Below are 115,048 nucleotides of genomic sequence, written 5' to 3' on the forward strand. Positions count from 1 at the left end.
CGTGCACGTCGACCCGGCGTACACCTCGCAGGGATGCTCCGCCTGCGGACACGTCGCCAAGGCCAACCGGCCCAACCAATCCACCTTCCACTGCCGGTCGTGCGGCTTCGCTGAGCACGCCGACCGGAACGCAGCCCGCAACATCGCCGCACGCGGTGTTACAGGCTGGGCAGCCGTCAGCCTGCCGAACGCGGCGTGACCTCGTGCTCATCACCACGAGCCGTCACGATCCGCAAGCTCGGCCCCTCAGGGTCGAGAAGCTGACTGAACCCCGTGGCTTCGCCGACCAGACCGTACGTCAAGTGCTGCACATGGCCGGCGGCGGAGAAGCCCTCCGCGTGCGCCTGACGAACCGCTACGGCCGCACGCCGTTGACTATCGCCGCGGCGACGGTGGCCGTCGGTCACCGGCAGGCTGCCCTCACCTTCGACGGCTCTGAGCAGTGCGTCATCGCGGCGGGCGAAGAGGCCGTCGCCGACCCGGTCAATCTTCCCGTCGCCGCCGGCGCGGACCTGGTCGTCAGCCTGCACCTTCCGGAGAAGACCGGTCTGGCCACCTATTCCCACAAGCCTGCGGAGTTCGCTCGGATAGTCGACGGGACTCACGTCACGTCTTCCGCATTCCCGAGGGCCGAGCAGGTGGAAGGCAGGTTCTACATCTCGGGCGTCGACGTGCTCGCCCCGCCGAACACCCCGATCGCCGTGGCCTTCGGCGACTCCTGGTTCGAAGGAGTCGGCACCACACCCAGCGCCAACCATCGCTCGGTCGACTTCCTCAACCGGCGCCTCGTGCGAGGGTGGGTCGTCAACCAGGGCATCGCCGGGAACCGCCTCCTGCGCCACGGGGTCGGCGAACACGCGCTGGCGCGATTCGACCGGATGTTCTCTCGATACCGGCCCTGACCCACGTCCTGGTGCATTTCGGCATCAACGACCTCGGTCTGCCCGGCATGCTGGGCGAACCTCCCGCCACCGCCGACGCCCTCATCGAAGGCTTCACCGCTCTGGCCGACCGTGCCCACCGGTCCGGCCTGAAGATCCTCGCCGCCACCATCGGTCCCTTCGCAGGCGCCGACCCTGGGATCAGCACGCCGGAGGGCCTTGCCATCCGACGCGACGTGAACGATTGGATCCGTACGACCGACGCCTTCGACGCCGTCTTCGATGTGGCCCGAGCCGTCGCGAACCCTGATGCCCCCGACTACATCCACCCCGCGCTGGACAGCGGCGACGGCATGCACCTGAACGACAAGGGTGCCGAGGCCATGGCCGACGCTGTCAACCTGGACGACCTCGCGCTCTAGCCTGCGCCGGCGTGATGGCGTATCGACGCCCGCGAGCGCTGCCGCGGCATGGAGACCGACGTTCGCCCAGGTGCAGTGCCAGCCGCCAGGACAGCTCCACCTGGACACTCCCCGGCCGTTCGGTATGGCCGTCGCACCGCAAGCCGTCTGCAGGCGTTCTGCAAGCGGATGGCGCGATCCTCCGCACGCCTGAAACTCATGAGGGCCGATACATCGGTGGGAGCGTCATCCATCTCCCTGACGGGGGTTGACGCGGCACCGTGTCCACTGGGGAGGTTCATCGTGCCTGTGTTTGTACGCCGTCTGCGGCCGTGGCTGGTTGCCGGCGGTGACGCTCTGCTCGCCACGGCGCTGACCGTGATCGTTTGCTGGCTGGTGCTGCGGTCGTTGGCCGGCGGCGCGGCCGGGCCGGTCGGTGCCTACCTGGCCGGTGACCTGTCCGGGCTTGCCGCCGCCGTCGCCGCGAGCACCGGCGCGCCGCTGGACTGGAGCATCGGCGCCACGGGCGGCCGGCTGTACCCGATCTCGATGCTGCTGAGCGGTTCGAAGCTGGCGCTGCTGGTGGCCGGGCCGTTGGCAGCGGCGGTGCTGCTGGCCTGGCGGGCCGGCCGCCGCCGGCGGTCACTCGGTCAGGCCGCGCTGGTCGCGGGCGGCTATGCGGCCCTGATCGGGGGGCTGTCCGCCACGGGCGCCGCCACCGCGACGGATCCGCTGGTGCACCTCGCGTCGCCCGCCTGGCTCGCTGCGCTGGCCGCGCTGGCCTGGGCGTCGCTCGCCCAGCTGGCTGCGGCCGCGCTGGCGCCACGCGCGGCGAGGCGGCTGGCCACGCCGGCCCGGGCCGGCGTGCTGGCCCTGGTGGTGGTGGCTGCGGGCATGGTGGTCGGGCAGCCCGCTGCGGCGCAGCCGGCGCGGTCCCCGGCCGAGCGGGTGGTGCCGTTCGCGGGCGACCCGACGCCGGCGCCTGGCGGCTACCAGCGGGCCGGGGTCGCGGACGCCCTCGCACGTGTCGGGACCGAGCAGGGACAGGCGCCGGTCGTCGCGTTCGAGCCGTGGCGGGGGACACCGTCGATGCTGAGCCTGGCCAGCCGCCTCGGCGGGGATGTGCCGGGTTGGCTGCGGCGCAACTCGGGCCTGTTCGGCGTGGCCGACGCGAGTGCCCAGCTACGGCCGCTACGCGAGCAGCGGGAGCGCACCGGCGAGCGGCACGTGTGGTTCGAGCAGCACGTGGGCGGGGTGCCGGTCTACGGCTCCCGGGTCGGTGTGCACCTGGACGCCGCCGGGCGCACGGTGGAGTTCCTGACCAACTCGTTGGAGCCGGACCTGGTCGTGGACGGACGCAGCGCCTCGGTCAGCGCGCAGACCGCGACGGCGAACGCCCGCGTCGCGCTGCCGGATGGCTCGCTGGTGGAGCCGGCGAAGCTGTACCTGCTGCCCGCCGCGGCGGACCCGGGCCGCCGTACGCCGACCGTGCTGGCCTGGCACGTGTGGCTGACCGACGTCGGTGAGGGCGTGTCGACGTCGTACTTCGTCGACGCGGCGACCGGGCGGCTGGTGTATGCGCTGCCGCGCTCCGCGCATGCCAAGGACCGGCGTATCTACGACCTGAACAAGCTTTCCGACGACAAGGTGCCGGCGTTCCCGAAGCGCAAGGAGGGCGACGGAGCGAGCGGCATCCAGGACGTGGACGAGGCGTACGTCAACCTCGGCCACACCTACGACTACTACCAGCAGACGTTCAGCCGGGACAGCTTCGACGATTCCGGCGGGCAGCTACGGGCGCTGGTCCGGGTCCGCCAGGACCCGGATGAGCCGATGCGCAACGCGGCGTTCGTGCCGGATGTCATCGACACGATGCTCTTCGGCGAGGAGATGACCAAGCTGGACGTGGTGGCGCACGAGATGACGCACGGGGTCACCTTCGAGACCGCCGACCTGTGGTACATGTACCAGTCCGGGGCTCTCAACGAGAGCTTCTCCGACATCTTCGCCGAGGCCGTGGAGAAGTTCGCGACCGGCAGCAACGACTGGCTGGTCGGCACCGGCATCCCCGGCGGTGCACTGCGCAGCATGGCCGACCCGTCGTTGTACGGCGATCCCGGCCACTATCGCGACTTCGAGCGCAGCTGCCTGGACATGGGTGGGGTGCACACCAACTCGGGCATCCAGAACAAGGCGTTCTACCTGCTGTCGCAGAAGATCGGCATCGACAAAGCCGCGCGGATCGCCTACCGCACCCTGACCACCTACCTGTCGCCGCGGGCCCGGTTCACCGACTCCCGGGTCGGCTTCATCGAGTCCGCCAACAAGCTCTATGGCAAGGGCTCGGCCGAGGCCAAAGAGTCGGCTGCGGCGTGGACCGCGGTCGGCGTCGATGGTGTGTACGAGCAGGCCAGGCAGGACTGCCTGTGCATCGCCGACACGTCGCTGTCCGGGGTGGGCCCGGAGGGCCTGGAGCCGCAGGGCCCGGGCGTCGACGCGGTGCTCGGCGCGCTGCTGCACGTACGGGACCTGTTCGCCGACGGGCGTACCCCGGCGCTACGGCACTACGAGGTCGTCTACGCCGACGGTGGCGACCGGGCGATCGCGCTGATGGCCGCCGACGACGACCTGCGCCGGCGAACCGCCCACGCGATGCAGACGCTGCAACCGGTGCTGCAGACCGTCGGCACACCGGACGGTGACGCCACAGTGGTGAGGGCGGAGATGCTCGCCGAGGTGGAGACGCTGCTACGTGACTACGCGGCCGCCGACCGGGCGGCTGGTGGTGGCGCGCTGGCCTCGGTCATCGAGACCGAGCTCGGCAAGGCGAACCTCCCGGCGCTGTCCGGGCTGACCGCCAACCAGGCGCTGTCGTACCTCGACACGCACGTCGGCTGATTCCCTCTCCGGCGGTGGCGGGCGCACGCGCGTCCGCCACCGCCCCACGCCCAGACGAGGACTCCATGCATACCTCCCCTTCCGCGCCACGGTCGCGGCCCGTGCGGTGGCTCGCCGCCGCGGTGGCCGTCGTACTGGCAACGACCCTGTTGACCGCTCCCGCTCCCGCGGCTGGTGCCGCGGCCGACAAGCTCCAACCGGCGGCGCGCCAGGCGCTGACCGGCGGGCGCACCGCCGATCTGATCGTCGAGCTGGCCGAGAGCGCCGACCTGAGCGCGGCCCGCGGGCTGCGGACACATGCCCAGCGCACCGCCTACGGGCAGCGGACCCTGTCCACGCTGGCCGAGCGCAGCCAGCGCGACATCCGGCAGCTGCTCACCCAACGCAAGGTCGACCACCATCCGTTCTGGATCGTCAACGCGGTCCACGTCGAGCACGCCGACGCGAAGCTCGCCGCCGAGCTGGCCGGCCGGCCCGAGGTGCGCACCGTACGCACCATGCGCACCTTCCAGCTGCCGGAACCGACCCCGGCGCAGCGAACCGCGGCGGCGGCAGCCGTCGAGTGGAACATCGACCGCATCAAAGCCCCGCAGGTGTGGTCGCAGTTCGGCGTGCGCGGCGAGGGCATCGTGGTCGCCAGCATCGACAGCGGCGTGCAGTTCGACCACCCCGCGCTGGTCCGCCAGTATCGCGGCAACGTCGGCAACGGCGTGTTCGACCACCGGTTCAACTGGTACGACCCGTACGGTCAGTGCCTCACCGCGCCCTGCGACACCCACGGCCACGGCACGCACACCATGGGCACCATGGTCGGCGACGACGGCGACGGCACCCAGATCGGCGTCGCGCCCGGCGCGCGCTGGGTGGCCGCCCGCGGCTGCGTCGGCGGCGGCTGCACCGAACTGGCCCTGCTGCTGGCCGGCGAATGGGTCATGGCGCCGTTCGACGACACCTTCACCTTCCGTCCCGACCTCGCCCCGCACATCGTCAACAACTCGTGGGGCTCGCCGGTCAGCGACCCGTTCTACAGCCAGGTGGTCAGCCGGTGGATCGACGTCGGCATCATGCCGGTCTTCTCCGCGGGCAACAGCGGCCCCGCCTGCGACACTGTCGGCTCGCCCGCCGACTACACCCAGGCGTACGCGGTGGCCGCGTTCGACGCCGACAACGCCATCGCGGACTTCTCCAGCCGCGGCGCGGCCGCCGCGGAGATCAAGCCGGACATCGCCGCGCCCGGCGTCGCCGTGGTGTCCTCGGTGCCGGGCGGACGCTACGAGGCGTACAACGGGACCTCGATGGCGGCGCCGCACGTCTCCGGGGCGGTGGCGCTGCTGTGGTCGGCGGCACCGGAACTGATCGGCAACATCCCCGCGACCCGGGCCCTGCTCGATGGCGGCGCGGTCGACGTCGCCGACACGCAGTGCGGCGGCACAGTGGCCGACAATCCCGTCTGGGGCAAGGGCCGGCTCGACGTGCACGCCGCGGTCGTCGCCGCGCCGCACGGCCCCCGCGGTACGTTGACCGGCGTCGCCCGAGGGCCCGCCGGACCGGTTGTCGGCGCGTCGGTGCGGCTCAACGGGCCCAACCGCACCGAGCGGGTGGCCACCACCGACACCGCCGGCCGCTACACCGTCACCGTGGCGCCCGGCACCTACACCCTGTCGGTCAGAGCGTTCGGGTTCAGCGACGGCGCCATCTCCGCCACCGTGACCGCCAACAGCACCGCGACCACCGACCTGAACCTCGTCGCGCTGGCGCGGCACGCCATCACCGGCGTGGTCCGCGACCCGGGCGGCTTGGGCACCCCCGGTATCGCGGTGAAGTTGCTGGCCACACCGTTGCCCGCGGTAGTCACCGGGCCCGACGGCGCTTACCGCATCGACGGCGTGCCGGTCGGTGGGTACACCCTCACCTTCGGGGCGGGCCGCTGCCTCAGCGCGGGCAGCCGGCAGGTGACGGTGGACGGGGCGGAGACGGTCGACCTGCGCCCGCCCGCCCAGGTGGACGCCTCCGGCTACCAGTGCAACGGCACGACGGCGCCGTTCCCGGCGGGCACCACCACCCTGGCGCTCACCGGCGACGACGAGTCGACGCAGGTGAACCTGCCCTTCCCGGTGCCGTTCTATGGCCGCAACCAGACCACCATGTGGGTGGCCACCAACGGATTCCTCACCTTCGACCGGGCCACCGACAACTCCATCAACCGGGAGGTGCCCAACCCGTCCACCCCGAATGCGGCGGTCTTCGGGTTCTGGGACGACCTGATCGTCGACGCCCAGGCGGAGGTGCGCACCGCCAGCTACGGTGCCGCACCCGACCGGAGGTTCGTGGTCGAGTGGCGCAACGTGACGTTCTATGAGGACGGGACGCAGCGGGTCACGTTCGCCATCGAGCTCTCGGAGACCGGCGCGGTCACCGTGCACTACCGCGACCTGACCACAGGTGCCGTGGCCCGGGGCGCGGGAGCGAGCGTCGGCGTGGAGAACCAGGCCGGCACCATCGGGCTCGAATACTCCCGCGATGTGGCGGCACTTCGCCCGAACAGCGCCATCACGTTCCGGGCGGCCGGATCCCTACACGGCACTGTCACCAAGCCGGACGGGTCACCGGCCGCCAACGCGCTGATCTCGGCGGTCACGGGGGACACCTCCGCGGTGACCACCACCGCGGCGGCCGACGGCACATACGTGCTGCACCTGCCGCTGGGCACGTACACCGTGGACGTCTCGCTGGTCACCTTCGGGATCCACCGCTCCACCATCGTGCTCGACACCAGCGGGGAGCGGATGCGCCACGACGTGCGACTGTCACTCAACGAGCGCACGGTCAGCGGCGTCATCCGGGACTCACTCGGACAGCCGGTGCGAGGCGCCGAGGTGTGGCTCGCGCACAGCGATCTGCCGACGGTGCGGATGACCACCGCAGCGGACGGGGCGTACCGGTTCACCAAGGTCCCCGAGTCCGACGTGGCCACGTACGTCTACGCGAGCGTCAACAGCTGTCAGCGTGACGGGCGGCTCTACCTGCCCACGATCATCGGTGGCGACGCGGTCAACGACATCACGGTGGTCTCCCCGATGGGCGTCATCGACGGCGCCGACGGGTTTGGCCACCAGTGCCTGCTGGGCGCGGTGGAGCCGAGCTTCGCCACCACGACGGTGACGACCAGCGAGTACGGGGCACCGACCGCGGTCCCGCTGCCGTTCCCGTTCCGGCTGTACGGCCAGCAGTTCAGCACGGCGTTCGTGTCCCGCTACGGCTACCTGACGTTCGAGCCGGTGAGTTACCAGAGCGGCTCCAACAGCACGCTGCCCAGCAACAGCGCGTCCGCCCCGGACGCGGCGGTTTACGCCTTCTGGGACAGCCTGGCCATGGACGGGTCGTCCCGGGTTGCCCACGGCACCGCCGGCACCGCGCCGAACCGGCGCTTCATGGTCTCCTGGCAGGACATGCTGCTCGACGGTGGGCGAGTCAGCGTCGACGTGGTGTTGCACGAAAACGGCCGCATCGACGTGCAGCATCGGTCCCTGCCCGACACCGCGGCCGGGCGCGGCGCCGGCGCCACCGTCGGCATCGAGGACGCGGACTCCTCGTACGCGCAGGAGTACAGCTACAACGAGGAGTGGCTGCGCTCCGGACAGTCGGTGCGGTTCCTGCCGCCCGGCACCGTCACCGGCGTCGTCACCGATGCCACGACCGGCGCGCCGCTGGCGGGGGCGACGGTGGAGTTCCTGCGGCTGGAGGAGGTCGAGGAGGAGGCCGTCACCGATGCCACCGGCACCTTCACGCTGCGGGTGCCCCTCGGTACGTGGGACCTGGCGGTCGACGCCGCCGGTCACTTCCCCGGCACCGCGCAACAACGGCTCGACGCGCCGTACGGCACGGTACGACGCGATGTGACGCTGACGCCGATCGGCTGACGGCGGTGGGGTGGGTGCGGGGCGGGTGACCGCCCCGCATCCACCGCCGGTCAGCACCGGTCCGTCGGCACAGTGGAAATGCGTCCATCCTCAGACGGCCTTACGGGGCATCAGCTGACGACTTTGCCGGGGCCCAGTATCAGTACGTCTCGAACCGTCGCACTGCAAGGCGGTTGCAAGCGGACTGCATTCGGTGGAGGAAATCATCCAACCTGCGGCTGCCGTGACGGGACGCCGTGCACACCCTTCAAAAAGGAGTACGCAGTGAATCTACGACGCATTGCGACCGCGTTGGTCGCCTTGGTAGCCACCCTGACGGCATCGGCGGTGATCGCCAGTCCGGCCCAGGCGTACTCGGGACCGCACTACTGGATGTACACCAACGACGGCGATCCCGGTGGCCGCGTGGACTTCTGGCCCGACGGGGACATCGTCCAGGTCTGCGACGTCCAGGCCGACGGCGCGCACGTCAACGTCGTGCTCCATGACATTTTCACCGGCGCCGGTTACAGCGTCCAGGCGTCCGGCAACGGCAACTGCACCACCCGGCGGGCCAGCCAGGGTGGCTCCTATGACCTCAACGAACGTTCCAGCAGCCGGGGCTGTTACCTGTTCAACATCCGCCTGTGGGACGACATTCACTACGTCTCCGGTAGCGAGGACAAGGCCGCATGGTGGAACGACAACGCAGCGAAGCGGTCCGACTGCTGAGGAACGTTGGACGAGCACCCGACGACAAGAAGGAGCACGATGGCCAAGCGACAGTGGTCCGTAATGGCAGTCATCGCAAGCGCGACCCTCATGGTGGGCTTGTCCGCGCAGCCGGCCCAGGCCAGCGGATCCGTGTGCACCGTGTGGTACGGCGGCGAGTTCTGCTCGGGCGAAGTCAACTTCGTATCGAGTGACGAGATCCTCAAGGTTCTCGACGTCGAGGCAGATGGCCACGGCGTCAAGGGATTTCTCCAGCAGTACTACAACTCGAGCTGGCACTGGGTCACCCCGTCCAGCGGTCTCTACAACGGGTACGGCAACGGCTGGACAGCGGTCCACGACTACGACATTCCCGAAGGCAGAGACGTGCGCTACCGGGTCTGTCTCACCGATGGCGCCAATGGCTCTCCGTATGCCTGCAGCGCCTGGGCCCTCGACAGCGCCTGACCCGTTGTCCGTCGAGGGGCAGGGTGCGTATCGCCTCGGCGCCCATGCCTCTGACGGGCAGCCGCATCGCACCCCACCCGCGGCAGTGACACTTCGTGACCCTGCCGCGGGTGGGGGAGCGGTCATCGCTTGATCCTCAGAGGGACACGAATGAAAGGGACCACCGTGCGATTGCCCAAGGCGATGACCGCGATCACGCTGGCATTGGCCGCGACGCTGCTGACCACCGGCTGCATGCCCGGGTCGAAGCCGGAACGGGAGCAGGCCGCCGCAGGCGGTGGGGCGCCGGGAAAGCCTGACGAGCGGGCACCGGTGATCGCGACGGTGGAGGCGCAGGTCAGCCACGCGGGCCATGTCGTGCCACTCAAGGTCGAACTGTTTGGGCCGCGCCGGGACCAAGGGTTCGTGACGGTCAACGTCCGGGTGACGAACCTGACGCCGGAGGGTCAGGGTTCCTCGTTGGGTTGGCAGATCAACGACGCCTTCGCCGGGTCAACCAGAAGCGTCGGCGGCAAGCAGAGCTTCTCCGGCGTCTACCTGCTCGATCGGAAGAACCACAAGCAGTACCTGGTGGCGCGGAACGCCAACGAGGAGTTTCTCGCCTCGACCAACTTGAACGCGGTGTTCGTGAAGCCGCAGCAGGCGGCCGAACTCTTCGCCACGTTCGGGGCTCCGCCGGCAGACGTGACCGCCGTCGACCTGGCCATCCCGCAGATTCCGGTGTTCGAGAATGTCCCGCTCGGTTAGCCGTCCGCTCGGGCGGGTCACAGTCACGATCGTCGTCGGCCTGCTGCTCCTCTGCCCGACGGCGGCGTGGGCGGCGCCCGGAGCCGCATTCGACCCGCCGACGATCGCGGTGGGCGGGCCACGGCTGGAAGCCGACGACGGGCAGGTGACCGCTCCGGTGGTCGACGTGGTGGCGCCGGCGGTGGACGTTTTCGTCGTCACCGGCAGCGTCGAGGGTGACAGCACCGAGGCCGAGAGCGCCGATCGGGTCGAACTGACCCTCGGCGCGGACGTGCTGTTCGCGTTCGGCAAGGCCGACCTGTCCCCGGCCGCGCACCAGCGGCTGGCACAGATCGCCGACCGGATCCGTCAGCAGGCCAAGGGCGTGGTCCGGATCGACGGGCATACGGACGGAATCGGTGACCCGGCCGACAACCAGGAACTGTCGCGGCGGCGTGCCGAGACCGTCCGGGTCGCGCTCGCGGCGCTGCTGGCCGGCGTTCCGGTGACCATGCAAGCCGCCGGTCACGGCGAGAGCGAGCCGATCGCGGTGGAGACCACCCCGGAAGGCAGGGACATACCGGCCGGCCGGGCGAAGAACCGCCGGGTCGAGATCCGCTTCGACAAATAGCGGTGTACGCCGGCTGAGGCGCGTGCGGGGGCGCGAGTCACCGTCCACGACCGGCCCGCCCACGTGCGGGGGTAGAGAATGCGGCCTTATGGATTACCCGACCAGTGACGAAGTGGTCCGGCTCCTGCACCGCTGGACGGGCGAGGCGGACCCCCGACTGCTCGGTCGGGGGATGGAAGGGCTTGTCTACGAGATCGACCAGGAGCGGGTCGCCAAGGTCTGGTTCGGCCAGTCGGAGGTGTCGCTGCAGCGCACCCGGGTGTTCTACGGCGCGTTGGCCGGGAAGCCCTTCGAGTTCGCGGTCCCGCGGATCCACGAGGTCCATGTGATCGAGGACCGCTGCGTCACGATCGAGCAGCGGCTGGCTGGCACGACCATGACCGACCAACTGGAGGCCGGTCGCATCAGCGTTGACGAGGCCAGGTCGGCGTTCGTCGACGTGCTGGCTCAGTTGGCGGGAAGTGGTCCCCTGCCCGAGGGGCGAGCGCTGTCGGTCATGGATGAGGACGTGTCGCTCTACGACGCGGAGGACGATTTCCCGGAGGCGGTCCACGCGTTGGTGAAGCGTCGCGTCGCCCGATTCCGGCCGGTGCTCGACCCGGCTGTCGAGGACCTCGACAAGAAGCTCAACGCGCTGCAGGACCGCCTGCGTGATGTCGACAGCGGACGGCGGTCCGTCGTCCATGGCGACATGATCCTGGGCAACATCCTGGTGAACGACGCCGGCGGTCCTACTGCGGTTCTTGACTGGGGCTTCCTCACGACCGAGGGCGACCCGGTGTTCGACGCCTCCGTGGCAGCCTCGATTTTCGACATGTACGGGGAGCACGCCCTGGACACCGAGCTCGGTCTCTACGCGCACATCGAGAAGCGGCTGGGCTATGAGCGGGAGGCGCTCCTGGTCTACCGTGCAGCGTACTCCCTGATCACGGCGAACGCCTACGACGCCCAGGGCAGTGACGGCCACTTCGCCTGGTGTGTCGCGGCCCTGAACCGGCCCGACGTCGTACGAGCGCTCGTGGGCTGAACGAAGCCGGTTCGGACCTTTCTACCTACCGTGCTGTCGGCGCACCATCTCGCTGATCCAGATGGGCGCGAACGGAGAGGTGCAGCCCGGGGAAGTCGGGTAGTCCTTGAGCACCTCCAAGCGCTCACCGATGTCGATTGCACGGGCGCGGTGCTCGGCGTGCTCGATTCCGATCTGAGCCAGGCAGTGGTTCATCGCCCACTGCAGGCGATCCGGGGCGTCTTTCATCTCCGTCTCGACGATGTCGAGCAGTCCTGGGAGGTCGAGGATCTCGGGCTTCTTCGCCACGCGTTCGGTGGTCAGCGCCCAGCCGGCACTCGCGACCACTGGATCCGGATCGGCGGACCAGGCCAGGCGCAGCTCTTCGGAGTGCGGGTTCTTCTTCACCACGTAGTTCACGAGCCAGTCGTGCACCTTGGGTGTGCGCGCCTCGCGCAACATGACGTCCAACTCGTCACGCTCGAACGCCTTCGGGCGGCAGATCAAGATCGCCAGCAGTCTCGCCGCGGTGTCACCTGTCTGCCAGAGCTGGCACGCGAGTTCCTGCTGCGTCTTCAGCCGCTTCGCGAGCGCGCGCAGCTTGCCGAGGTGCACACCGTGATCGTCACCGTGTTTCTCGTTCACCTCGCGTGTCTTCGGGTCCTCGAGCTCGGCCAGCTCGGCCATCACCTCGGCCACCATCACCTCGGCCACCTCAGCCTCCTGCCCATCACGTGCGAGATGCAGCCTACGACGGGAGTCGGACACCTGTCGTACACGCCGACTCGACGGTAGCCACCGAAACGAAACCCGTCCATTGCGCTCAGGAGTCGCCGCTCTGACTGCGGGCCGGCCCAGGAGGGCTCATCGCGGGGGCGTCAGCGCAGTGCAACCTCACCTGCGCGGACGGCTTGTACGGCGCGCTCGACAGTCTCCTGATTTTCGCCGACCGGAGCCACGTAATCGAGGACGTCGTGCGCGGCGTCCTCCCCGAGCATTCGGCTGATCACCCACGTGGCGAGATACTGGGACGCAAGGCAACCGCCCGCCGTAGCGACGTTTCCCTCGGCGTGGAACGGCGCGTCCAGCACGGTGACGTCGCAGGCTTCGACAAAGGGCCGGCTCGTCCTGTCCGTGCAAGCCGGCATGCCGGCCAGCAACCCGAGCCGGGCGAGCACCAGCGCGCCGGAGCACTGCGCACCGATCAGCTGTCGCGAGGGATCGAGCAGCAGCCTGGAGAGCAGCTGGTCGTCGGCGACCACGTCTCGCGCCTTCACCCCGCTCCCGATCAGCACGACGTCGGCTTCGGTCACGAACTCCATCGGGCGCTGCCCAGTCACCTCGACGCCGTTCATCGACGTGACCACCGGCGTCGGCGTCGTAATGAAGGCCTCCAAGCCGTCCTTCCGGCACCGGTTGATCAGCGCGGAAGCGATGAAGCTGTCGAGCTCGTTGAACCCGTCGAAGGTCACCACGGCTACCTGCATCACAACTCCCTCAAGTACGGCATCAGATCTGCAATCTCCCTGGCGGGCCTCTACAGGTCGAGAGCCAATCAGCGGCTGGCGGCATGCCTACCGCGCCCAATGGCTGTTTGAAGATCATCAGGCACAGTGGTGCGTTATAGGTGCTTCGTCCGGTACAAAGTAGTCTGGTAACGCTGAGATAATTTGGGGAGGCATGGGTGGATTCGTACCCTGCGTTGGAAGCCCATGGCTTGATCGGTGATCTGCAGACCGCGGCGCTGGTGGCGAAGGACGGGACGCTGGACTGGTTCTGTGCCCCTCGGTTCGACTCGCCGAGCGTGTTCGGCGGCCTGCTCGACCGGCACAAGGGTGGGTACTTCCAGGTGTCGCCAGAGGGCGTCGACTACGTCAGTAAGCAGCTGTACCTGCCCGGCACGCCGATCCTGATCACCCGCTTCCTGAGCGCGGACGGCGTGGGTGAGCTGGTGGATTTCATGCCCGTCGCGGGGGATCAGCCCACCGACCGCCACCGCCTGGTGCGGATGCTGCGGGTTGTCCGAGGTGTCATGCGGTTCCGTGTCGACTGCCAACCCCGCTTCAACTACGGGCGGGACCCGCACCAACTCGACGCGTACCCCGCCGGTCACGTTTTCCGCAGCTCTGCGCTCTCCCTCGCCGTGAGCCTCGTTCGATACCCCGAAACCCAGCCCGGCGAGCAGGGAGTCCAGCGCAAGGACGATGGCCTTTGGACCATAGCCACGCTGCGCGAGGGCGAGGCCGGGGGTGCCGTTCTGGAAACAGGAGTGTCGCCTGACCGACCACGCTTCTACACGCCGGGCGAGGTGCAGGAGTTGCTGGAGCAAACCCGCGACTTCTGGCGGCGTTGGCTGGGCCGTTCCCGTTACACCGGCCGCTGGCGAGAGATGGTCGAGCGGTCGGCGATGACGCTTAAGCTCATGACGTACGCGCCGACCGGCGCGCTCATCGCCGCCCCCACCGCCGGGTTGCCCGAGCAGGTCGGCGGCCAGCGCAACTGGGACTACCGCTACACCTGGATCCGCGACGCGTCAATCTCCATACACACCCTGCTCAAGCTGGGCTTCACCGAGGAGGCGTGGCAGTACATCCACTGGGTCGACGAACGGGTCCGGGAGGCCAGGGACCGGGAGGTGCCGCTGCAGATCATGTACCGCGTCGACGGCTCACCCGATCTCTCCGAGGAGGTGCTCGACCACTTCGAGGGTTACCGCGGATCAGCGCCCGTGCGGATCGGCAATGCCGCCGCGAACCAGCTGCAACTCGACATCTACGGCGAGCTACTCAATGGCCTCCACGAAGCCGCCAGCCTTGGTCTGCGGACCTCTCACCAGTTGTGGCTGAACACCGTGCGACTGGTCGACTGGGTCTGCGAGCACTGGGACGAGCCCGAAGACGGGATCTGGGAAACCCGGGGCGGCCGCCAGGACTTCACCTACGGGCGGCTGATGTCCTGGGTCGCCCTTGACCGGGCTGTCCGCCTCGCGCACCGAAGCGGACGACCGGCCGACACCGCCCGGTGGGTGCAAAACCGAAATCAGATCTACCACCAGATCATGGCCCGCGGCTTCCACCCCGGACGCGGTGCCTTCGTGCAGAACTACGCGACCGACGTCCTGGACGCGTCGCTGCTCGCCATGCCCGGCGTCGGACTGGTCTCATCAATGGATCCGATGTGGCAGTCCACGCTGCGGGCGATGGACGCGGATCTCGTGTCCGACAGCCTGGTCTACCGATACGACCCGACCGCCTCGCCCGACGGCCTTCCCGGCCAGGAGAACACCTTCACCATGTGCACCTTCTGGTACGTCCGGGCCCTCGCCGAGTCCGGACGGCTCGACGACGCCACGCTGACCTTCGAAAAGATGCTCACCTACAGCAGTCCTCTCGGCCTCTACTCTGAGGAGATCGCACCCACCGGTGAGCAGACCGGCAACTTCCCGCAGGCGTTCAGCCACCTCTCGTTGATCGGCACGGCGGTGAGCCTCGACCGCCTGCTCGACGCCCGCCCCTGAGGAGTCGCGCGTGCGCGCTGGGGATCTGGCGAAGCGCCACGGCCGGGCGGAGCCAGTCCGTACCATCGACAGCGACCATCGGGCGCCGACCCGTCGCGTGACGTGAGGCCCCGGCGCTGGTCGCCCCCGCGGATCTCACGGCCGCTGCCCGCGGCTTCGGTCGCGCGACGGAGAGGAGCAGGCGGATGAACACCTCGTTCGAGACCCTGCGTACCGAGCTGAGCGGCGGCGTCCTGACGGTGACGCTGGACGCGCCGCCGATCAACATGATCGGCCCGGAGTTCGTGCGGGACCTGGTCACTCTGCTTGATCGCCTGACCAGAGCCACAGAGGTACGGGTAGTCGTCTTCGACACCGCCGACCCGGACTTTTTCATTTCTCACGTCGATCTGACCAAGGTCGCCGAGTACACGGCCGAGGCGGCCAAAGCGGGCGGGGGTCCGCAGGACGCCTTTCTCGGGATGGTGCTGCGCAAGCTGAGCGAGGTGCCGGTCGTCACGATCGCGAAGCTGCGCGGACGGGCTCGGGGAGCGGGCAGCGAGTTCGTGCTCGCCTGCGACATGTGCTTCGCGGCACGGGAGAACGCGCTGCTCGGCCAGCCCGAGTGCGGTTTCGGCGTGGCGCCCGGGGCTGGTGGCGTACAACATCTGGCGCGTCGGCTCGGCCGAGGACGGGCCCTCGAGATGATCCTCGGCGCGCAGGACGCGGACGCCGACCTTGCGGAGCGGTATGGGTGGATCAACCGGGCGCTGCCGGACGCCGAGCTCGATGAGTTCGTGGCCACGCTTGCCCGGCGGATCGCGTCCTTTCCCCCGGCGGCGATTCAGGCCACGAAGCGGGCGATCAACGAGCTGACACTGCCACCGGCCGAGGCCGTACGCGCCGACGGCCGCCGGTTCCAGGAGTTGGTCGCCGCCCCGGAGGTGCAGGACCGGTCGAAGGAGTTGTTTGGCCGGGGCTTTCAGACCCGGGGGCCGCTGGAGCTTGATCTCGGCACACGGGTCGCTGATCTGCCGGCCGCCGGGTAAGCGCCGCCGCTGGATGGTGCGCAGCGGTTGGGCGCGACCGTGACGTCATCCAGGCATGGAGGCGGGAAAAGCAGGTAATTACCCGCTGGGCCGAGTTTGGTCGATGCCACAACGGGCGCACGCTTGGCCGGGGTTCGCCGTTTCGCCCCTCGCTGGGCCCGCCCAGATGTCAGTCAAATGACTGAACGGCGGTCATTGGGTCGCCCTACTGTCAACGTCGCGCCGGACGGCGTCGCTCAGCAACAGGAGGAACACAGTGAGTGCAGACTCGACGACAAAGAACGTCGTCCTCGTACACGGCGGCTTCGTGGATGGGTCCGGCTGGCAGGCCGTTTACGACGAGCTCACCAACGACGGCTACAACGTCAGCATCGTGCAGAACTCGACTGCCTCGCTTGCGGGCGACGTGGCCGCCACCAACTGGACCCTCGATGAGCAGGACGGGCCCGTCATCCTCGTCGGCCACTCCTACGGCGGAGTCGTCATCAGCGAGGTGGGAAACCACCCCAAGGTTGCTGCGTTGGTCTACATCGCGGCATTCGCCCCGGACAAGGGGGAATCCGTCAACACTCTGATCGCCAACCCGCCGCCCGGCGCCCCCGTGCCGCCGATCCTGCCTCCCAGGGACGGTCTCCTGATGCTCGACCGGGAGAAATTCGCCGACTCGTTCGCTGGCGACCTCCCCGCGCAGCAGGCCGCCTTCATGGCTGCCTCGAAGGTGCCGTGGGGCGCGGACGCGCTGGCCGGTCAGGTGACCGAACCCGCCTGGCGCGGCAAGCCGAGCTGGTACCTGGTCGCCACCGAGGACAGGATGATCCCGCCACCCGCGCAGCGGGCAATGAGCGAGCGTACCGGCTCCACGGTGGTGGAGGTCGCCGGAAGTCACGCGATCTACGTGTCCCAGCCCGGTGCGGTGGCATCGTTGATCAAGGACGCGGCCAGCGGATTGAACAGCGCTGCATAGTCCGCCACGCGTTTATGGCGGCCCGACCCCGAAGGGTCCGCCACCCGGCATCGCCTGACTGGGCTATTATCGCGCCATGGCGATGATGGATGACGGGTGTGTGACTGCGGCAGTTGCGGGCGGGATGAGCCCTGCGGTAGCGCTGTTCCGGTCCCTGGCCGATGAGACGCGGCTGCGGATCGTGGCGCGGCTGGCCGCCGGGGAGGCCCGGGTCGTGGACCTGACCGGCGAGCTGGGCCTCGCCCAGTCCACTGTGTCCAAGCACCTCGCCTGCCTGCGTGACTGCGGCCTGGTCGACTACCGGGCCGAGGGCCGGCAGTCGTTCTACGCCCTCACGAGGCCCGAGCTGATGGATCTCCTGCAAGCCGCCGAAGGCGTGCTCGCCGCGACCGGCTCCGCCGTCGCGCTCTGCCCCACCTACGGCACCGACACCCCTGCGGTGACGAGGTGAGCGTCCCGCTTCGCACGGCACCAAGCCCACCGCGGCGCGCTCAGCTCAATCGGCGCAGCCTGCACCTGGCCTACGCCACAGCCGGCTACAACCTGCTCGAAGGCGTCTTCGCCGTCGCCGCTGGCGCGGCGGCGTCCTCGACGGCGCTGCTCGGCTTCGGCCTCGACTCCTTCGTCGAGGTCTCCAGCGCCTTGGTCGTCATTTGGCAGTTCCGCTCCCGCGTCCCTGAAAACCGCGAGCGCCTGGCGTTGCGACTCATCGCCGTGTCGTTCTTCGCTCTGGCCGCCTGGGTCACCGTCGACGCCGCCCGCAGCCTGCTCGGCAGCGAGCGGGCCGAGACGTCGCCGATCGGGATCGGCATCGCCGCCGTCTCCGTCGTCGTCATGCCGCTGCTGGTCTGGGCCAAGCGGCGCACCGGGCGCGAGCTCGGCTCGGCCACCGTCGTCGCCGACTCCATGCAGACCATGCTCTGCACGTACCTGTCCGCGATCGTGCTCGTTGGGCTGCTGGCCAACGCCGCCATCGGCTGGTGGTGGGCCGATCCCATCGCGGCGCTGGTCATCGCCGCCGTCGCCGTCCGCGAAGGCGTCGAGGCGTGGCGCGGCGAGCAGTGCGACGACTGCGCCCTGCCCGCTGTTGGCGGCGAGACCGACGGCGCGGCGAGCTGCGGCTGCGGCCCCGGCTGCACTGATGCCTGCTGCGCCAACCAAGACCGCAGCCTCCGGTAGCCGCGGCGGCTCCGGACCGGCGAACTACAGTTCTCGACTCACGGGAGTTTTGCTCTCAGGGCGCTTTAGCGCCCTCGCCTCTGACGAATCACGGCAAGCGCGAGTCATACGACTTGCGGGCGGCCACCAGCTCGGACTTGTTTTCTCTGGTCCAGGACCGCGCAGCTTCGATAAGAGTCAGCAGGCTCCGACCAAGTGGCGTCAGTGCGTATTCAACGCGCGGCGGGTTTTCGTCGTAAGACGTACGGGTGACGGTGCCGTTCCGTTCCATGGCGCGCAGTGTCTCGGTCAGAACCTTCGGCGTGACCGTCCGCAACGGCACCCGGAGTTCACTGAACCGACGCGGCCCATGCTCAAGGCACAGCACCACCATCGCAGTCCATTTGTCACCGATCTGGAACGGCAGCACACTCGACGGGCACGCTGGATCGAACATGTCCGCGTCAAGCTTCAACGTCACCGCTCGAACCTACCCCAGTACCGTTGCAGTAACTGGCCCCCAGCCGACTAGCGTCGCGCCATGACCAGCATCGCGATCTTCGGAGCCGGCGGCCGGGCGGGTCGCGCCGTAGCCGCCGAGGCGCACCGCCGTGGACATCACGTTACCTCGATAGTCCGGAACCCCAACAAATACCCCGACATCACCTCCGCGGTACGCGGTGACGTCACCAACCCGCAATCAGTCTCCGCGATCGTGCACGGCCACGACGCCGTGGTCCACGCGGTCAGCCCTGCATCCGGACCAGAGGCGCTCGCCACCCTCGACCTCGATCCGGGCTTCTTCGTCAAGGCCGCTGACGCTCTCCTCTACGGACTGTCCCAAGCCGGCGTACCCCGACTGATCGTGATCGGCCTGTTCGCCAACCTCAAGGATGCGGAAGGTCGGCTCCTGCTCGACGATCCCGCCGTACTCCCCGGCGAGTTCCGACCCTTCGCCCTTGCCCACACGGCCGGTCTGGACAGACTCCAGGCAGCAGACACGATGGTCGACTGGCTCATGCTCACCCCACCCGCCGCATTGCACATGGACGCCCCACGCACCGGCCGCTACCAGGTCGGCGGGGAGCACGTCCCGGACCGGGAGGTCGCACATCTCTCGTACGCCGACTTGGCCGTAGCGACAATCGACGAGATCGAGGCGCCCCGCCACCATCGCACTCGCGTGTCCATTTTCAGTGACATCCGGCAGTCAGCCCACCGCGACGAATGACCGTCTTACTCACACCTCGAAATCTCTGGAGAAACGGTGTATTGACTCACCAGGCCATGGTCACAGGCCGAACAGGTGCCGTGGCGCCTGATCGCGACTTGCCCACTGAGGTGCCGGTAACGCCGCCGCTGCCACATCTGGTGAACGAACGACATCGAACGTGACGCCGCCCGCCGCCAGGCTGTTCGCCGGCGCCGCCAGGGACTGCGGCGCCTGCTGAGCCTGCCCGACCACCCGGCGGCGGGCGCGCCTACTGGACGGCGCTGTAGTTCGGTGGACCCTGCTTAGCGTTGCTTCGGGCCGGACGCTATGAACCGCCTGCTCGGTCGGTGGCCGTCAAGGCAGGATCTCGATGTACCCGTCGGTTCCGTGCACGCGAATCCGCTGCCCATCCCGGAGCAGCTTGGTCGCATGCTCCACACCGACGACGGCGGGCAAGCCGTACTCCCGGGCGACGACCGCGCCGTGGGTCATGAGGCCGCCCACCTCCGTCACCAACCCCTCAATCCCGACGAACAGGGGTGACCAGCTCGGGTCGGTGTGGGCGGTGACCAGGATGTCGCCTGGTTCGAGATCGGCCTCGGCCATGTCCAGGATGACGCGGGCTCGGCCCTCGGCGATCCCGCCGGAAACCGGGAGGCCGACCAGCGCGCCGGTCGGCACGTCGTCGCGTCGGTACGCCCCGGTGATGCCCTCACCTTCCGACGTGAGCACCCGGGGCGGTGTGAGCGCTTGATACGACCTGAACGCGTCCCTCCGGCGGTGGATGAGCTGATCATCGGCCTGGTTCGTGCGCACGACGTCGTGAAGCTCCTGGAACGTGAGGTAGAAGATGTCTTCCTTCTCGCGAAGCACGTTGGCCTGTACGAGGCGCTCGGCCTCTTCCAACAGGGACTGCTTGTAGACGTAGTAGCGGCTGACAATGGCGTACTTCGGGTACTCCCGGTAGCCGATGAAGGTCCGGACTCGGTCGATCATCCGCTTGGTCTCTTCGGCTTTCCGCTCCCCGTCCGGCAGGGCCCGCAAGTGCTCCAGGACGTCCTGTTCCTTCTTCTGCGCCTCCTGTCGCCCTTGCTCGAAGCGTCGCTTGCGAGCGCCCGGCTCGAAGTGCCTGATGTTGTCGAGGATGACGGGCACGAGCGTGGTGGGGCGTTCGCTCCAGCGTGGCCTCGTGATGTCGATCTCGCCGGCGCAGCGCATGCCGTACCGGTCGAGGTAGGCCTCGATGGCGTCGCGCGCTTCCTGGCCGCCAGGGAGCTTGGCCAGCTCGTCCAGGAAGCCCTCGTCCTCGACCTCCTGCAGGAAGGCCACCACCTCCGGGTACGGGCGGATGACGTCAGCGACGTCCAGGAGCTCCAGTCCCATCTCCGACGTGACGTTGCCGGGGGCGGACAGCGTGAGGGTGTCGGCCGCGTTCTTCTCGCCCAGCCACTCCTGCAGCTGGTCGTTGAGCCACCAGGTGGACTCCATCCCCGCCATGATCGCCTGCATGCTCAATGGATCACCGAGGACTCGCTTGTGCTCCTGAAAGGCCTCCAGCAGGAAGTCGAACAGTGCCGGTCCGGTCTTCGTCCGGATGTCGCGCCGCAGCGCGGCGATGGATGCCTGGCTGCGCTCGATCAGCTCGGTGACGATGGCCGGATCGGTCTCGATGGGGGCGGGCGAGCCGCCAGCGGGCGGCCCTGCTGGACCCTGATCGGGGAGCGTCGGGACGAAGTCGCCGCGGTCGAGGACTGTTTCCAGCGCGTCCCTGATCAGCGGATCGCCCCTCCCCACCGCCTCCAGCAGGCCGGCGCGGCTCGCGGGCGAGGCCAGGGCCCGGGTGGCGTCGACGAACAGCCTCCCGCCGGCGCCGTGCATCGGCGCCATGGCCGTCAGCTGCCACATGGAGAGCCCCAGGGGCTTCATGGGGTCGGTCATCATCTGCTGATGACCGACGGAGACGTAGACGTGGTTCTCACCGTCGCCGGTCTCGGGAACGGGGAACAGCGTGGTGATTGGCCGGCTCTGGACGAGCTGGAAGTCATCGTCGACCAGGCACCATTCGATGTCCTGCGGGTGGTCGAAGTGTGCTTCGATCCGCCGCCCGAGCTGCACGAGCCGTACGACCTGTGCATCCGTCAGCGCCGGCTGCTCCTGCTGCTCCGAGCTGATCGCCTGTTCCTGCGTCCCGCCGGTCGGCAGGGCGTGGATGGCAAGCCGCTTGGTGGCGATCGCCTTGTCGATGATCTCACCGTCGCGGACCTTGTAGGCGTCCGCGTTCACCAGCCCGGAGACCAGGGCCTCGCCGAGGCCGAAGCTGGCCTCCGCGGTGGCGACCTTCCGGTTGCCCGTGACGGGGTCGGCCGTGAAGAGGACGCCGGCAACCTGCGGGAAGACCATCTGCTGCACGACAACGGCCATGTGGACCGAGCGGGGGTCGATGCCGTTCCGCTGACGGTAGGTCACCGCCCGCTCGGTGAAGAGCGAGGCCCAGCACCGGCTGACGTGCTGGAGGATCGCCGCCGACCCCATGACATTCAGGTACGTGTCCTGCTGGCCGGCGAAGGAGGCCGTCGGCAAGTCCTCTGCCGTCGCGCTGGATCGGACGGCGTAGGCAGTTCGCTCACCGAGCTGGGTGAGGGCCCGGGTGATTGCCGCCGCCACATCGTCGGGGAGGACGATCCCTTCGATGGTCCGACGGATCTCCGCGCTGAGAGTGCGGATCGCCTCCCGGTCGCCCGGGTTCAGGCGCGACAGTTGGTCGAGCCGATCGTCGATCGACGGCCGTTCGGCCATGATCCGCCGGAAGGCGTCCGTCGTCACGCAAAAGCCGGCCGGCACGCGGATGCCCTCGATCCGCGACAACGCCCCCAGGTGCGCGCCCTTGCCGCCAACGATCGCGACCTGCGACTCGTCGACCTCTTGGAGACCTAACACGTACTGCTCGATCATCGCGATACCTCCGAGGTAGCCGTCGTCCGCTGCACTCGACTGACCCCCAATGCCACCAGTGGCTCGACGTCACCGCGCCCCCCATAGGTCGACAACAACACACGCACGTCGTGCCCCATTTCTTCGTCCGTTCCTGGCTCCGGCCGACGATTCTGCGGCAAGACCCGGGTCTTGCGGCAAGCCCCCCGGTGCGATATACGTTAAAGTGGGATCGCTTCCCTTTGTTGTTGTCCGCTGCAGACGGAAACCGTTCTCGCGAAGCGTTGGCGTGGCGAGCTGGCCAACTCCGCGAGGCCGTCGCTGCTCTTCCCGCAGGCGGTGCCCAGGAGGATCGTCATGGCGGTGACCCCGCAGATCTTGTTCATCCAGGGTGGCGGCGCCGACGTGCACGACGAATGGGACAACGAGCTGTTCGACAGCTTGAGGCGGGAGCTCGGGGACGGGTACGAGGTTCGCTACCCGCGCATGCCCGACGAGGGCGACCCGAGCTTCGCCAAGTGGAGCGTGGCCATCCGGCGGGAGATCGCGGCCCTGGACGACGGGGCGGTCGTCGCCGGCCATTCAGTGGGCGGGACGATTCTCATCAACGCGCTCGCCGAGCGGCCACCGGAGCGGAAGCTCAAGGCGATCGTGCTGATCGCCGCTCCGTTCGTCGGTGCGGGTGGCTGGCCCGGCGGCGAGTTCGAGCCGCCGCACAACCTCGGCGCGAGGCTGCCGCAAGGCGTGCCGGTGCATGTGTTCCATGGACTCCAGGACGAAACTGCTCCACCGTCGCATGCCGACCTCTACATCCGCGTCATCCCGCAGGCACAGCTGCACCTGCTGCCCGGGCGCGATCACCAGCTGGGCAGTGACCTGAGCGAGGTGGCGAGGGTGATCAAGCTTGACGACCTCCGACCCGTCGCCCCGCAATAGCGGAGAGTCCAGAGGCCGATAAGCGGGCTTCGGTGCGACCTGCCTGGGCGTAAGGTGCGGCCGGTGATCGGGGATGCCTGGTTGGATCGGTGTTCGTCGCCTTCGCCGTTGCTGCGTGGTCTGGCGAGGAACCCAGCAGCACCGAGTAGCGTGCTGCTCCGACTGGTGGAGACATGGCCGGAGCAGGTGTGCGAGGGGCTACGCCGTCGCCGCGAGCTGCCACCGCCGGTGCGGGATGCGATGCTGCGCCATCCCTCGCCCAGGATCCGCGGAGCGCTGGCCGCCCACCCGGGAGTCGACCCTCTGGTGCGTGCCAAGCTGCTGGCTGATCCGGCGTGGCGGGTGAGAATACGCGCGTTTGGCCGACCCGGACAGGAGCCGCTACCCGACGACGTGCTGGTCAGGTTGTTGGCCGAGCTCGACGGCCGACCCTCCGACATGCCGTTCACGCGGGAGGAGTTGATCGGCGAGTTGCTCGACGCAATGGGGTATGACCGGCGTCTGTTCCGGCTGGCCGCCGCGCACCCCCGGCCGGGTGTGCGCCGGTTCGCGGCCGGTTCCCTGTACTGGCTGGACGAGCGGTCGCGCCAGGCGTTGCTGGACGATGAGGCGCCCGAGGTGCGGGCGGCGGCCGTGGCATCCGTCGCGCACCGGCAGCAGGTGATGGAGCCTGCGGATCTGCCGGATCAGCACTGTCACACGTTCTGGTACGTGCTGCAGCGTCCCCTCTCCCGGGCGCTGGTCGATCACGTGCTCGCCAGCGGCGACACGGCTGCGCTGCGAGTGATGGGTGAGAACCCGACGGTCCCGCCGGACGTGGTCGAGACGCTGCTACGCCACCCTGACCCGTCGGTGCGGCAGGGAGTCACCGGTCGCGTCGACCTGACCGGCGACCAACTCGTCAGGCTCGCCAATGATCCGGTGGTCGAGGTCCGCACTGCGGTCTCCACCCATCCTGGCCTCACCGAGCTACAGCGGGCCGACATCGACATCGACGTGACCACTGTGCGGGACGACGGACACTTCGGCTCCGCGGACGTCCGCTGCCGTTCGATCCCGTATCCCGACGATGCCTCGCCGCAGCTCACTGAGGCGCTGTGCTGGGCCCGTTCGGTTAATCCGCTGCTGCGCCGCCGAGCGGCCCGCAACGCCGAGTTGCCGGTGGAAACGGTCACCATCCTCGCCGACGACTCTGACCTGGGCGTACGGGTCCTGCTCGCCCAGCACCACCCGGCCGCGCCGCCAGCGCTGCTGCTGCGCTGCTTCCTGGAGTACCACTGCTGCGGCCGCGACCGCCTCAGCGAGCTACCGCAGTTTCCCACCGAAGGACTGGCCCGCTTCGCCGACGACCCCGACCCGGCAGTACGGCGGCTCGTTGCCCTCGACCCGCACGCCAATCCCGAACTCGTCGACCGGCTCAGCACCGACCCGGACGCCACCGTGCGGCAGGCGATGGCAACCAGCCCTGGCCTCTCGGCACCGCGGATCGCCGCACTCCTCAATGATCCTGAACTGGCCGAGGCCGCCGCGGCCAACCCGGCCCTGACAGTCGAACAAATGCTGCACATCCTGGACGGGACCACCGCGAGCTAACACCAGACGACCGAGATGTCGGCTAGCCCAGCGTCGAACACACGCGCGGTGTCTTCAGTCGCCGGAGAACCTAGCGAAGTGGATTTGCTCGGGACGTCCGTCGACGTAACTGACGATGTAGATGCCGTGCCATCGTTCGCGTACCGAGTATGGGGCGTCGCTCTTCATCCACTCCATGACCTGGTCCGGCGCGGGCGTCAGGGTCCCGAAGAACCCCTGCATCTGCTCGTCGGTCAACGGAGAGACGGTGAACAGCGCCGGCTCGGCCGACACGCCGTTGGCCATATCGATGATGGAGTGCGTCCCGGAGTCAGGCTGCGCTGCGAACAACGTGTCCGGGTCAATCGGCTTGGGTCGCTGCTGGGCGGCGCGCCACTCGTCGAGGAGAAACTCGTTGATCCCGCTCTCGTTGCCCGCGGGATTGAGCGTGGCACGAAACTCGTCCGCGGTCAGGGCAAGGAGTGGGTTCGGCTCCTCGCTGTAGTAGGCACCTCGGGCGTACACGTCCTGACGCAACTGTTCAAGCGCGGCGGCGACGTCCGGCTGGTAGGTGACGCTGTACGACCATCCTGATGCGCCCACGTTCTCCCCAGTTGACCTTGCCGCACGATTGGCCTGCACATCGTGTCCTACAGGGATGGTGGCGTCGATGAGTCGGGTGGCGAGGTGTCGGATGTGTGCGATCAGTTCGGGTGGTTCGTGGATCTGGAAGGGAAAGCCGGACAGCGCGACGTAGATGGCGATTTCGTCGAGGGAGTTGGATCCGGTGTGCAGTTGGCAGGTGTGCGGGTCGATGGCTTCGATGACGCCGACAGTGGGTGGGAACCGTTCGGCGGCGGTCTCGGCTGGCGCATACAGGGTGATCAGGGCCTGGTAACGGTATGGGGCGGTGGATACGCCGCGGGTGAGGTAGCCGGCGAGGTCGACGTCGGGCGCTTGTCGTGGGGTGAATCGTGGGCCTGTCGGGATGCGGGGACGGATCCGGTCGACGCGGTACGTGCGCCAGTCGCGCCGGTCGGTGTCCCAGCCGATCAGGTACCAGCGTCGGCCGGTGTGGACCAGTCGGTGCGGTTCGATGTCGCGTACCGAGCTCGTGCCGTCGTGGCGTTGGTAGTCGAAGCGGAGCCGGTGGTGCTCGCGGCAGGCGGCGGCGACGGCGGTGAGTACGGCTGGGTCCACGGTCGGTCCGCTGGCCGGGACCGTGACGGTGACCGAGTGCAGCAGGTTGACGCGGTGTCGTACGCGCGAGGGCAGGACCTGTTCGAGTTTGGCGAGTGCGCGCAGTGAGCTGTCCTCGATACCGGTCACCGTGCCGCTTGCGGCGGTGCGCAGCCCGATGGCGACGGCGACGGCCTCGTCGTCGTCGAGCAGCAGCGGCGGAAGCTTCGTCCCGGCGCCGAGCCGGTAGCCGGCCGCGCCAGCGATGGCGTGCACTGGATAGCCCAGATCACGCAGTTTCTGGATGTCACGCCGCACGGTCCGTATGTCGACCTCCAGGCGCTGCGCAAGGTCTGCGCCGGTCCAGTCGCGCGGGGTTTGCAGCAGTCCGAGAAGCCGCAGCAGTCGCGCGGAGGTTTCCAACATGCTCAGAAGTTTGTCATGCGCCTAGGGCGGAACCTGTCCTAGCTGGTCCGTAGCGTGGCAGTCATGAGCGAAGAGATCACCCCATTCAAGATCGAGATTTCTCAGGACCGCCTCGACGACCTGCGCCGGCGGCTCGCCGACGCCCGCTGGCCGAGCCAGCTGCCGGGCACGAGCTGGGAGGCCGGGGTGCCGCTGGGCTACCTGAAGGATCTGGCCGACTACTGGGGCACCTCTTATGACTGGCGTGCCCATGAGGCGCAGCTGAACGAGTTTCCCCAGTTCACCACTGCCATCGACGGCCAGACCGTGCACTTCCTGCACGTCCGTTCGCCCGAGCCGGGGGCGCTGCCGCTCATCATCACCCATGGTTGGCCCGGCTCGATCGTGGAGTTCATGAAGATCATCGGCCCGCTGACCGATCCCGCCCGGTACGGCGGCGACCCTGCCGACGCTTTCCACGTGGTAGCCCCGTCGCTGCCCGGCTTCGGCTTTTCCAGCCCGCTGTCCGCCCCGGGCTGGGACACCAGCCGGGTAGCCCGGGCCTGGGCCACCCTGATGGAACGCCTCGGCTACCACCGCTACGGCGCCCAGGGCGGGGACACCGGAGCGATTGTGTCCCCCGAGCTCGGCCGTATCGACCCCGACCGGGTGATCGGCGTGCACGTCAACAACTTGGGGACCTTCCCCTCCGGCGATCCGGCTGAGCTGGCCGACCTCACCGAGGCCGATCAGGCCCGACTCGCGCTCATGTCGACGTGGGGCCAGGACATGAGCGGATACGCGATCGTCCAGTCAACCCGTCCGCAGACCATCTCCTACGCCCTCACCGACTCACCGGTCGGCCAGCTCGCCTGGATCGTCGAGAAGTTCAAGGAATGGACCGACCCGAGCGCGAACCTGCCCGAGGACGCCATTGACCGCGACCTGATCCTCACCGATGTCTCGGTGTACTGGCTGACCGGCACCGCCGGATCGGCGGCCCACATCTACTACGAAGGGGCCCGCAGTTGGGGCCAGGCCCAGACCCGGTCGCCAGTGCCGACCGGGGTGGCGGTGTTCCCCAACGACATCACCATCCGACCCCTCGCCGAACGTGACCACAACGTGGTGCACTGGGCCGAGTACAGCCGCGGCGGTCACTTCGCCGCCCTGGAAGCACCCGATCTCCTGGTCGACGACATGCGCGAATTCTTCCGCCCGCTCCGCTGACCGCAAGCGCGTCAGGGTAGAGGTCTTGCTGGCCCGGACCGCCCCGGTCCGGGCCAGCAGGAGTACGCCCGATCATGCTGATGAGGAGAGTGTGTCCCGTAGCGAAGAGACTGTGCGGGCTCAGCCGACGTGGACCGGGACCGTGATCGGGCGGCGTATCGCTGCGGCGAGGGTGGCGCTGATGCACAGCGATGCCAGCGCCATGACAGCCATCGCGGTGCCGACCGGCAGGATCTGCGCTGCGGCCCCGGCCATGGTGGCGCCGACCGCCTGCATCGTGAGCATGCCCGCCGAGTGCAGGCCGAGCGCCTGGCCGCGGATGTCGTCGCCGGTCTGAGCGAGCAGGCGTTCCTGCAGCAGCAGACCGGCGCTGTAGCCAGTCGCTCCGAGCGCCGCGGCGGTCAGGGCGACGCCATACGGTAGAGGCAGTGCGAACAGCAGGAACGGGGCACCAGCAGAATCTGTAGCGGCGTGATCAGCCGCCGGCGGTGCCGTTGCGGCAGGAATCGGCCGACGAGAACGTCACCGGTCAACATCCCGAACGCGGTTACGACGAACAGTGCACTGGCCGAAGCGGGCGCGTACGGGACGAACAGCGCCTCGCAACCCACGATGAAGCCGTTGGGCAACCACATCGCGAGGTACGTGGCGCGGCGTGCTGGCAACGCCCACAGTTGGCCGTTGACCTGCCAGGTCCTGCGGATCGACGGGCGGCCTGCGGCGCGCGGCGGGTGGGCGGTGAGCCCGAGCCGGGCCACCGCTGCGGCGAGGAGATTGAGTCCGGCGGCGGCCAGCAGCGCCTGGCGGGGCGACAGCACCACCAGTAGCAGCCCACCCGCGGCGAAGCCGGCGATCTGCATCACCCCGACCGCCATGTTGAACACCGACCGCCCCAGCAGGTAACGCTCGGCCGGCAGGATCTCATGGAGCAAACCCCAGCGCACGCCGCCGGCGACCGAGTTGACCAGCCCGATGCCGAGGACGACCAGCACCATGCCCCACGCCGGGAGGCCAGGCACCGCCAGGACCGCCGTGCCGGCGGCGAAGAGAGCCGCGATGCCGGCCGTCGCGGCCCGCGGCGGCAGTCGGTCGGCGGCCGACAGCACGGTGAAAATGCCGATCATCTGGGCGAACGATGAGCCGAACATGCTCAGCGCGGACAGCAGCGGCGAGCCGGTCGCCCCGTACACCAGGGTGCCGAGGGCCAGGCCACTAACCGTGCGGGCGGCGATGGTGGCTGAGGCGCTGGCGAACATCGGCGTGAATTCCGGTGTACGGAACAATTCGCGGTACGTACTCATGGCCGGCAGTCTCAGCGGGTGGCTAGGTGAGGTCCTAGAGTTTCCTGTGGAGGCGAAACGTGGGGGTGTGGCTGATCGGCTCCGACACGCTCGCGCGGAGCCGGTTCACCCTGTCGCCGCTGGCCGAGACGGTCGGGCGCCTGGTGGTGCTCATCGGACGGCCGGCGCCGGCCGGCGAAGGCAGCCAACTGGACGTGGACCGTCTCGCCTACCGCGAGCGCATCGCGGCGGACCCGTTCGCGGCGACGTTCGTAAGGTGGCGTTCCGGCGGGCATGGCTTCCCGATTTCCTGACCGTGCCGCCGCGGCCCGGCGATCGCTCCATCGATGACGAGCTGGGCAGGCTCGCCGCGACCCCGTCCGGCACCTACCTCGACGACCTCGCCGTCGCCCTGCAGGGTCCGGTGCCCGACGCGCTGCGGGTGCCGGACGGCGCGGCCCGAGTGGCCGACCTGCTGTCGTGGATCTGGACCCGCAGTGTCGAACCGGACTGGCCGTGGCGGGCCCGGGCGTTCGAGGCCGACGTCGTGGCCCGAACGCACCAGCTCAACTCCGGTGGCTGGGCGACCGCGCTGGACGGCATGCGACCGGGAATGCGATGGCTGGGCGACGGGCGGCTGCAGATCAACACGTACGACTACCCGCCGCGCGACATCTCCGGGGCCGAGCTGGTCTTCATTCCCGCCACGACCCGCCGCGGCTGGGTGGCGTCCGACCCGCGGCAACGCCGTTATGCCGTCATCTACCCGTGCTCAGGGCTCCTCGCCCGGCCGCGGACCGGCGCGACGCCCGAGGCGCTGGCAAGGCTGCTGGGACCGGTACGTGCCCGCATCCTCACCGCACTGGACACGCCGAAGAGCACCACCCAACTGGTGGCGCTGACCGGGTACGGACTCGGCTCGGTCGGCGGCCACCTGCGGGTGCTGCTGGACGCGAGACTGGTCAGCCGGCGACGATCAGGCCGTTCAGTGCTGTACTACCGCACCGGCACCGGCGACGATCTCGTCCGCGCGCAGTCCCATCCCGACACCTAGCGGTCAACGCCGCCACCAGCAGCACCGGCTCCGCCGCGCTGGGTCAGGTCGGCAAATGCGGCAGTACCCCCAATGGCGCCGGATTCGACCTCCGCCCAGCTCACCGTCGGCGAGGCTGCCAATCGCCCGTGGCAAGATCTGCCAGGTGCAGATCGGGATGCTTGGACCATTCGAGGTTCGTGCGGACGACGGCGTCTTGGCCGACGTGCCGGGTGCCCGGTTGCGCGGTCTGTTGATCGCCCTCGCGCTCGAACCACGGCACGTGGTCCCGAAGTCGACTCTCATCGACTGGATCTGGGGTGAGCGGCCGCCCTCCGACGCGACGAATGCCCTGCAACGCTTGGTCTCCCGGCTGCGCAAGGCGCTGCCGGAAGGCTGGATCGAGGGGCAGCCGGACGGCTACCGGTTGACGGTGGAACCCGACGCTGTCGACGCCGTGAAGTTCGAACGCCTCATCACAGCGGGCCAGGTCCAGAATGACGATGATTCGCGGCGGGTACGGCTGCTGCGCGAGGCCCTCGCACTGTGGCGCGGTGCGGCCATGCAGGGCGTCGATTTGCCGGATAGTGCCGCGTTGGACGCGGCGGTCACCCGGCTCGAAGGGCTACGCCTGACAGCCATGGAGGATCGGTTCGATGCCGAGATCCGCCTCGGCCACGGTGTGGAGCTGGTCACGGAGCTGACCGACCTGGTGGCCGCGCATCCGGTGCGAGAACGGCTTGTCGCCGCGCTGATGCGTGCCCTCGTCACGGCCGGCCGCGACACCGACGCGCTGCTCGTGTACCAGCGCGCGAGAGAGGCCCTGGCCGACGCGCTGGGCGTCGGCCCCTCTCCGGAGCTGTCCGCATTGCACGTCGCGCTGCTGCGGGGCGGGTTGGGACGACGGCGGGAGGAGAACCGGAAGACCAACTTGCGTGCCGAGCTGACCAGCTTCATCGGCAAAGACGCCGATATCGCCGCGGTCCGCGAACTCCTCGCCGAGCATCGGCTCACCACTCTGATCGGGCCGGGCGGCTCGGGGAAGACCAGGCTGGCCACGGAAACCGCGCGCACGCTGCTCGGCGACCTGCCGGACGGGGTCTGGCTGGTGGAGCTCGCAGCCATCGGCGCGGACGCTGACCTGGCACAGGCGGCGCTCGCCGGGCTCGGCCTCCGGGATGCTCTGCTCGGCGGGGCACCGAACGTGGAGCCGACGGACCGGCTCATCGCCGCGATCCGCGATCGGGAGGCGCTGCTGATTCTGGACAACTGTGAGCATGTGATCGAGTCGGCGGCGGCGTTCGCCCATCGAGTGCTCGGGGAGTGCCAGCGACTGCGGATCCTGGCGACGAGCAGGGAACCGCTCGGCATCACCGGGGAGGCGCTGTGGCTGGTCGAGCCACTGACCTTGCCGGAGGGGGACGCCAGCCCCGGCGAGATCGAGTCCTCTCCCGCCGTCCAGATGCTGCGGGACCGGGCGGGCGCGGTGCGCACGGATCTCGCGCTCGACGCCCACACGTTGTCGACGATGGTGCGCGTCTGCCGGGCGCTGGACGGGATGCCGCTGGCGATCGAACTGGCCGCGGCCAGGCTGCGCACCATGTCCATCGATCAGCTCGCCCACCGGCTCGACGACCGGTTCCGCCTGCTGACCAGCGGTAGCCGTACCGCGTTGCCGCACCACAGGACGCTGCGCGCGGTGGTCGACTGGAGCTGGGAGTTGCTCACCGACGCCGAACGGATGGTCCTGCGCAGGCTCTCGGTGTTCTCCGGCGGGGCGAGCCTGGAAGCGGCCGAGCGGGTCTGCGCCGGCGATACGGTCGAGCGGGAGCAGGTGCTCGATCTGCTCACCGCGCTGGCCGAGAAATCGCTCCTGGTCGCCGATCGCGACAGCGCACCGCGCTACCGGATGATCGAGACGATCAAGGAGTACGCCGGGCACCGCCTCGCGGAGGCGGGGGAGTCGGACCTGGCGCGCACTGCGCATCTCGCCTACTTCACGGAACTCACCGAGACCGCGGAGCCGCATCTTCGCCGCGCCGAGCAGGTGCGATGGCTCGCCACGCTCGAGGTCGAGCACGACAACATCGGTTCTGCGATGCGTGGTGCAATCACGGCCGGCGAGGCGCACGCGACGATGCGGCTCGCGGCGAACGCCGGCTGGTACTGGTGGCTCGGCGGGCACCGAGCCGAAGGCATCGAGCTGCTCACCGCCGCGACCGAGACGCCCGGCGAGGTGACCGACGAGATCCGGGCGACGGTGTACGCCCTTGTCGGGCATTTCCTGAGCTCCGGGCGGGGCGACGAACATCAGACGGAGGAGTGGATCCACAAGGCGTACCGGTTCGGCCAGGGCAGTCAGCGCGGCCAGGGCCGCCACCCGGCGCTGGCGTTCGTCGCCGCCATGGAACGCATGTTGCAGGCGCCGGACGAGATCTTGCCCGCGTTCGAAGCACTGTTGGACGACGAAGACCCCTGGGTCCGCGCGATGGCCCGGCTCCACCTCGGCAAGATGCGGATCATCCTCGGCCAGGACGGGCGGGATGCGGACGCGCATCTCGAGATGGCGCTCGCCGAGTTCCGGGCAATCGGCGAACGGTTCGGGATTTCCTTCGCCCAGACCGAGCTGGCGGACCGCATCGCCGCGCGCGGCGAGTTCGCCGCTGCCTGCGAGCACTTCGAACAGGCGATCGCGGTCGTCACCGAAGTCGGTGCCATCGAGGATGTCATCCGCATGCGGTCGCGACAGGCTCAGCTGTACTGGCTGCTGGGCGACAAGGAGTCCAGCGCGGCTGCGATAGCCGAGGCGCAACGGTACGCGGCACGGGTCACCTGGCCGGACGCGCTGGCCGAGCTGGCCCTGGCGAAGGCGGAACTCGCCCGTTGGGGCGGCGACGCGGAGGAGGCACACCAGCAACTCGGCGTCGCGACAACCATGCTGGGCGACACCGCGGAGCGTGCGCACATCCGCGCGGTGACACACGATCTGCTCGGCTACCTCGCCGACGACCTCGGCGAGGCCCGCGCATACCGCGCAGCGGCCTGCCGGGCCGCGGCCGAGGCGGGGCACGCACCCGTGATCGCGCAGGTCCTCGTCGGGATCGCGGACCTGGCACTGCGCCGTGAACAACACGAGCAGGCCGCGCGGTTGCTCGCGGCGAGCGCCTGCGTGCGCGGGCTGCCGGATCGTTCCCAGCCGGATGTGGCCCGGATCGAGCAGGCCGCGCGGCGCCGCCTCGGCGACACACGGTTCGCTGAGGCGGCTCGGGAGGGTACGCAGACGAGTTGGCATCAACTGGTCACGGTCACACTCGACTCCTGAACGGGGCAGGTGCCCACGGTCAGTTTGCTACGCGTTGAATGCTGATGTCGCCGTGCCGCGTGCGGGCGTGAACCGTGACCTTGTTGTCCGACGTGTCAGGGTTTTCCGGGGACGGAACGGAGTTGCGCACCGACCCTCGCTCGCTGTTGGCGTCCACCCAGGCGGCGGTGCCCTCGCTGATGCCGACCTCGATGTTTCCCGAGCCGTTCATCAGCTCCGCCTGACCGCGCGTCAACCGGCCGATCCGAATGGTGCCGTCGCCTGTCTTGGCGGTGACGCTGCCGTCGGCGCGGTCGATGTCGAAACCGCCGCTGCCACTGCTGAGATCAAGGTCGGACGATGCGTGGCCGATCCAGATCTGTCCGCCCGAGCTCGTGAGCTTGACGGTGTCCTTGACCTCGGTGATCCGCATTGCGAACGACGCACCGTCGATGGTGGCGCACTCGGCGATGTGGCCGATCGTGACCTCACCGGCCGTGATGTTCGCCTGCAGCGCGTTGACGCGATCGAGGTGGACCCGACCCGATGCCATGTGCAGCTCGCACTCTCCGAACGAGCCGTCGGCGTGCACATCCGAGTACGTCAGGTACGAAACCAGGCTGGAGCCGGCGGGCAGGTCGATCGTGATGGCGACCGAACCGTTCTTGTCTCCGGACGCGGTCGTCTTGACCGATAGCTGACCGCCGGCGAAGTCGACCTTGGTTTTGTTGGCAACCTTGACATCCGACTGGCTCGCCTTGTTGATGGGTTCGACCAGCACTGAGGTGTCGGTCCGCTCGCTCGCGGTGACCCGCACCTGAGCACCGGCGACAACAACGGTGGCGACGATGGGTCCTGGCGTGGCGAAGGTAGGCATGACAACTCTCCTCTTGTCTCATCCTTGGTCCGTGTGGTGGGGGCTGAGCTGCCCCAGCCGGTGAAGCATCGATCCGCACGGCCACGGCGCGCGCTCGTCGCTGGCGAGCGCGCGCCGTATCAGCTGTCGATCACGGCCTTGGAGGTCGGCCCGATCACGGTCCTCGGAAGGTCATCGCCCGGAAGGTCACGCGCGCTTCTTGAACGTGGAGCCTGCCCAGAGGTACCCGACCAGTGCGATGCCGACGCACCAGGCGATGGCGGTGATCGTGGTGCTGGTGGTTGGTGTGCCGTTGAGCAACCCGCGGAGGGTTTCGATGATCGACGTGAAGGGCTGGTACTCGGCGAACTGCCGGAGGCCCGGCCCCATCTTTTCCGCCGGGACGATCGCGCTGCTGAAGAACGGCAGCATGACCAGTGGCACGGCGGCCAGGCCAGCGGTTTCTGGGGACTTGGCGAACAGTCCGAGGGCGACGGTGAGCCAGCCGGCCGCGAACCCGAGCAGCACGATGATGCCCAGCACGGCGAGCCAGTCGAGGGAACTCGCCGACGGGTTGAATCCCAGCAGGAAAGCCACCCCGAGGAGGGATCCGATGGCGATCAGGTTGGTCAGCAGGCTGGCGATGACGTGACCGGTCAACACCGCACCACGGGAGACGTCCATGACCTTGAACCGGTTGATGATGCCCTTGGTCATGTCAGAGTTCACCGCCGTGGCGGTGGCCCCCAGCCCGTAACACACGGCCAGCAGCATCAGCCCGGGCGTGGCGTAGTCGATGTAGTCGACACCGACGTTGAAAGCGTCTCCGAACATGTACACGAACATCAACATGAGCACGATCGGCATCAGGACCGCGTTGAACACCGACGTCGGGTTCCGGGCGATGTGCTTGAAGTTGCGACGCAACATGACCATCGAGTGGGATGGGGTGCTCATTTCGCTGCTACCTCCGTGGTGCGGCCGGTCAGGGCGAGGAAAACGTCATCGAGGTCTGGGGTGTGCACGGAGAACGCTTCGGCGTTGATCGTGTTTTCGTCGAGCCTGTCGAGCAGGGCCCGCAGTGACTTCGTCCCGCCGTCGCTGGGCACTCGCAGGGTCAGTGCTTCGTTGTCGCGGGTGGAGTCGGTGAGGACCCGCGCGGCCGCGTCGAGTTCGCCGGCGGTGGTGAAGCGGAGTCGGACGTGGCTGCCGGGGACCTGGGCTTTGAGGTCGTCGGGGGTGCCCTGGGCGACCAGGCGGCCCTGGTCGAGGACCGCGATCCGGTCGGCGAGCTGGTCGGCTTCCTCGAGGTACTGGGTGGTGAGGAAAATGGTCACGCCGTCGGTGACCAGTTCGCGGACGATGTCCCACATCGTTCGGCGGCTGCGCGGGTCCAGTCCCGTCGTCGGCTCGTCCAGGAAGATGATGCGGGGCTTGCCGACCAGGGTCATCGCCAGGTCCAGCTTGCGGCGCATACCCCCGGAATAGGTGGACACCGGCTTCAGCGCCGACTCGGCCAGGTCGAAGCGTTCCAGCAGGTCGGTGACGACCCGCCGGCCGGCGGTAGAGCCCAGACGCTTCAGGTCCGCCATCAGCTGCAGGTTTTCCTGCCCCGTCAGCAGCTCGTCCACCGCCGCGAACTGACCGGTGACCCCGATCGCCGCCCGCACCGCCTTGGTCTCGGTCGCGACATCATGCCCGGCAACCCGAACCGTCCCGGCGTCGGCCTTCATCAACGTGGTCAACACGTTCACCGTCGTGGTCTTACCCGCCCCATTCGGACCGAGCAGGGAAAACACCGTGCCCGCACGCACATCCAGATCGATGCCATCGAGCACCACCTTGTCCCCGAAGGCTTTCCGTAGCCCTGAAACTGCAATCGCAGAACTTGTCATGTGCCCACTGTCGGCAGCCGGCCTGTCACGGCCCTGACACGCCACTGACACGGCCACTGACACGGCCTGGTCCGAGGGAACGGTTGGTGTCCGCTGCGGCGGTCGGGAGTCCAGCACCTCTGGTGCCGCCTGTGGCAGCATCGGGATCGTGTGACATGGCCGTCCGACGAAGTGTCGGTGTTCCGCGCGCTCGGTGCCTGTGGGCACCGAGCGCCAGGGCCAGACCCTTCGATGGCAAGAAGGAGGACGCATGGCACGGGGGCCAGTGTTGGTGATCGGTCTCGATCCCGTCAGGATCCCGGGCTGGGACCCTGAGCCGGTCGTAGCGGCGATCGCACGCGGTCAGGCCCGTTTCGTTGATCTCGATATCGAGGCCGACCTGTGCTTGGTGGTGCCCGACGAGACCGCCGAGGGAGCGATCGTCGAGGCGCTGACCCGGAAGGACTACGCCTGCGTGGTGGTTGGGGGCGGCATCCGCAAGCATGAGCCGTTGCTCGAGTTCTTCGAGACGGTGGTCAACCTCGTTCGGCAGCATGCTCCCGGGGCGGCAATCGCCTTCAACAGCAGCCCCGAGGACACTGCCGACGCCGCACTGCGGTGGCTGCGGTAGGCCAGCAGGGCACAGCGTCCGGCCCGCCATCAAGGCCAGTTGCCACCGGGCGCCCGGGGGAGACCCCGTCGGATCCGCGTCGTGAACCCGGGCCGCAGCTACCCGGTGACGTGCTCGACGGCAGGCCGGGGCTCCAGGACCACCACAGCGGTCTCGGACGACCGCAGCGCCGCGAAAGCGTCGAGTTTCTTGTCGATTTCGCGCCACCGGGCCCACAGTCGCACCCGCTCCTCGCCTGTCGCGGCGCGCCCACGTACCAGCCGCTGCCCGTCAACCAGGTCGACGGTCGCATCCGGATGCGACTGCAGGTTGAGCCACCAGGCGGGCTCAGCCTCACCCCATCCATTCATCGCCAGCGTGAACAGATTCTGCCCATCCTCCAGGTACGCGACGATGACGCTGCGCTGCTGGCCGGTGCGGCGCCCGGTGGTGGTCAGCCGCACGGTGCCCCAGCGGTTGGCGCGGGGCCGCCAGAGTCCGACCCGGCCGCGAAAGACCCGATACAGGCCCCGGTGAACGTGCCAGGCCAGCCGGATGAACCAGCGTGGCGGAAGCTTCGGTTTTTCCGCTCGATTCTCGACCGACATCACGACCTCCTATGGCGGGCCAGGCTGGTCTGCCTGGCCCGGCGGGTTTGACCACCGCGCCGACGACTATCGGCCATGAACGTGCTTTCCCTCGCCAGGTGCCTAGCGTGGCACCCGCCAGCTTGAATCACCAGAGCCGATCTGGTTGCTCTTGGTTGACGGGTCTTGAGATGCTGCGCAGATGTCTTCCTTCCCGCCGACATTCGCCGAAGACGTGATCAATCAGCCGGCGAAGGCCCAGTTCGAGGCGTTTCTCGATGAGCACCGCCGCGTGCTCAATGACTGCTTGGACGGGCTGACCGAGGAGCAGGCGCGCCGGTCGTTGGTGCCGTCTCGGACCACGCTGCTGGGCTTGGTAAAGCATGCGACTTTCGTCGAGAAGGTCTGGTTCGACGAAGCCGTCACGTGCCGATCGCGCGCCGAGATCGGCATCCCCGCGACGCCAGACGAGTCGTTCATCCTCGACGACGACGACACCATCGCTACCCTTCGGCGAGCACATGCCGAGGCATGCGAAGCGTCACGCCGCGCGACGTCACCCCTCGGGCTGGACGACACGGTGCACGGCAACCGGCGCGGCCCACTCCCGCTGCGCTGGGTGTACCTCCACGTGCTGCGCGAGCTCGCTCAGCACGGCGGGCACGCAGACATCCTGCGCGAGCAACTCCTCAGCGAGTAGCGCACGGGCGTCCGCACATGCCGCCGACAGGCGTTCACGAGCTCGACACGCGAACTCTTCGTAGCGGCGGACCGTGGCTGGCCGATGAGTTTGGGATGATGCGCCGGTGTACCCGCCGACACCACCTGACTCGAAGGGATCACCGCGATGGCAAAGGTCATCTCCACGCTGTTCATCTCGGCCGACGGTGTGGCCGAGATCGACCCCGATTGGCACTTTCCCTACTTCGACGAGAACATGGGTCGCGCCGTCGGCGAGGACTATGACACCTCTGACGTGCTGCTCATCGGCCGCGAAACGTACGACAGCTTCGCCGGAGCCTGGCCCGACCGTGAGGCCGCCGGTGGGGAGGATGCACAGTTCGCCAAGCAACTCGGGGACGTACGCAAGGTGGTCGTCTCGCGTCAGCCGCTGGAGTTCTCCTGGCGCAACTCCGAGCCGATCAAGGGCGAACTCCTCGATGCGGTCGCCTCACTCAAGGCTGATGCCGGCATCAAGGGCATCCTCATCCCCGGGTCGATCTCCGTGGTGCAGCAACTGCTCGCCGCAGGGCTGGTCGACGAGCTGCGCCTGCTGGTGCATCCGGTAGCGGCGCGTAAGGGCCGCAAGCTGTTCGACGAGGGCGATACGGCGTACCACCTGAAGTTGACGGCGACGGAGGCGTTTCCGACGGGCGTGATCCGGGTGATCTACTCGCCGACCGCGGCACCGACCAAGGCCGGCTACGACGAGGTCAAGGACCAGGTACCCGGAGGGAACTAGTCGCCTCCACGAGGAGGATCGCCGCGTCGGCAAGGAAGCCAGCACCGAGGAACTTTCGGATGCTCACGGTCGCTCTGTTGTTCAACAGGGCCGTCCGGCGAACCGCCGGTCCTGCAGGTGCCGTGCGCCTAGGGTAAGACCCGGGCGACCACCGTGGCTGATAGCTGTGCGAAGACATGCGCTACGGACGGCGCCGTACATGACTCTTCCTGTGCTAGCCGGAAGGCGTGCGATGTCCGGGATCAATTCGCGTTGCCGCGTACGGATGGGCGGGGCGGCGCTTGTTCGACCGGTACCGACACGGTCACCTTCACGCGCGGCCGCGCATGTCTGCCAGGCCGGGCCAGCGTTGGCCGCCTGCTCTCGCTGAGATGGACTGGGCTGGATGGGCACTGTTCGGGTTGGTCGCCACCGTGGCGCTCACCGCGACGTCGATCACTGCTCAGATGGCCGGGCTCACCCGTCTCGACCTTCCTCTGGTGCTCGGGACCATCGTCACCGAGGATCCCGACCGGGCCCGGGTCATCGGGTTCTTCATCCACCTCGCTGCCGGTCAGGGCTTCGCGCTCGGGTACGCGGCCGTGTTCGCCATGCTGCATCGCGCCACCTGGTGGATCGGGGCGCTGCTCGGTGCACTCCACGTCGCGATTGCGCTGACTGTGCTCCTGCCCCTGCTGCCTGGTGTCCATCCGCGCATGGCGTCACATCGGGCCGGCCCGGCCAGCACCGCCGTGCTGGAGCCGCCCGGCCTGTTCGCCCTCAACTATGGCGTTCAGACTCCGACGGTCACGGCACTCGTCCATGTCGTCTACGGGGTGGTCCTCGGGCTACTCCTTCAGGCTCGTTGACCTCCACCGGCCGCGATGAGCATTCCTGGCTGGCGCGCGGCCGCCGCCGGCGCCGATTGCATCTCGTCGTGGGAGGTCCTCCATGACCGCCGTCCCCCTGACCCGTCAGTGGCCTCCGGCGCCGATCGGAGACTATGGGCTGCTCAGTGACACCCGCACCGCTGCCCTCGTCGCCAGTGACGGCGGGATTGACTGGCTCTGCGTGCCCCGCTTCGACGGCGACCCCCTGTTCGGCCGGCTGGTCGGTGGCCCGGCGGCGGGGGCCTTTCGGGTCGGGCCGGCCAGACCCGCCACAGTCGTCGAGCGGCGTTACCGGCAGCACACCGCCACGCTGGAGACGACCTGGATGGTGGACGGCCGCCGGCTCACCCTCACCGAGGCCATGGTGGCCGAGCTCGCCGGACGTCTGCTGCCCACGACGATGCTCGTGCGGCGCCTGTCGGCCGAGGGAGGTCCAGTTGACGCCGTTGTGGAGTTCGATCCCCGGCTCGGTGCCCAGCACCGCCGACCTCGGGTCCACGATCGCGGCCGGGATCTCGTGTGTGAGTGGGGGTCGCTCGCGGTGGCGCTGGGCTGCGCACCCGGAGTCACCGTCGAACCGGGTACGCCCACCGCGGTCACCGTCATGCCGGGTCGTCCGGTAACCCTCGTCCTGGCCATCGCCTATCGCGAACCGTTGATCCACGTCGAGCCGGCCGCGGCCTGGAAAATTGTCGTCGCCGACGAGGGCCGTTGGCGGGACTGGGCCGCAGAAATCGACGCGTCGCTGCCGTTCCGGGAGAGCGTCGTACGCAGTCTGCTGACCCTGCGATTGTTGACCTACTCTCCGTCGCAGGCGCCGGTGGCCGCACCGACGACATCGTTGCCCGAGGATCCGGGCGGGGTGCGCAACTGGGACTACCGCTATGTCTGGCCACGAGACGCCAGCATCAATGTCAACGCGTTCCTCGGCGTCGGCAAACTCCGGGAGGCCAACGGATTCCTCGCGTGGTTACTGCACGCCAGCCGGCTGCAGCGACCGCGCCTGCCTGCGCTGCTCACCTTGGACGGCCGCCACGTACCGCGAGAGCGGGAGCTGTCCGGCTGGGGTGGCTACCTCGACAGCACGCCGGTACGGGTTGGCAATGCCGCCGCCGAGCAGCACCAGCTCGACGGCTATGGCTGGGTGGTCGACGCCGCGTGGGTGCTCGTGCAGGCCGGGCACCGCCTGAATTCGGAGACGTGGCGGGCGGTGCGCGGCTTTGCCGATCTGGTCGCCCGGCGCTGGCCGGAGCCCGATGCCGGCATCTGGGAGGTGCGCGAGCCCGTCCAGCATGTGCATTCCAAGCTCATGGGCTGGCTCGCTCTCGACCGGGCCCTGCGCATCGCCGCTACCCACCGGCTCTCCGAGCGGCAGCACCGCCGGTGGCAGGGCGCCCGGGATGCCATCGCCACCGATGTCCGGGCCCGGGCCTTCGACCCGTCGCAGGAAAGCTACGTCCGCAGCTACGGCTCACCGGCACTGGACGCGGCTCTGCTCGTCCTGCCGTTGCTGGGCATGGACGACATTGCGTCGCCACGCATACGCGGCACCATCGACGCCATTCGTGACCGGCTTTCTGCCGGCGGCCCACTTCTCTACCGCTACCCGCCAGGACGCGACGGCCTCCCCGGCTCCGAAGGCGCGTTCCTGCCCTGCTCATTCTGGCTCGTGCAGGCCCTCGCCCACACCGGACGACGCACTGAGGCGGTCGAATTGTTCCAGGAACTGCTCGGACGCGCCAACGCACTCGGCCTCTACGCCGAAGAGTTGGACCCCGCAACCGGCGCTTTCCTCGGCAACTACCCGCAGACGCTGACCCACGCCGCGCTCATCCAGGCCGCACTCGCGATCCGAGATGCCCCGGCTGTTGATCAGGAGACCGGACGATGACTACGCCCCATCCCGCAATCCCGACCGGCGAGGCAACTTCTAGCGGGACAGGGAGCTCGGGGCATTGACGCTGGCGTTCGCGCTCACCCCGATGCCCAAACGCTCGACCAGTTCGCCACCGAGCCAGCTCGTGACACCGGCCAGAATGATTCCGACGAAACTCAGGACCAGTGCCGCTGCGGGGGGCTCCCAGTTCTCCGCGTTCAGCCGCAACAACCAACTGATGGCAAAGAGCAGCACCACGACGACGTTGCCGAGCCCATGAGCGGCCCCGACCCGTTTGGCACGGGTCCCGGCCGGGATGGCTTTCCAGTCGATCATGCCGAACAGTGCGGCGAGGAGACCGCCGAGCACACCGGCGGCGATGGTGTACGCGGCGGAGATCTGGAAGCCGGTTCGATCCGTGATGAGATACAGGATGTCGAAGATCACCGAGGTGGCCAGTAGCCCCAACGGGAAAACGATCAACATTGGGTGTATGCCGTGTCCCATGGCCTTGGCTCGGCTTTCCATCAAAGTCCCCTCTCGCCGCGCGGCGCTGATGCCGAGGCAGCCGTTACCCGCTTATCCGGCGTTTACACGTTTTGCCCCGCGCGGTGCCTCATCGGGGCGAGGGGGTGTGGATCTAGCGGTGTTTGTGCCGAGGGCCCTCCATCAGCCGGTCGAGAAAGTAACGCACGGTCGCCATCGCTTCTCCGGGTTCGCGTACGCCCGCCGTGGCAGTTCAGGGCGGGGCCGGCGCCCGGGGAGGAAGTCCCCCAGGCGCCCTGCCGGCGAGCACGGCGACCCGTGGTCGAAACGGGGACGGGGCGGAAGGTCGGTGAGCCGACCGCTCTGCCGGGCCGGAGCCTCCTCCGGCTCTCTGAGCTACCGCCGTGCCGCCACAGCTTGCCCGGTCATGACGACTCGGCGCGCTGGATGTCGGCAGGTCCGTCTTTGAAAAGGATGGCTTGCGCAAGCGATCATTTGCGCTAGGGTGAAGCCATGCCCTCCTCGCTCGCGGCACCCGGCCCAGACCTCGATTCGGCCTTCGCCGCTCTCGGTGACCCGGTCCGTCGCGCCCTGGTGACTCGCCTCACGCGGGGTGACGCCACGGTGGGAGAGCTGGCTGAACCGTTCGACCTGACCCCACAGGCGATCTCCCACCACGTCGGTGTCCTGCGGCGGTGCGGCCTGGTCGAGCAGCGACGCGAGGGCACCAGACGCCCCTGCCGACTAAGGGCCGATCAGCTGTCGCTGCTCAGCACGTGGATCGACGACCAGCGCCGCGCCTGGGACGACCGGCTCGACGCCCTCGAACAGCACCTCACCGGCGACGGAGCCGTCCGTTGACCGCCAGCGCCGAGCTCCGCGGCGACGAACTGATCGCCAAACGCCACCTCCCGGCGGACCCTGAACGCGTCTGGACCGCCTTCACCTCGCCGGCAAGCATCGCCGCGTTCTGGGGCGGCTCGCACGCCACCGTGCCCCCTGAGTCTGTGACCGTCGACCTGCGTCCCGGCGGAGAGTTCGCACTCGACACCCGCGCGCCGGACGGCGCGACCCGCCGGCTCCGGTTCGTCTACGTGAGCATCACCGCACCGCACGAACTCGTGTTCGATGAGCCCGTCACCGGCCTCCGCACGACCGTGACCGTCCGCCCCGCCGTCGACGGCGCGGACCTCACCGTCCATCAGCGCCGGCTTCCCCCCGAGCTCCGGATCGCCCAAGCAGCCGACGGGCTCGGTTCGATCCTCGACGCCCTCGCCACACACCTGCAGCACCACGAGGCCACACCAGAGTGGAGAACCCCATGACACCGACGACCCAACGCGACCTCGTCGCCGAGTACTTCGACGGATTCCAGACGAGCGACCACCCGCGAATCCTCGCGACCCTCACCGACGACGTCGAGTGGGTCATCCACGGCCACCGGACCACCCGCGGCAAGGCCGAGTTCGACGGCGAGATCGAAAATCCGGCGTTCACCGGCAGCCCAGAGCTCGACGTCCACCGCGTCCACGAGGACGGCCCAGTCGTCGTCACCACGGGCGAGGGCCGCGGCGCCAGCGTCGAGCACGGGCCGTTCCGGTTCGCCTTCAACGACCTGTTCACATTCCGCGACGGGCTCATCGCCCGTGTCGACTCCTACCTCGTCCCGCTGCCCTGAAGCGGCGGGCATCAATCATCGGTGTCGCGGCGTGGATACCCCTGCCTTCAGGCGGGGGAGGAAACGCCGCTCCCTCCCTTCAAGCGCAGGCTCACATAGGCAAATGCTAGAATGTGAAGCGTGGGTGAGGTGGTGAAGCGGGCATACAAGTACCGCTTCTATCCGACCCCGCTGCAGGCTGAGCAGTTGAATCGCACCTTCGGGTGTGTGCGCAAGGTGTACAACCTTGCCTTGGATGCGCGCACCCGTGCGTGGGCGGTGCACGGGCAGCGCAGCACCTATGTGCAGTCGTCGGCGTGGTTGACCGAGTGGAAGCGCACCGAGGAGCTGGCCTACCTCACCGAGGTCAGCTCGGTGCCGTTGCAGCAGGCGCTGCGGCATCTGCAAGCCGGGTTCGCCGGGTTTTTGGGGCAAGCGGTCGCGTTACCCGCGTTTCAAGTCCAAGCGTAAGTCTCGGGCGTCGGCGGAGTACACCCGCTCGGCGTTCCGCTGGCGTGACGGGCAGCTCACCCTGGCCAAGATGGAGACCCCGCTGACCATCGTGTGGTCCCGGCCTCTGCCCGAGGGCGCCGAGCCGTCCACGGTCACGGTGTCCCGCGACGCGGCCGGCCGCTGGTTCGTGTCCCTGCTGGTGGAAGACCCCACCGTCGCGGTCCTGCCGCCGGTGGGCGCTGCGGTGGGGATAGACGCGGGCATCACCAGTCTGCTGACTCTGTCCACCGGGGAGAAGGTCACCAACCCTCGGCACGAGCGCGCTGACCGGCGCAAGTTGGCCAAGGCGCAGCGCGACCTGTCCCGTAAGGGCAAGGACACCAAGAACCGGGCCAAAGCTCGGCTTGCGGTGGCCCGCATCCACTGCCGCATCGCCGACCGGCGGCGGGATCACCTGCACAAGTTGTCGACTCGACTCGTCCGTGAGAACCAAACGGTCGTGATCGAAGACCTCAGCGTGCGTAACATGCTGCGCAATCACAGCCTGGCCCGCGCCATCTCCGACGCGGCGTGGACGCACCTGCGCGGCATGATCGAGTACAAGGCCGCCTGGTATGGGCGGACTGTGATCGCCGTCGACCGCTGGTATCCGAGCACGAAGACCTGCTCGGCGTGCGGGCGGATCAACACCGCGATGACTCTTGGCGTTCGTGTCTGGACGTGTCCCGGCTGTGATGCCGTGCATGACCGGGACGTCAACGCCGCGAAGAACATGCTCGCCGCCGGGCTGGCGGAGAGGTGAAACGCCTGTGGAGGGACGGTAAGACCCGACCCGCGAAAGCGGTGAAGGCACGGCCCGGTGAAGCAGGAACCCCCTTGGGTGACCGAGGGAATCCCCGCCCTTCAGGGTGGTGGAGGATGTCAACTAGGCCACGCCGGACAGGTACTCCCTGCGTCGCTGCGGTTCAAACTTTTCGATCGCGTAGCGCAGCATGACCCGCGGCATGACTCGGTAACGTCGGGCCAGGAACTCCTCCTCCGCCGCTCTGTCACGGTTGCCTACCTCGCGCAGCATCCAGCCCACTGCCTTCTGGACGAGGTCGTGTGGGTCGCGCAGGAGCCGTTCACTGAGGCGGAAGGTCCACTGGAAGTCACCGGCCTTGATGAAGGCGAAAGTTGCCATGATGGCGATGCGCCGGTCCCACACCAGGCTCGATTCGGCCAACCGGTCCAGGACGCTCCGGTCCTTGTCGATCAGCCATGGGCCGACGATGTACGGCGCCGATGAGTCCACCAGGTCCCAGTTGTTGATGCGGCCGGTGTTGGCCAGGATGATGCCGAAGATCCGGCCCCGTTCCTCCTCGTCTGCCTTGGCGAACTTGCGCACCAGGATGAACAGCGAGGTCAGCCTCTCCTCGTGCACGCTGCTGCTCAGCAGCACCGTCGTCTCGGCCAGCGAGAGCTCGCGCCAGTAGCGGGCGGCCACCTTGCGTTGTTCCGGCACGGAGACACCGATGGTCTTGTCGCCCTCGCCATACCCGCCCGGGGCCATCTGCAGAAACTGGCTCGATGCCGCCGCTCGACGTGGGTCGGCGAGGCTGGCGAGTTCGTGACGGACGTCGGCGGTCGTGGCCATGACTGTGCAACCTACCGCGACCGCCGGTGGCTGCGGTGCTGCCTCCGAAGAGGACTGCTCGCCGTGCGCTTGAGTGCCTGCGTCGTCCCACGGTTGGTTGACCGGCGGCGCAGTGGCGGAAACCTCCGACGGTCAGAACGCTAGGCGAAGACATCTTTCATATCCATCGACGGTCCGCTATATTCCGTCCATCGTTGATCTCTTCGGTTCCCCATGAGAGGTGCATATGTTCGATGACGTGGCGCTACGGCGGCGTACCCTGCTGGCGGCCCTCGCCGGTGCTGCGGCCGCCCCCATCTTCGGGGGAGCCGCGCATGCCGCGTTGCCCAAGATCTACATCGACCCCGGCCACGGCGGCACCGACTCTGGGGCGGTCGGCAACGGGTTGCAGGAGAAGGCCCTGACGCTCGACATCTCCCTGCAACTGCGCAGTATCCTGCTGGCCAGCTGGAACGTCGACGTCCGCATGTCCCGGACGACCGACATCACTCGCAGCCTGGCCTACCGCACCGACGACGCCAACGCCTGGGGTGCCAACCTCTTCGTGAGTGTGCACATCAACTCCGGGGGCGGCACCGGCTTCGAGAGCTACCGGTACCCGACGGCGGACGCCGCCACCGTCAATCTGCACAACGCGTTGCACCCGAGGGTGATCGCCGGCATGCGGTCGGTCAGTTCGGTCACCGACCGGGGGCTGAAGACGGCCAACTTCCACGTGCTGCGCGAGACGAACATGCCCGCGGTGCTCACCGAGAATCTCTTCATCGACACCTTGGCCGACGCGAACCTGCTCAAACGGGCCGACTTCATCACCGCCACCGCCCGCGCGCACGCTCAGGGCATCGCCAGCTATCTGGGGCTGGGCAGCACCACCCCGCCCACCTTCAGCGTCATCGTGGACAACGCCACCGCAGGGCGGTTCACGGCGAGCACCAACTGGGGGACCTCGAGCTACTCCAGCCAGCGCTACGGCGCTGACTACCGCTTCGCCGACCCCACCCCCGCCAGCGACGCCGCCTGGTTCAAGGTCGACATCCCGGCGGCCGGAAACTACCGGATCGAGGTACGGCACCCGGCCGATCCGGGGTACAACAGCTCGACCCCGCACGTCATCGCCACCGCCTCGGGCACCCAGACGGTCAACGTGGACCAGCGCGCCAACGGTGGCGTCTGGCGTTCGCTCGGCACCTTCTCGCTTGCTGCCGGCGACCGCAACCTGGTCGCGGTGAGTCGGTGGACCAGCGCCGCCGGCTACGTCGTGGCCGACGCCGTCCGGGTCACCCGGGTCTAGCGCACCGCGGAGCCACAGGGGGAGTCGGCTGCAAGATTCCTTCGGGCGGCCGTGGAGACAGGTCAGAGCATCTGACCGGTCTCCACGGCTTTTTTCCGTCAGGCCCTGGCGGCCCTGCGCGCAGTAGTACTTGTCGGCGAGGTCGATCACCACCCGACTGCCAACGACGTCGGGCGCTGGTCTTCGTTGATCGGCCCCTTGGGCGGCGCCGTGATCGCCACGTCGGACCCGGCGGTCCGTCAGGCTTCGCGGTAGGGCCGCCGGTTGGTAGCGACAGGGCGAGAGCCGGTGCTGACCTGCGCCGAAGATATGATCAGGTTGTGCCCTTCTGCCGTACTTATCCAGCCGGCCGGCCACCGCAGGCGTCGGTATCGGCATGCGGCGCGCGCTCTCATCCGGGGCGCGGCTTTGTTCGGGCACGTTAGGGAGGTTGTGCGGTGAGTGGCGCGAACGTCAGACGAGTAGTGGTGGGTTACGACGGGTCTCCGGCCGCGAGCTCTGCGATCGAAGCCGGGGGGCTGTTGTTTCCTGGGGCTCACGCATGGATCGCGCATCTGTGGACGCCTCCGTTCGCCAGCGAGGAGTTGCGGCGGCGGCTGTGGACGGGTACCCGCAACATCAATGTGTATGTGCAGGCGGTCGAGCGTGAGGGCGGCCGCGAGGCCGATCGCTTGACATCGATGGGCGTGATGCTGGCCGGGGCCGCGGGCTGGGACGCTGAGCCTCTCGTGTGCCGCAGCTACGGCGGGGAAGGGCTGCAGCTGGCTGAGGCGGCCGACGAGAAGCAGGCCGATGTGCTGCTGATTGGCTCCCGAGGGCTGGGCGGCGCGCGGGCGGTGCTCGGCAGCGTGTCGGACATGGCCGTGCACTACAGCCCGCGTCCTGTGCTGGTGGTGCCACACCCGCTGTTGACCGACGAACATGCCGCGCTCGCCGACGGGCCGATCGTGGTCGGCTGGGACTCCTCGGCAAGCGCCGAGGCTGCGCTCACCACCGCCCGGCGGCTCTTCCCCGAACGTGATGTCGTTCTGGTCTCTGTCGAGAGCGACGGCGACAGCGACAGCGAGAAGAGCCCTGCGGTGGCGGCGCCCGGCGATCAGCACGTGACTACCGTCCGTGTGCGTGCCGGAGCTGGGGCGCCCGGGCGGGCCGTGGCCGACGCGCTGGCCGCGGTCGCAGCGGACCGAAAGGCGAGCCTGCTCGTGGTCGGCTCGCGCGGACGTTCGGCCGTGCGCAAGATTCTGCTGGGCAGCGTCGCCATGGCCACCCTGCACCGCGCCCACCGGCCCGTCCTGGTGGTCCCTGAGGTTCCTGCCAACGAAGCTGACTAGGGCACCTGCCCCTAGGGTGCTGTCACGACACGCCAGCCCCGGCGGCCAGGCTCTGCCGGTGCCGACGGCTGCGCGTCAGTGCCTTGACGGCTTCACCGGCGATCAGGATCGTTGACCCGACAGCGGCGCAGGCCAGCCACTGGCCTGCGCTGAGGTCGGTCGTGGTGAACAGTCCGTTCAGCACGTCGAGTTCCACGACCAGCACGAGCAGGGCCACCACGACGCCGGTGGCGACGAAGGCAGATCGGTTGCGCAGCGTTTCCCGTGAGAACACGCTGCGGGTGAAGCTGCGGACGTTGAGCAGGTTGAACACCTGGAAGAAGACGAACGTCACGAACGCCATGGTGCCGGCGATCGTGGCGTGGGCCGCCGCCGGGGCGGGCCCGGGCGCCAACTGCAGCACCGCGACCGTTCCCGCAGCCATCACGGCCGCGGCCAGCACGATCCGACCCATTCGCTGCCGGTTGAGGATGTGTTCCCCCGCAGGCCGTGGTGGTCGGCGCATCGCGTCCGGGCTGACCGGGTCGACACCCAACGACATGGCGGGAGGACCGTCCATGACGAGGTTGACGAACAGGATTTGCAGAGCGGTGAAGGGTGCCCCGCCGGCGATGCCGGTCACCGACGCGACGAGGAAGGTGATCACGAATGCGAACGCGGTGGACACCTGAAAACGGGTGAAGTTGACGATGTTGTCGTAGATGCCCCGCCCGCCGTGAACGGCGCGGACGATCGTGGCGAAGTTGTCGTCGGTGAGGATCATGGTGGAGGCTTCCTTGGCCACCTCCGTGCCGGTGACGCCCATCGCCACGCCGATGTCGGCGGCCCGCAACGCGGGGGCGTCGTTGACGCCGTCGCCGGTCATGGCGACCACGCTGCCGGTGTTCTGCAGTGCCTGCACGATCCGGATCTTGTGGGCCGGGGACACACGGGCGATGACGCCAATGTCGGCCAGGTAGTCGGCGAGATCGTCGTCGCCGATGCGGTCCAGGTCCCTGCCGGTGACGGCTCTGCCCTGGATGCCGAGATTCTCGGCGATGGCCGCTGCCGTGACGGCGTGGTCGCCGGTGATCATCCGGACTCGGATGCCGGCGTCGCGGCAGGCGGCGATCGCGTCGCGGGCCTCCGGGCGTGGCGGATCGACGATTCCCACCAGCGCGAGCAACACCACACGATCGAGTAGTTTCCGCAGGTCTGCTGCGGCATCGAAGTCCGCCGCAGGCAGGTCCTGCACACCGATCGCGAGTACTCGCAGTCCGCGCCGTGCAAGGTCCGCGTTGGCCTCGCCGTATCGCACCCGCGCGTCGTCGTCGAAGGCGACGACGTGCTCTCCGTCAAGGTGCCGGTCGGCGCGTTCGGCGAGGACGTCCGGCGCGCCCTTGATGAAGGCCCGGACGATTTCCTCTCCGTTCTCGCCGGTCCAGAGGTGGAAGGTGATCATGTATTTCTGATCGGCGTCGAACGGCACCTCGGCGAGTCGGGGACGTTGCGCGCGCAGGCGCGCGACATCGACGTCACCCTTCTCCGCGAGCACCACCAGGGCGCCCTCCGTGGGGTCACCGACCAGCGCATCGTCCCGCAGCACCGCGTCACTGCACAGCGCCATCGCGGTGAGCGCGTCCTTCAGCCCACCCGGCTCGACGCCGCCGTCGGTGGTCTGGATCTGCCCGTCGGTGCGGTAACCCTCACCAGAGACGGTGAACGGCCGGCCCGCGAAGACCATTTCCCGCGCCGTCATCTCGTTCAACGTCAACGTGCCGGTCTTGTCCGTGCAGATCTCCGACGTGCTGCCCAGCGTCTCCACCGACGCCAGCCGCTTGATGATCGCTCCGCGGCGGGCGAGACGGCCGGTTCCCATCGCCAGGGTGAACGCCACGACCGCCGGCAGTCCCTCGGGAATGGTCGCCACTGCGAGCGAGACCGCGGTGACGAAAAGCTCGTGGAACTGCTGTCCTCGCGCCAGTCCGAGGCCGAACACGATGGCGATGACGATGCCGGCGGTCACCGCCAATGTGCGACCGAGGGCGTTGATCTGCCGTTGCAGCGGGGTCAGACCGGCCCGGGCCTCGTGCAACAACCCGGCTACCCGACCGATTTCCGTATCCATCCCCGTGGCAGTGACGACTGCCTCGCCACGACCGCGGGTCGCCATTGTGTTCATGAACAACAACGTGACGCGATCACCCAGCGCGGCGTCCGGCCGCACGTCGGCCTCCGCCCTCTTCGTCACGGGTTGCGCCTCGCCGGTCAGGGACGACTCCTGCACCTCCAGCGAAATCGCCTGCAGCAACCGCGCGTCGGCCGGCATCCGGTCGCCCGCCTCGACCACGACCACGTCACCCGGCACCAGCTCTTCGGCGTTGACCCGAAGCAGTCGACCGTCCCGGCGCACGGTCGCCGCCGTCACGAGCATCCGTCTGAGCGCCTCCAGCGATGCCTCCGCCCGAGACTCCTGCACGAACCCGATCGTCGCGTTGAGCAACACCACGACGGCGATCGCCGCCGGTGTCTCCCACTCCCTGCTGACCAGCAGGCTCACCACGGCCGCCACCAGCAGAATCACGATGAGCAGGTCCTGGAACTGCCGGAGGAGAGCCCTCCACCACGGCTCCCTGGGCGCCTCGGCGAGGCGGTTGAGCCCGTACTGACTCCGCCGCCGCTCGACCTCCAGCGCGGTCAAGCCGTACGGTGGCTCGACCGCGAAGGCCGTGGCGACGCCGTCTGCTGCGACGGCGTGCCAGGCGACCGGATCGCCCGAGCCGGTCTTGGTCACGCGGCCGTCACTACCACTGATCACCCGGCCATCCTCTCCGATCAGGTCTGCAGCCGCCCTCACGACAGGACGAGATCGGCGTCACCGTCGGTGCTATGGCAGCTGGCCGGCCACCGCCGAGGTGTCAACGGTCTGCGCGGTCTCCAGCCGCGGGGCGTGCGGCAGGTCCGCGTGCGTCGGGTCGGCCACGCCGAGCCGCATGGCGAGGTACGGGAAGCCCAGGCCGGACAGCATTCGCCGCAGCGTCTGGCGGGTGCCCTCGACCTCCACCACGCCGGAGAGCGGCACCAGGGACACCCCGAGCCGGGTGGCCGTGAGCCAGGCGGCGGAGAGCCCTTCGCCGGCGCGCAGCCAGCTGTCCGGTTCGTCCTCGCTGCCCCAGAGGATCCCGTAGACGGCGGCCTGGTCGTGGCCGGAGCCGACCGGCAGGGTGCCCGCGCGGCCGAAGTCGCGCACCGGGACGGTGGTCTGTGGCGCCTGCTCGGGCAGCACCTCCGGCGGCAGCCCGGTGCCGGCGCCGGCGCGGCTGGTCCAGTACGCCAGCTCCTCGCGCAGCCCAGGGCTGGCCGCCTCGACAGCGGCGGCCTGCTGGGCAGCGCTGGCCAGCTCGAGCTTCTGGGTGTCGTCGAGGACCTGGAGGTTCGCGCCCTCGCGGGTGGCCGCCCGTTCGATCTCACCGAGCGTCGCCGGGGGAATCTGCTCGTCACTGACCGGGCGGCGGTCCGTGTGCCGCACCTCAATGGCCTGGACCAGACGCGTGGCGTCCGGGTCGGCGCCGGTGTGGTGGAAGCTGGTGAGCCGGGCCAGCAGGTCGGACTGGGCGGGGTCGGGCAGCCGCTCCACCACCGGTGTCCAGCCCTTGGCGGCCAGCGCCACCCGGGCGTGGTGCAGCGCGGCGCCGCAGCTGATCGCCTGCAGCCGGCCCTCAGGGTCCGTCGCGCTGAGCTGGCGGTCGTGGACCACCCGCAGCTCCAGCGCGTCGGGGAGGACCGTCCAGCGCCACGGCTGGGTGTTGTGCACCGAGGGTGCGTGGCCGGCCATTCCGGCGGCCTCCGCGAGCGCGGTGGTCAGCGGGTGATCGGTAGCCGGCGTCTCGTGGCTCATCGTCAGACCCCTTCGTCTCTTCGAATGATCACCCTACGCAGGCTAGTCAGGGGTGCTGCGGGCGTGTCCGTGCGGACCGACCAGCGATGCGGCAGGCGGTCGTCGGTGGCCGTCCCGTTTGCTGCGCAGGCCCGCGACGGTCAGCCAGCGTCCAGCACGTCGCGCAGCCTTGCCGCGAACTCCTCGGGCTTGCCGGCGTAACCGAACTGACCACCGAGGAAGCCTCCGTGGTGGCTCGGGAACACCGTGGCCTCCTGGCCGAGCAACGCCGCAGTGCACAGGGCCGTACGCGCGGTGTACGTTCCCGCCGACTCTTCGCCGACCGCGATCACGATCCGGGTCGGTACTGCGGTGAGCACGCTCGCGTCGGGGCGGTAGTCGCTGATCGCCCACGAGTTCTTCGACAGCAGCGGGTCGTCGCGGGTGCCGTCGTCGTCGGTCGACATGCCGAACATCGCCGGGTCGGGCGTGGGCTGGGCGAAGTAGGCCTCGGTGAACTCGCCCTGCCAGGAAGTCATCGCGATGAAGGCGGCCATACCTGCGCTGGTGCCCTTCGCTTGGTACGCCTCGTAGAAGGCGGCCCGGGCGCGCTCGGCGGCCGTGGCGTCGGGGAGCACAGCGTTGATCGGCGGCTCGTGCGCCACCAGTGTGACGACGTCGCCGGGGTGCGTCGCGACCAGTTCGAGTGCGGTCACCGCACCGCCGCTGCTGGCGAACACGTCAACCGGGCCGGCGCCGAGCGCCTCGATCAGCAGGTGCAGGTCGGCCGCCTGACGCTGCGGGGTGTGGTCGGACCGGCCGTCCGTGCGGATGCTGCGGCCCAGGCCGCGCGGGTCGTAGGTGACGACTGTGCGGTCCGTGAAGTGTTCGGCGAGCGCTTCGAAGCCCTCGGCCGTCATCGGCTGGCCGATCATGAGCAGCGCGGGGGATCCGCCAGACGGGGGTAGCGGGCCGCGGACGTCGTAGACCAGGTCGGCGCCGGGTACCGAGAGGGTGTGCGTCTGCGTTTTCGTCATGCTGGTGAGACTACGGCCGGCGGGAACGGATCGGCGTGCTATGTGTGCGGGTCGCAGCGCGGCATTCGAATGGCGCCGCTCGGTCAGTAGACGATGCGGCTGAGGATGCTCAGGTTGTCTGCTTCCAGGACTTCGAGCCGTACGAGAGAGCCGCCGGGGTGATCGAAGAGCCGGACGCCGTCGCCAAGGAGTACCGGTGTGATGTAGACGAGGATCTCGTCGAGCGCGCCGATCTCGATGCATTGGCGGGCGACGTTGGCGCCGAGTACGCTGACCAGCTTTTCCCCGGCGGCCTCTTTGGCCAGGGATATGGCCTTGTCGAGATTGTCGACGAAGGTAACGCCGGGTTCGGCGATTTTCGGTATGTGATGGGTGAGCACAATGGATGGTCCGAAGTACTGCCCGTCGTAGCCGCCTTCCTTGTCGGTGCCGGCGTTCGGGTCGTCGCCACGGTAGGTGCGGTTCCCGGTGAGTACCGCGCCGACCTGCGCTACGAGAGGGTTCGTGGTTTCGGTCTCGGGTGTGCCGGTCGGGGTGTCGTCGGATTGGCTGCTGAGCCAGGACATGTCGCCGTTTGGGCCGGCGATAAAGCCGTCGAGAGACATCGCGCACTGGTACTGCAGCTTGCTCATCTCGTGGCCCACCCGTTTGCTGAGTTGGTCGATTGTTCGATCAATGTACCCGCCGTTCGGTGGGTGCGTGAGGGTCAGGCGCTGCGGAAGGTGCGACGGTAGGCGTCCGGAGGTACACCGACGGTGCGGTTGAAGTGTCGGCGTAGCGTCGTGGCGGTTCCCATACCAGCCGCCTGAGCGATGGCGTCGATGCTGTTGTCGGTGTTCTCCAGCAGTTCCTGGGCCCGGCGGATCCGCTGCGTTGACAGCCAGTGCAGTGGGGTGGTGCCGGTTACCGATTTGAAGTGGCGGGCCAGGTTTCGCGAGCTCATGTTCGCCTGGCGAGCCAGGTCCTCCACGGTCAGCGGACGGTTCAGCCGCTCCATCGCCCAGGGAAGAAGGTTGGCGAGGGGATGGTCGTCGCGGGCGGGCACCGGGGTGGTGACGAACTGGGCCTGGCCGCCGGCGCGGTGCGGCGGAACGACCAGGCGGCGGGCGACGGCGTTGGCGACCGTCGAGCCGTGGTCGCGGCGGATCAGGTGCAGGCACAGGTCGATCGCGGCGGCCTTGCCGGCAGAGGCGAGCACGTTGCCGTTGTCGACGTAGAGCACGTCCGGGTCGACCTTCACCCGGGGATAGCGGGCGGCCAGCGCTTCGGTGTGGGCCCAGTGCGTGGTCGCGTGCAGCCCGTCCAGCACCCCGGCGGCGGCCAGCACGAACGCACCGGTACACAGCGAGACCATCCGAGCGCCCGCCTCGTGGGCCGCGCGGACGGCGTCGAGCAGGTCGGATGGCACGTCCGCGTCGATGTCTTCCACGGCAGGGATGATCACGGTGTCGGCGCGGGCGAGTCGGTCCAACCCGTCGTCAGGGTCGACAAGGAATGTGCCGATCCGGACCGGGCCGGGGCCGCAGACCACGAGGTCGTACCACGGGTCTGCCAGGCCGGAGGGGTCGCGGACGAAGACCTCGCAGGCCATGGCGAGCTCGAAGTGCAGCATCCCCTCGGTGGCGGCGAGCGCGATAGTGGCCATGTCCGAAATTGTACGGGGCATGGCGTTCCAGACACTCGTCCGAGCCGGGCGCTGCTGACAGGCTCTCTTCAGTCGATCTTTCGAAAAGCATGGAGGAACCGCAGATGGGTTCGGGTCAGACCGTGGCGGTATTCGGTGCGTACGGACACACCGGGCGGTTCGTGGTGACGGAGTTGCGCGATCGCGGGTACGTCCCGCTTCTCCTCGGTCGCGACGCGGGCAAGCTCCAGGCGCTGGCGGCGTCGCATCCGGGGCTCGAGTACCGGGTGGCGTCGGTCGACGATCCGGCCTCGCTCGACCAGGCATTGAAGGGTACGGCCGCGGTCATCAACTGCGCCGGCCCGTTCGCCTCGACCGCGGCGCCGGTGATCGAGGCCGCCCTGCGGACCGGGATCCCGTACGTGGACGTGGCGGCCGAGATCGAGGCCAACCTCGACACGTTCACGTACTTCACCGACCGCGCTCAGGCCGCGGGCGTCGCGGTGGTCCCGGCGATGGCCTTCTTCGGCGGACTCGGCGATCTGCTGGTCACGACGGCGATGGGCGATTGGGTGGCGGCCGACGAGGCGCACGTCGCGTACGGCCTGAGCAGTTGGCACCCCACGGCCGGGACCCTCGCCTCCGGCACCGTCTCCCGGCAACGGCGCGATGGCCAACGTGTCCGCTACACCGGTGGCCGGCTGGAGTATTACCTCGACGAGCGCGACTTGCCGATTCTGGAGTGGGACTTCCCCGCTCCGATGGGCACCCGGACGGTCCTCGGTGAGTTCGCGATGGCCGACGTCGTCACCGTCCCCAGCCACCTGTCCATCCCCGAGGTGCGCACGTACATGACCACCGACGCGGCCAAGGACCTGGCCGCGCGAGACACATCCGCACCGACTGCGGTCGACGAGCGTGGCCGGTCCGCGCAGACGTTCACCGTGGACGTCATCGTGCGCTCCGGCGACACGCAGCGACGCGTCGTCGCCAGCGGCCAGGACATCTACGCCATCAGCGCACCGCTGGCGGTGGAAGCGGTCCATCGCATTCTCGGCAGTCAGACGAGGGTGAGCGGCGTCGCTTCCGCTGGCGAGATCTTCGACGCGCCCGACTTCCTCCGCGCGCTGTCCGCGTACATCTCGCTCGAACCGCGCCAGGAGTCTCGCGTGCCACAGTTCGCCTGACCCGCCCAGCGGCGTGATGCGGGCCCGCCCCCGGTTCAGGGCGGGCCCGCACTGTTCTGCTATCGATGCGCGCCGTGCGAGGTCAGCTGAGCCAGAAGCCGCAGTTGTGGTCCGCCGAGAAGGTGTTGATCACGCGGCTCGCTCCGCCGGTGCGCAGCTGCAGCACGTTCTCGGCACCGTAGGTCGGCCACGCCGGGGCACCCCGGTAGTTCGGGTTTCCGTTGTGGGCGAAGGCGCCCCAGTACCGCATCATCTGGTCCGACAGCCGCTCCTGCTGCGCGGTCAGGGGCCGCTCCCCGAGGGTGAAGTCGAACAGGTAGGCGAGCTCGCCGCTGTGTCCGTTGGAGACGTCCTCACCCGGGACGCGGAACCCGTAGAGGGTCGGCGAGGTCGGGTCGTTGAACTCGTAGCGGTAGAGCGGGGTCTTGGTCGAGATCACCTGAGCGGCCCGCTCGGTGAGGCACGCGCGCCCGGCGTCGGTGTGCACCTGGGTGATGGCGTCCCACGGGCTCTTGAACTTGCTCAGCGGGTACAGCTCGAGGACGCGGTCGGCCTTGTCGCCGTACTCGCGCTTGATCGTGTCGACGTAGCCCTGCGCGGTGATTCCGGCGAGGGCGGTCTCGGTGAGACGGTTCTCGGAGCGCGTGGTGCCGGTCATCACCGGCACCTTGTTCCAGGTGCCGTCGGCGAGCGCGTCGGGGAACGACTTGGGGAGCAGCGAGCCGCCCACCTTCGAGTTGCCGAGGTAGTTCGCCTGGTTGGCGATGAGCTTCGCAGGCCACGCCGCGCGCAGGCAGCTCACGACGGTGGCGGCATCGGTGCAACCCACCGACTCGGCGAATCCGACGCCCCGCTGCTCACCGGCCGCGAGCGTGTTCCGGGTGGCCAGGCACTGCTGGCTCTGCACGATCGCCTTGTGGAACAGCCCCTTGGCAGCCGGCATGGCCAGCATGTCGCAGACGGCCTGTCCACCGGCGGACTGACCGTAGATCGTCACGTTGTTCCGGTCGCCGCCGAAGTTGGCGATGTTGTCGCGGACCCACTGGGCAGACGCCAGCTGGTCCATCCGGCCGTAGTTGCCGGAGCCGCCGTTCGTGACCGCGCTGAGTGCGGGGTGGGCCAGGAAGCCGAGCGCCCCGAGGCGGTAGTTGACCGAGACGATGATGGTGTCGGTCTTGTCGGCCATCGTTCCGCCGCCGTAGATGACGCCGGTGCCCTGGGTGTGACCCCCGCCGTGGAACCAGACCATGACCGGCAGCTTGGCGTTCTTCGCGACGTTGCGCGGCCGGTAGACGTCCAGGTAGAGGCAGTCCTCGCTGACCGCCTGCTCCTCGCGGATGCCGGTCGGCTCGAACTGCAGGCACGCCGGGGACTGCCGATCCGCCGACCGGATTCCCCGCCACGACTCCGGCGCGGCCGGAGCGGCGAACCGGAGTTCGCGTACGGGAGGCGCCGCGTACGGCAGCCCGAGGAACTGGTCGAACTGGGGCGTCGCGACGCCACGGACGAGCCCGCTCTGGCTCTGCACGACGGGGTCACCGCCGCGTCCGTCGCCCTTGCCGTCCGCCTGAGCGACGGCGCCGACACCCGCGCCGAGCAGCAGCACGGGAGCGACCACGGCCGCCGCCCAGGTGGCCAGGCGACGCTTGGAGAGAGGTCTCACGTAACACTCCATTTCGGTTGGACTGAGGGGTTCCGCGCAGCGGCGGCTCGCCGGCTGCGCTCCTTCCCGGGATCCGCGATGTGGTGCCGAGACACCACATCGCGGACCTTGCTGACGTCGTCAGACAGCGGGACTGACCGCGTCCCACAGAGAGCAGTTGTGCGAGCTGTCGATCTGGGCGTGGGTGGCCCACTGGGCGCTGGGGGCCGCGAACTGCAGGAGGTCACCCTGCGGGGCGTACCGGGGCCAGGTCGGCGCGAACCGCACGTTCGGGTTGCCGTCGCGGGCGAAGCTGCCCCAGTAGCTGATCATCTGGTTGGACAGGTCGACCTGTTCGGTGCTGAAGGGCAGGGCGGTGCCCAGGTAGTCCCAGAGGTAGCCGAGGTCGTTGACGTGGGTGGCACCGAAGGGGTAGTCGGTGTTGAGGCGCCAGATCGAGACGAAGGCCGGGCCGTTCTTCTCGGCGAACTCGTAGGCGTACGTCTTGGTGTTCGTCGCCAGCCGGTCGCGCAGCGTCTGGTCCCGGCACGCGCGCTGGTCGCTCTGGATCGCACCCCAGGTGACGGTGGGCGACTTGTAGTTCGCCACCGGGTAGGTGGCACGGATCTGGTCGGCACCGTTCGGGTACGTGGTGGAGATCAGGGTGTTGAGCTGTTCGTTGGTGAGCGGCTTGTCGAGGTAGTCGTAGGCGGCGAAGACACTCTGCTGCGACTCGTCGGAGGTGCCACCGACCAGGACCGGCAGGTCGGTCAGCTTGCCGGTCTTCATCAGGTCGATCGGGTCGGTCGGCACGACGCGAGTGCCGGCGACAGCGCCCGACTGACGGACCTTGGCCTGTGCCGCGAGGATCTCGGTGGGGCTCTTCGAGCGAAGGCAGTCGACCTGGCCCGCGCCCGTCGGGCAGCCGAGTTCGGTGCTGAACTGCTCGCCGCTCTGCCGGGCCGCCGGCAACGTCCGCAGAGGGCTGCCGCCGCCGCTCTGGAGGATGGCGCGGTCGAAGAGACCTCGCGCGGAGGGCGAGGCGAGCTGCACGGCGGTGTTGCCGGCGCCCGCGGACTGCCCTGCGACGGTGACGTTGTTGGGGTTGCCGCCGAAGGCCTTGATGTTCTTCTGCACCCAGCGCAGTGCCGCCTGCTGGTCCAGGATCGCGAAGTTGCCGGCCGAGCCGTCGCGGTTGTCCGCCTCAAGAGCCGGATTCACGAGGTAGCCCATGGCGCCGATCCGGTAGTTGATCGTGACGTAGACGACGTCCTCTCGCGTCACGAACTTGTCCGGGTTGGTGTCGCGCCCGGCGCCTGCGGTGTTGCCGCCGCCATGGATCCAGAAGAAGACCGGGAGGTTCTTCTTCGAGGCGTCGCTGGGGCGGTACACGTTGAGGTAGAGGCAGTCCTCGGTCAGCGTGGGCTTGTCATATCCGGGGTCCCATCCGGTGCCCTGCACGCAGGAGGCGCCGAACTGCGTCGCGTCCCTGGTGCCCTTCCACTTGGCGGCCGGCTGCGGCGCCTTCCAGCGGAGGTCGCCGGTCGGCGGCGCGGCGAAGGGGATGCCCTTGAAGGAGGTCACCATGCTCTTGGCCGCACCCTGGACCGCACCCTTGTCGGTCTGGACGACGGGGGACTGGCCGGGGTAGCTGCTGGCGCCACGCGAGGGGCTGGCGAAGTTCGCCACGGCGGGCAGGCCCGCGGTGGCGGTCAGTGCAACGATCGCTGCGGCTGACATCCCCGCCACCCATCGAGCGGTCGGTCGGATTTTCATCGGTGGTCGTACCTCCCTTTTTTGCGGCAGGGGAGGTCCCCGGCTCGCACCGGGTCCGGTGCCGCAGTTGGTCGTGGACGGGGGAGTCCACGTTGAACGGGAGGTGCATCCGGTTGACGGGTGCACCGGCCCGTGAAGGAGGCCAGGCGACGGTTCAGGCGAGTACCGGGCAAGGAGCCGGAGTGGAACGGTCGCGACGCTGGCGCTTCCCCCGGCCGGCCGAGGACGGAGGAAGACTTTGTTGTGGGGCAGAACATATCCTCTGCCAGGGGACTTCGCAACACGTGGGAAACATGAGTGTCGCGGACAAGCTGCAGCCGTAACCTACCCGCTACCAGCCGGCGGTCGCGCCGGGCAGCTGTCCCGCCCGGGCAAGCGCGACCGCGCCGAGCATCTCGGCCCGCTCCCCGAGCGCACCAGGAAGCAGCTGCACGGCCTGGGCCATGACGCTCGGCATGCGGTGGTCGATCGCATCGCGCATGCCGGTGAGAAACGGCTCTGCGGCCGCACCGAGCATTCCGTCCACGATGATCGCTTCCGGGCTGAGCATCACGCAGACGTCGGCGAGCGCCCGTCCGAAGCCCCGACCGAGGTCGGCCAGGATGCGCCGGGTGCCCACCTCGCCCGCGGCGGCAAGCCCGCGGATGTCCGCGGCGCTCAACGGTCGCGGATACGTTGAGCGGCCGATCGATTCCATGAAGCCGCCATAGGTTGCCGCGAGGCAGCCGCGACTCCCGCAAAGGCACCATCGTCCGTTGCGGACCACCTGTACGTGCGCCAGTTCCCCAGCCAGCCCGCGCGCACCCCGATGCAGCCGACCACCGAGGATCAGCCCGGCACCGACTCCCTCGACCAGCTTGATGTAGATGAAGTCGTCCAGGCCGCGCCCCGCGCCAGCGGTCGCCTCGCCCAGCGCTGCGAGGTTGGCGTAGTTCTCCGCCATCGCCGGGATGCCGAGTCGTTCGGCGACGGTGGGTACCGGGTCCGACCGAAACCAGCCGAAGAGCTTCTCCAGCTCGGGTACGGCCTTGCGGGTTGCGTCGGGCACCTGGCCGAATACCGCCCCCACCCCTTGCTCGAAGGCTGCCGGAACGCCGATGACAGCAAAGCCCGCCTGCTCTGGTGTCGACCCCGTCTCGGCGAACGCCTCCGCGAGCAGGCGGAGCCCTTGGTCGGTCAGGCGTTGCTGGTCGCGATCCCCGTGGATGTCGATCGCCCGGTAGGCGGCAAAGGTGCCATCCCAGCCGACCGCCGCGGCCCGGATCGTGGTGTGGCTGAAGGAGAGGACGGCAACCAGGCCGCCGGGGTCCGCCAACGCAAGTCCACTCGCGGGCCGGCCGCGACCCTGATGCCGCCGTCCCGCGTCGGCGGTGTGTTCGACCACCATGCCCCGTTGCAGGAGGCGATTGGCAATGCCGGTCACCGTCGTCTTCGGCAGGCCGGTCGTGGCGCTCAACTCCGCCCGGCTGAGAACGACTCCGCCCCGTAGGGCGGCGAGGACCAGCCGCTCGTTGCCAGTGGTGCCGTGGCTCGGAATGACGGGGACATCAGGCGGCGTCACGACGTGACCATACCGTTTTTAAAACGAAAATGGTCCTAACGCTTGCCGTTGACCAAGCAACTTGCCGCAGATAGCCTCGATTACGGCTCACTTAGAACGAGATGAGCCAAAAGGTGCTCCGGTCGGCCGAGCCGGACGCCGATCGGCGAACAGGTCTGGGACGTGGCCACGTCCCAGACCTGCCAGCCGACCGGCTGTGGGATCGCGGCCAGCTGTGGTGGAACTCTGGCGAGTGCGCAGCTGGCTGCACCCGCAGTCGGGGTTTCCTGAGTGCCGGCGGTCCTTCCTGGACAGGATCGCGACGGACCGTGGCGCGCAGTCTCGGGCCGTGATCGAGTGCCGGAGATGGCGGCGGGGGCTATCCTGCACGTCGTGACGCACGAACGTGAACTGGACTCACCTGTCGATCTGTGCCAGTCGAACGGGCGGCTCAATCCGGCGGCGGTCGGCTGGACCCGCCGTCCCCTGCACACCGCGAACCTGCGCGGCTGGGGCCGTACCAAGCGGTGGGAGTACTGGGGCATCGTCACGCCCCAGCACATCGTCGGGCTGGTCGCCTCGTCGCTCGACTACGCCGGTGTGCACGGCGTCTACGTGCTCGACCGCGACACCGGCGTCGAGACGAAGGCCGACGTGGTGGTGCCGCTGGCGCGCGGGACGGTGCTACCGCCGCAGAGCGGTGTCGGCGAGGCTCGTGCGCGGGGTAACGGGCTGGCGATCCGGATCGCTCAGCGTCCGGACGGCACCACCATCTCGGCGAGCGCCCCTGGCGTACGGCTGGAGGTGGACGTACCGTTGCCGGCCGGTCACGAGTCGCTCGGCGTGGTCGTGCCGTGGAGCCGCACCCAGTTCCAGTACACGGTCAAGGACGTCGGCCGCCCTGTTCTCGGCATGCTGGAGCTGCACGGCCAGACGTACGAGATCGGTGGGCCGGACGCGTTCGCCGTGCTGGACCACGGTCGCGGCAGGTGGCCGTACTCGATCACATGGAACTGGGCCGCCGGCGCGGCACCGGGACGTGCGATCCAGCTCGGCGGTCAGTGGACCGACGGCACCGGCGTCACCGAGAACGGCCTGTTCGTCGACGGCCGGCTACACAAGATCGGCGACGAGCTGCGCTGGACCTACGACCGGTCGGACTGGCTACGCCCGTGGCGGATCAGCGGGGAACGGGTCGAGGCCGAGTTCCAGCCGTTCCACGAGAAGGTGGCCCGCACCAACCTCGGTATCGTCGGGAACGAGACGCACCAGTGCTTCGGGCACTTCTCCGGCTGGGCGAAGACGGACGACGGGACGAAGGTGAGTCTCGACGGGCTCGTCGGCTGGGCCGAGGAGGCGCGCAACCGCTGGTAGCTCCGGTCAGAGACGGAGTTGCCGGTTCACCTCGGCCACCAGTTCGGCCGGCAGTTTGAGCAACCGGCGGTCGTAGGTGAGCAGACCGTTGACCTCGTCCTCGACATCGGACAGTTGGGTGTAGACGGAGGCGCTCAGGCCATCGGCGATCGCCGGCGCGATCTGCTCGGCGTGCAGGCGGCGGAAAGCCGCACCGAGCGACGCCTCGTCGCGGAAACGGCGGTAGCCGAACTCGCGATCGGTCGTGGTGTGCCCGCTGACGGCGAGGCTGTAGCCGCCGTACTCGGACAACACCAGCACCCGGCGGTCACGCCCGCGCCGCGGCACCCGGAAGCGGCGGAAGTAGACGTGCAGGCTGCGCAGGTCTCCGCCGCCCTGGTCGTGCCAACCGCTGGCGTGGTCGACGCTGCGGGTCGGATCCAGCGCGGCGAGCTCGGCGGCGATCGCGGCCGCGTCGAACTGGCCCCAGCCCTCGTTGAACGGCACCCACACCGCGATGCTGACGACGTTGCGCAGGTGCTCGACGGTGTCGTGCAGCTCGGCGCGGAACTGGTCGCGCCCGGCGTCGTCGTCGCGGGCGAACAACCGCCCGTGACGGTCGTTCAGCCGGAGCGGGCTGACCGCGGGTGCGGTGACCACCAGTGGCCGATAACGGCCACCGCCGTTGACCATGTCCTGCCAGACCAGCATGCCGAGGCGATCGCAGTGGTGGTACCAGCGCGCTGGCTCGATCTTGATGTGCTTGCGGAGCATGGTGAAGCCGAGCCGCTTCATGGTCGCGATGTCGTGGACCATCGCCTCGTCGGACGGAGCCGTGTACCAGCCGTCGGACCAGTAGCCCTGGTCAAGGATGCCGGCGTGGAAATACGGGGCGCCGTTGAGCAGCAGCCGTGGTGTGCCGTCCGGGCCGGGGCCGACGCCGAACGAGCGCATGCCGACGTAGCCGCGGACCCGGTCGTCGCCCAGGTCCACGATCACACCGTAGAGGTACGGGTCCTCGGGGCTCCACCGTCGCGCCTGGGGGATGGGAACGCGTACCGGCTGTCCGGCAGGTGCCTGCGCCACGCCCACCACGTCGTCGCCGGCCAGGATCGTCACCGTCGCGTCGGGCGCGTCCGGGCCGGCGTGGACCGTCACATCGAGGCAGCCCTCGCCGAGCAGCGGGGTCAGGGTGAGCCGCCGTACATGCAGCGCAGGCACGCACTCGACCCACACGGTCTGCCAGATCCCGGACTGCGGGCTGTACCAGATCCCGCCGCGGCGGAGCCGCTGCTTGCCGCGCGAGTGGTGGTCGGTGTCGGTGCCGTCCCGTACCGCGACGACCAGAGTGTTGTCACCGTCGCGCAGCGCGTCGGTGATGTCGCAGTGGAACGGCAGGTAGCCGCCGGTGTGCCCGCCCACCAGCGTGCCGTTGACGAACACCTCGCAGGTCTGGTCGACGGCTCCGAAGTGCAACAGCACCCGCGCCGACGGATCGGGTCGGAACCCGTCGGGCAGCCGTAACATCCGGCGGTACCACAGCGTCTGGCCTGGTTGGAGTTGTCGGCCGACGCCCGACAGCGGCGTCTCCGGCGAGAACGGCACGATGATCTCGCCGTCGTACTCGTCCGGTTGCCGGCCGCTGTCGGTGATCGCGTACTGCCAGCGGCCGTTGAGATTGAGGTAGCTGTCGCGGACCATCTGCGGGCGTGGATACTCCGGCAACGGCCGGTCGGGGTCGAGCGCCTCGCCCCACGGGGTCAGCAGCGGCCGGGTCATGCTCGCGCCGCCGAGCCGTACCGCCGGCGGCGCAGCGTGAGCACCGGTACGAGGATGAGGGCGAGCACCGCCAGCGCGGCCAGGAAGATGTTCGGCGTCGGCACCTGTTTGACCACGCCCAGGTCGGCGTAGGTCTCACCGGCGCCGGTGATGACCGCCGCACCGAGATAGGGCCCGACGAGCATCGGCACCAGGATCGCGAAGATCATGCGCAGGCCCTGCACGTGACCGGCGCGCTCCGGCGGTGAGAAGTCCCGTACCAGCGCCCCGATCGGGGCCAGCACCAGCATGAACCCGGACATCATGAGCAGCCCGGCGGCGATCGCCTGGCCCGTGCCGCGGGCCAGGTACATCGCGAGCAGGCCGGCCGCGTACACGCCGACGGCGGGCAGGAGGAAGCTGACCCGGCCCACCCGGTCGATGAACCGGCCCACGATGACGCTCACCAGGGATGCGCCGAGCAGCACGACACCGAGTACGAGGGCGTAGCCGTCGATGTCGAGGTAGCGCTGCACGTAGATGATCAGGTACGGCAGGAAGACCTGGGTCGACACACCCCAGATCGACCACGCGGCCAGCGCCAGGTACAGCCCGGGGTTGGCGCGTACGGTCGTCGGGCGCAGCCCGTGCAGCACAGAGCCGAGTAGGCGCTCGCCACGACGGACGGGCACGGGCTCGTCGCGTACCAGGAACCAGGCCAGCACCCCGACCATCGCGATGATCCCACCGACGATCAGGAAGAACGTCCGCCACTGGCCGGCCCGGGTGAGACCGTCGAATCCGCCGAAGACGGCGAGCATGGCCAGCAGCGGCATCACGGCCAGCACGGACTCCACCCGGCCCCGGTTCGCCGGCCGGGTCACGTCCGTCACCCAGGCCTGGAACCCGGCGTCGTTGGCGCCGGAGCCGAGAAACGACATCAGGCAGTCCAGCGCGATCACGGCGATCACGGCCAGCAGCACCGCGTCGGCTGCCGGCGCCAGTGTGGCCACGCCATCCACGGTGAGCAGGCCGAACGCCGCCGTGGTGGCACCCCACACGACGTAGCCCACGGCGATGAAGACCCGGCGGCGGCCGGACCGGTCGGAGATCGCACCGATCAGCAGCGTGGCCACGGTGGCGGCCAGCGCGCTCGCCGCGACCATGGTGGCGATGGCATTGGGGTCGTCGGTGATGGTGTCGTAGACGAACACGTTGAGGTACATGTTCTCGACCGTCCAGGCCAGTTGGCCGACGAAGCCGAGCAGCACCAGCGAGGTCCAGGCCCGCCTGCCGAGCCGCTCGCCGTCGCGGCCCGCAGGGGAGTGCGTCGCGGGGCCGGTCACGGTGGGTACGGACACAGCGCACCCTCCTGACAGGCCGGACCGGGGCGGCCCGAAGGTGAGACGGATTCTACATATGCTGCCTCAATCCTGACGGGGGCTGATCCCCGCCACGGTCAGGCCCAGCAGTCGAGCCGCTTCGGCGGCGGGTCCGGGTGGTGTTCCGTTGCCAGGGCAATGCCGTGACCAGCGTGCGGACGCGGTGACGGCGCTCAGCCACTCCAGAAGTGCGGCCCGGGTGTCGGCCCTGCTGGTCAGGTCGCGGGCGAGGGCGCACAGGGCCTCGACCCGTTCCCGGAAGACCGCCTCCAGCAACGCGCAACGCCTTCGGCCCACCGCCTGACTCCCGCCTGGCGTGGCCGGAACCCGTTGGGGTGTGGCATTTTCGCCTCTCGCTCCCGGGCTTAAGCCTCCCTAAGGGACGTCTCGTAACCCCGGTGTCTGTCCGCTGAGGACGATCATCGAGGATGCCTGGGGTGCAGGTGATCACCGCGGCGCACCCTGAGTGGATCTTCCCGTTCACGGGGCTGCAGCCCGCCCAGTTCCGCAAGCTGGTCCGTCTGGTCGCCGAGCGGGGCGGTGCCACGATCGCTGATGGCCGGCCGGGCCGGCAGTGGGCCCTGGACCTCGCCGACCGGGTGCTGCTGGTGGCGACCTACTGGCGCACGAACCTGACGATGCGCCAGATCGGCCCGCTGTTCGGGGTGTCGCACTCCGCGGCGCACCGGGTCATCGACGCCCTCGGCCCGCTGCTCGCACTGGCGCCGGTGCGCCGGCGGCCGGTCGAGCAGATCGCCATCGTCGACGGCACCCTGATTCCCACCCGCGACCACCGCCTGGCCGCCCGGAGCAAAAACTACCGGTACTCGACGAATCTGCAGGTCGCCATCGACGCCTCCACCCGCCTGGTCATCGCCGTCGGCGACCCACAGCCCGGCAACCGCAACGACACGATCGTCTACCGCAGCTCAGGGATCGAAGAGAAGCTGGACGGGCGGCCGGTGATGGCCGACGGCGGCTACCGCGGCAACCCCGACGTGATCATCCCGTACCGCAAGCCCGCCGACGGCAGTGACCTGCCGGACTGGAAGGAAGCCCTGAACGTCGAACACCGGACCGTTCGAGCAGGGGTCGAACATGCCCTGGCCAGGATGAAGTGCTTCAAGATCCTACGCGACTACCGCCGCGCCGCCCACACATTGGCCGACGCCGCTTCCGGCATCGCCAATCTCCACAACATCATCCTCGCCGGCTGACCACCGAGCCGGCGCCGGGCAACACCTTCACCCAGTTACGAGACGTCCCTTAGGCTGCCTTTCGATACGGCATTCCGGAAAGCTGACAGGACTGAGATCGTGCTTCGCTATGTCATGCCAGTCGTCATTGGGCTGGTCTACGTCGGGCTCAATTCCTTCGTTCCCGAGCCGCACCGGCGTCGTCTGAATGCACTCATCGTTACGGGCGCTGGCGCCGCCTACATCAGCGGCGGCGGATTCGGCCTGTGGGAATTGGCCTTCTGCGCCCTGTTGGTGGTGGTGGGCTACGCCGCGCTCAACTCCTACACCCTCATCGGCGTCGGGTGGCTTCTGCACACCGCCTGGGACGTCATGCACCACCGCCGCGGCACCCCGCTCATCCCGTCGTTGCACGACTCGTCGTTCGGCTGCGCCATCTGCGATCCCGTCATCGCCCTGTGGTGCTTCGTGGGCGGCCCGTCGATCAAAGGCCTCTACCACCGTTTCAGCCGCCGCCGCGCCGCCGATGCGGGCAGACCCGCGCAACCCGTCACCGTGACGCCCTAGCTGGCTAGATTTCTGCCATGCACACCGTGGCAGTGCTCGCTCTCGACAGCGTCGTCCCGTTCGACCTCGCCACCCCGATGGAGGTGTTCCACCGCACCCGTCTGCACGACGGCCGCGCCGGTTACCGGGTCCGGATCTGCGCCGTGACGCCGAAGGTCACCACCGGCGCGTTCAGCATCGCGGTGCCGTGGGGACTGGACATCCTCGTCGAGGCCGACACCATCATCGTGCCGGGCGTCGCCGACCCCACCGCCGCAGCACCCGCCGAGGCCCTCGACGCGTTGCGGACCGCCGCAGCCAACGGCACCCGCATCGCGTCGATCTGCGGCGGCGCGTTCACCCTGGCCGCCACCGGCCTGCTCGACGGACTCCGCGCCACCACGCACTGGATCGCCACCGACCAGCTCGCCGCCCAGTACCCGCAGATCCAGGTCGACCCGAACGTCCTCTACGTCGACAATGGCCAGTTCCTGACCTCCGCCGGCGCTGCCGCCGGACTCGACCTGTGCCTGCACATGATCCGGCGCGACTACGGCGCCACCGTGGCAGCCGACGCCGCCCGCTTGTCCGTCATGCCGCTGGAACGCGCTGGCGGGCAAGCCCAGTTCATCGCGCACGAACCGCCCACCCCTGACGGGGTCACCCTGGAGCCGCTGCTGTCCTGGATGCGGGACAACGCACGACGCGAACTGACCCTCGCCGACATCGCTCAGCACGCCGGCATGAGCACCCGCACCCTGAACCGCCGCTTCCGTGACCAGATCGGCACCACGCCTCTGCAGTGGCTGCACCGCGTGCGCGTCCACCAGGCGCAGCACCTCCTGGAGGCCACGGCCCATCCCATCGACCGGGTCGCGACCCAGGTTGGATTCGGCTCCGCCACCGCCTTTCGGGACCGCTTCAAGCTCGTCACCGGTACCAGCCCGCAGGCCTACCGCCGCGCGTTCCGCAGTACCTGACCGGCGGCGGGCCGTGACGACGGGGCAGGGCAGGCGGTGGGTCCGGTCAGACTGCCTCCATCGAGATGTCGAAGGCGGCATCGCGGACGTCGGCGATCGGGTGCTCCCGTAGCGAACGGAGCAGATCCCGCCACGGCTCCGGCCAGCCGAGTGACCTGCCCTCGCGGACCAGTGCCACCGCGAACAGGCCTGTGGTCGCCTCGCCTCGCGCGGTGAGGTTGCGGGTTGTGTCGAACAGCAGCTCCGAATCGATCGCTGTGGCGGGCCACCGCCGCTCTGTCTGCAGACGCTGCGTTGATCTCTGCACGGCGCTCATTGTGACCAGCACAGGGTCACCCTGCCGACCAGTTCCCGACGGGTGCCGGCTGCCACGTGATCGGCAAGTTCAAATATTGCTCAACTTGTACGCGTGCCCGGCCGCCGCGAGTTGCTACCGGCCTACGGTCAAGGTCACTTCGACCGGGACCCGCGACACCCCCTGTCGCACGACTTGGGAGCATCATGGCACCTACTCCGCCCACGGATGCTGAGCTGAACGTTCTGATCCGTGCCCGGCTCGCCGCCCTCGGCATCGACCTCGACCAACTTCCGCCAGGGACCAGCCCCGACCCGGAGACCGGCTCGCCCGGCCGGGACTCCGTGCTCGCCTCGCTGCGCTCCTTCATGCGGGGCACCGTGGCGACGCTCGCCGCATACCAGTTGCCCGCTCCCGATGGCACCGATCCCGACACCGCGAAGGCGCTGTCGCAGCAGCACGTGCCGGTCCTCTACCCCTCCAACAGCACCGAATGGCGGAAGGCATGACGTCCGAACCGCTCGACCGTACGGTCGACCGCCGCGCGTTTCTGGCCCGCGCCGCCGCTCTGGCCACCGTCTCAGCCGTGGGCGTCAACGTTGGACTGCCCTCGGTCGCGCTGGCGAGCAGCGGCCTGTCCACCAACGCCAAGCCGGGAGCGGGGGGACGGCCGCTGGACCAGCCGAACGCCTACACCAAACCCCGGCCGGAGGCGCTCGCCGATCCGTCCGAGCTCACCATCGCCGAGGCAGCCTGGCTCATCCGCGCCGGCAAACTCACCCCCGAGCACCTGGTCGAGGCGTACCTGGATCGCATCTCCCGGTACGACGGCAGCTACCAGGCGTTCAACCGGTTGCTCGCCGACGCGGCCATCGCGGCCGCGAGAGATGCCGGACGCAGGCCCCGACACGGTGCCCTGCACGGCATCCCACTGGCCATCAAGGACAACTACTACACGGAAGGGGTCCCCACCACCGCGAACTCGTTCCTCTTCAAGGACTTCGTGCCTCCGTACGACGCGACTGCGGTGGCCCGGTTGAAGGCAAGCGGCGCGATCGTGCTCGGCAAGACTCAGATGGGCCCGCTGGCGACCACCCGTGCCACCACGCCGGCCGGTGTGATCACCACGGTGAACGCCTGGACGCCGACCAACCGCGGCGTCGACCCGGGCGGGTCTTCCACCGGCACCGCCACCGCGGTTGCCGGCCGGATGGCCACCTCGGGCATCGGCACGCAGACCGGCGGCTCGATCACCGCCCCGTCCAACGCGCAGAACCTCACCGGCCTCAAGCCGACCATGGGTCGGGTCTCGGCGGCCGGAATCATTCCGCTCACGTACAGCCGCGACCACCCGGGCCCGTTGGCGCGCGACGCCAAGGACGCTGCGATCATGCTGACTGCGATGGCAGGCGAGGATCCCATGGACCCGCGCAGCCAGGGCCTGCCCCACGTACCCAACCTGATCGACGCGGCGAGCCCGGTCTATCAGGGACGCCGCGTCAAGCTGCGCTGGAAAACCCGGATCGGCGTGCTGCCGGGCTTCGCCAACGGCACCTCGTCCAGTGCGCTGGCCCGTACGGCGTACCTGGCGCAGCTCGCCGCGATCCCGGGCGTCACCCTGGTGGACGTGCAGTTGCCCGCCGAGTGGGGCCAGCTGACCGGCAGCACCTTCAACAACATCCGGTTGCCCGAGCGAGCCGAGCCGTTCATGCCGTACCTGCGCACCGACCTGCGCGGCTTCGGTGTGTCGGTGACCAGTTGGCTGCAAGGAGCGCTGATGGGTGGCAACGAGTTCATCACCGGTCAGCGGGCCAAGCTGCTGCTGATGGACCGGGTGCTCAACGACCTCTTCGACGACTGCGACGTGGTGGTGCAGACCGACCCGGTGCCCTTCGACATCCTGGGCTTGCCGGAGATCGCCTTCCCGATCGGGTTCACCACCGCGGGGCTACCGGTCGGCACCATCCTGGGTGGCCTCCCGTACGCCGAGGACCGGCTGTTGTCCGTGGTGGCCGCCTACCAGGCGGTGACGGACTGGCATCTGCGGCGGCCGGCCGACCCGCCCACCGCCGCCGCGCGGGGCGCAGCTCCCGCCGAAGCGCTCCGCCTGACGGCCGAGGAGGTCGCCGAGCTCAGCCAGTGACGTGCAAAGGGCGGGCATTCAATGCCCGCCCTTTGTGGCCACGCCAACACCGAGGACTGTCCATTACGTCCTTGGTGGAATTGTCGTGCCTAAACGAAATTGGTCCTGGTCCGATCCGGCACAGTGGTGAGTCTCAAGATTTCCTCAACTGCCATCCTGAGCATTCCGGACCTGGATCGAAACCTGTTGAATCAAGCTATCCGATTGGCGCGGCCGCCCCTACCGGACCCTTTTCCGTCGTGTACGTACTGCGAAGGGGTATCAGGTGAAACGAAGACTGTCTCGGACAACGGTGTCGGTTGCTTGCGCGCTGGCTCTGGTCGGTACGCCGGTGTTGACGTCGGCGACCACCGCTACCGCCTCGAACCGCGTACCGAAGCCGGAGTCGGTGATCGGCTGGGCGCCGTGTGCCGACTACAAGCTCGCCACCTACGAGCAGATCGCCGAGTACTACCGGGCAATCGACAAGGCCAGCGACCGGATGAAGCTGGTCGAGATCGGCAAGACCAGCGAGGGACGGCCGCAGTTGATGGCGATCGTCTCCTCCGAGAAGAATCTCAAGGACGCGAACCTCAAGCGCTACCGGGAAACCTCGGTGCGGCTCTCCCAGGGCGACTCGCTGTCCGAGTCTCAGGCGCGTGACCTGGCGAAGAACGGCAAGGCCATCGCCTGGGTCGACTTCGGCATCCACTCCACCGAGGTGGCCGGCCACCAGACCGCCCCGCAGTTCGCGTTTGACCTGGTGACCAGCGAGACGCCCGAGGCGCGAGCGATCCGGGACAACGTCATCACCCTGTTGGTGCCGAACGTGAACCCGGACGGCGGCACGAAGGTCGCCGAGTGGTACAAGAAGAACCTGGGTGGGCCCTACCAGGATGCCGGCTATCCCGAGCTGTACCAGAAGTACGCCGGACACGACAACAACCGGGACTGGTACATGTTCAACCTGCAGGAGACGCAGAACGTCGGGCGTCAACTGTTCCACGAGTGGATTCCGCAGGTCATGCACAACGTGCACCAGACCGCGGTCTTCCCCGCCCGGATCAGCATCCCGCCGTACGAGGACCCGCTGAACCCGAACATCAACCCCCAGGTGGTCCGGGGCGTCAACCTCGTCGGCGACGCGATGGGGCAGCGGCTGGATCGTGAGGGCAAGGTCGGCGCGCTGGCCCGCCAGTCGTACGACATCTGGTGGAACGGCGGCGCGCGGACCGCGCCGTACTACCACAACCAGATCGGCATCCTGACCGAGACCGCGCACGCCTCGGCGACCCCCAGGGTGTACGACCCGGCGACCTTCCCGAAGACATTCGCGGACGGCACCTCGACGAGCGAGCCGTCGGTCTTCTACCCCAGCCCCTGGAAGGGCGGGGAGTGGCATCTGTCGCAGAGCTGCGACTACATCAAGACGGCCTCCTGGGCGATGCTGCGGGTGGCCAGCGACGACCGCGAGGGCCTGCTCTACGGCGTGGCACAGATGGCCCGGGACGGTGCCCGCAACGGTGCCGGCACCACCTACGTGATCCCCGCGGATCAGGCGGACTTCCCGACCGCCACCAAGCTGGTGGACAAGCTGCGCTGGAACAACATCCAGGTCGAGCGTGCGGTGAACTCCTTCACCGTCGGCAAGCGCACCTACCCGGCCGGGAGCTACCTCGTGCGGGAGGCCCAGCCGTACCGGGCAGCCGTGTTGGACCTGCTGAACCCACAGGTTTACCCGGACCGGCGGCTCTACCCGGGTGGCCCGCTGGAGCCGCCGTACGACATCACCGGCTACACCCTGTCGTTCCAGATGGGCGTCGCCGTCGACAAGCTCGGCCAGGCGGTGCAGGCCAGCACTGTCCGGGTCGACTCGCCGAAGGTGCCGGCGGGTGTGGTGGCCGGCGCGCCGAAGTACGCGTACGCCCTCGACCCCCGGGTCAACGACAGCTCCGCCGCCGTGAACTCCCTGCTGGCGGCGGGGGACAAGGTCTTCCTCAGCAGCGCTGAGGTGACCACTCGCAGTGGCAAGCTGCCGGCTGGCACGTTCCTGGTGACGCCCGGTCCGGGCACCGAGGCTCGGGTGACGGCGCTCGCCACCCGGTACGGGCTCAGCATCGCCGCGGTGGATGCGAAGCCGGCCAAGGTGCGGGAGCTCGTCGCGCCTCGGATCGGACTGTACGACGGCTTCAACAACTACGACGAGGGCTGGACCCGGCTGGCCCTGGACCAGTTCGGCTTCGGCTACCAGAAGCTGACGAACGCGTCGGTCCGGGCCGGCGATCTGCGGGCGAAGTTCGACACGATCGTGCTGCCCGACGCCACGTACAACTCGATGCGCAACGGCCGGGCGGCGGGCTCGCTGCCGCCGGAGTACACCGGCGGGATGACCGATGCCGGCGTGGCCAACCTGAAGGCGTTCGTCGAGGCGGGCGGCACGGTGGTCACCCTCAACAAGGCGGCCGAGTTGCCGATCAAGGCGTTCGACGTGCCGGTCAAGGACGTCACCGAGGGGGTGCCGGACACCAGCTACAACATTCCGGGCTCGGTGCTGAACCTCAACGTCGACGCCAGTGACCCGGTCGCCGCCGGGTTCGGATCGACCGCGTCGGCGTTCGTCGCCGACGGGCCGGCGTTCGAGGTCGAGGACGGCGCGCAGGGTGTCACGGTGGCGGCCACCTGGCCGAAGACCAACCTGCTGAAGAGCGGCTTCCTCCTCGGTGAGGACGTCATCGGTGGCAAGGCGGCCGTGGTGACGGCGAAGGTGGGCGACGGGCAGGTTGTGATGATCGGCTTCAAGCCGCAGCACCGGGCTCAGTCGCACGGTACGTACCGGCTGCTGTTCAACGCGATGTACCTGGGGGGTCAGCGCTGACCTGACGTCGGTCGCGGTGGCCGAGCGCGCTCTGCGCTCGGCCACCGCGCGCGTATGGTGAATGCGTGATCACCTGCGTGGTGCACTACACCATCGATCCCGCACAGATCGAAGCATTTGAGCGCTTCGCCCGGGAGTGGATGCGGTTGGTGGCCAAGCACGGTGGTGTGCACCACGGCTACTTCCTGCCGGCCGAGGGCGCGAGCGACAAGGCCGAAGCGTTGTTCAGCTTCGAGAGTCTGGCGGCCTACGAGCGTTACCGCGCACGGTTCGGCGATGACCCGGAGTTCGTCGTGGCTGATCGGATTCGCGACGAGTCGGGTTGTGTCGTGCGCTACGAGCGGACGTTCATGCGTCCGCTCCTGCCGTCTGATTGAACGCGCCGTCGGCCGGAGCCGCGGGTCGGCGTGAGGGTCACCGCGCCGCGCCTCCGGCAGGCGAGGACCCCATGGACCCGCGCAGCCAGGGCCTGCCCCACGTACCCAACCTGATCGACGCGGCGAGCCCGGGCGGGACGGGCGCCGTACGTCTTCGCGGCCGTCGGGCCGGATGAGCACGCCGGAGGGTACCGCCCGCACGGGTGCAGCCGGTCGGGCCGGCTGGTGATGGTCAACTCCAGATCGCCGACATGGAGGCATCCTCGCGTCGGGATACGGCGACATCGCCGACACCGAGTCGATCAATCGAACCGCCCGGGTGGGCCGCACAGCACCCAGTCTGATCTACACCTCCCGAAGATCCCTGACGGTCGGATCAGGGAAGCCGGCTCATGTTTGCCGCGAACGTGGAACAATTTCACAAAGGGTGCCAATCGAACCGAGCGCGGGACGGTCTCGACGACAACGACCTCCGGCGCACGGCACCTTTGCCTGCCTGAGTCCGGTCACGAGTGGTTCGTCCGCCGGTGATCCCGCGGCTCAGGACTCCACGCAGAAGGGAGCAGCAATGATGGGACGTACCCGACTCTGGGCGGTCGCGATGGCGGCCAGCGCAGCGGTGGCGGTAACCGCCATCGGTACCGCCGCCTTGGGCGACGGCCGGGACGACTCGGGCGACAAGCGGGATTCGCACGACTCCCGCGACTCGCGGGACTGGAGCGACTCGCGGGACCGTAAGGAGGTGAACGTCCGGGCCAAGCTCAGCGGCTTCGAGGAAGATCCAAAGCCGATCTCGACGCCCGGCTCCGGCCAGTTCGAAGCCACGATCGACGAGCGGGACAAGAAGATCGAGTTCAAGCTGAGCTACGAGGACCTGAAGGACGTCCAGCAGGCCCACATCCACTTCGGAGGGAGGCACCAGAGCGGCGGCATCGCCGTCTTCCTGTGCTCCAACCTGAAGGACGCGAAGGGTGGCGCGTCGCACGACGTCCAGTCCTGCCCCCAGGCCCCAGCCACCATCAAGGGGACCATCAAGCCCGATGACGTGGTCGGCCCCGCCGACCAGGGCATCGAGCCGGGCGAGTTCGACGAACTCGTCGACGCGATCGAGGCCGGCGTCACCTACGTGAACGTGCACACCAAGAAGTACCCGAACGGCGAAATCCGCGGCCAGATCAAGAGCGACGACAAGCGGGACCAGAACCGGAGCCGCGACAAGGACGAGGACCGGAACTCGTGGTGGAGCAGCGACGAGGACCGGGACTGGAACGAGTTCAAGAAGAACTGGGACCGGGACCACGAGGACCGGGACAAGGGCCACGACGACAAGGGCGACAAGGACCGGGACAAGGGCCACGACGACAAGGGCGACAAGGACCGGGACAAGGGCCACGACGACAAGGGCGACGAGAACCGGGACAAGGGCCACGACCACGGGGACGCTTGACCCAACGACGAGAAGTGACCTGTCGCCTCGCGACGGGGGGAACGCCCAACCCTTGACGGGTTGGGCGTTCCGCCATGCGTCGGCCTACCCGCCGCCACGTCGACCACCGCCCGCGACCTCAGCGGCAGCAGCTGCGTACAGCGGCACCAAGGCGGTCGGGGCCGGTCGAGCAGATCCGGTTCAGTCTGCACGGCGGCTGGCCCGTCGTCCGCTCCTGCCGTCTGGTTGAACGCGCCCTCGGCCGGAGCCGCGGGTCGACGCGGTGGTCACCCCGCAGTGTCGGCGGATGCGGGGTCCTCGGTGAGCGGGTTACTGCTGGTCGCCTGGGTGACGGGGGCGAGCAGCATGCCGGCGATGGCGTCGCAGAGGAAGTCGCCCACTGACGCCCAGCGGGCATCCTGACCGCTGCGTTCGGTGCGGGCCTCGACCTCGGCGGCGGCCGTGGAGACGATCATGGTGATCAGCCCCGCCCGGGCGGCCACGATGTCCGGATCCAGGTGCTCGAGGCGCGCTGCGAGTGACCGGACGATCATTCTCGCGGTGGGCACGGCGTCCGCGGCTTCGATCAGGAGTGGCCTGGTGGCCGGATCGTGCAGGGCCTGACCGAGGAACCGGGCGCGCCAGGTCGGCTGCGGTAGCCCGGCGAGCACCTTCATGGTCGGCATGACCAGGCTGCGGACGTCGCCGAGAACCGAGTCGGAGTGTTCGAACATCGCCCGGCGCGGTTCTTCCAGCGCGGCCGCGTGGCGAAGGATCAGCGCGTGCAACAGCCCGTCCCGGCCTCCGAAGTAGTACCGCACCGCGGAATGGTTGGTGTTTCCGGCCGCCTCGGCCACCTTGCGGTCGGAGATCTGCGCGATGCCGGACCCGGCGAATAGGCGCTCTGCCGCGTCGAGCAGCGCGGTACGAGCCGGTTCTGCCTGGGTCATCGCAGCCCTCTCCTCCAGGTGGCGTGGCGGTGTGATCTACATCAAGGTAGCCGTTCCAAGACATTACAAGCCACGTGACTTACTCTTATAAGTCACGTGGCTTACGCGGGGCAAGCCTTCCGTTCCACGTGTGACGCAGACGCCTCCCGCAACCCGCCTGGAGTATCCCCTTGGACAGCTCGACCATTTCTGCTCCCGCCGCCGAGGCTGGCACCGGCCCGCCTGTCGAGGACCGCAAGACCCGGATCGCCCGGTATGTCGCTCTCTTCGTGATGCCGTTCCTCATGGTCACGATGATGTTCGCCACCTACGTGGCCACCATGCACTCCCCGCAGCCGCGCGACATGCCGGTGGCCGTGGTGGGATCGGGCGCGCAGGCTCAGGCAGTCGTCGACGGGCTGAACTCCGCGCCAGGCCAGGCCGTCGACGCACGCCTGGTCCCCTCCGGCAGTGATGCCGTCGAGCTGCTCGAAGAACGTGAGATCGCCGGGGCGATCGAGATCCCGGCCGCCGGTTCCCGCGAGGCGACCGTCTACACCGCGATGGCGGCTGGCGCCTCCCAGGCCACCACCGCCCAGCAACTGCTCGCCCCGATCGCCGTGCAGCAGGACTGGACCACCACCACCCAGGACGTGGCCCCGCTGCCCGAGGGCGACCTGGCCGGCATCTCGGTGCTGTTCGCCGCCATGGGCATGATGCTTGCCGGGTACGTCCCCCTGAGCCTGCTGGTGATCGCCACCCCGCACCTGCTGTCGCTGCGGCGGTTCGTGCCGCTGCTGGCCGGCTGGGCGGCGGCCACCAGCACGATCATCTGGCTCATCCTCGGGCCGATCGTCGGCGCAGTCGAAGGCCACTATCTGCAGTTCCTCGGCGTCGGGATGCTCACCGTCGGCGCTGTCGGCGCGGCCCAGCTGCTGTTCACCAAGCTGATGGGTCCGCTCGCCGTCCTGGTCGGCATGCTGCTGTACGTCGTGTTCGGCATGCCGTCGTCGAACCTGGCGCTGTCGATCGACGTGATGCCTGGCTTCTTCCAGTTCCTGCACGGCGTCCTTCCCCTGCCGGCCGCCGGGGAAGCGCTGCGCTCGCTGCTCTACTTCGACGGTCGCGGCGCCGGTGGGCACCTGTTGACGCTCGCCATCTGGCTGGTCGCGGGGCTGCTGCTGTCCCTGCTCAAGGAGCGCGTCAGCGGGAAGGCGATTCCGGGCGTGGCACCGGGCGTCCACCCCGGCACGCCGATGCCGGCGCTGGCCGGTGGCCCGAATCGACCGCTGTGGACGCGGTACCTGGCGGTGGCGGCCTTCCCGCTGTCGATCCTGGTGATGGTGGTCGGCCTGATGGGCTTCTCCATGCACAAGCCGCAGGTGCACAGCCTTCCCGTCGTCGTGGTCAGCGCCAACGCGCAGCAGGCCGACCAGGTCGCCACCGGACTCAGGTCGAACCTGGGCGACATCCTCGACGTCGGCGTGGCCACGTCGGTCGACGACGCCACCGACCGGATCCGCTCCCAGGACGTGGTCGCCGCCTACGTCCTGCCCACGGCGCCCGACGCCGCGGCGACGCTCTACACCTCCTCAGCTGCCGGGGTCAGCCAGCAGAGCGCGGTGCAGGCGATGTTCCAGCAGATCTCCGCCCAGCAGCAGGCCCCGTTGACGACCACCGACGTGACGCCACTCACGGACACCGACACCATGGGCAGCAACAGCCTGTACGTCGGCATGTCGTGGATCATGGCCGGGTTCCTGATGCTGGCCGTACTGCGCGGCGGTGCGCCGGAGCTCAAGCGCCTGCGCCAGTTCCTGCCGCTGCTCGGCGGCTGGGCGATCGGCATGTCCGTGTGGCTGTGGGTGCTCTTCGACGTCATCATCGGCGCGGTCAACGGGCACGCCTGGGAGATGATCGGATTCGGCGCGGCGACCATCCTTGCCGTGTCCCTCGCCACCGCTGTCTTCACACGTACCCTCGGCCTGGCCGCCATCATCCCGGTGATGGTCGTGCTGATGCTGGCGGGCGTGCCGGCGTCCGGCGGCGGACTCTCGGTGTACATGGTGCCCGAGTTGTTCCGGCATCTGCAGGACATCCTGCCGCTGCCGGCCGCAGTCGACACCGCCCGATCCCTGATCTACTTCGACGGCAACGGGGTCGGCCGGAACCTGCTGGTCATCGCGATCTGGGGTGTGATCGGCCTTGCGCTGAACCTCGTGGTCGACCTCTGGCTGCGGCGCCGGGAAAAGTCGACGAAGGCGGCCCCTCCGGCGCACCTCGCGAAGGCACCCGACGTCGATGCTGACCGCCGCGAGGTCCGCGATGAGCTGACGGGCACCGCCGCCATCTGACGGCCGCCACGCTGACGCGCGTTACGCCGCGTCCGTCGAGTCTTCAGGGGTCTTCTCGACCACCTGCTCGGCGGCGCAGCGTACGTCGTCGAGCAGGATCTCCATGTCGCGCCGTGTGGTGCGGTAGTTGAGCACGCAGCCGCGCAGCGCGAAGCGGCCGTTGACGGTGGCGTTCGACAGGTACGAGCTGCCGGCCTGCTGGACTGCCAGCATGATCCGTTCGTTGAGGCGGTCGAGTCGCTCCTCTTCGGTGCGCGACCGTGAGCCGGCCCGTGCGTTCGGCGGCAGGTAGCGGAAGCAGAAGATGGAGAGTTCGACCGGGGCGAGCAGCTCGAAGTCGGCGCTGCCCTCGACGAGTTCGGCCAGGTGCCGGGCACAGTCGAGGTTGCTCTCGATCGCGTCGCCGACAGCTCGCGAACCGGCGTGCGCCAGCGTCATCCAGACCTTGAGTGCCCGGAATCGTCGGGACAGATCGGGGCCGTAGTCCCAGAAGGCGAAAGCCTCGGCCGGTTCGGTCTGCGTGACCCGGGTGTAGTCGGCGTCCAGGCTGAAGGCGGGCCGCGCCGCCTCGGGGTCGCGGTAGATGAGACAGCCGCAGTCCGCGGGCAGGTAGAGCCACTTGTGCGGGTCGAGGGCGATCGAGTCGGCCTCGGACAGGCCGTCGAAGAGCGGACGGGCCGTGGGGGAGAGCCGCGCGAAGCCGCCATAGCAGGCATCGACGTGCATCCACAGCCCGTACTCCCGCGCGACCGCTGCGATGTCGGCGAGCGGGTCGACCGCGCCGGTGACGACGGTGCCGGCGTTCGCCACCACGCAGAGCGGTTCCGCCCCGGCGGCCCGGTCCTCCTCGATAGCGCGGACGAGAGCGTCGACGTCCATCCGGAAACGGGCGTCCACCGGGATGTCGCGGACGTTCGCCCGCCCGATGCCGAGCAGCGCGGCGGCCTTGTGGATCGAGTGGTGGGTCTCGGTGGAGGCGTAGACGCGCAGCGGCGCCGGGTGGGCGGCCGCCCCGTGGCTGGCGACCGTGTCACCGCAGTGCCGGTGCCGGGCGGCGGCGAGCGCGGTGAAGTTCGCCATCGAACCGCCGCTCATGAACAGGCCTCCGGCACCCGGGTCGCAGCCGAGGGCCTCCTTGATCCAGTCGATGGCCACATGCTCCAGTTCGGCGGGAGCCGGTGCCGACCGCCACGCGGTGAGGTTGGCGTTCAGCGCCGACGCGAGGAAATCGGCCACCGAGGCGACGGCGGTGCCCGGCGCCGAGACGTACCCGAAGAAGCGGGGATGCCCGTTGTGCCGGGTGCCGGGCACGACCACCTCACGGAAGACCCTGAGCAGGTCGGCGAAGTCACGGCCCTCGACGGGCAGGGGCTCGGCGAGCGTCTCCTTCAGCGCGGCGGCGGAGGTGCGCGGGGCGATGGGCAGGTCACGGATCGAGTCGTGGTGGGCGGTGACCCAGTCGACGGATCGGGCCACCATGTCCCGGATCTGCTCCGTGGAGGGGTCCAGGGCCGAGTCGACGCCGCGCCGATCGGGTGGAATCGAGGTCATGGCCCGGAGGATAGTCTGGATCTTGCCGTTTGCTGCTGTGGGTGCAGGGTAACTGGGCGTTGTGACCACACCTGAGCAGAGCCGGCGGCAGCAGGAGGATGCACTCGAAAGCGGCGAGGTGTATCAGGACGCCGAAGGACGCCGAACCAGAGACCCGGGCGCCGGGGCGGCGCACGCCAACAGCGAAGCCGACCGCAACGCCGAGCACCTGAGGCGTGGCGAGGTCGGGCCGGGCATCCCGGAGGAGTAGGCAGCCGGCGCCGAGGCGTGCCCGACCGGATGGCCGGCCTGGGCACGCGACGGCGTCGACGACCTGACTGTGGACGAGTGATCACCTACCCGGCCGGTAGCTTCGCTCGACATGGCCCCTGAGGTCCTCCGGATAGAAGTAGACGGGCCGGAGATCGCCGCTCGCGTAGCGTTCGACCTGGTCGTTGAAGTGCGGCGAGTCCGGGTGGCCGCTCGCGCCCCCCGCCGTCACGGCCCAGGCGCGCAGCCTCGGGCCGAACTCCACGACCGCCACGAAGCTGTTGCCGCTGGTGCCGTAGTAGCGCTTCGTTCCCGGGTAGCGCCTCGCCCCGAAGGAGGCGAGCGAGCCCCACTGCGCGGAGGTGAAGGGCACCGGCCTGCTCGGCTTGGCGTCGTCGAACGTCTGGACGATCGCGCCGTCGTTGCGCTGGAAGCGGTTGATCTCGCCCCAGGGCACCTGCCAGTTGCCGAAATCCTGCGTCAGCCGCTGCGTCGCCGCTTCGAGCGCGGTGAGTCGCTGCGCATCGGTGGCGCGCTCGGCCAGGTAGTCCCACATCGACATGCCCGCGTCTCTCGCCGCCTGGGCCAGCGGCGCCCAGAGCGCCTCGCCCCAGAACACGGCCAGCGACGTCGCGGTCGATTGCGGGCTCCAGCGGTAGTCCCAGCCGCGTAGCAGGCCGATCGGGTCGGCGAGCGCCGCCTTCTGCTGGTTGCCCCCGGGCAGCCTGTCCCATGCCGCGATCAGCCCGGGCACGAGTCGGGCGAAGGCGGTGAGGTAGGTGTCGAAGGCGGCAGCGATGAGCGTCTGCGGGGTGAAGTCGTCGCGCGCGGTGAGCACTCGGATCGCCTGCGGTCCACGGGGGTTCTCGCCGGCCTGGTCGAAGTAGCGCGGATAGTCGGCGGCGTCCGGGCTGTCCGGGCCGGCCGCGGTCCAGGGCCAGTTGTTGGTGTTGAACGCCCAGCCGTTCCTCGGGTTCACCGCCTGCGGAAGGCTCCGGAGGCTGTGCAGTCCGCGCCAGTCCGTCGCCGGGTCGCTGCCGTCGACGGGCTTGCGGTAGTCGAAGCGATCGTCGCGGCGCGGCATGAACTGCGGCACCAGGAAGGCGATCTCACCCTTCGAGTCCGCGAAGAGCGTGTTGTTCGAGCTGTTGGCCTTGAGGCCCGCCACTTGGATGAAGTCCGCGTAGTCCCGCGTCTTGGTGCGCAGGAAGCTCTGCTGCAGCGCCTCGACCGGCTTGTTCATCAGCGCGAACGCGATCCACCTGCCGTCCGCCTCCCGGACGATCGGGCCGTGGTGCGTGGCGAAGGTGGTGAAGCTGCGCCGAGCCCGCCCCCCATCCGTCGTGTGATACGACAGCGTGATCGTCTTCGTCGTCACCGGCCGCAGCGCGTTGCCGTGGCGGTAGGAGTGTCGGCCGTCCGCCCGGGTCACGATCGTCTCGGCGAACTCGTCGACGTTGTCGACGCCGCTCGACGTGTGCATCCAGCCGGTGTTCGGGTTGAAGCCCTGGTAGATGAAGAACTGGCCCCAGGTGGCCGCGCCATAGGCGTTGAGCCCCTCCCGGCTCGTCACGTGCTGCTCGGAGCGGAAGAAGAAGCTGGTGTGCGGGTTGATCAGCAGCAGGGCGTGACCGTTGCGCGTGTGGCTCGGCGCGATCGCCATGCCGTTCGAGCCGCTGGGTTCGCGGAACAGCAGACCGCGCTCGTCATCGGTCATCGGCACCGTGCGTTTGCTGTAGAAGGCTTCGAGTTGGGTGAGCGGCACCCGCTCGATGTCACCACCGATGCTGCCCTCGGAGAAGCTCAGCGGCATCCACGGCTCGAACCGCGTGAGCACACGTGGCTGCACCTCGGGGTGTGTCGCTAGGTAGTAGTTCAGCCCGTCGGCCCAGGCCTGCATCAGCGTGCGCAGCCAGGACGGGCTCTGCGCGTAGTCCCTCTTCAGCGCTCCGGGGTCGACGTACAGCCGCTGGCGCAGGTCCTGCCAGATCGCACCCTCACCCTCGGCCTCGGCGAGGCGGCCGAGGCTCACCAGGTAGTTCCTCTCGATCCGGTTGAAGTCGTCCTCGGCCTGGGCGTACATCATTCCGAAGACCGCGTCGGCGTCGGTCCTGCCGACCACGTGCGGGATACCCCAGTCATCGCGGGTGATGGTCACGTGCGCCGCCTGCCGGTGCCAGCGGGCGACGTCGGACGCGGTCCGCGGGGGAGCGGCGGCGGCGCCGGACGGCAGCCCCGTCGCGACGGCCGCGGCGCCCGCGGCCAGTCCGGCTGCTCCGCCCAGTACGCGGCGTCGGCTCAACCCTTCGTTCTGCGGGTGGTTCATGAGGTGGTCCACCTTCCTCGGGGGTCAACGGATCCTGCCGGGGTGCGCGATCGGTGGCGGGCGCGCCCGATGGGCGCTTCGCGGGCGCTGCGTGTCGAGGTCGGGGCCGCTACCGGTTGCGCCGAGGCCGATCCAGGGGTCGACACGGTGGCCGTCGCGACTGCGGTGCCCGCCACCCGTGCCCTTAGGCGTCGGGGTCCCGCCGTTGGGCCAGTGTCCGGCAACGACCATCGCCGCCTCCCGGGTCGCTTGTGATCAACCTGCTTCGACCTGCGTACCACTCGCTCTGGCCGCACGGCAATAGAGGTCGGAAAATATTCGTGACCATGGGTGGACGAGCCGTTCCGGGCGACCGGTTCCGCGGGAGTTGCCCGCGACTGTCCTCATTGGATTCCGGTGACCGTCGGCGGAAATTGCCGTAACCACGGAACTCGCCGGAAGGATCTTTCCAACATCGATATTTGGTGATATCAATCTCCCACCGATCCTCCTACACCACCGGAGCGCAACGTGCGGAGATCCCGTCTGGCAACCCTCGTCCTGAGCCTGGTCACGGCTCTGGGCGCCGCCCTCGCCCTGGCAGCGCCCGCCCAGGCCGCTCCCAGCGACCACTACGTCGCCCTCGGCGACTCCTACTCCTCCGGGGTCGGTGCCGGCAGCTACACCGCCGAGAGCGGTTCCTGCCAGCGCAGCACCAAGGCGTACCCGGCGCTGTACGCCACCAATGTGCAGCCCGCGTCGTACCGCTCGGTCGCCTGCTCGGGCGCCACCACCACCAGCGTGATCAACACGCAGCTTGGCGCGCTCAGCGCCGCCACGACCCTGGTCAGCGTCACGGTCGGCGGCAACGACGTCGGCTTCGCCAACATCATGACCACCTGCGTGCTCTACGGCACCACCGACTGCGTGGCCGCCGTGCAGGCTGCCGAGGACAAGGCCCGGGCCGACCTGCCCACCCTGCTGCGCAACGTCTACACCGGAATCCGGAACCGAGCGCCCTCGGCCCGGGTGGTGGTCGTCGGCTACCCGGTCTTCTACCAGCTGGGCACGACGTGTGTCGGGCTCAGTGTCACCTCGCGTACGAAGATCAACGAGGGCATCAACCTGGTGGACGACATCATCCGCACTGCCGCCGCGGCCGCCGGGTTCACCTTCGCCGACGTCCGGTCACAGTTCGTCGGGCACCAGCTGTGCAGCGGCGGCACGAAGTGGTTGCACGCCCTCAACTTCGCCAGCATCGGGATCTCCTACCACCCGACCGCAGCCGGTCAGTCCGGCGGCTACTACCCGGTCTTCCGCTCCAAGGCCGGCTGAGTCCGGATACGCGGTCGGCCAGCAGCGGTATCACCCCGACCAGCCTTCGCGCGGCCGCCGCGCACGTTCAGTGGCGGCCGCGCACGAGCGGTAGGAACACCTCGTCCACGATCTCGACCAGCACCTCGTCCGGCACGGAGGGGATGCCGCGCATCGCGTACTCGGCGCGCAGCAGCATCATCGGCGTCGTCGCCACCCGGTGGTGCGCGGCTGCGGCCGGTGCCTCGCCCCGGGCCACGGCGCGCTCCAGCATCGCCAGCCAGGCGCGGTCCATGGTGTCCGCGCCGGACCGCTCCCGCATGAGGGTGAGCAGCTCGGGGTCGTCGGCCGCGGCGACGAGCAACCCGCGCAGGATCGTCCCGTGCGGCGATGACCACGTCTCGTTCGCCCGCCGCAGCATCTCCAGCGCGTCGCCCCGCAGGGCGCCTGTGTCCGGGTTCGGTAGCACGGCGTCGGACAGGTGGCGGTACGCCGCGATGCCCAGTGCCGCCCGGTGCGGCCACCGGCGGTAGATGGCGTTCTTGTTGGTCCCGGCCCGGGCGGCGACCCGGTCCATGGTCATCCCCGCGTAGCCGGACTCGCGCAACTCCTCAGCCGCCGCGTGCAGGATCGCCCGCTCCAGCTCCTCGCCCCGGCGCCTCGTACTCATGTCTTGCAGGGTACTGCGCGTACCCTATAAGGTACGCGCCGTACCTCAAGAGCGAGGAGAGTCGTCCGATGCGCGTCTTCGGCGTGAACTACGACACCGGTTTCGTGAGCGCGGGGTCCACGACCCACGAGCCGTTCGATCCCGAGACCGTGCGGCGCGACCTGCGCGTCATCCGCGACGAGTTGCACTGCGAAGCGGTGCGCATCACCGGCGGAGTCCAGGACCGGCTCGAGCTGACCGCAAGGTTCGCCGCCGAGGCCGGGCTCGAGGTGTGGTACTGCCCGTTCACCAACGGCCTCGACCGCGACGGGCTCATGGCGTTCGTGCTCGACGGCGCGGAGCGGGCCGAGCGGCTGCGGCAGAGCGGGGCGTCGGTCGTGTACCTCACCGGCTCCGAGATCGCCATGTTCACCGATGGCTTCCTGCCCGGCCGCGACCTGGCCGAGCGCATGGCGCTGTTCACCGACCCGATGCGGATGCGGGAGGCGGTCCCGGCCGCTCGCGCCGCGGTGCGCGACTTCCTCGCCGAGGCGGTGCCTGCGGTGCGGGAGCGGTTCGGAGGGCCCGTCGGCTACGCCTCGATCCCGCTGGAGGCCGTGGACTGGGCGCCGTTCGACATCATCGCCAGCGACGCCGGGTACCGCGACGCGACCAACGCCGCGGCGTTCCCGCAGACCCTGGCGGCCGCGGTGGGGCAGGGCAAGCCGTACGCCGCCACCGAGTTCGGCTGCTGCACGTTCCGCGGCGCGGCCGACCTCGCGGGCGGGGCGGAGCCGGTGACGTACGACGAGCACGGCCGCGCCGCGAAGCTCACCGCATTGCTGGAGCGCGACGAGGAGGGCCAGGCCCGCTACGTCGTGGACCTGTTGCGCGACTACGAGGCCGGCGGGGTGGACGCGGCGTTCGTGTACACGTTCGCGAACCGGCACCTGCCGACCACCGACGACCCGGAGCGCGACTTCGACCTGGCCGCGCGCGGGATCGTGCGGGTGCTGCCGGACGGCTCGTGGACGCCGAAGGCTGCCTTCCACGCCCTTGCCGCGTACGGCCGCTCGCGTGTGCAGAGCCGGTTGGCCGCTCAGGGCCGGTCGGCCACCTGTTGACACCAGGACGTGGTCTTCGCCGACACGGTCAGCGAAGACCACGTCGAGATATCACAGCTCTCAGGCCCCCTTGACCCAGTCGAGGCTGAAGCGGGCGAAGTAGATGCCGCCGGTGTTGCCGACCTCGTACAGGTTGCCGATCTGTCCGTTGGACAGCACGGCCATCGTGGAGTAGCCCGCGCCGCCCGGCTTGATCAGCGCCCGGGCCGGCCAGCTGACGCCGTCGTCGGTGGACAGCCGGACGGTGAGGTCATTGCGCGCGGTCGGGTGAGCGTTGTTGCTGAACAGAGCGGTGCGGGTGCGGATCGGCGCACCGTTCGTGCCCAGCTCCGACGGGCGCAGGTAGGACAGTTCGTCGGCGTTGCACAGCGGATCGGTCAGCACGGCACTGGCCGTGGCCGGGCCGAACGTCGCGCCTCCGTTGGTGGACGTCGCGTAGAACCGGCTGCGGGTGCCGTTGTGGCGCATGTTCTGCACCACGGCCCCGGTGTTGCGCTCGATCGCCTTGCTCTCGTTGATGGTCCCGCCGGCGGACCCACCGCGTCGCCACGTCACACCGTGATCGTCGCTGTAGATGTTGGCGGCATGGCTGGTGCCCGCCGCGTCCCGGTACGCGATCGGCTGGACCAGGCGGCCGGTGCTGGTCTGGATGCCGTGGCCGGAGGAGAAGAACACCTGCTGCCACGCCGGGTCCTTGACCGCCGGGTTCAGCTCCACGGAGGCGCTCCAGGTGGCGCCGTTGTCCCTGCTCGTGATGTACCGCAGGTGCATGCTGTTGGGGTCATCCGCCGTGTTGACCCCGGAGGAGCCCGACCAGAAGCTGATGCCGGGCCTGGGGGAGTAGGTGAAGAAGCAGTAGACGGTGCCGGTCGCGCGGTCCACCAGCACGCTGGGATCGCCCACCCCCTCGCGGGTGGTGGCGGGGGCGTGGATGACGCGTGGCTGTTCGAAGGTGCGGCCGCCGTCGGTGCTGCGGATCATGGCGATCTGGATGTTGTTGGTGCCGCCGCCCAGGTCGTACGAGCCGTCGACCCGCGCGTCGGCGACGGCGATGACGGTGCCGTTGTTGGTGACGGCCATGCCCGGGATGCGGACCGAGGCCGCGGTGCCGTCGTAGCGACCGTTGGCACCGTTGAGGTTGCGGATGACGGTCTGCGTGGTCAGCAGTGTGGTCGTGTTCATCTGCGGGGTTCCGGCGGCCATGCCGCACGTGGCGGTGCCTCGCTGTGTGCTGTCGAAGCCCGGAGCGGTGACCCGCAGGCTGTACGGGGTGCCGGCGTCGACCGTCCAGTAATGCAGGAAGTTGCCGCCGGCGGCGACCGTGCGGGTCCACGGTGAGCCGGTGCGTCCGGGCCAGGTGACGGTGAAATCCCGGGCGGTCGCGGTGCGGTTCTCCAGCGTGAGCTGAAGGCGACTGGCCGTGCAGTCGAAGCTGGTGAGCGCGGACATGCCGGTGCCGCAGTGGAATATGCCGGCGGAGGTGTCGTCCAGCCCGGTCGGGGTGGTCGTTCGCAGCGTGTACGCCGTGCCGGCCGTCAGGGTCCAGTACAACTGGGTGCTGCTGTTGGCGGTGACCGTCCTGGTCCACGGCGAGCCGGAGCGCCCGGCCCAGGTGACGGTGAAGGCCTGTGACGTGGTGCTGCGGTTGTCGAGCAGCAGGTTCAGTCGGCCGGTGGTGCAGTCGGCGCTGACTGTCGCGTTCACTCCGGCGGGAGCGGCCTGCGCTGGCGTGGCGGGCAGAACCGCGGCCAGGCCGAGGACGGCGGCCACGACGGCTACCGCTCGGCGCAGTGTTGCGCGGATAGGAGGCATGGAGTTCCTTCCGGGGGACGGGGTGCGGAACGGAGGATCGAGTCACACATATGACATCGGATGTCAGACGACGGTAGGGGGCACCGCGAGGATCGTCAATAGATGAGCATGAACATGCGCGGTCGTGGTCACGCGCACGGTCATCCGCTCGACGAACGCCATGAGGACGGCTCTGCCGCCCCGCCGGTGGGGCCGGCAGCTGGCCGGCCTGCCACTGCTGGCCGCTGTGGACCGACTGGCTCCGCACCGGAGCCTCGCACCGGATTCGGCACGGCCGTCCAGCTCACACCACGCGCAGGGGGCGGCGCCGAATCGGGATGGCCGCCAAGCCGGGAGCACGGTGGAATCGGCTCACCCTGAGCTCAGGACCGGCTGCTTCTGGCGGCGTCGGCCACCGCTGGCGATGGGTGCGCAGTCACGCCGTCCGCCGTCCGCCGTCCGACGGCTAGGGGCGGCGGACGGCAGGGCGATGCTGCTGGGTGATCGGTTGGCTCAGGGCTGGACGGAGCGTGCGAGGCTCGCGCGGACGGGCGCGTAGTGGTCGGCGATGGCGGACCGCAAGACCGCCGGATCGCCTCCGGTGATCGCGTCGACGATCGCCCGGTGCCGCTGTGCGGTGATCACCCGGTCTTCCGGCTGGGTGCGCAGGGTAGGGGCGACGATGGCCTGTACCTGCCAGAACGCCTCGGTCAGCTGGAGGATCAGGTCGTTGCCCAGGGGCTCCATCAGCTTCAGGTGGAAGGCCCTGTCGACCTCGAGGAAGTCCTTGTCCTGGGCGGCGAGATCCGCCATCTGGTCGGCGAGCGCGGAGAGGTCTGCGAGGTGTTCCGCGTCGAGGACCTTGATGATGTCCGCGGCGAGGCCCTGCTCAAGGGTCTGCCGGACATCCACGACCTGGCCCAGCACCTGGTGGTCTTCCTCGGCGCTCAGCAGGCCGCGGAAAGCCAGACTTTCGACGAGGGCGTTGAGGGACATGTGGCCGACGAACGTGCCGTGGCCGTGTCGCACTTCGACGATGTCGAGAGTGGAGAGGATCTTGACCGCCTCGCGGACGCTGGACCGGCTGGCTCCGATGGCCTCGCACAGTTCCGTCTCGGTGGGGAGAAGGTCTCCCGGCTTGAGGCGATTGCGCAGGATGTACTCCTTGATCCCTGTCACGACCTCCTGTCGACGGGGACCTGGGCGCTCCTGCCCGCGTAGCGGGCTCGCGTCAATCGTCGTCATCTGCCCCTTGCCCTTCCTTTACGGATCTGTCACGCTCAGCCTAGCGGCATCAGACGTCAGACGTCAGACCCCATACCCCATACCCTCTACCCCCCGCAGCGCTGAGCTGTCACGCGGAGCGCATGCAGAGCCTATGGAGGCATTTACGTGAGCACCACCGACAAGCCGTTGAGGAGGCAACTCGGGGCCCCGCGCCGAGTTCGCTCGCTAGCCATGGCGGCTGGCGCGGCAACCTTGGCGCTAGGGCTGGCAGCGTGCAGCGGCGGCCCCGCCTCGACGAACGCCGTCGGAGGCGGCAAGGGCGGAAAGACGATCGAGGCGACGCTGGCTTTCACCCTCTCCAGCGGCTTCGACCCCGCGAACGCCTCCTCGGCGGTCGCGACGGCGGTCAACCAGCACACTTTCGAAGGTCTCGTCGACCTCGACCCGATCACCCGCGAACCGTACCTGGCTCTCGCGAAGGCCGATCCCGTGGCCAGCGCCGACGGACTCACGTACACGGTGTCCCTGCGGGACGGCGCGAAGTTCTCCGACGGCACCCCCGTCACGGGCGACGACGTCGCCTGGTCCTTCAGCCGGGTCCTGAAGCCGGCCGACCCGGCGGCTCCGCCCCTGATGCAGGGGTTCATCCCGTTCATCGACTCGGTCACCGCCAAGGACGCGACGACGGCCGAGTTCAAGCTGAAGTACCCGTTCGCGCTGTTCGCCGAGCGCATCGCGGTCATCAAGATCGTCCCGAAGGCGAAGACGGCCGACGCGGCCGCGTCGAAGGCCTTCGACACCGCGCCGATCGGCTCCGGCCCCTTCAAGATGGACAGCGCCTCGAAGGAATCCGGCATCAAGCTGAGCAAGAACCCGAACTACAACGGCTCCCGTGGCGCCACGGTGGACGCGATGACGTGGAACACCACCACGGAGGCCTCGGCCCGGGTGTCGGACCTGCAGGGTGGTCGGGTCCAGACCATCGAGTCGGTGCCGTACCTGAACGTCGACTCGATCAAGGAAAAGTACACCGTCGACGTGAAGCAGGCCTTCAACCAGGTCTTCCTCATGTTCAACACGGCGGCGGCCCCGTTCAACGACAAGCGGGTACGCCAGGCCCTGCACTACGCCATCGACAAGGACGCGGTCATCAAGACGGCGCTCAACGGCTACGGCAGCCCGGCGACGAGCTACCTCGACGAGGGCAACAAGGACTACCAGAAGGCCGCCACGGTCTACGACTACAACCCTGACAAGGCCAAGGCCCTGCTCCAGGAGGCCGGCGTCACGAACCTGACGCTCCAGCTCGACACCACGGACAGCTCCGTCGTGAAGGACGTCGCTCCGCTGGTCATCGAGCAGTGGAAGAAGATCGGCGTCAACGCCAGCCTCAACACGGTGCCCTCCGCGGCCATCTACGGCGATGTGGTTCCGAAGGACACCTTCCGGGTGCTGATGGCAACCGGTGACCCCAGCGTCTTCGGCGTCGACACCGATCTGCTGATGCGCTGGTTCTACTCCGGTGAGACCTGGCCGGGGAAGCGTTACCGCTGGAACGAGGCGGACCGCAAGGCCATGGTCGGGCTGCTCGACAAGGCTGCCCAGACCACCGACGAGGCGGCCCGGAAGACCCTGTGGAAGCAGGCCCTCGACATGGCGGCCGAGGAGGCCCCGCTCTACCCGATCCTGCACACCAAGGTCGTCACCGCGTACGACCCCGCCAAGCTCACCGGCTTCTCGGGCGCCGCGACCACCGGCCTGTACTTCCTCGGCGCCAGCCGAAGCGGCTGACCCTGCGCTCTGGGGCCCGGCCCGACCGCGTCCCGCCCGGCCCACGCAACCCGTGGGCCGGGCGGGACGTCCCGGCGCCCCGCGACGAGAAAGAGAAACCATGCTGACCGTCCTGAGCCTGGTCGCGCGACGACTCCTGACCCTGATCCCCCTGGTGCTGGGCATCACGCTGTTCGTCTTCGTGATCATGCAGTTCTCGCCGATCGACCCCGCGCTGTCGGTCCTCGGCGACCAGGCGACGCCCGCGCAGGTCGCGGCGTTCAAGGCCGCCAACGGCCTCAACGACCCGCTGCCGCTGCGGTATCTCCACTTCCTGGGTGACCTGATCCGAGGCGACCTGGGCATGACCTTTCCGCCATCGGTTCCGGTCGCCGACAAGATCGCCACCGCCCTGCCGCTGACGATCCAGCTGACGGTCATGGGTGTGCTGGGCGCGCTGGTCATCGCGCTCGCCCTCGGCATCCCCGCCGCGCTGTACCGGGACCGCTGGCCCGACCAGGTCATTCGGTTCGTTTCCATGGCCGGGATCGCCACGCCGTCGTTCTGGCTGGCGCTCCTGCTCATCCAGGAGCTCGCGGTCCGGCGCCCGATCTTCCCGACCGGTGGCTACGTCAACCCCGCGGACTCGGTTTCCCTCTGGCTGCAGTCCGTCGCCCTGCCCGCACTCGCTCTGGCCGTACCTGTCGGGTGCTCGCTCGCCAGAATCGTGCGGACGTCGATGGTCGAGGAACTCGACAAGGACTACGTCCGGACGGCGATGGGTGCCGGACTGCCGCCCCGAGTGGTGATCGGACGCAACGTGCTGCGTAACGCGCTCGTCAATCCGCTCACCGCGCTGGGCCTGCGCATCGGCTACCTCATCGGAGGCACGGTCGTCATCGAGGCCATCTTCTCGCTGCCGGGCATGGGCACCCAGATCATGAGCGCGGTGCAGCAGAACGACACCGCCCTCGCCCAGGGGACCGTCCTCACGATCGCCCTCGGTTTCGTCCTCGTGAATCTGGTTGTCGACATCCTCTACGTCTTCGCCAACCCTCGACTGCGCGGAGGCCACTGATGCGTCAGACACTCGTCGCCCGGCTGTCCCGCCCCGGCGTCGCCTTCAAACGGCTCGGCCTCACTGCCCGGCTCGCGCTTGGTTTCGTCCTGCTCATCGTCCTGGTGGGCATCTTCGCCCCGATCCTCGTCCGGCATGACCCCACCCAGACCGGGCTCGGCCCGGCGCTGACCGGCCCGAATGGCGACTTCTGGTTCGGTCTGGACAAGCTCGGGCGGGATGTCTTCTCGCGGCTGGTGGCGGGCACCCGGCGGTCCCTGATCGTCGGCTTCGGCGCGGCAGGCCTCGCCCTGCTGGCCGGCTCGATCCTCGGCGCCCTGGCCGGAACCGGCCGGACCGCCGTCGACGAGGTGGTGATGCGCTGCCTCGACGTCGTCATGGCCTTCCCCGCCATCGTGCTCTCCGCCCTGCTGATCATCTCCTTCGGCAAGAACAGCCTGCTGGTCCTCGTGATCGCGATCGGATTCGTCTTCACCCCGTCGGTCGCGCGCATCGTCCGCGCCAACGTGCTGTCGCAGTATCGCGAGGACTATGTGGCGGCCGAACGGATCATCGGCGCCCGTCGACCGCACATCCTCTGGCGACACGTCCTGCGCAACTGCGCCGCGCCCATTCTGGTCTTCGTCACCGTCATGGTCGCCGACTCCATCGTCTTCGAGGCGTCCCTCTCCTTCATCGGTGGTGGGCTGGCCCCGCAGGAGGCGGCCTCCTCGTGGGGCTCGGTGATCGCCTTCGGCAAGGAGATGGTGCAGATCGGTGGATGGTGGGCGACGTTCTTCCCCGGCCTGCTGATCCTGCTGACCGTGCTGGCCCTGAACGTGCTCTCCGAAGGGGTGTCCGACGCCTGGGCCGCCCCGGCGGCACGGCGCGCCACCAACGTGTCGACCGGCGACGCGCTGGAGCAGGCGCAGCCGGGCGTCGGCGAGGTCGTGAGTCTGCCCGGTCTCACGGTGGCGGCGCAGCGGCTCCGCGAGCGGGCCCGTCCCCTCCCGCAGGGCCAGCCCGTCCTTGAGATCAAGAACCTGTCGATCGGTTTCGAGGGGCGCCATCAGGGCGTCGACATCGTCGACGGACTTTCCTTCGACGTCCGTCCCGGCGAGGTCGTCGGCCTGGTGGGGGAGTCGGGCTCGGGCAAGTCCCTGACGGCCCTCGCCGTCATGGGGCTGCTGCCGCAGGGGGCCAGGGTGCGCGGGGAGGTCTCGTTCCAGGGCACCAACCTGCTGTCCCTGAACGCGAAGCGGCGCCGTGCCCTGATGGGGCGCGAGATCGCGATGGTCTACCAGGACGCCCTCTCGGCTCTGAACCCCGCACTGCGCATCGGGACACAACTGGCGCAGATGATCCGCCGCGGTGGCACCCGGTCGGCCGACGAACTGATGCGGCTGGTGGGTCTGGACCCGCAGCGCACGCTCGCGGCCTACCCCCACGAGCTGTCCGGCGGGCAGCGGCAACGAGTGGTGATCGCGATGGCCCTGTCCCGGGATCCGCGCCTCATCATCGCCGACGAGCCGACCACCGCGCTCGACGTCACGATCCAGGCGCAGGTGATGGAGCTGCTGCTGCGACTGCGGGAGCAGTTGGGCTTCGCCCTGATCCTGGTCAGCCACGATCTCGCTCTGGTCAGTGACGTCTCGGACCGCGTCGTCGTCATGTACGGCGGGCAGATCGTCGAGACCGGCGTCACCGCCGACGTGATCGAGGCGCCGGCGCACCACTACGCCCGTGGGCTCCTCGGATCCGTCCTCTCCCTCGAGACCGGCGCGGAGCGGCTCACCCAGATCCGCGGGGTCGTGCCGTCGCCGGCCGACTTCCCACCGGGATGTCGGTTCGCCGATCGCTGTCCCATGGCCACCCGGGTCTGTCGCGACACGGCACCCCGCCTGGAGGGCACTGCCGCCCATGGGTACGCCTGCCACCACCCGGCCGTACCCGTCAGCGAGAAGGAGCTGGCCCGATGAGCGCGACAGCCCCGCGACAGCCGATCGCCGAGCTGAGCGACGTGCACGTGGTTCACCGCATCCGTGGGGGTGGCATGTTCAACCGTGAGCGGGTGTACGCGCTCACCGGTGCGGACCTGACCATCAGCGCGGGGGAGACCGTCGGCATCGTCGGTGAGTCTGGCTGCGGTAAGTCCACTCTGGCCAAGGTGCTGGTCGGGCTCCAGCGGCCGACGAGCGGCACGGTCTCCTTCGCCGGCAAGGACGTGTGGTCGATGAGCGCCGCGGAACGGCGCCAGCACATCGGCGCCGGCGTCGGCATGATCTTCCAGGACCCCGCCACGTCGCTGAACCGGCGAATGGCGGTACGCGACATCCTGCGCGACCCGCTCGACGTGCACCGCCGGGGCACCAGGGAACAGCGAGAGGAGCGGGTCGCCGAGCTGATGACCCTGGTGGGCCTACCCCGCTCGGTCGCAGACGTCCTGCCGAGCCAGCTCTCCGGAGGTCAACGCCAGCGGGTGTCCATCGCCCGCGCGCTGGCGCTGGAACCGGGACTGGTCATCGCTGACGAGCCCACCAGCGCCCTCGACGTCTCGGTGCGGGCCCAGATCCTCAATCTGCTGCTGGACCTCAAGGACCGGCTCGGTCTGGCCATGGTCCTGGTCTCCCACGACATCCAGACCGTCAAGAGGATCAGTGACCGCGTCGTCACGATGTACCTCGGCCGGATCGTGGAGCAGGCGCCGGCCGCCCTGCTGCCCGAGGGGGCTCAGCATCCGTACACCCGTGCGCTCTTCTCCGCCACACCGGGTCTGCTCTCGCCCATCGACCCCATCCCACTGGTCGGCCCTGTCCCATCCGCCACCCGACCGCCCAGCGGATGCCCGTTCCGGACCCGCTGCTGGAACGCCACCGACGTGTGCGCCACCGAGATGCCAACGGTCCAGGGCGCGAACGCCGACGGCGGCGACTTCCACGAGTTCCGGTGCTACCACCCCGTTCCTGCCGGAACCAGCAACGCCGAGCTGGTCGAACTCGCCAGCGCGGTGACGGGTCGCAGCACCCCCCTACATGTCGAGGAGACAGCGTGAGCACCTCAGCCCCGCGGTTCGCCGGAGTCGTTCCGCCGACCGTCACCCCCCTGACCGAGGAGGGCGAGGTCGACGTCAGATCCCTCGAACGGCTCGTCGAGCGGCTGCTCGGCGCCGGCGTCGACGGCATCTTCGCGCTCGGCAGCTCGGGCGAGACCGTCTTCCTCACCGACCGGCAACGGGACCAGGCTCTCGAGACCGTCGTGAAGACCGTCGGAGGTGCCGTCCCCGTCATCGCCGGCTGCATCGAGCCGACCACCCGCCGGGTCCTCGACCGGGCTGAGGCGTCGACGCGGCTGGGAGCTGACGCGCTGGTCGCGACCGCCCCGTTCTACGCCATCGTCGGCCCCCACGAGATCGAGCGGCACTTCCGGTCGATCGCCGCGGCGGCGGAGCTGCCCCTGCTCGCGTACGACATTCCGGTCTGCGTGCACACCAAGCTCTCCACCGACCTGCTGACCCGTCTGGCGGCGGAAGGGGTCCTCGCCGGTGTCAAGGACTCCAGCGGAGACGATGTCGCCTTCCGCCAGCTGGTGCTGTCGATCGCGGACCAGGCGCCGGACAGCGGCTTCAGTCTGCTGACCGGGCACGAGGTGGTCGTCGACGCGATGATGCTGGCCGGCGCCTCCGGCTCAGTCCCCGGGCTGGGCAACGTGGACCCGGCCGGCTACGTGCGACTCCACCAGGCCAGCATCGGCGGCGACTGGGAGGCCGCCCGCCGTGAGCAGGACCGCCTGACCCGACTGTTCCGCATCGTCGACGCGGCCGACCCCGCCACGTCGGCAGGAGCGACCAGGGGTGTCGGCGCGTTCAAGACCGCACTGGCCCTGCTCGGTGTCATCGCCACCAACGCGGTGTCACTTCCCATGCGACCGCTCGACGCCGACGAGACGGCCCGCGTGCGTACCCAGCTGGAACTGGCGGGGCTCCTCTGACCATGACCGAGGCAAGCAAGCCCAGCGCGGTCTCCGTCGAGGCGGTCGCCGCGCTCGACATCGGGGGCACCAAGACGGCGGCCGCCATCGTGACCAGGCAGGGGAAGGTCGTCGACCGCGTCACCGCCGCAACCCCGGGCAGGACGGGGGCGTCCGCCGTACTCGACACCGCCGCCGGCCTTGTCGGCCAACTGATGGCGAAGTCGGCGGGTACGGCCGTCCGGGCTCTCGGGGTCGGCAGCGCCGGGGTGATCGACAGCCGGACGGGCCGGGTGCTCTCGGCCACCGATGTCCTGACCGGCTGGGCCGGCACGGATCTGCGGGGCACCCTGCACCAGCGGCTGGGGCTGCCCGTCACGGTCATCAACGACGTGCACGCGCACGCCCTCGGTGAGGCGCGCCACGGCATCGCGGCCGGGTGCGAAACGGTGCTCTTCATCGCCGTCGGCACCGGCATCGGCGCCTCGTTCGTCGTCGGCGGCACCGTGCTCGCCGGCGCGCACTCCGCGGCCGGCCACGCCGGTCACCAGTCCTCCCCGTACGCCGGGTCACTGCCCTGCACCTGCGGCGGACAGGGCCACCTGGAGGCGATCGCCTCCGGGCCAGGCCTCGCCAACGAGTACGCGCGGCGCACCGGTCAGCCGGTCGACGACCTGCGGTCCGTGGCCGCACTCGCCGAAGACGGCGACGAGACGGCCAGAGAGATCATCCTGCTGGGCGGGGCCGCTGTCGGCTCGGCCGTCGGCGGGCTGGTCAACATGCTCGACCCCGACGCGGTCGTGATCGGCGGCGGTGTCACCGGCCTGGGCGAGCTCTGGTGGCAGGCACTTCGTGACGCGGTGAAGCGGGAGACGTTGCCCAGCTTGGACGACGTGCCCGTCCTGGCCTCGGCCCTCGGTTCGCACGCTCCACTTCTCGGTGCCGCCTCGCTGGCCTGGGAGGCCCTGGCATGAACACACTGATCGCGCAGCTCCGCCACCGGCTGGTCGTCTCGTGCCAGGCGTATCCCGGTGAGCCGATGCGGGACCAGGACACGATGCGCCGGGTCGCCCTCGCCGCCGTCCAGGGCGGAGCCGCGGGCATCCGCGCCCAGGGCCTGGCGGACATCGCGGCCATCCGGGACGCGGTTGACCTCCCGCTGATCGGGCTGTGGAAGGACGGGGACGACGACGTCTTCATCACTCCCACGCTCGACCACGCGCTGGCCGTCGCCCGGGCCGGTGCGCACATCGTCGCGCTCGACGGCACCGCTCGACCACGGCCCGACGGCCGGTCCCTCACCGAGACCGTCGCCGCCGTGCACGAGCAGACCGGAGCCATGGTGATGGCCGACTGCTCCACCCTCGCCGAGGGAATCGCCGCCGCCGCGGCGGGCGCCGACCTGGTGGGCACCACCCTGGCCGGCTACACGTCGTACACCAGCAAGCAGCCCGGTCCGGACCTGGATCTGGTCGCCCAGCTCGCCACCGCGATCGACGTGCCGGTGATCGCGGAAGGCCGGATCCACACGCCGGCGCAGGCGGCGCAGGCGTTGCGGGCCGGCGCGTGGGCGGTGGTGGTGGGCACTGCGATCACCCACCCCACCACCATCACCGGCTGGTTCGCGTCGGCAATGGCCGACGCCAGGTAGGGCGCGAGGCACGACCTGCTGCGTTACCAGGCGCGGGAGAAGGCTGGCCGGGCGTCGGATCCGTCGGTCGAAGCGACGCAACAGTTGCGGGCAAGGTGGCTTTCCCGGTGTTGTCGATCCGGGGGCGGGTCGTTCGTGTAGCTGGTGAGATGCCGGCGAAGGGCCGGCCGCTTACGCGAGGAGAGCACCATGGGCAAGGTCGTCGTGGTCCAGAACGTGACACTCGACGGGGTCATGCAGGCGCCGGGCGGGGCCGACGAGGACACGCGGGGAGGCTTCCCGTACGGCGGCTGGGCCCGCCCGTATGCCGACCAGGTCATGGCCGAGACGATGGGCAAGGGCATGAGCGAGGGTGGCGGGATGCTCTTCGGCCGCCGCACCTACGAGCAGTTCTACGGCTTCTGGTCGAAGCAGACCGACGGTAACCCGTACACCGATGTCCTCAACCGGAGGCGCAAGTACGTCGCCTCGCGCGCTCTGGCCGAGCCGCTGCCCTGGGAGAACTCGTCCCTGCTCGAAGGCGACGCGGCCGACGCCGTGGCCACGCTCAAGCGCGACGTCGAAGGCGACCTGATCGTGCTCGGCAGCGGCGAGTTGGTGCGGTCGCTGGCCCGAGCCAGCCTGGTCGACGTCTACACGCTGTCGATCCACCCACTCACGCTCGGCACCGGGATGAAGCTGTTCGCCGAGGGTGAGGACGCGTACGGCACGTTGGAACTGGTCGAGGCCGTACCGACGACAACCGGCGTGATCATCGCTACCTACCGCCCCACCGCCTGACGGTCATCGTTGGTGTGCTCTGGAGGCGACCCGTTAGGGTTCCGGTGTGTTCCGCGCCGTTGTGATGATCGCTGCCCTGGTGCTCGTCTCCGACCAGGCCACCAAGTACTGGGTCCAGTCCACGCTGTCCGCCGGCCAGACCATCTCCGTCGTCGGTGACCTGCTGCAACTGCGACTGGTTTACAACCCCGGTGCCGCCTTCTCCATCGGCTCCGGGTCCACCTGGATCTTCTCGATCACCGCGGCTGCGGCGGTGGTCGGGGTGACGGTCGTGGCGCGGCGGGTCACCTCGCGGCCCTGGGCGGTGGCGTTGGGGTTGGTGCTCGGCGGTGCGGCGACGCATCTGCTGGACCGTCTCTTCCGCGAGCCGGGTTTCGCCCGGGGACACGTTGTGGACTTCATCGACTACGCCGGATTCTTTGTCGGCAATGTCGCTGATATCGCCCTGGTCGTCGGCGTCGGCCTCGTCATGGTGCTCAATCTGCGAGGCATTCCGCTGCGCGAGCCGATCGCTTCCGCCGGGGCCAGCACCACTGACCAGGTGTTGCCCAGTTCCTGAGTCGGCCCAGCGTCTCGGTCGGCCGGGCGGCGTCGCGGTGGCGACGCTCAATGTCCCGCGCATGACCGTCGGTTTTCCGTCCGGCCGTTCCCGAAGCTCGTATCGTGACGATGACCCCGGTCAGTCACGGACGGTGAGGTGCATGGACGACGGCGAACGCGAACAGGCGTTGCTCAGCGCCCTCACCACCGAGCATTTCGTGCTGCAGACCTCGCGCAGCGCGACCATCACCGAGTCGGTGGGCCGGGCGACGATCTTCCTGTCCATGCTCTCTGCCGCGCTGATCGGGCTCGGCTTCGTTGCCAGTAACGCCGCGCTCGTCCGTCCGTACCTCGGGGCGGTGCTGCCGACGCTGGTGATCACCGGAATGCTCACGTTCCTGCGGCTCGTGCAGAACATGGTGGAGAACGAGCTGGATCTCGCGCGGATCCAACGCATCCGGGCCTACTACCACCGCCGACTGGCCGGCGATCACAAGTTCTTCGCCGACGCGGTGCAGGGCGAGGTCACCACGCAGGCGACCTGGGCGGCGGTTGGCAACACGCCCGGGCGAGCGCAGATGCTGCTGACGACGGCGGCGTTGGTCGGTGCCGTGAACGCACTGCTGGCGGGGCTCGTGGTCACGCTGTTGGTCGGACTTGCCGGGTTGTCGTCCGGGCTCGCGATCGGCGTCGGCAGCGTGTTGGCTCTGCTGGCCTTCGCCGCCCAGGTCGTCTACATCAATCGCAGGTCGATCTCCCTGCCCGGGTAGGGAGATCGACCTGACGAGAACCCAGGCCGGTGCGAGACCGGCCCGGGCTCCCGGACCGAAGGTGAACGGTCAGGGCTTGCGGGCCACTGCGCCGTACGCGTCGATTGCCTGTGCGTCGGGCTCGTCCGGCCGCCACAGCGGGATCGGCACCAGGCCGGGCTCCACCATTGTCAGCCCTTCGAAGCAGCTCGCCAGCTCCTGGGGGCTGCGCAGGATGTACGGGACACCCCCGCTCTCGGCCAGCCGCGCAGCGCCGGAGACCACCGCCGGGCTGGTGTCGGTGCCGTCCCACAGCACCAGGTGGCTGCCGGAGGCGGTGGCGTTCATCGTCTGCTGGACGATCGAGCGCACGACGTTGATGTCGGGCTCGTAGCCCATCACGCCCATGTACATCACGGCGATGGGCTGGCTGAAGTCCAGCGTCGCCGCCGCCTCGGTGAGAATCTTCTCGGGGTCGTGGTAGTCGGCGGGCACGTAGTTGGTGACGCCCTCGGAGGTCGTGTTGGCCAGCAGTGCCCGGGCGTGCACGAGCACCATCGGGTCGTTGTCCACGTAGACGATCCGCGACTCGGGCGCGACCTCCTGGGCGACCGCGTGGGTGTTCTGCATGGTGGGCAGGCCGGTGCCGATGTCTAGGAACTGGCGGATGCCGGCCTCGGCGGCCAGGAATCGTACGGCTCGCACCAGGAACCGGCGAGAATGCTGCGCCATGAGGACGATCTCCGGGTAGACCTCGGCCACACCGTCACCGGCCGCCCGGTCGGACTGGAAGTTGTCCTTGCCGCCCATCCAGTAGTTCCAGATCCGTGCCGCGTGCGGCACGTCGGGTTGAAGCTTCGCGGCGAGTTCGGATTCCAGGCTAGCCATGCGAGGCTCCCCTCAAGAAATGTCATCCTGTGTGGATCGCTGGCATCGTACCCACGTCCACTGTCGACGTACTGCCCGGCTGTGCCGGTCGGTCGTCGGCACGCCGGTGTCTCGGCCGCCCGACCCGGCATCACCGCCGGGGACATCGCCGCCTTCGGCAGGATGACCCTCAGCGCGGACAGCGACGTAGCCCGAGCGAAGGCGATCAAGGTCATGCTCGGCGGTCTGACCAGCCCACCACCGGCTGACGCACTCCCTCGGCCAGATCGAGGCGCTGGTCAGGCTCGCGTTGCCCCCGGTCAGCCCGTGACATGATTGGACCCATGGCAAAGCAGCAGGACGTCGGCGGGCCCGACCGTCACAACGGGTCAGGTTCCACCGCCTACCGGGAGATCGGTGGTGGCGCCGACGCGCGGCTCGCCCTCGCACAGGACCCCGCAACGCCACAGATGACCCTTTTCGACCTGGCGTCCGACCCGTCGCCCGTGGTCCGTAAGGCGGTCGCGGTCCGGATTGACGCACCCGCGCAGGCACTGCGCCCGCTGACCCGGGACCCCGATCGTGACGTCCGGGAGGCCGTGGCGAGAAACCCCTCGACCTCGATCGCCAATCTCCTGCGACTGGTCAAGGACGCCGACCGGTGGGTCCGCTGGGCGGTCGCCGGCAACCCGGCTTGCGACGAGTCCGTTCGCCGTGTGATGTCAGAGGCACCCGACAAGGAGCTTCGTGGTCTCCTCGCGGAGACGCGGGAGCTGGAGCCCGAGCTGGCCGCCAAGCTGATCGACGACGTCTCACCCGAGGTACGGGAACGACTCGCCACCCACAGCCACGATCCGGATGTGATCACCGCTCTGCTGGCCGATCGCACCGTACGCGTACGCAAGGGGGTCGCCCGCAACCCGCGGACCACGGCTGAGCAGCGCCGCGCGCTCGCCCAGGACCCCGTGGTCGACGTCCGTGCCGCGCTGGTCCGTGCGGTCGAGCTGGACGAGGCGGATCTGGAACTCCTGGTTGACGACCGTTCGGTGCAGGTCCGCCTGGCGATGGCGAAGTCCGAGGTCATCCCGGCGCACATCCGGCACGCACTTGAGCGCGATCCGGACGACGCGGTGGCCAGTGCGGCACGGGAATTCCGCCCAGGATCGGGCAACTCTTCGGTGGTGCGGGCTCCACGCGTCGGTCACCGGCCCTCCGGGACCGCCCCGGGTCGACCGGGCGGCGCCGCGCGCTGAGGCCGGAGGCATGACGCCCCACCGCTGCAACTGCCGCCGCACCGGGCAGTGCGATTTCACGCAGCGGTTGGTGGCCCGTAGGTGGTTGCCGGGAGCAGGGCGAGGCCGGTCTCTGGATCAATCTGTTTGGTGAGGCTGGCGCCGACCTCGGTGATGATGACCTCCAGCGTCGGCCAGACCTCACCCCGCATGAGGTGCCCGCCGACGGTCGTGCCGTCCCGGCGGCCGAGGACGGTGTGCACGTGCAGGGCGATCTTGCCGCGGTCATCCGCGATGTCGCCCAGCAGAGACAGGACCTCGACCTGTTCGTCCACGGGGATGCGGACGTAGTCACGCCTCTCGCGGTCGAAGTAGCCCACCTCGGCCGAGTGGAACCCGCCGACAGCGGTGACCCGCGCGCCGCGGATATCGCTCTGGGTTGCCGCCTGGTGGATGGCGGCCACCGCGTCCTCACCCTTGTCCACAGCGACCACCACGACCCGCCGGCCACCGTCGGCCAGCTCGGTCTTTCTCATGATCGTTCCTCCCGGTCCGATAGCGGGCGGCACCGGGTGACGCATACGGCGTCGGACGGCTTCGCGTCCCGGTGTCGCGTCACCTGCGATACCCGTTGCCGGCGCATGCTCACGGATCGCGGCGTGATTCCCGCCTCGGGCTCGTCCGCTGAGGTGGTTGTTCTCCCGGCAGCCCTGGCGGATCAAGCTGCTTTTCGAACCAGTGGTGCGCGAAGTGCTCGTTGTTGTACGGCTCGATCTCCTGGTACCCGGCCGCGTGGTACATCGCGATCGCTTCGGTGAGATTTCGATTCGTGTCCAGCCGGACGGTGGTCCAGCCCCGCTCGCCGGCGTACCGCTCCAGGTCGCGCAGTATCCGCCGGCCGATGCCGAGCCCGCGCACGGTGTCTGCCACCCAGACCCGTTTGATCTCGGCGGGTGCGTCGGGGTGGAGTTTGACCGCGCCGCAGCCGACGGGCTCGGAGTTGAGGGTGGCGAGCAGGAACACGCCGGCGGGCGGGATGAGCTCCTCGTCGTGGACGGGGTTGCTCAGTGCCGGATCGAACCCGCCGTCGAACCGCCGGGTGATGTCCCGGGCGTAGGCGCGCACGCATGCCCGGGCGCGGGGGTCACCCGGCGGGCAGGGCTCGATGACCACCATCGACGCGATGAGCAGCCGCTCGACCTGGGCCATCGCCGCGACGAGCCGTTCGCGGTGTGGCTCGGTGAGCGGTGCGAGGATAGCCGAGGCGAACTCGTCGGAGCGCTCGTCGAGCTTGGCCCACTCCGCCTGCCCGGCTCCGGTGAGCGCGGCGACCCGTACCCGTGCGTCGCCGCCGAGCTGGTCGGCCGGTCCGACGGTGACGAGCCCGTCATTTTCCAGGGCACGCAGCAGCCGGCTGAGGTAACCCGAGTCCAGCCCGAGTCGGGCCCGTAGCGCGGCCACCTCGGCCCCGTCGGGGCTGATCTCCCACAGCAGCCGGGCCTGCGCGAGGGGGCGTCCGGAGGCCATGTACTCGTCGTCGAGTGCCCCCACTCGCTGGGTGACCGTCCGGTTGAAACGCCGCACTGCGGCGACGAACTCCGATCTCATATAGCTGACTTTAGTCAGGCATGTAGGGTCGGCGCTAGACAAATGCTCGGCCCGAAGCGGAGATCGATCTTCGCCGCCGGCGCCCGGCCCGCGGTCCCGCGTAATCCGCGTAATCCCTTCCGGCGCAAGCTGTTCAACGGCCTGCCCAACGACCCACGGAGGCGTAATCTGATCCAGCGGGAGCCGGCCGCCAGGCGGCCAAACCCAGCACGCAGCAGAAGAGTCAACAGCTCATGGCCCGCCTGACCGGCTGGTCGAGCCGACGCCGCAGAGAGATCCGGCGGACAGGGACCAGCGGGAGCTGCAAAGTGAGCGACATCAGTCTCGGCGTCGACCGCCAGCGGGGCAGCGACTACGCAGACCTTTCCCGGCAGGTCCGCGCAGCGGGTCTGCTCGATCGACGGCCAGGCTACTACGCGCTGCGGATCGGCCTCGTCGTCGGCTCCTTCGCCGGCCTGTGGGTCCTGTTCGCTCGACTGGGCGAATCGTGGTGGCAGCTCGCAGTGGCAGTAGCCCTCGCGGTGGTCATCGCGCAGGCCGGGTTCATCGGCCACGATGCCGGACACCGGCAGATAGCCCGCTCGCGCCGGGCCAACGACCTGATCGGCATCGTGCACGGCAACCTCCTGACCGGGATCAGCTACGGCTGGTGGGTAGACAAGCACAACCGGCACCACGCCCACCCGAACACCGAAGGCAAGGACCCGGACATCTCCGTGGCGCCGTTGTCGTTCACCACCGACCAGGCCCGGCGACAGCGTGGCCTGGCCGCACTGTTCGTCCGTCACCAGGCGTTTCTCTTCTTCCCGCTGCTCCTGCTGGAGGGCCTGCACCTGCACGCCATCAGCCTCCGCGCCGTCTTCAGCCCACGTCGCCTCGCGCGTCGACCCGCCGAAGCCGGGCTGCTGGCCCTGCACCTGGGCGGCTACCTCGCCGCCGTGTTCCTGGTCCTGAGCCCCGCGCAGGCGGTCGTGTTCATCGTCGTCAACCAGGGCCTGCTGGGCCTCTACCTCGGCTGCTCCTTCGCCCCCAACCACAAGGGCATGCCGATCCTCGGCGCCGACGACAACCTCGACTACCTGCGGCGGCAGGTGCTCACCTCCCGCAACGTCCGTGGCGGGCGGCTCCTCGACGCCGCTCTGGGTGGCTTGAACTACCAGATCGAACATCACCTGTTCCCGAGCATGCCGTGCCCCAACCTGGGCCGCGCCCGGCCATTGATTCAACGGTTCTGCGCCGAGCACGACATCAGCTACCACGAAACCAGTCTGGGCCGCTCCTGGGCGGAGGGGCTGCGCCACCTGCAGGACGTCGGAAGCCCCGAACCTCGTACCGATGCCGCGGTGCGCTGAGCCGCCACAGCGCCATCGCGGCCCGACACGCATCGCTGTCGGGCACTGGTCAAGACTTGGGGCATGGAGTTCTTCTGTTACCACCGCGACCGGCACGACTCCCTGGCACTGCGCGACGAGCTGCTGGCGGAGCACTGGTCGTACATGGATCGGTACGCGGAAGAGATGATCGCGCGCGGCCCGACCTTCGCCGAGGACGGTGACACGCCCACCGGCAGCGTGCACATCATCGACCTCCCCGATGCTGCCGCCGCCCGCGCGTTCGCCTTCGACGAGCCCAACTACCAGGCGGGCGTGTACCGGGATGTGCTGCTGCGCCGGTGGCGCAACACGCTGGGCCGCACCATGTGGGACTTCTCCGGAGGCCGGACGGGTGGCAGCCGGTACCTGGTGCTCGGGCTCGGCGCGGGGCAGGCCGCCGATCTCGCCGTGCCGCCCGACCGGGACGAGCTGATCGCGTACGGGCCGCTGCTGTCTGACGACAACACAACCTGGCTGGGTACGGCGGCGCTGGTCCGGGCGCCGGACCCGGACAGGGCGCGTGCCGTCCTGACCCCGGGCCGGTACGCCGACATCGAGGTGCACAACTGGGCGTTCGGCGGGCGGCCGTCATAACGCACGGATGGCTCTGGACACATCGCCCCTGTGATAGACAATCCGCGTGGTGGAGGTGAGCCAGTCCGGCGAGCGCACCGTCGACGACACGGTTCTCGACGCTGCCCGTGACTGCGTGCTGGCCTACGGCGTACGTCGCACGACGATGACGGATGTGGCGCGGCGCGCCAGCGTGTCGCGGATGACCGTCTACCGGCGCTGGCCGGACGTGCAGTCCCTGATCGGGGACCTGATGAGCCGGGAGTGGCATCAGGTGCTGATGGCCGCCGCGGCCGCCGAGACAGACGGCTCGGGCCGGTCCCGCCTGGTGTCGCGGGTGGTGGCGGTGGCGCGGGAGCTACGGGAACACCCGCTGCTGTGCAAGATCCGTGACGTCGATCCGGAGGTGCTGCTCCCGTACCTTCTCGACCGGCGGGGCAACGGCCAGGACGAGATGCTGCGGTTCCTCACGGCGGCGCTGGCCGCCGGGCACGAGGACGGCTCCGTCCGGCCCGGCAGGCCCGAGGTCATGGCACGCGCCGTCTTCCTGACCACACAGTCCTTCGTGCTGTCCGTGCGCACGGTCGCGGACGACGTGCCGGTTGCCGAGTTCGACCGGGAGTTGGCGCTGTTGGTCGACGGCTACCTGGAGCCGGGCTAGGGGTTGTCTCGCGGGTCCTGAGGTCCGATCGGCGCACCGGTGTGACTGGCCAGCATGAGCAGGACGTGCTCGTCTTCTCCGTGACGCACGGTGTCGATCTGCTGGAAGCCGAGCTTCTCCAGCAGGCGGACCGAGCCGGTGTTCGTGCCGACCGGGTCCGCGTAGAGCGGCCGGGTCTTCTCCCGGCCCAGGAACAGCCGCAACGCCTTGGTCCCCACACCCCGACCCCAGTACTGGCGGTCGAGCCAGTAGCCGATGAACCGTTGGTCCTGGATCCACCAGGCCACGATGCTGCCGGCCGTGGCACCGTCGACGGTCACCGTCTGCACGAAGACACCGGGATCGCCGAGGACCTTCGTCGCCCAGTGCTTCATGAACGTCTCCCGGTCGCGCGGGGTGAACCTCGACCGACGGACCGACTCGGGATCGTTTTCCTGTTGGTGGAACGCCTCCAGATCGGCTTCTTCGACATCCCTCAACTGCACCTGGTCACTCATGCCACCCATTCTGGTGCTCACCACCGACATGATCCGGATGCCGAAGCCGGGGCCCGACGGGACCTAGCCGGCGATGACGTGCAGTGCCTGCGGGCGGACCTCGACGGTTACCTCGTCGGCGCGACCGACGGGATCACCGTCGCCGTACACGGTCATCGGACGGTCGGCGCGCACGGTGACCGACGTGCCACGGTAGGAGAAGACGTGCCCGCGCCGTACGTGCCGGCCGGTGCGCATCTGCCGCAGCGCTATCGGGAACAGCACCTTCGGGGCGTGGCCGATCACCACGACGTCCAAGGTCCCGTCGTCGGGCTGCGCCGCCGGTGCGACGTGCAGGCCACCGCCGTAGTACCCGCAGTTGGCGATCACCACCGTGTAGGCGTGCCGGTGCTCGGTCCGGCCGTCGACGGTGATCGTGTACCGGGTGCGCGGCCAGCGCAGCAGTGCCCGCAGCCCGGCGGTGGGATACACGAGCGCTGCGGGCAGACGTGACCGGTTGGCCAGTTCGTTGGCCGCCGCGTCGACGCCGACATAGACGCTGCCGACGATGGTCTGCCCCGCGACGTGCAGGACGTCGAGGTCCCGTGGTCGTCCGTGCAGCAGCAGGTCCGCGACCGCCTCGGGGGAGTGCGGCAACCCGAGCTGGCGGGCGAAGTCGTTGCCGCGGCCGGCGGGGATGACGCCGAGCAGACCGCCGGTGTCGGCGACCGCTCCGGCGAGCAGGCGGATGGTGCCGTCGCCGCCCGCGGCGACGACGACCTCACCGCCGTGCACCGCCGCCGTGGCGCGCTGGCGGGCCTGCTCGGCCGTCTGCGTGTATTCGGCCCGGATCCGGGCGCCGGCGCCGCGGAGCAGATGGGCCACCGGCATCAGGCGGGACAGTCCTCGGCGCGCGGTGGGCCCGAGGATCACTGCGAAGGACCGCACCTACGGCACCAGGATGCCGGGATTGAGGATGCCGGCCGGGTCCAGCTGCTGCTTGACGGCCCGGAGCAGGTCGACGGCGACGTCGCCGATCTCGGCGGCGTACCAGGCCCGGTGGTCCGCGCCGACACCGTGATGGTGGCTGATCGTGGCACCCGCGGCCGCGATCGCGTCGCTGGCCGCTGCCTTCGCCTTTCGCCATCGGTCGACCGGATCCGGTCCGGGGGAGCAGATCACCGTGAAGTACAGAGACGCGCCGGTCTCGTAGACATGGGACACGTGTGCCAGCACCAGCGCACCGTCCGGCAAGGCCGCGAGGATCGCCTGCCGCACCCGGTCGTGCACCTCCGGCAGCGCCGACCAGTACGCCGCGGTCTCCAGAGTCTCCGCGAACGCCCCCGCGTCGAGCAGCGCGTCCCGCAGGTACGGGGCGTCGAACCGGTGCCGCGCCCACTGTTGGCCCGCCTCTTCGCCCAGTGGCACGCCGCCGTGCGCCGCCAGCACGGCGGCGGCCGCTTCGACGGTGGAACGGACATCCGCGCCCTCGTACCCGGCGATCAGCTGGCAGCCGCCGTCGGAGCGGCCGGCGCCGGTCGCCCCGATCATCGTCTCGACCTCGTCGGACAGCCGCAGCACCGTGGGCTGCGGCCCGTCCTGTGCCAACCGCCGCACGGCATGCAGGCCCTCGGCGAACGATTCGAACCGCCAGCCCTCGTAGTGCGACTGGGCCGGTAGTGGTCGGATCCGGACGGTCACGTCGGTGATGACGCCGAGCGTCCCCTCGCTGCCCAGGAACAGTTGCCGCAGATCGGGACCGGCGGCCGACGCGGGGGCGCGGCCGGCCCGTACGGTGCCCCGGGGCGTGGCGACCGTCAGCGCCATGACCATGTCGTCGAAGCGGCCGTAGCCGGCCGACGCCTGGCCGGATGACCGGGTGGCGGCGAATCCACCGATGGTGGCGTACTCGTAGGACTGCGGGACGTGGCCGAGGGTGAACCCGTGCTCGGCGAGCAGCTCGGCGGCCCGGGGGGCGCGTAGCCCGGCCTGCAGCGTGGCGGTCCGCGACGTCGGGTCGACGGCGACGACGTCGCTCAGCCGACTCAGGTCGACGGCGACGTGCCGCGCCGCGGACGGCGTCAGCCCGCCCACGACCGAGGTGCCACCACCGAAGGGGACAACGGTTACCCCGAACCGGGAGCAGATGTCGAGGATGGACACCACCTCGGCGTGGTCGGCCGGGCGCAGCACGGCCTGCGGGGCCGCCCGTACCAGGCCCTGTCGATGGCGGAGCAGGTCTGGCGTCGACATGCCCGACGCGTGACGTGCCCGGGCGTCAGGGGTGGTGACCACGTGCCCGGCGCCCAGCGCCTGCCGCAACGCGCCGAGGACCGCGCCGTCCAGCTCGCAGTCCGGCACCGTCACCTCGGCCAGCGGTACGACCGGCGGCGGGGGTGCCAGTTCGAGGACCTGCGCCAGCAGCGTCGAAGCGGATTCCGGCAGCACCTGCGCGTTCTTCGTGGTGCCCCAGCGGGCCCATCCGACGGGCGATGCTTCCCCTTCCATATTCATGTGTGACAGAGTGACATTCAATGTCACTACATCGCAAGGAGGCGTGTGAACACCTCGCTGACCGTCTCCCGCCGGGAACGTGACCTCACCGAACTGGTTGCCGGCGCGCCCGTCGACGTCCTGGTCGTCGGGCTGGGCGTCACCGGCGCCGGAGTGGCGCTCGACGCCGCGAGCCGTGGGCTGTCCGTGGTCGCCGTCGACGCCCACGATCTGGCCAACGGCACGTCCCGCTGGAGCTCCAAGCTGGTCCACGGTGGCCTGCGATATCTCGCACACGGCCAGGTGGGCATCGCCTACGAGAGTGCCGCCGAGCGCCACCTGCTGCTGACCCGCACTGCGCCGCACCTGACGCGCCCCTTGCCGATGCTGCTACCGGCGACGGCGTACACCAGCCGTTGGCAGGCGCGCGCCGCGGCGGTCGGCCTTCGCGCCGGAGACGTGCTGCGTACCTGCGCCGGAACCTCTCGGCGGACCCTTCCGGGAACGCGCAGGCTCGGCTCGGCCGAGGCGGGTGCGATCGCGCCCGCACTGCGGCCGGAGGGCCTGCGCGGAGCACACCTGTCCTGGGACGGGCAGCTCTGCGACGACGCGCGACTTGTCGTCGGTCTGGCGCGCGCGGCCGCGGCGCGGTCCGCCCGCATCCTGCCCCGCTGCCGGGCGATCAGCCTGCACCGCGAAGGCGCCACCATCGAGGACACCCGCACCGGGACGCGGATGCACGTCACCGCCCGCGCCGTCATCAACGCCACGGGCGTGTGGGCCAGCAGCCTGACCCCACACGTACGTCTGCGCCCGTCGCGAGGAACCCACATCGTCCTGTCCGCCGCCCGCCTGGGCGGACTCTGGGCCGGCCTGACCATCCCGGTCCCCGGTGAGTTCACCCGCTACGTCTTCGCGCTGCCCCAGACCGACGGCCTGGTGTACGCCGGACTGACCGACGAGCCGGTGACCGGCCCCGTTCCCGACGTGCCGCAACCCACCGACGCCGACATCGCGTTCCTGCTCGACGTCCTCAACAGCGTCCTCGACCAGCCCCTCCAACCCGCCGACGTCCTCGGTGCCTACGCCGGGCTACGGCCGCTGCTCGCCGACTCCGACACCCGAACCGCCGACCTCTCCCGCCGACACGCTGTCATCGACGACCCCGACGGGATCATCAGCGTGATCGGCGGCAAGCTCACCACCTACCGCCGGATGGCCGAGGACGCCGTCGACACCGCCGTCTGTCAGCGCCGCCTCCGTGCCGGCCCCTGCCGCACCCGCGACCTCCCCCTACCCGGCGCCGCGAGCAGAGCGCAACTGGCCCGGGTCCCCGCGCCACGCCGGCTCGTCCACCGGTACGGCACCGAGGCGGTCGACGTCCTGGCCGAGGCGCCCGCCGAACTCCGCCAGCCGATCAGCCCCGACATCCCGGTCACCGGCGCAGAGCTCCTCTGGGCCACCCGGCACGAACTCGCCCTCACCGTCGACGACCTGCTCGACCGACGCACCCGGATCGGTCTCGTCCCAGCACACCGTGAGGCCGCGCTGCCCACCGCGCGAGACGTCCTCGCGCTGGCCGCCGAGGGGTGACCGAACCCGGCCCCGGGGTCGCGAGGGCGTTCCCGCGATCTGCTCAGGGGGCGGGCCGGCTGTCGATAGCGTTGTGGTCAGGCACTGAATAGTCGCGGAGGGGTCCGGGGTCATGTTTGACGGATTCGAGGAGTTCGACATTCCTACGTCTGGGGCGACGATTCATGGGCGCCGCGGCGGAAGCGGACCCCCCGTTCTTCTGTTGCACGGCATTCCTGAGACGCACCTCATGTGGCATCGCGTAGCGCCGCAGCTGGCCGAGAATTACACCGTGGTCGTCACTGACATGCGGGGCTGGGGCGCCAGCGGCAAACCGCCGAGCAGCGCCGATCATGAGCCCTACAGCATGCGAGCGATCGCTCGCGACCAGATCGACGCCATGCGAAGTCTGGGCTATGACCAGTTCAGGCTCGTCGGGCACGATCGCGGGGCCCGGTGCGCCTACCGTCTGGCGCTCGATGAGCCAGACGCTGTCACCCGGCTCGCCGTCATGGACGTTGTCCCTGGCGGCGACGCGTACGACCGTGCCGACATGAAGTTCAGCCTCTCCTACTGGGTCTGGTCCTTCCTGGCGGCACCGGAGCCGGTGCCCGAGCAGTTCATCGACGCGGCGCCCGCCGTCCTCGTCAATTTCATGCTCGACATGTGGCCTGAGGTGAAGGACGCGTTCCCGGCCGAGGTACGCGCCGAATACGTCAGGCAGTTCAGCGATCCCGCCACCGTCCACGCGATCTGCGAGGAGTTCCGCGCGGCCGCGACGTTGGACTACCAGCAGGACGAGGCGGACCGAGGCAGCCGGAAGATCGCGTGTCCCGTGCTGTTTCTCTGGAGCCAACGGGGTCAGGTCGCGAAGCTCTACGACGACCCGCTCGGGATCTGGAGGCAGTGGTCCGATGATGTTCGCGGCGGGCCGGTCCCGGTCGGGCACTTCATTCCGGAAGAGGCTCCCGAGGAGACCACACGGCAGCTGCTGGATTTCCTCAAGTAGCACCGAGGGCGGCCACGCCGGACGGCCGCCCGGCATCCTTTGGCGGCTGTCGACCGGGTGGTCCTGCCAAGATGGCAGCATGTCCGAACCCATCATTCCGCTCACGCTCGGCACGTGGCCCACACCGGTGGAGCCGATGCCCCGACTGGCCGCCGCTCTCGGGCTCGGTCGCGGTGACCTTCTGATCAAGAGGGACGACCTCACCGGCCTCGGCGGCGGCGGCAACAAGATCCGCAAGCTGGAATGGACGGCCGCCGAAGCACTCGCGAATGACGCCGACACGCTCGTCACCACCGGCGGTCCACAGAGCAACCATGCGCGGCTCACCGCCGCGACCGCGGCGCGCCTCGGTCTACGCGCCGTGCTGGTGTTCCCGGGTGAACCCGGGGTGGCGCGATCCGGCAACCTCGTTCTCGATGCGTTCCTCGGTGCCGAGATCGTCTTCACCGGGGTGACGGGTCAGCAGGCACTCGCAGACGCCGCCACGCGGGTGTGCGACCGGCTGCGTGCCGAAGGGGCGCGTCCGGCCCTCATCCCGTTCGGCGGGTCCAGCGCGTTGGCGACCCGCGGCTACGCACGGTGCGGCGAGGAGTTGATGTCCCAGGTGCCCGACCTGCGTACCGCCGTGGTGGCGCTCGGCTCGGGCGCCACGATGGCCGGGCTCGTCGCGAGCCTCGGCCCGGACCGCACGCTCGGCGTCGATGTCGGGGCGGTCGACGACTCCCGACAGCGCGTGGCGGCCTTCGTCGCCCCACTCTCGCCGGATGTTCGCGCCGACGACCTGCGCATCGACGGTGACCACATCGGAAGCGGCTACGCGAGCCTCACCGACACGGTCGAGGAGGCGCTGACCCTCGTCGCCCGGCTGGAGGGGATCATCCTCGACCCTACGTACACCGGGCGCGCGATGGCGGCACTCATCGCGGCAACTCGGCGTGGCGAGATCGAACCGGGCAATACGACCGTCTTCATCCACACAGGCGGGGTTCCCGGGCTGTTCGGCCACGCCGACGTTCCGGCGTTCGCCGAGAGCGTCCAAAAGGTCACCTGACCGGGAGCGAACGCCACGGGGACTCCCATCGCCGGGGCCGGTCCCTGACGGCGGGGGCGGCACCGTGGTTGGATGTGCGCCGTGCGGCTGTCTCCCGGATCGGTGTGTTGGTCGGTGGTCGCCGGCGCCGCAGTGGTGCATGTCCTTGGCGTGCTGTCGGACGCGTCGGTCCTCGCGGGGCAGGCGACCGGGGTGGCGCTGACCGCTCTCGCGGCGATCGTGCTGCTCGGCGCCGGGCGCGGCCGCCTCGCCGTCGCTGGTGGTATCGGCCTGCTCGCCGTCGACGCCGTGACGTCGGCGGCGGACTCGGGCGGGCCACGGTACCTGTCACCGTTCTACGCGCCGCTGAGCGCGCCGCGCCCGTATTCGGTCGGCGACGATCTCGCGTGGCTGGGTGAGGCGATGTCGGCGCAGGTCACGCAGCATTGGTCGGCACTGCTGGGCATACCGCTGATCTGCGTGGGAACGGTGGTGACGCTGGCCGACCGGCCGCGGACCGACGCACGATGGCTACGGTGGATCGCCTGGACCGCCGTCGCGGGGGTGGCCGTCATGCTGGTCGCCGACCTGGGCGGAGGGAGACTGGCCCGGCTGTTGGTCACGCTCGGCGTCCAGTTACCGACCATGGTGGTGGTCGCCGCAGGGCTTGCGGTGCTCGTGGTGGCCGCCGGTCGGCAGTGGCGGTTCGGCGTCCCGGCCATGCTGGGCGCGTTGCTGCTGACCGCTGCCGTGCTCGCCGCTGACCTGGCGGCCGCGGGGCCGGTCCGGCCGGTCAACCGGCAGGAGCTGGGCTTGTTCAGCCACCAGGCGGTGTTCCTCCAGGCGGGCTTCCGCTCCGATGTGGAGGGCATGACGGCGCTCGACGACCTCTTCTCGCCAGGCCTGGTCACGGAACCGCTGCTGGCGCTCGTGCCAGTCCTCGCGATCGCACTGCTGGTGCTTGCGGCACCCGCCCGGGGTGGTGGGCCTAGCCGTGATGAGCCCGCCGGGATGCGAGGCATGCATCCCGGCGACGGGGATGACCGGCGAGGTCACCACGACGGTCCCGGTCAAGAGGACAACTGACCGCAGTCCGTGGCCACCTCGCCGAGCTACGGGGCCGTCACGGCGGGAGGTCTCCGTCGATCGTGAGTGTGGCCAGCAGCCCCGGATGGTCGGTCGCCCCGTGCATGCCCACCGACCGGCCGCAACAGATCCTGACGTCAGTTGTCGCCATGACGTGTTGCAGCGCGCCGTCGTCGATCCGCAGGTAGTCCGGTGGTACACAGGACCGCACGTCGGGGGAGCCGCCGCGTCGGAGGTTGAGGTCGCCAAGCAGCACGGTGGGCGCGTATCCGGCACTCCTGCGAATCGTCGGTACCACCGTGTCGAGCAGGTGACCGCACTGGGCAAGCGCGACGGTGAAACTCGTGGCGGCCAGGTGTGTGGTGCAGGCGTGCAGCACGCCGGCGACATCGACGCAGAGCCAGGCTCGTTCCTCAGGGTCCGTGAAATCCTGCGTCGGGTAGATTCCGCTGTGCACCGTGTGCCGCGTGTCCGGCGCCTCAAGGCGAGTCAGTAGTCCGATGCCGTACGGCTGGCCGTTGCGGCAGCGGGTGACGGCGCCGGAAGGGCGGTCTCCGGCGGCCATGAAGGCGGACACGACCGTGTCACCACTGTGGACCTGCGAGAACGTACGCTCGAGGGTTGTTACGTCGTCCTGGCAGATCTCGTTGAGGGTGACCAGATCGGGCACCTCTGCGCTCATGACCACGGCGGCTTCGTTCACCGATCGGCCCGTGTAGCAGCCGGCGCGGCCGCTGTTGCAGAGGTTCAACTGGAGTACCCGCAGGACCGTGGGTGCGGGGGTGTCAGCCGCCGACGAGCCGGTCACCGACGAACCGGCCGGCACCGTGGCGGCGGCGATCAGGCACAAAATGGCCAGGGCTCGGCGGAGACTTCCGTATGAACGATCCCGCCCGGCAGGTGGGGTCGTCCCCGCGCGGGGACGACCCCACCTGATGCTCCGGTGGGTGATCATTGGCGCTCTGCCCGCACCTCCCGCCACCTAGCCCAGACGGGATTCGATGGCATCGATGATGCGTGGTCGCAGGTCGGCGGCGCGGACGACTGCGTCCACGGAGCCGACCTCGACGGCGCGCTGGATGTTGTGCACGCGGTCGAACTCCGTGGCAACCTCGCCGAGCTTCTCCGCCCGGACCGACGAGCGCAGTTCGTCGAGTTCCGCGGTCAACGCGGCGCGCTCGGTGCCAGCCGCGGCGGCGACGCGGGCCTCCAGGTCGCGCACGCGCGGGTCGGCCGCCGTACGGGCGTTGACGTCGGCGGAGAACACCACCGCGGCGGCGGGGGCGCCACCGAGCACCGAGGCGAATGAGCCCTCCAGCGCCAGCACCGTCATGTTCGGGTTCAGTGCCTTGGAGAACACCACGAACGCGCCGCCGTGGTACCGCGAGATCACGCAGAAGACGATGGGCCCGCGGAAGTTCACGATCGCCCGGCCGATCTCGGCGCCGTACTCCAACTGCAGCTTGCGCATCGACTCCGGTGAGCCGTCGAAGCCCGACAGATTCGCCAGCACCACCAGCGGCCGGTTGCCGCTGGCCGCGTTGATCGCCCGCGCGGCCTTCTTCGACGACCGTGGGAACAGCGTGCCCGCGGTGTAGGTGTCCGGGCCGTCGGTGGGCGGGAAGCCGCGCCGCGGCACCGCCCGTGACTCGATGCCGAGCAGGCACACCGGGATGCCACCCAGGTGTACGTCCTGCACGACCGCGGTCTCCGCGTCGGCCATGCCCGCCCAGC

At 69.3% G+C, this 115,048-nt stretch carries 104 protein-coding genes and 1 pseudogene (1 of these 105 cut by a window edge); 66 read left to right on the forward strand and 39 right to left on the reverse strand.

Going from position 1 to position 115,048, the window contains the following annotated elements; all coding sequences use genetic code 11:
- From ABZV00_RS09955 to ABZV00_RS10000, 10 genes are all read left to right on the forward strand, one after another.
- Nucleotides 1-199 (forward strand): zinc ribbon domain-containing protein (locus ABZV00_RS09955; RefSeq protein ID WP_355603750.1); only part of this gene is annotated, 199 nt, incomplete at its 5' end.
- A 4-nt stretch (nt 200-203) separates the two neighbouring features.
- Complete coding sequence (locus tag ABZV00_RS09960) at nt 204-902, forward strand: hypothetical protein (protein WP_355603753.1); 699 nt, start codon at nt 204-206, stop codon at nt 900-902.
- Nucleotides 903-913: 11 nt separating this feature from the next.
- Nucleotides 914-1,303, forward strand: a complete 390-nt coding sequence (locus ABZV00_RS09965; RefSeq protein WP_355603756.1) for a GDSL-type esterase/lipase family protein — start codon at nt 914-916, stop codon at nt 1,301-1,303.
- A 282-nt stretch (nt 1,304-1,585) separates the two neighbouring features.
- Nucleotides 1,586-4,180, forward strand: coding sequence for a M4 family metallopeptidase (locus ABZV00_RS09970; protein WP_355603759.1), 2,595 nt, complete (start codon nt 1,586-1,588; stop codon nt 4,178-4,180).
- A 101-nt stretch (nt 4,181-4,281) separates the two neighbouring features.
- Nucleotides 4,282-8,100 (forward strand): carboxypeptidase regulatory-like domain-containing protein, encoded by a 3,819-nt coding sequence (locus ABZV00_RS09975; protein ID WP_355603762.1) that lies wholly within the window; start codon nt 4,282-4,284, stop codon nt 8,098-8,100.
- Nucleotides 8,101-8,364: 264 nt separating this feature from the next.
- The gene (locus ABZV00_RS09980; protein WP_355603765.1) at nt 8,365-8,811 is read left to right on the forward strand and encodes a hypothetical protein; all 447 of its coding nucleotides are present in this window, start codon (nt 8,365-8,367) and stop codon (nt 8,809-8,811) included.
- Between the two features lie 39 nt (nt 8,812-8,850).
- A complete protein-coding gene (locus tag ABZV00_RS09985) occupies nt 8,851-9,258 on the forward strand; it encodes a hypothetical protein (protein WP_355603767.1) in 408 nt (135 codons plus the stop codon).
- A 165-nt stretch (nt 9,259-9,423) separates the two neighbouring features.
- A complete protein-coding gene (locus ABZV00_RS09990) occupies nt 9,424-10,005 on the forward strand; it encodes a hypothetical protein (RefSeq protein WP_355603770.1) in 582 nt (193 codons plus the stop codon).
- Entirely contained in the window at nt 9,989-10,615 is a 627-nt protein-coding gene (locus ABZV00_RS09995) for an OmpA family protein (RefSeq protein WP_355603773.1), read from the forward strand. The genes ABZV00_RS09990 and ABZV00_RS09995 overlap by 17 nt, the downstream gene beginning before the upstream one ends.
- Before the next feature lie 88 nt (nt 10,616-10,703).
- Nucleotides 10,704-11,642: a phosphotransferase gene (locus ABZV00_RS10000; protein ID WP_355603776.1), complete on the forward strand. Its 939-nt coding sequence runs from the start codon at nt 10,704-10,706 to the stop codon at nt 11,640-11,642.
- A 21-nt stretch (nt 11,643-11,663) separates the two neighbouring features.
- Here ABZV00_RS10000 and ABZV00_RS10005 read toward each other — a convergent pair whose 3' ends face one another.
- Both ABZV00_RS10005 and ABZV00_RS10010 read right to left on the reverse strand, forming a co-directional pair.
- Nucleotides 11,664-12,335, reverse strand: a complete 672-nt coding sequence (locus tag ABZV00_RS10005; protein ID WP_355603778.1) for a DNA alkylation repair protein — start codon at nt 12,333-12,335, stop codon at nt 11,664-11,666.
- A 164-nt stretch (nt 12,336-12,499) separates the two neighbouring features.
- Nucleotides 12,500-13,108: a DJ-1/PfpI family protein gene (locus tag ABZV00_RS10010; protein ID WP_355603781.1), complete on the reverse strand. Its 609-nt coding sequence runs from the start codon at nt 13,106-13,108 to the stop codon at nt 12,500-12,502.
- Nucleotides 13,109-13,305: 197 nt separating this feature from the next.
- On the opposite strand from ABZV00_RS10010, the gene ABZV00_RS10015 reads away from it, so the two are divergent.
- From ABZV00_RS10015 to ABZV00_RS10035, 5 genes are all read left to right on the forward strand, one after another.
- Entirely contained in the window at nt 13,306-15,138 is a 1,833-nt protein-coding gene (locus ABZV00_RS10015) for a glycoside hydrolase family 15 protein (protein WP_355603784.1), read from the forward strand.
- 185 nt (nt 15,139-15,323) lie between these two features.
- Nucleotides 15,324-16,166: an enoyl-CoA hydratase/isomerase family protein gene (locus ABZV00_RS10020; RefSeq protein ID WP_355603787.1), complete on the forward strand. Its 843-nt coding sequence runs from the start codon at nt 15,324-15,326 to the stop codon at nt 16,164-16,166.
- Nucleotides 16,167-16,422: 256 nt separating this feature from the next.
- Nucleotides 16,423-17,130 carry an alpha/beta hydrolase gene (locus tag ABZV00_RS10025; RefSeq protein WP_355603790.1) on the forward strand — a complete coding sequence of 236 codons (708 nt, stop codon included), beginning with the start codon at nt 16,423-16,425 and terminating at the stop codon, nt 17,128-17,130.
- A gap of 76 nt (nt 17,131-17,206) precedes the next feature.
- On the forward strand, nt 17,207-17,581 hold the full coding sequence (locus tag ABZV00_RS10030) for a metalloregulator ArsR/SmtB family transcription factor (protein WP_328418139.1): 375 nt from the start codon (nt 17,207-17,209) through the stop codon (nt 17,579-17,581).
- The gene (locus tag ABZV00_RS10035) at nt 17,578-18,309 is read left to right on the forward strand and encodes a cation transporter (RefSeq protein ID WP_355603793.1); all 732 of its coding nucleotides are present in this window, start codon (nt 17,578-17,580) and stop codon (nt 18,307-18,309) included. The genes ABZV00_RS10030 and ABZV00_RS10035 overlap by 4 nt, the downstream gene beginning before the upstream one ends.
- An 88-nt stretch (nt 18,310-18,397) precedes the next feature.
- Here ABZV00_RS10035 and ABZV00_RS10040 read toward each other — a convergent pair whose 3' ends face one another.
- The gene (locus ABZV00_RS10040; RefSeq protein ID WP_355603796.1) at nt 18,398-18,769 is read right to left on the reverse strand and encodes a helix-turn-helix domain-containing protein; all 372 of its coding nucleotides are present in this window, start codon (nt 18,767-18,769) and stop codon (nt 18,398-18,400) included.
- 60 nt (nt 18,770-18,829) lie between these two features.
- On the opposite strand from ABZV00_RS10040, the gene ABZV00_RS10045 reads away from it, so the two are divergent.
- The gene (locus ABZV00_RS10045) at nt 18,830-19,519 is read left to right on the forward strand and encodes an NAD(P)H-binding protein (protein ID WP_355603799.1); all 690 of its coding nucleotides are present in this window, start codon (nt 18,830-18,832) and stop codon (nt 19,517-19,519) included.
- Nucleotides 19,520-19,855: 336 nt separating this feature from the next.
- Here ABZV00_RS10045 and rph read toward each other — a convergent pair whose 3' ends face one another.
- The gene (gene rph, locus ABZV00_RS10050) at nt 19,856-22,453 is read right to left on the reverse strand and encodes a rifamycin-inactivating phosphotransferase (RefSeq protein ID WP_355603802.1); all 2,598 of its coding nucleotides are present in this window, start codon (nt 22,451-22,453) and stop codon (nt 19,856-19,858) included.
- A 336-nt stretch (nt 22,454-22,789) separates the two neighbouring features.
- On the opposite strand from rph, the gene ABZV00_RS10055 reads away from it, so the two are divergent.
- Together ABZV00_RS10055 and ABZV00_RS10060 are read left to right on the forward strand one after the other, a co-directional pair.
- On the forward strand, nt 22,790-23,368 hold the full coding sequence (locus ABZV00_RS10055) for an alpha/beta fold hydrolase (protein ID WP_355603805.1): 579 nt from the start codon (nt 22,790-22,792) through the stop codon (nt 23,366-23,368).
- Between the two features lie 150 nt (nt 23,369-23,518).
- The gene (locus ABZV00_RS10060; RefSeq protein ID WP_355603808.1) at nt 23,519-24,961 is read left to right on the forward strand and encodes a hypothetical protein; all 1,443 of its coding nucleotides are present in this window, start codon (nt 23,519-23,521) and stop codon (nt 24,959-24,961) included.
- 651 nt (nt 24,962-25,612) lie between these two features.
- Here ABZV00_RS10060 and ABZV00_RS10065 read toward each other — a convergent pair.
- Nucleotides 25,613-26,545, reverse strand: a pseudogene (locus tag ABZV00_RS10065) (YafY family protein); the annotation flags it as partial.
- A gap of 75 nt (nt 26,546-26,620) precedes the next feature.
- Between ABZV00_RS10065 and ABZV00_RS10070 the strand changes: the two are divergent.
- Nucleotides 26,621-27,754: an epoxide hydrolase family protein gene (locus tag ABZV00_RS10070; protein WP_355604249.1), complete on the forward strand. Its 1,134-nt coding sequence runs from the start codon at nt 26,621-26,623 to the stop codon at nt 27,752-27,754.
- Nucleotides 27,755-27,874: 120 nt separating this feature from the next.
- On the opposite strand, the gene ABZV00_RS10075 is transcribed toward ABZV00_RS10070, so the two are convergent.
- Both ABZV00_RS10075 and ABZV00_RS10080 read right to left on the reverse strand, forming a co-directional pair.
- On the reverse strand, nt 27,875-28,039 hold the full coding sequence (locus tag ABZV00_RS10075; RefSeq protein ID WP_355603811.1) for a hypothetical protein: 165 nt from the start codon (nt 28,037-28,039) through the stop codon (nt 27,875-27,877).
- Nucleotides 28,040-28,155: 116 nt separating this feature from the next.
- Nucleotides 28,156-29,055 (reverse strand): hypothetical protein, encoded by a 900-nt coding sequence (locus ABZV00_RS10080; RefSeq protein ID WP_355603814.1) that lies wholly within the window; start codon nt 29,053-29,055, stop codon nt 28,156-28,158.
- Between the two features lie 59 nt (nt 29,056-29,114).
- On the opposite strand from ABZV00_RS10080, the gene ABZV00_RS10085 reads away from it, so the two are divergent.
- The 3 genes from ABZV00_RS10085 (at nt 29,115) to ABZV00_RS10095 (ending at nt 33,389) form a co-directional block, all read left to right on the forward strand.
- Nucleotides 29,115-29,348: a hypothetical protein gene (locus ABZV00_RS10085; RefSeq protein WP_355603817.1), complete on the forward strand. Its 234-nt coding sequence runs from the start codon at nt 29,115-29,117 to the stop codon at nt 29,346-29,348.
- Entirely contained in the window at nt 29,312-30,088 is a 777-nt protein-coding gene (locus ABZV00_RS10090; RefSeq protein ID WP_355603820.1) for a winged helix-turn-helix domain-containing protein, read from the forward strand. Before ABZV00_RS10085 ends, ABZV00_RS10090 begins: the two co-directional genes overlap by 37 nt.
- A gap of 145 nt (nt 30,089-30,233) precedes the next feature.
- Entirely contained in the window at nt 30,234-33,389 is a 3,156-nt protein-coding gene (locus ABZV00_RS10095) for a BTAD domain-containing putative transcriptional regulator (protein ID WP_355603822.1), read from the forward strand.
- 19 nt (nt 33,390-33,408) lie between these two features.
- On the opposite strand, the gene ABZV00_RS10100 is transcribed toward ABZV00_RS10095, so the two are convergent.
- The 3 genes from ABZV00_RS10100 to ABZV00_RS10110 all read right to left on the reverse strand — a co-directional run bounded on the left by ABZV00_RS10100 (nt 33,409) and on the right by ABZV00_RS10110 (nt 36,119).
- A complete protein-coding gene (locus ABZV00_RS10100) occupies nt 33,409-34,245 on the reverse strand; it encodes a DUF4097 family beta strand repeat-containing protein (protein ID WP_355603825.1) in 837 nt (278 codons plus the stop codon).
- 186 nt (nt 34,246-34,431) lie between these two features.
- The gene (locus ABZV00_RS10105) at nt 34,432-35,181 is read right to left on the reverse strand and encodes an ABC transporter permease (protein ID WP_355603828.1); all 750 of its coding nucleotides are present in this window, start codon (nt 35,179-35,181) and stop codon (nt 34,432-34,434) included.
- Entirely contained in the window at nt 35,178-36,119 is a 942-nt protein-coding gene (locus tag ABZV00_RS10110) for an ATP-binding cassette domain-containing protein (RefSeq protein WP_328426702.1), read from the reverse strand. The genes ABZV00_RS10105 and ABZV00_RS10110 overlap by 4 nt, the downstream gene beginning before the upstream one ends.
- Before the next feature lie 250 nt (nt 36,120-36,369).
- Here ABZV00_RS10110 and ABZV00_RS10115 point away from each other — a divergent pair, with 250 nt between their 5' ends.
- Nucleotides 36,370-36,729, forward strand: coding sequence for a hypothetical protein (locus ABZV00_RS10115; RefSeq protein ID WP_355603830.1), 360 nt, complete (start codon nt 36,370-36,372; stop codon nt 36,727-36,729).
- Between the two features lie 98 nt (nt 36,730-36,827).
- Here ABZV00_RS10115 and ABZV00_RS10120 read toward each other — a convergent pair whose 3' ends face one another.
- Nucleotides 36,828-37,316, reverse strand: a complete 489-nt coding sequence (locus tag ABZV00_RS10120) for a nitroreductase/quinone reductase family protein (protein WP_355603833.1) — start codon at nt 37,314-37,316, stop codon at nt 36,828-36,830.
- Between the two features lie 181 nt (nt 37,317-37,497).
- Between ABZV00_RS10120 and ABZV00_RS10125 the strand changes: the two genes are divergently transcribed.
- The 4 genes from ABZV00_RS10125 to ABZV00_RS10140 all read left to right on the forward strand — a co-directional run bounded on the left by ABZV00_RS10125 (nt 37,498) and on the right by ABZV00_RS10140 (nt 41,517).
- Nucleotides 37,498-37,995, forward strand: a complete 498-nt coding sequence (locus tag ABZV00_RS10125; protein ID WP_355603835.1) for a DinB family protein — start codon at nt 37,498-37,500, stop codon at nt 37,993-37,995.
- A gap of 147 nt (nt 37,996-38,142) precedes the next feature.
- Nucleotides 38,143-38,757 (forward strand): dihydrofolate reductase family protein, encoded by a 615-nt coding sequence (locus ABZV00_RS10130; protein ID WP_355603837.1) that lies wholly within the window; start codon nt 38,143-38,145, stop codon nt 38,755-38,757.
- 371 nt (nt 38,758-39,128) lie between these two features.
- Nucleotides 39,129-39,605 carry a hypothetical protein gene (locus ABZV00_RS10135; RefSeq protein WP_355603839.1) on the forward strand — a complete coding sequence of 159 codons (477 nt, stop codon included), beginning with the start codon at nt 39,129-39,131 and terminating at the stop codon, nt 39,603-39,605.
- An 82-nt stretch (nt 39,606-39,687) separates the two neighbouring features.
- The gene (locus ABZV00_RS10140) at nt 39,688-41,517 is read left to right on the forward strand and encodes a glycoside hydrolase family 15 protein (protein WP_355603842.1); all 1,830 of its coding nucleotides are present in this window, start codon (nt 39,688-39,690) and stop codon (nt 41,515-41,517) included.
- Nucleotides 41,518-41,556: 39 nt separating this feature from the next.
- On the opposite strand, the gene ABZV00_RS10145 is transcribed toward ABZV00_RS10140, so the two are convergent.
- On the reverse strand, nt 41,557-42,030 hold the full coding sequence (locus tag ABZV00_RS10145; RefSeq protein ID WP_355603844.1) for a DUF2231 domain-containing protein: 474 nt from the start codon (nt 42,028-42,030) through the stop codon (nt 41,557-41,559).
- A gap of 471 nt (nt 42,031-42,501) precedes the next feature.
- On the opposite strand from ABZV00_RS10145, the gene ABZV00_RS10150 reads away from it, so the two are divergent.
- The 5 genes from ABZV00_RS10150 (at nt 42,502) to ABZV00_RS10170 (ending at nt 44,900) form a co-directional block, all read left to right on the forward strand.
- Nucleotides 42,502-42,849, forward strand: coding sequence for a metalloregulator ArsR/SmtB family transcription factor (locus tag ABZV00_RS10150; RefSeq protein ID WP_328418088.1), 348 nt, complete (start codon nt 42,502-42,504; stop codon nt 42,847-42,849).
- A complete protein-coding gene (locus tag ABZV00_RS10155; protein ID WP_355603847.1) occupies nt 42,846-43,313 on the forward strand; it encodes an SRPBCC domain-containing protein in 468 nt (155 codons plus the stop codon). The genes ABZV00_RS10150 and ABZV00_RS10155 overlap by 4 nt, the downstream gene beginning before the upstream one ends.
- A complete protein-coding gene (locus tag ABZV00_RS10160; RefSeq protein WP_355603850.1) occupies nt 43,310-43,666 on the forward strand; it encodes a nuclear transport factor 2 family protein in 357 nt (118 codons plus the stop codon). The genes ABZV00_RS10155 and ABZV00_RS10160 overlap by 4 nt, the downstream gene beginning before the upstream one ends.
- A gap of 120 nt (nt 43,667-43,786) precedes the next feature.
- The gene (locus ABZV00_RS10165; RefSeq protein ID WP_355603853.1) at nt 43,787-44,116 is read left to right on the forward strand and encodes a transposase; all 330 of its coding nucleotides are present in this window, start codon (nt 43,787-43,789) and stop codon (nt 44,114-44,116) included.
- Nucleotides 44,046-44,900, forward strand: coding sequence for an RNA-guided endonuclease TnpB family protein (locus ABZV00_RS10170; protein WP_355604252.1), 855 nt, complete (start codon nt 44,046-44,048; stop codon nt 44,898-44,900). Before ABZV00_RS10165 ends, ABZV00_RS10170 begins: the two co-directional genes overlap by 71 nt.
- A gap of 123 nt (nt 44,901-45,023) precedes the next feature.
- Here ABZV00_RS10170 and ABZV00_RS10175 read toward each other — a convergent pair whose 3' ends face one another.
- Nucleotides 45,024-45,734 carry a DNA alkylation repair protein gene (locus ABZV00_RS10175; protein WP_355603856.1) on the reverse strand — a complete coding sequence of 237 codons (711 nt, stop codon included), beginning with the start codon at nt 45,732-45,734 and terminating at the stop codon, nt 45,024-45,026.
- A 226-nt stretch (nt 45,735-45,960) separates the two neighbouring features.
- Between ABZV00_RS10175 and ABZV00_RS10180 the strand changes: the two genes are divergently transcribed.
- Together ABZV00_RS10180 and ABZV00_RS10185 are read left to right on the forward strand one after the other, a co-directional pair.
- Nucleotides 45,961-47,025: an N-acetylmuramoyl-L-alanine amidase gene (locus ABZV00_RS10180; RefSeq protein ID WP_355603859.1), complete on the forward strand. Its 1,065-nt coding sequence runs from the start codon at nt 45,961-45,963 to the stop codon at nt 47,023-47,025.
- Nucleotides 47,026-47,462: 437 nt separating this feature from the next.
- A complete protein-coding gene (locus tag ABZV00_RS10185) occupies nt 47,463-48,356 on the forward strand; it encodes a universal stress protein (protein WP_328418076.1) in 894 nt (297 codons plus the stop codon).
- Nucleotides 48,357-48,378: 22 nt separating this feature from the next.
- Here the strand turns inward: ABZV00_RS10185 and ABZV00_RS10190 are convergent, their stop codons facing one another.
- From ABZV00_RS10190 to ABZV00_RS10210, 5 genes are all read right to left on the reverse strand, one after another.
- Nucleotides 48,379-51,153 (reverse strand): cation-translocating P-type ATPase, encoded by a 2,775-nt coding sequence (locus ABZV00_RS10190; protein ID WP_355603863.1) that lies wholly within the window; start codon nt 51,151-51,153, stop codon nt 48,379-48,381.
- A 69-nt stretch (nt 51,154-51,222) separates the two neighbouring features.
- A complete protein-coding gene (locus tag ABZV00_RS10195) occupies nt 51,223-52,233 on the reverse strand; it encodes a nitroreductase (RefSeq protein ID WP_355603866.1) in 1,011 nt (336 codons plus the stop codon).
- A 140-nt stretch (nt 52,234-52,373) separates the two neighbouring features.
- Entirely contained in the window at nt 52,374-53,249 is an 876-nt protein-coding gene (locus tag ABZV00_RS10200; protein WP_355603869.1) for an alpha/beta hydrolase, read from the reverse strand.
- An 83-nt stretch (nt 53,250-53,332) separates the two neighbouring features.
- Nucleotides 53,333-53,881, reverse strand: coding sequence for a dihydrofolate reductase family protein (locus tag ABZV00_RS10205; protein ID WP_355603872.1), 549 nt, complete (start codon nt 53,879-53,881; stop codon nt 53,333-53,335).
- Nucleotides 53,882-53,955: 74 nt separating this feature from the next.
- On the reverse strand, nt 53,956-54,894 hold the full coding sequence (locus tag ABZV00_RS10210; RefSeq protein ID WP_355603875.1) for a helix-turn-helix domain-containing protein: 939 nt from the start codon (nt 54,892-54,894) through the stop codon (nt 53,956-53,958).
- Between the two features lie 104 nt (nt 54,895-54,998).
- Between ABZV00_RS10210 and ABZV00_RS10215 the strand changes: the two genes are divergently transcribed.
- The gene (locus ABZV00_RS10215; protein WP_355603878.1) at nt 54,999-56,060 is read left to right on the forward strand and encodes a saccharopine dehydrogenase NADP-binding domain-containing protein; all 1,062 of its coding nucleotides are present in this window, start codon (nt 54,999-55,001) and stop codon (nt 56,058-56,060) included.
- An 82-nt stretch (nt 56,061-56,142) separates the two neighbouring features.
- Here the strand turns inward: ABZV00_RS10215 and ABZV00_RS10220 are convergent, their stop codons facing one another.
- From ABZV00_RS10220 to ABZV00_RS10230, 3 genes are all read right to left on the reverse strand, one after another.
- Nucleotides 56,143-57,723 (reverse strand): carboxylesterase family protein, encoded by a 1,581-nt coding sequence (locus ABZV00_RS10220; RefSeq protein WP_355603881.1) that lies wholly within the window; start codon nt 57,721-57,723, stop codon nt 56,143-56,145.
- A gap of 120 nt (nt 57,724-57,843) precedes the next feature.
- A complete protein-coding gene (locus tag ABZV00_RS10225; protein WP_355603883.1) occupies nt 57,844-59,442 on the reverse strand; it encodes a carboxylesterase family protein in 1,599 nt (532 codons plus the stop codon).
- A gap of 367 nt (nt 59,443-59,809) precedes the next feature.
- A complete protein-coding gene (locus ABZV00_RS10230) occupies nt 59,810-61,039 on the reverse strand; it encodes an ROK family transcriptional regulator (protein ID WP_355603886.1) in 1,230 nt (409 codons plus the stop codon).
- Nucleotides 61,040-61,411: 372 nt separating this feature from the next.
- On the opposite strand from ABZV00_RS10230, the gene ABZV00_RS10235 reads away from it, so the two are divergent.
- Nucleotides 61,412-62,392: a DUF2804 domain-containing protein gene (locus ABZV00_RS10235; protein ID WP_355603888.1), complete on the forward strand. Its 981-nt coding sequence runs from the start codon at nt 61,412-61,414 to the stop codon at nt 62,390-62,392.
- A 6-nt stretch (nt 62,393-62,398) separates the two neighbouring features.
- Here the strand turns inward: ABZV00_RS10235 and ABZV00_RS10240 are convergent, their stop codons facing one another.
- The 3 genes from ABZV00_RS10240 to ABZV00_RS10250 form a co-directional block, all read right to left on the reverse strand.
- Nucleotides 62,399-64,150: a sugar-binding domain-containing protein gene (locus tag ABZV00_RS10240; protein ID WP_355603891.1), complete on the reverse strand. Its 1,752-nt coding sequence runs from the start codon at nt 64,148-64,150 to the stop codon at nt 62,399-62,401.
- On the reverse strand, nt 64,147-65,490 hold the full coding sequence (locus tag ABZV00_RS10245) for an MFS transporter (protein ID WP_355603894.1): 1,344 nt from the start codon (nt 65,488-65,490) through the stop codon (nt 64,147-64,149). Before ABZV00_RS10245 ends, ABZV00_RS10240 begins: the two co-directional genes overlap by 4 nt.
- Before the next feature lie 66 nt (nt 65,491-65,556).
- Nucleotides 65,557-65,808, reverse strand: coding sequence for a hypothetical protein (locus ABZV00_RS10250; protein WP_355603896.1), 252 nt, complete (start codon nt 65,806-65,808; stop codon nt 65,557-65,559).
- Nucleotides 65,809-65,948: 140 nt separating this feature from the next.
- Here ABZV00_RS10250 and ABZV00_RS10255 point away from each other — a divergent pair, with 140 nt between their 5' ends.
- The 3 genes from ABZV00_RS10255 (at nt 65,949) to ABZV00_RS10265 (ending at nt 68,233) form a co-directional block, all read left to right on the forward strand.
- Nucleotides 65,949-66,728 carry a transposase family protein gene (locus ABZV00_RS10255; protein WP_355603899.1) on the forward strand — a complete coding sequence of 260 codons (780 nt, stop codon included), beginning with the start codon at nt 65,949-65,951 and terminating at the stop codon, nt 66,726-66,728.
- Nucleotides 66,729-66,827: 99 nt separating this feature from the next.
- A complete protein-coding gene (locus ABZV00_RS10260; protein WP_355603901.1) occupies nt 66,828-67,274 on the forward strand; it encodes a DUF6010 family protein in 447 nt (148 codons plus the stop codon).
- Between the two features lie 17 nt (nt 67,275-67,291).
- On the forward strand, nt 67,292-68,233 hold the full coding sequence (locus ABZV00_RS10265) for a helix-turn-helix domain-containing protein (RefSeq protein WP_355603903.1): 942 nt from the start codon (nt 67,292-67,294) through the stop codon (nt 68,231-68,233).
- Nucleotides 68,234-68,279: 46 nt separating this feature from the next.
- On the opposite strand, the gene ABZV00_RS10270 is transcribed toward ABZV00_RS10265, so the two are convergent.
- The gene (locus tag ABZV00_RS10270) at nt 68,280-68,540 is read right to left on the reverse strand and encodes a hypothetical protein (RefSeq protein ID WP_355603906.1); all 261 of its coding nucleotides are present in this window, start codon (nt 68,538-68,540) and stop codon (nt 68,280-68,282) included.
- 194 nt (nt 68,541-68,734) lie between these two features.
- Here ABZV00_RS10270 and ABZV00_RS10275 point away from each other — a divergent pair, with 194 nt between their 5' ends.
- The 5 genes from ABZV00_RS10275 to ABZV00_RS10295 all read left to right on the forward strand — a co-directional run bounded on the left by ABZV00_RS10275 (nt 68,735) and on the right by ABZV00_RS10295 (nt 75,349).
- Nucleotides 68,735-69,037, forward strand: a complete 303-nt coding sequence (locus ABZV00_RS10275; protein ID WP_074311343.1) for a hypothetical protein — start codon at nt 68,735-68,737, stop codon at nt 69,035-69,037.
- Nucleotides 69,034-70,671 carry an amidase gene (locus tag ABZV00_RS10280; protein WP_355603910.1) on the forward strand — a complete coding sequence of 546 codons (1,638 nt, stop codon included), beginning with the start codon at nt 69,034-69,036 and terminating at the stop codon, nt 70,669-70,671. Before ABZV00_RS10275 ends, ABZV00_RS10280 begins: the two co-directional genes overlap by 4 nt.
- Nucleotides 70,672-70,936: 265 nt before the next feature.
- Nucleotides 70,937-73,525: a M14 metallopeptidase family protein gene (locus ABZV00_RS10285; protein WP_355603913.1), complete on the forward strand. Its 2,589-nt coding sequence runs from the start codon at nt 70,937-70,939 to the stop codon at nt 73,523-73,525.
- Nucleotides 73,526-73,590: 65 nt separating this feature from the next.
- Entirely contained in the window at nt 73,591-73,902 is a 312-nt protein-coding gene (locus ABZV00_RS10290) for an NIPSNAP family protein (RefSeq protein ID WP_355603916.1), read from the forward strand.
- Between the two features lie 568 nt (nt 73,903-74,470).
- Nucleotides 74,471-75,349: a CHRD domain-containing protein gene (locus ABZV00_RS10295; protein WP_355603919.1), complete on the forward strand. Its 879-nt coding sequence runs from the start codon at nt 74,471-74,473 to the stop codon at nt 75,347-75,349.
- A gap of 266 nt (nt 75,350-75,615) precedes the next feature.
- On the opposite strand, the gene ABZV00_RS10300 is transcribed toward ABZV00_RS10295, so the two are convergent.
- Nucleotides 75,616-76,278 carry a TetR/AcrR family transcriptional regulator gene (locus ABZV00_RS10300; protein WP_355603922.1) on the reverse strand — a complete coding sequence of 221 codons (663 nt, stop codon included), beginning with the start codon at nt 76,276-76,278 and terminating at the stop codon, nt 75,616-75,618.
- Nucleotides 76,279-76,448: 170 nt separating this feature from the next.
- Here ABZV00_RS10300 and ABZV00_RS10305 point away from each other — a divergent pair, with 170 nt between their 5' ends.
- A complete protein-coding gene (locus ABZV00_RS10305) occupies nt 76,449-78,611 on the forward strand; it encodes an ABC transporter permease (RefSeq protein ID WP_355603925.1) in 2,163 nt (720 codons plus the stop codon).
- A gap of 21 nt (nt 78,612-78,632) precedes the next feature.
- On the opposite strand, the gene ABZV00_RS10310 is transcribed toward ABZV00_RS10305, so the two are convergent.
- Nucleotides 78,633-80,162, reverse strand: coding sequence for an aminotransferase class I/II-fold pyridoxal phosphate-dependent enzyme (locus tag ABZV00_RS10310; RefSeq protein WP_355603928.1), 1,530 nt, complete (start codon nt 80,160-80,162; stop codon nt 78,633-78,635).
- A gap of 61 nt (nt 80,163-80,223) precedes the next feature.
- On the opposite strand from ABZV00_RS10310, the gene ABZV00_RS10315 reads away from it, so the two are divergent.
- Nucleotides 80,224-80,412, forward strand: a complete 189-nt coding sequence (locus ABZV00_RS10315) for a ribonuclease (RefSeq protein WP_355603931.1) — start codon at nt 80,224-80,226, stop codon at nt 80,410-80,412.
- A gap of 81 nt (nt 80,413-80,493) precedes the next feature.
- On the opposite strand, the gene ABZV00_RS10320 is transcribed toward ABZV00_RS10315, so the two are convergent.
- The gene (locus ABZV00_RS10320; protein ID WP_355603932.1) at nt 80,494-82,737 is read right to left on the reverse strand and encodes a penicillin acylase family protein; all 2,244 of its coding nucleotides are present in this window, start codon (nt 82,735-82,737) and stop codon (nt 80,494-80,496) included.
- A gap of 510 nt (nt 82,738-83,247) precedes the next feature.
- On the opposite strand from ABZV00_RS10320, the gene ABZV00_RS10325 reads away from it, so the two are divergent.
- Nucleotides 83,248-84,051: an SGNH/GDSL hydrolase family protein gene (locus tag ABZV00_RS10325; protein ID WP_355603934.1), complete on the forward strand. Its 804-nt coding sequence runs from the start codon at nt 83,248-83,250 to the stop codon at nt 84,049-84,051.
- A gap of 67 nt (nt 84,052-84,118) precedes the next feature.
- Here ABZV00_RS10325 and ABZV00_RS10330 read toward each other — a convergent pair whose 3' ends face one another.
- Nucleotides 84,119-84,700 carry a TetR/AcrR family transcriptional regulator gene (locus ABZV00_RS10330; RefSeq protein WP_355603937.1) on the reverse strand — a complete coding sequence of 194 codons (582 nt, stop codon included), beginning with the start codon at nt 84,698-84,700 and terminating at the stop codon, nt 84,119-84,121.
- Nucleotides 84,701-84,768: 68 nt separating this feature from the next.
- On the opposite strand from ABZV00_RS10330, the gene ABZV00_RS10335 reads away from it, so the two are divergent.
- Nucleotides 84,769-85,803 carry a hypothetical protein gene (locus ABZV00_RS10335; RefSeq protein ID WP_355603940.1) on the forward strand — a complete coding sequence of 345 codons (1,035 nt, stop codon included), beginning with the start codon at nt 84,769-84,771 and terminating at the stop codon, nt 85,801-85,803.
- A 60-nt stretch (nt 85,804-85,863) separates the two neighbouring features.
- Here the strand turns inward: ABZV00_RS10335 and ABZV00_RS10340 are convergent, their stop codons facing one another.
- On the reverse strand, nt 85,864-87,615 hold the full coding sequence (locus tag ABZV00_RS10340) for an exo-alpha-sialidase (RefSeq protein ID WP_355603943.1): 1,752 nt from the start codon (nt 87,613-87,615) through the stop codon (nt 85,864-85,866).
- 492 nt (nt 87,616-88,107) lie between these two features.
- Complete coding sequence (locus ABZV00_RS10345) at nt 88,108-88,773, reverse strand: FadR/GntR family transcriptional regulator (RefSeq protein ID WP_355603946.1); 666 nt, start codon at nt 88,771-88,773, stop codon at nt 88,108-88,110.
- Between the two features lie 213 nt (nt 88,774-88,986).
- Here ABZV00_RS10345 and ABZV00_RS10350 point away from each other — a divergent pair, with 213 nt between their 5' ends.
- From ABZV00_RS10350 to ABZV00_RS10395, 10 genes are all read left to right on the forward strand, one after another.
- Nucleotides 88,987-90,612 (forward strand): ABC transporter substrate-binding protein, encoded by a 1,626-nt coding sequence (locus tag ABZV00_RS10350; RefSeq protein ID WP_355603948.1) that lies wholly within the window; start codon nt 88,987-88,989, stop codon nt 90,610-90,612.
- Nucleotides 90,613-90,712: 100 nt separating this feature from the next.
- Nucleotides 90,713-91,669 carry an ABC transporter permease gene (locus ABZV00_RS10355; RefSeq protein ID WP_355603951.1) on the forward strand — a complete coding sequence of 319 codons (957 nt, stop codon included), beginning with the start codon at nt 90,713-90,715 and terminating at the stop codon, nt 91,667-91,669.
- Entirely contained in the window at nt 91,669-93,627 is a 1,959-nt protein-coding gene (locus ABZV00_RS10360; protein WP_355603953.1) for a dipeptide/oligopeptide/nickel ABC transporter permease/ATP-binding protein, read from the forward strand. Before ABZV00_RS10355 ends, ABZV00_RS10360 begins: the two co-directional genes overlap by 1 nt.
- Nucleotides 93,624-94,700, forward strand: a complete 1,077-nt coding sequence (locus ABZV00_RS10365; protein ID WP_355603955.1) for an ABC transporter ATP-binding protein — start codon at nt 93,624-93,626, stop codon at nt 94,698-94,700. Before ABZV00_RS10360 ends, ABZV00_RS10365 begins: the two co-directional genes overlap by 4 nt.
- Entirely contained in the window at nt 94,697-95,635 is a 939-nt protein-coding gene (locus ABZV00_RS10370) for a dihydrodipicolinate synthase family protein (protein WP_355603958.1), read from the forward strand. The genes ABZV00_RS10365 and ABZV00_RS10370 overlap by 4 nt, the downstream gene beginning before the upstream one ends.
- A gap of 2 nt (nt 95,636-95,637) precedes the next feature.
- Nucleotides 95,638-96,588: an ROK family protein gene (locus ABZV00_RS10375; RefSeq protein WP_355603961.1), complete on the forward strand. Its 951-nt coding sequence runs from the start codon at nt 95,638-95,640 to the stop codon at nt 96,586-96,588.
- A complete protein-coding gene (locus ABZV00_RS10380; RefSeq protein ID WP_355603964.1) occupies nt 96,585-97,265 on the forward strand; it encodes an N-acetylmannosamine-6-phosphate 2-epimerase in 681 nt (226 codons plus the stop codon). The genes ABZV00_RS10375 and ABZV00_RS10380 overlap by 4 nt, the downstream gene beginning before the upstream one ends.
- A 189-nt stretch (nt 97,266-97,454) precedes the next feature.
- Nucleotides 97,455-98,045: a dihydrofolate reductase family protein gene (locus tag ABZV00_RS10385; protein ID WP_355603967.1), complete on the forward strand. Its 591-nt coding sequence runs from the start codon at nt 97,455-97,457 to the stop codon at nt 98,043-98,045.
- Between the two features lie 46 nt (nt 98,046-98,091).
- Complete coding sequence (gene lspA, locus ABZV00_RS10390; protein WP_355603970.1) at nt 98,092-98,604, forward strand: signal peptidase II; 513 nt, start codon at nt 98,092-98,094, stop codon at nt 98,602-98,604.
- A gap of 142 nt (nt 98,605-98,746) precedes the next feature.
- A complete protein-coding gene (locus tag ABZV00_RS10395; protein ID WP_355603972.1) occupies nt 98,747-99,355 on the forward strand; it encodes a hypothetical protein in 609 nt (202 codons plus the stop codon).
- Between the two features lie 69 nt (nt 99,356-99,424).
- Here ABZV00_RS10395 and ABZV00_RS10400 read toward each other — a convergent pair whose 3' ends face one another.
- The gene (locus ABZV00_RS10400) at nt 99,425-100,222 is read right to left on the reverse strand and encodes an SAM-dependent methyltransferase (RefSeq protein WP_355603974.1); all 798 of its coding nucleotides are present in this window, start codon (nt 100,220-100,222) and stop codon (nt 99,425-99,427) included.
- Between the two features lie 323 nt (nt 100,223-100,545).
- Between ABZV00_RS10400 and ABZV00_RS10405 the strand changes: the two genes are divergently transcribed.
- Nucleotides 100,546-101,454 (forward strand): hypothetical protein, encoded by a 909-nt coding sequence (locus ABZV00_RS10405; protein WP_355603977.1) that lies wholly within the window; start codon nt 100,546-100,548, stop codon nt 101,452-101,454.
- A gap of 56 nt (nt 101,455-101,510) precedes the next feature.
- Here ABZV00_RS10405 and ABZV00_RS10410 read toward each other — a convergent pair whose 3' ends face one another.
- Both ABZV00_RS10410 and ABZV00_RS10415 read right to left on the reverse strand, forming a co-directional pair.
- Entirely contained in the window at nt 101,511-101,969 is a 459-nt protein-coding gene (locus tag ABZV00_RS10410; protein WP_355603979.1) for a PPC domain-containing DNA-binding protein, read from the reverse strand.
- A gap of 109 nt (nt 101,970-102,078) precedes the next feature.
- Nucleotides 102,079-103,041, reverse strand: coding sequence for a helix-turn-helix domain-containing GNAT family N-acetyltransferase (locus ABZV00_RS10415; protein ID WP_355603981.1), 963 nt, complete (start codon nt 103,039-103,041; stop codon nt 102,079-102,081).
- A gap of 308 nt (nt 103,042-103,349) precedes the next feature.
- Here ABZV00_RS10415 and ABZV00_RS10420 point away from each other — a divergent pair, with 308 nt between their 5' ends.
- From ABZV00_RS10420 to ABZV00_RS10430, 3 genes are all read left to right on the forward strand, one after another.
- Complete coding sequence (locus ABZV00_RS10420; protein ID WP_355603983.1) at nt 103,350-104,393, forward strand: acyl-CoA desaturase; 1,044 nt, start codon at nt 103,350-103,352, stop codon at nt 104,391-104,393.
- Nucleotides 104,394-104,456: 63 nt separating this feature from the next.
- Entirely contained in the window at nt 104,457-105,008 is a 552-nt protein-coding gene (locus ABZV00_RS10425; RefSeq protein WP_355603985.1) for a YciI family protein, read from the forward strand.
- Nucleotides 105,009-105,054: 46 nt separating this feature from the next.
- Nucleotides 105,055-105,648: a TetR/AcrR family transcriptional regulator gene (locus ABZV00_RS10430; protein ID WP_355603988.1), complete on the forward strand. Its 594-nt coding sequence runs from the start codon at nt 105,055-105,057 to the stop codon at nt 105,646-105,648.
- Here the strand turns inward: ABZV00_RS10430 and ABZV00_RS10435 are convergent.
- The 3 genes from ABZV00_RS10435 to ABZV00_RS10445 all read right to left on the reverse strand — a co-directional run bounded on the left by ABZV00_RS10435 (nt 105,645) and on the right by ABZV00_RS10445 (nt 108,638).
- Complete coding sequence (locus tag ABZV00_RS10435; RefSeq protein ID WP_355603991.1) at nt 105,645-106,145, reverse strand: GNAT family N-acetyltransferase; 501 nt, start codon at nt 106,143-106,145, stop codon at nt 105,645-105,647. The two genes, ABZV00_RS10430 and ABZV00_RS10435, sit on opposite strands and share 4 nt — an antisense overlap.
- A gap of 63 nt (nt 106,146-106,208) precedes the next feature.
- Nucleotides 106,209-107,072: a YegS/Rv2252/BmrU family lipid kinase gene (locus ABZV00_RS10440; RefSeq protein WP_355603994.1), complete on the reverse strand. Its 864-nt coding sequence runs from the start codon at nt 107,070-107,072 to the stop codon at nt 106,209-106,211.
- The gene (locus ABZV00_RS10445) at nt 107,073-108,638 is read right to left on the reverse strand and encodes an FAD-binding oxidoreductase (protein ID WP_355603997.1); all 1,566 of its coding nucleotides are present in this window, start codon (nt 108,636-108,638) and stop codon (nt 107,073-107,075) included.
- 45 nt (nt 108,639-108,683) lie between these two features.
- Here ABZV00_RS10445 and ABZV00_RS10450 point away from each other — a divergent pair, with 45 nt between their 5' ends.
- From ABZV00_RS10450 to ABZV00_RS10465, 4 genes are all read left to right on the forward strand, one after another.
- The gene (locus ABZV00_RS10450; RefSeq protein WP_355604000.1) at nt 108,684-110,210 is read left to right on the forward strand and encodes a glycerol-3-phosphate dehydrogenase/oxidase; all 1,527 of its coding nucleotides are present in this window, start codon (nt 108,684-108,686) and stop codon (nt 110,208-110,210) included.
- A gap of 112 nt (nt 110,211-110,322) precedes the next feature.
- A complete protein-coding gene (locus ABZV00_RS10455) occupies nt 110,323-111,198 on the forward strand; it encodes an alpha/beta hydrolase (protein ID WP_355604003.1) in 876 nt (291 codons plus the stop codon).
- A 79-nt stretch (nt 111,199-111,277) separates the two neighbouring features.
- Nucleotides 111,278-112,249 carry a pyridoxal-phosphate dependent enzyme gene (locus tag ABZV00_RS10460; RefSeq protein ID WP_355604006.1) on the forward strand — a complete coding sequence of 324 codons (972 nt, stop codon included), beginning with the start codon at nt 111,278-111,280 and terminating at the stop codon, nt 112,247-112,249.
- Between the two features lie 81 nt (nt 112,250-112,330).
- The gene (locus tag ABZV00_RS10465; protein ID WP_355604009.1) at nt 112,331-113,314 is read left to right on the forward strand and encodes a hypothetical protein; all 984 of its coding nucleotides are present in this window, start codon (nt 112,331-112,333) and stop codon (nt 113,312-113,314) included.
- A 37-nt stretch (nt 113,315-113,351) separates the two neighbouring features.
- On the opposite strand, the gene ABZV00_RS10470 is transcribed toward ABZV00_RS10465, so the two are convergent.
- The gene (locus tag ABZV00_RS10470) at nt 113,352-114,269 is read right to left on the reverse strand and encodes an endonuclease/exonuclease/phosphatase family protein (protein ID WP_355604012.1); all 918 of its coding nucleotides are present in this window, start codon (nt 114,267-114,269) and stop codon (nt 113,352-113,354) included.
- Nucleotides 114,270-114,296: 27 nt separating this feature from the next.
- A protein-coding gene (locus ABZV00_RS10475) for a carboxyl transferase domain-containing protein (protein ID WP_355604014.1) crosses the window boundary here: on the reverse strand, nt 114,297-115,048 show its 3' end. 4,708 nt of this gene lie beyond the right edge of the window; 752 of the gene's 5,460 nt are visible here — the last part of the coding sequence; its start codon lies off the right edge, out of view; it ends in the stop codon at nt 114,297-114,299.

The organism is Micromonospora sp. NPDC005173 (assembly GCF_040608515.1).
Taxonomy (GTDB): Bacteria; Actinomycetota; Actinomycetes; order Mycobacteriales; family Micromonosporaceae; genus Micromonospora.

Bases quoted from the DNA above. Each gene is read 5' to 3' on its own strand.
- ABZV00_RS10375 (WP_355603961.1), top strand. From the start codon at position 95,638: ATGACCGAGGCAAGCAAGCCCAGCGCGGTCTCCGTCGAGGCGGTCGCC.
- ABZV00_RS10295 (WP_355603919.1), top strand. From the start codon at position 74,471: ATGATGGGACGTACCCGACTCTGGGCGGTCGCGATGGCGGCCAGCGCA.
- ABZV00_RS10100 (WP_355603825.1), bottom strand. From the start codon at position 34,245: ATGCCTACCTTCGCCACGCCAGGACCCATCGTCGCCACCGTTGTTGTC.
- ABZV00_RS10180 (WP_355603859.1), top strand. From the start codon at position 45,961: ATGTTCGATGACGTGGCGCTACGGCGGCGTACCCTGCTGGCGGCCCTC.
- ABZV00_RS10225 (WP_355603883.1), bottom strand. From the start codon at position 59,442: ATGTCAGCCGCAGCGATCGTTGCACTGACCGCCACCGCGGGCCTGCCC.
- ABZV00_RS10280 (WP_355603910.1), top strand. From the start codon at position 69,034: ATGACGTCCGAACCGCTCGACCGTACGGTCGACCGCCGCGCGTTTCTG.
- ABZV00_RS10075 (WP_355603811.1), bottom strand. From the start codon at position 28,039: ATGCTCACGATGCAGGCGGTCGGCGCCACCATGGCCGGGGCCGCAGCG.
- ABZV00_RS10120 (WP_355603833.1), bottom strand. From the start codon at position 37,316: ATGTCGGTCGAGAATCGAGCGGAAAAACCGAAGCTTCCGCCACGCTGG.
- ABZV00_RS10455 (WP_355604003.1), top strand. From the start codon at position 110,323: ATGTTTGACGGATTCGAGGAGTTCGACATTCCTACGTCTGGGGCGACG.
- ABZV00_RS10115 (WP_355603830.1), top strand. From the start codon at position 36,370: ATGGCACGGGGGCCAGTGTTGGTGATCGGTCTCGATCCCGTCAGGATC.
- ABZV00_RS10365 (WP_355603955.1), top strand. From the start codon at position 93,624: ATGAGCGCGACAGCCCCGCGACAGCCGATCGCCGAGCTGAGCGACGTG.
- ABZV00_RS10195 (WP_355603866.1), bottom strand. From the start codon at position 52,233: ATGAGCCACGAGACGCCGGCTACCGATCACCCGCTGACCACCGCGCTC.
- ABZV00_RS10385 (WP_355603967.1), top strand. From the start codon at position 97,455: ATGGGCAAGGTCGTCGTGGTCCAGAACGTGACACTCGACGGGGTCATG.
- ABZV00_RS10320 (WP_355603932.1), bottom strand. From the start codon at position 82,737: ATGAACCACCCGCAGAACGAAGGGTTGAGCCGACGCCGCGTACTGGGC.
- ABZV00_RS10140 (WP_355603842.1), top strand. From the start codon at position 39,688: ATGACCGCCGTCCCCCTGACCCGTCAGTGGCCTCCGGCGCCGATCGGA.
- ABZV00_RS10340 (WP_355603943.1), bottom strand. From the start codon at position 87,615: ATGCCTCCTATCCGCGCAACACTGCGCCGAGCGGTAGCCGTCGTGGCC.
- ABZV00_RS10335 (WP_355603940.1), top strand. From the start codon at position 84,769: ATGCGCGTCTTCGGCGTGAACTACGACACCGGTTTCGTGAGCGCGGGG.
- ABZV00_RS10210 (WP_355603875.1), bottom strand. From the start codon at position 54,894: ATGGCCACTATCGCGCTCGCCGCCACCGAGGGGATGCTGCACTTCGAG.
- ABZV00_RS10200 (WP_355603869.1), bottom strand. From the start codon at position 53,249: ATGACGAAAACGCAGACGCACACCCTCTCGGTACCCGGCGCCGACCTG.
- ABZV00_RS09995 (WP_355603773.1), top strand. From the start codon at position 9,989: ATGTCCCGCTCGGTTAGCCGTCCGCTCGGGCGGGTCACAGTCACGATC.
- ABZV00_RS10355 (WP_355603951.1), top strand. From the start codon at position 90,713: ATGCTGACCGTCCTGAGCCTGGTCGCGCGACGACTCCTGACCCTGATC.
- ABZV00_RS10380 (WP_355603964.1), top strand. From the start codon at position 96,585: ATGAACACACTGATCGCGCAGCTCCGCCACCGGCTGGTCGTCTCGTGC.
- ABZV00_RS09985 (WP_355603767.1), top strand. From the start codon at position 8,851: ATGGCCAAGCGACAGTGGTCCGTAATGGCAGTCATCGCAAGCGCGACC.
- ABZV00_RS10215 (WP_355603878.1), top strand. From the start codon at position 54,999: ATGGGTTCGGGTCAGACCGTGGCGGTATTCGGTGCGTACGGACACACC.
- ABZV00_RS10030 (WP_328418139.1), top strand. From the start codon at position 17,207: ATGGCGATGATGGATGACGGGTGTGTGACTGCGGCAGTTGCGGGCGGG.
- ABZV00_RS10125 (WP_355603835.1), top strand. From the start codon at position 37,498: ATGTCTTCCTTCCCGCCGACATTCGCCGAAGACGTGATCAATCAGCCG.
- ABZV00_RS10435 (WP_355603991.1), bottom strand. From the start codon at position 106,145: ATGAGTGACCAGGTGCAGTTGAGGGATGTCGAAGAAGCCGATCTGGAG.
- ABZV00_RS10150 (WP_328418088.1), top strand. From the start codon at position 42,502: ATGCCCTCCTCGCTCGCGGCACCCGGCCCAGACCTCGATTCGGCCTTC.
- ABZV00_RS10130 (WP_355603837.1), top strand. From the start codon at position 38,143: ATGGCAAAGGTCATCTCCACGCTGTTCATCTCGGCCGACGGTGTGGCC.
- ABZV00_RS10265 (WP_355603903.1), top strand. From the start codon at position 67,292: ATGCACACCGTGGCAGTGCTCGCTCTCGACAGCGTCGTCCCGTTCGAC.
- ABZV00_RS10010 (WP_355603781.1), bottom strand. From the start codon at position 13,108: ATGCAGGTAGCCGTGGTGACCTTCGACGGGTTCAACGAGCTCGACAGC.
- ABZV00_RS10470 (WP_355604012.1), bottom strand. From the start codon at position 114,269: ATGATCACCCACCGGAGCATCAGGTGGGGTCGTCCCCGCGCGGGGACG.
- ABZV00_RS10135 (WP_355603839.1), top strand. From the start codon at position 39,129: ATGGACTGGGCTGGATGGGCACTGTTCGGGTTGGTCGCCACCGTGGCG.
- ABZV00_RS10205 (WP_355603872.1), bottom strand. From the start codon at position 53,881: ATGAGCAAGCTGCAGTACCAGTGCGCGATGTCTCTCGACGGCTTTATC.
- ABZV00_RS10175 (WP_355603856.1), bottom strand. From the start codon at position 45,734: ATGGCCACGACCGCCGACGTCCGTCACGAACTCGCCAGCCTCGCCGAC.
- rph (WP_355603802.1), bottom strand. From the start codon at position 22,453: ATGATCGAGCAGTACGTGTTAGGTCTCCAAGAGGTCGACGAGTCGCAG.
- ABZV00_RS10110 (WP_328426702.1), bottom strand. From the start codon at position 36,119: ATGACAAGTTCTGCGATTGCAGTTTCAGGGCTACGGAAAGCCTTCGGG.
- ABZV00_RS10360 (WP_355603953.1), top strand. From the start codon at position 91,669: ATGCGTCAGACACTCGTCGCCCGGCTGTCCCGCCCCGGCGTCGCCTTC.
- ABZV00_RS10300 (WP_355603922.1), bottom strand. From the start codon at position 76,278: ATGACCCAGGCAGAACCGGCTCGTACCGCGCTGCTCGACGCGGCAGAG.
- ABZV00_RS10240 (WP_355603891.1), bottom strand. From the start codon at position 64,150: ATGACCCGGCCGCTGCTGACCCCGTGGGGCGAGGCGCTCGACCCCGAC.
- ABZV00_RS10275 (WP_074311343.1), top strand. From the start codon at position 68,735: ATGGCACCTACTCCGCCCACGGATGCTGAGCTGAACGTTCTGATCCGT.
- ABZV00_RS10000 (WP_355603776.1), top strand. From the start codon at position 10,704: ATGGATTACCCGACCAGTGACGAAGTGGTCCGGCTCCTGCACCGCTGG.
- ABZV00_RS10395 (WP_355603972.1), top strand. From the start codon at position 98,747: ATGGACGACGGCGAACGCGAACAGGCGTTGCTCAGCGCCCTCACCACC.
- ABZV00_RS10105 (WP_355603828.1), bottom strand. From the start codon at position 35,181: ATGAGCACCCCATCCCACTCGATGGTCATGTTGCGTCGCAACTTCAAG.
- ABZV00_RS10145 (WP_355603844.1), bottom strand. From the start codon at position 42,030: ATGGAAAGCCGAGCCAAGGCCATGGGACACGGCATACACCCAATGTTG.
- ABZV00_RS10460 (WP_355604006.1), top strand. From the start codon at position 111,278: ATGTCCGAACCCATCATTCCGCTCACGCTCGGCACGTGGCCCACACCG.
- ABZV00_RS10045 (WP_355603799.1), top strand. From the start codon at position 18,830: ATGACCAGCATCGCGATCTTCGGAGCCGGCGGCCGGGCGGGTCGCGCC.
- ABZV00_RS10425 (WP_355603985.1), top strand. From the start codon at position 104,457: ATGGAGTTCTTCTGTTACCACCGCGACCGGCACGACTCCCTGGCACTG.
- ABZV00_RS10405 (WP_355603977.1), top strand. From the start codon at position 100,546: ATGGCAAAGCAGCAGGACGTCGGCGGGCCCGACCGTCACAACGGGTCA.
- ABZV00_RS10080 (WP_355603814.1), bottom strand. From the start codon at position 29,055: ATGAGTACGTACCGCGAATTGTTCCGTACACCGGAATTCACGCCGATG.
- ABZV00_RS10310 (WP_355603928.1), bottom strand. From the start codon at position 80,162: ATGACCTCGATTCCACCCGATCGGCGCGGCGTCGACTCGGCCCTGGAC.
- ABZV00_RS10330 (WP_355603937.1), bottom strand. From the start codon at position 84,700: ATGAGTACGAGGCGCCGGGGCGAGGAGCTGGAGCGGGCGATCCTGCAC.
- ABZV00_RS10160 (WP_355603850.1), top strand. From the start codon at position 43,310: ATGACACCGACGACCCAACGCGACCTCGTCGCCGAGTACTTCGACGGA.
- ABZV00_RS10020 (WP_355603787.1), top strand. From the start codon at position 15,324: ATGAACACCTCGTTCGAGACCCTGCGTACCGAGCTGAGCGGCGGCGTC.
- ABZV00_RS10055 (WP_355603805.1), top strand. From the start codon at position 22,790: ATGGCGGTGACCCCGCAGATCTTGTTCATCCAGGGTGGCGGCGCCGAC.
- ABZV00_RS10445 (WP_355603997.1), bottom strand. From the start codon at position 108,638: ATGAATATGGAAGGGGAAGCATCGCCCGTCGGATGGGCCCGCTGGGGC.
- ABZV00_RS10400 (WP_355603974.1), bottom strand. From the start codon at position 100,222: ATGGCTAGCCTGGAATCCGAACTCGCCGCGAAGCTTCAACCCGACGTG.
- ABZV00_RS10410 (WP_355603979.1), bottom strand. From the start codon at position 101,969: ATGAGAAAGACCGAGCTGGCCGACGGTGGCCGGCGGGTCGTGGTGGTC.
- ABZV00_RS10415 (WP_355603981.1), bottom strand. From the start codon at position 103,041: ATGAGATCGGAGTTCGTCGCCGCAGTGCGGCGTTTCAACCGGACGGTC.